General features: G+C 66.0%; 102 protein-coding genes and 1 other RNA gene (2 of these 103 cut by a window edge). 43 read left to right on the top strand and 60 right to left on the bottom strand.

Annotated elements, in window-relative coordinates; all coding sequences use genetic code 11:
• On the top strand, window positions 1-315 hold the final stretch of the coding sequence (locus AC13GA_RS17280) for an alcohol dehydrogenase catalytic domain-containing protein (protein ID WP_482998607.1). Its footprint begins 720 nt before the window's first position; the window shows 315 of its 1035 coding nt (coding positions 721-1035); the start codon falls outside the window, past its left edge; it ends in the stop codon at window positions 313-315.
• A gap of 87 nt (window positions 316-402) precedes the next feature.
• On the opposite strand, the gene der is transcribed toward AC13GA_RS17280, so the two are convergent.
• The 7 genes from der to ndk all read right to left on the bottom strand — a co-directional run bounded on the left by der (window position 403) and on the right by ndk (window position 7030).
• Entirely contained in the window at window positions 403-1800 is a 1398-nt protein-coding gene (der, locus tag AC13GA_RS17275) for a ribosome biogenesis GTPase Der (RefSeq protein ID WP_482998606.1), read from the bottom strand.
• 16 nt (window positions 1801-1816) lie between these two features.
• Complete coding sequence (gene bamB / locus AC13GA_RS17270; protein ID WP_012510800.1) at window positions 1817-3025, bottom strand: outer membrane protein assembly factor BamB; 1209 nt, start codon at window positions 3023-3025, stop codon at window positions 1817-1819.
• Complete coding sequence (locus AC13GA_RS17265; protein WP_046986536.1) at window positions 3025-3663, bottom strand: YfgM family protein; 639 nt, start codon at window positions 3661-3663, stop codon at window positions 3025-3027. The genes bamB and AC13GA_RS17265 overlap by 1 nt, the downstream gene beginning before the upstream one ends.
• 65 nt (window positions 3664-3728) lie before the next feature.
• Window positions 3729-4598, bottom strand: coding sequence for a RodZ domain-containing protein (locus tag AC13GA_RS17260; protein ID WP_482998605.1), 870 nt, complete (start codon window positions 4596-4598; stop codon window positions 3729-3731).
• A gap of 18 nt (window positions 4599-4616) precedes the next feature.
• Complete coding sequence (locus AC13GA_RS17255) at window positions 4617-5402, bottom strand: tetratricopeptide repeat protein (RefSeq protein ID WP_253078310.1); 786 nt, start codon at window positions 5400-5402, stop codon at window positions 4617-4619.
• The gene (gene rlmN / locus AC13GA_RS17250) at window positions 5389-6594 is read right to left on the bottom strand and encodes a dual-specificity RNA methyltransferase RlmN (protein WP_065723019.1); all 1206 of its coding nucleotides are present in this window, start codon (window positions 6592-6594) and stop codon (window positions 5389-5391) included. Before rlmN ends, AC13GA_RS17255 begins: the two co-directional genes overlap by 14 nt.
• A 10-nt stretch (window positions 6595-6604) precedes the next feature.
• A complete protein-coding gene (ndk, locus tag AC13GA_RS17245; protein WP_008265389.1) occupies window positions 6605-7030 on the bottom strand; it encodes a nucleoside-diphosphate kinase in 426 nt (141 codons plus the stop codon).
• 345 nt (window positions 7031-7375) lie between these two features.
• Here ndk and AC13GA_RS17240 point away from each other — a divergent pair, with 345 nt between their 5' ends.
• From AC13GA_RS17240 to AC13GA_RS17230, 3 genes are all read left to right on the top strand, one after another.
• A complete protein-coding gene (locus AC13GA_RS17240; RefSeq protein ID WP_046986532.1) occupies window positions 7376-8044 on the top strand; it encodes a TetR/AcrR family transcriptional regulator in 669 nt (222 codons plus the stop codon).
• A gap of 26 nt (window positions 8045-8070) precedes the next feature.
• The gene (locus AC13GA_RS17235) at window positions 8071-10443 is read left to right on the top strand and encodes a 3-hydroxyacyl-CoA dehydrogenase/enoyl-CoA hydratase family protein (RefSeq protein ID WP_426353770.1); all 2373 of its coding nucleotides are present in this window, start codon (window positions 8071-8073) and stop codon (window positions 10441-10443) included.
• A 98-nt stretch (window positions 10444-10541) separates the two neighbouring features.
• Window positions 10542-11750, top strand: coding sequence for an acetyl-CoA C-acyltransferase (locus AC13GA_RS17230; protein ID WP_482998604.1), 1209 nt, complete (start codon window positions 10542-10544; stop codon window positions 11748-11750).
• A 380-nt stretch (window positions 11751-12130) separates the two neighbouring features.
• Here AC13GA_RS17230 and galU read toward each other — a convergent pair whose 3' ends face one another.
• The 8 genes from galU to cmk all read right to left on the bottom strand — a co-directional run bounded on the left by galU (window position 12131) and on the right by cmk (window position 20422).
• The gene (galU, locus tag AC13GA_RS17225) at window positions 12131-13009 is read right to left on the bottom strand and encodes a UTP--glucose-1-phosphate uridylyltransferase GalU (RefSeq protein WP_046983803.1); all 879 of its coding nucleotides are present in this window, start codon (window positions 13007-13009) and stop codon (window positions 12131-12133) included.
• Entirely contained in the window at window positions 13006-14919 is a 1914-nt protein-coding gene (locus tag AC13GA_RS17220) for a polysaccharide biosynthesis protein (RefSeq protein ID WP_482998603.1), read from the bottom strand. Before AC13GA_RS17220 ends, galU begins: the two co-directional genes overlap by 4 nt.
• A 3-nt stretch (window positions 14920-14922) precedes the next feature.
• Window positions 14923-15912 carry an MraY family glycosyltransferase gene (locus tag AC13GA_RS17215; RefSeq protein ID WP_482998602.1) on the bottom strand — a complete coding sequence of 330 codons (990 nt, stop codon included), beginning with the start codon at window positions 15910-15912 and terminating at the stop codon, window positions 14923-14925.
• A gap of 3 nt (window positions 15913-15915) precedes the next feature.
• Window positions 15916-17094 carry a lipopolysaccharide assembly protein LapB gene (gene lapB / locus AC13GA_RS17210; protein WP_012510791.1) on the bottom strand — a complete coding sequence of 393 codons (1179 nt, stop codon included), beginning with the start codon at window positions 17092-17094 and terminating at the stop codon, window positions 15916-15918.
• Between the two features lie 6 nt (window positions 17095-17100).
• Window positions 17101-17385, bottom strand: a complete 285-nt coding sequence (locus AC13GA_RS17205) for a LapA family protein (RefSeq protein WP_046983806.1) — start codon at window positions 17383-17385, stop codon at window positions 17101-17103.
• Window positions 17386-17467: 82 nt separating this feature from the next.
• On the bottom strand, window positions 17468-17773 hold the full coding sequence (locus AC13GA_RS17200; protein WP_005409286.1) for an integration host factor subunit beta: 306 nt from the start codon (window positions 17771-17773) through the stop codon (window positions 17468-17470).
• A gap of 87 nt (window positions 17774-17860) precedes the next feature.
• Entirely contained in the window at window positions 17861-19546 is a 1686-nt protein-coding gene (gene rpsA / locus AC13GA_RS17195) for a 30S ribosomal protein S1 (RefSeq protein ID WP_012510790.1), read from the bottom strand.
• Window positions 19547-19744: 198 nt separating this feature from the next.
• On the bottom strand, window positions 19745-20422 hold the full coding sequence (gene cmk, locus AC13GA_RS17190) for a (d)CMP kinase (protein WP_482998601.1): 678 nt from the start codon (window positions 20420-20422) through the stop codon (window positions 19745-19747).
• Window positions 20423-20619: 197 nt separating this feature from the next.
• Here cmk and ykgO point away from each other — a divergent pair, with 197 nt between their 5' ends.
• The 7 genes from ykgO (at window position 20620) to AC13GA_RS17155 (ending at window position 26009) form a co-directional block, all read left to right on the top strand.
• A complete protein-coding gene (gene ykgO, locus AC13GA_RS17185) occupies window positions 20620-20745 on the top strand; it encodes a type B 50S ribosomal protein L36 (protein WP_005409283.1) in 126 nt (41 codons plus the stop codon).
• Between the two features lie 146 nt (window positions 20746-20891).
• On the top strand, window positions 20892-21221 hold the full coding sequence (locus AC13GA_RS17180) for a hypothetical protein (RefSeq protein WP_012510789.1): 330 nt from the start codon (window positions 20892-20894) through the stop codon (window positions 21219-21221).
• Window positions 21222-21260: 39 nt separating this feature from the next.
• Window positions 21261-22298: an agmatine deiminase family protein gene (locus tag AC13GA_RS17175; protein ID WP_482998600.1), complete on the top strand. Its 1038-nt coding sequence runs from the start codon at window positions 21261-21263 to the stop codon at window positions 22296-22298.
• A gap of 158 nt (window positions 22299-22456) precedes the next feature.
• On the top strand, window positions 22457-23344 hold the full coding sequence (locus AC13GA_RS17170) for a carbon-nitrogen hydrolase (RefSeq protein ID WP_046983810.1): 888 nt from the start codon (window positions 22457-22459) through the stop codon (window positions 23342-23344).
• A gap of 14 nt (window positions 23345-23358) precedes the next feature.
• Window positions 23359-23889: a GNAT family N-acetyltransferase gene (locus tag AC13GA_RS17165; protein ID WP_046983811.1), complete on the top strand. Its 531-nt coding sequence runs from the start codon at window positions 23359-23361 to the stop codon at window positions 23887-23889.
• A 4-nt stretch (window positions 23890-23893) separates the two neighbouring features.
• Entirely contained in the window at window positions 23894-25114 is a 1221-nt protein-coding gene (locus AC13GA_RS17160; RefSeq protein ID WP_087943700.1) for a TraB/GumN family protein, read from the top strand.
• Between the two features lie 49 nt (window positions 25115-25163).
• The gene (locus tag AC13GA_RS17155) at window positions 25164-26009 is read left to right on the top strand and encodes a phytanoyl-CoA dioxygenase family protein (RefSeq protein ID WP_482998599.1); all 846 of its coding nucleotides are present in this window, start codon (window positions 25164-25166) and stop codon (window positions 26007-26009) included.
• 67 nt (window positions 26010-26076) lie between these two features.
• Here AC13GA_RS17155 and AC13GA_RS17150 read toward each other — a convergent pair whose 3' ends face one another.
• Genes AC13GA_RS17150 through AC13GA_RS17140 form a run of 3 tightly spaced genes read right to left on the bottom strand, consistent with a single transcriptional unit; the run spans window position 26077 to window position 33829 of the window.
• Window positions 26077-29163, bottom strand: coding sequence for an efflux RND transporter permease subunit (locus tag AC13GA_RS17150; protein ID WP_136639467.1), 3087 nt, complete (start codon window positions 29161-29163; stop codon window positions 26077-26079).
• Complete coding sequence (locus tag AC13GA_RS17145) at window positions 29160-32681, bottom strand: efflux RND transporter permease subunit (protein ID WP_482998598.1); 3522 nt, start codon at window positions 32679-32681, stop codon at window positions 29160-29162. Before AC13GA_RS17145 ends, AC13GA_RS17150 begins: the two co-directional genes overlap by 4 nt.
• Window positions 32678-33829, bottom strand: coding sequence for an efflux RND transporter periplasmic adaptor subunit (locus AC13GA_RS17140; RefSeq protein ID WP_046983816.1), 1152 nt, complete (start codon window positions 33827-33829; stop codon window positions 32678-32680). The genes AC13GA_RS17145 and AC13GA_RS17140 overlap by 4 nt, the downstream gene beginning before the upstream one ends.
• A 206-nt stretch (window positions 33830-34035) precedes the next feature.
• Here AC13GA_RS17140 and AC13GA_RS17135 point away from each other — a divergent pair, with 206 nt between their 5' ends.
• Both AC13GA_RS17135 and AC13GA_RS17130 read left to right on the top strand, forming a co-directional pair.
• Window positions 34036-34425, top strand: coding sequence for a c-type cytochrome (locus AC13GA_RS17135; protein WP_482998597.1), 390 nt, complete (start codon window positions 34036-34038; stop codon window positions 34423-34425).
• A gap of 9 nt (window positions 34426-34434) precedes the next feature.
• Window positions 34435-34896 (top strand): c-type cytochrome, encoded by a 462-nt coding sequence (locus tag AC13GA_RS17130; protein WP_006361215.1) that lies wholly within the window; start codon window positions 34435-34437, stop codon window positions 34894-34896.
• A 169-nt stretch (window positions 34897-35065) separates the two neighbouring features.
• Here AC13GA_RS17130 and AC13GA_RS17125 read toward each other — a convergent pair whose 3' ends face one another.
• The gene (locus AC13GA_RS17125) at window positions 35066-36949 is read right to left on the bottom strand and encodes an ATP-binding cassette domain-containing protein (RefSeq protein ID WP_046983818.1); all 1884 of its coding nucleotides are present in this window, start codon (window positions 36947-36949) and stop codon (window positions 35066-35068) included.
• A gap of 233 nt (window positions 36950-37182) precedes the next feature.
• Window positions 37183-38058, bottom strand: a complete 876-nt coding sequence (locus tag AC13GA_RS17120) for a LysR family transcriptional regulator (protein WP_136639472.1) — start codon at window positions 38056-38058, stop codon at window positions 37183-37185.
• A 102-nt stretch (window positions 38059-38160) separates the two neighbouring features.
• Between AC13GA_RS17120 and AC13GA_RS17115 the strand changes: the two genes are divergently transcribed.
• Window positions 38161-39240, top strand: coding sequence for a YeiH family protein (locus AC13GA_RS17115; RefSeq protein ID WP_482998596.1), 1080 nt, complete (start codon window positions 38161-38163; stop codon window positions 39238-39240).
• A gap of 152 nt (window positions 39241-39392) precedes the next feature.
• A complete protein-coding gene (gene dbpA / locus AC13GA_RS17110; RefSeq protein ID WP_482998595.1) occupies window positions 39393-40769 on the top strand; it encodes an ATP-dependent RNA helicase DbpA in 1377 nt (458 codons plus the stop codon).
• Window positions 40770-40942: 173 nt separating this feature from the next.
• Here the strand turns inward: dbpA and AC13GA_RS17105 are convergent, their stop codons facing one another.
• From AC13GA_RS17105 to AC13GA_RS17090, 4 genes are all read right to left on the bottom strand, one after another.
• Entirely contained in the window at window positions 40943-41479 is a 537-nt protein-coding gene (locus AC13GA_RS17105) for an adenine phosphoribosyltransferase (protein WP_428710541.1), read from the bottom strand.
• A 679-nt stretch (window positions 41480-42158) separates the two neighbouring features.
• On the bottom strand, window positions 42159-43724 hold the full coding sequence (locus AC13GA_RS17100) for a protein adenylyltransferase SelO (protein ID WP_482998594.1): 1566 nt from the start codon (window positions 43722-43724) through the stop codon (window positions 42159-42161).
• Between the two features lie 31 nt (window positions 43725-43755).
• A complete protein-coding gene (locus AC13GA_RS17095) occupies window positions 43756-44445 on the bottom strand; it encodes a glutathione S-transferase family protein (RefSeq protein WP_482998593.1) in 690 nt (229 codons plus the stop codon).
• Between the two features lie 154 nt (window positions 44446-44599).
• Complete coding sequence (locus tag AC13GA_RS17090; RefSeq protein ID WP_004153307.1) at window positions 44600-44809, bottom strand: cold-shock protein; 210 nt, start codon at window positions 44807-44809, stop codon at window positions 44600-44602.
• Between the two features lie 301 nt (window positions 44810-45110).
• Between AC13GA_RS17090 and AC13GA_RS17085 the strand changes: the two genes are divergently transcribed.
• On the top strand, window positions 45111-45599 hold the full coding sequence (locus AC13GA_RS17085; protein WP_004153306.1) for a YaiI/YqxD family protein: 489 nt from the start codon (window positions 45111-45113) through the stop codon (window positions 45597-45599).
• A gap of 6 nt (window positions 45600-45605) precedes the next feature.
• On the opposite strand, the gene AC13GA_RS17080 is transcribed toward AC13GA_RS17085, so the two are convergent.
• A complete protein-coding gene (locus AC13GA_RS17080) occupies window positions 45606-46484 on the bottom strand; it encodes a pseudouridine synthase (RefSeq protein WP_253079807.1) in 879 nt (292 codons plus the stop codon).
• A gap of 123 nt (window positions 46485-46607) precedes the next feature.
• Between AC13GA_RS17080 and AC13GA_RS17075 the strand changes: the two genes are divergently transcribed.
• The 3 genes from AC13GA_RS17075 (at window position 46608) to AC13GA_RS17065 (ending at window position 50498) form a co-directional block, all read left to right on the top strand.
• A complete protein-coding gene (locus tag AC13GA_RS17075) occupies window positions 46608-47156 on the top strand; it encodes a YaeQ family protein (protein ID WP_032969767.1) in 549 nt (182 codons plus the stop codon).
• On the top strand, window positions 47153-48337 hold the full coding sequence (locus AC13GA_RS17070) for a BaiN/RdsA family NAD(P)/FAD-dependent oxidoreductase (protein ID WP_337301945.1): 1185 nt from the start codon (window positions 47153-47155) through the stop codon (window positions 48335-48337). The genes AC13GA_RS17075 and AC13GA_RS17070 overlap by 4 nt, the downstream gene beginning before the upstream one ends.
• A gap of 91 nt (window positions 48338-48428) precedes the next feature.
• Window positions 48429-50498: an EAL domain-containing response regulator gene (locus AC13GA_RS17065; protein ID WP_012510772.1), complete on the top strand. Its 2070-nt coding sequence runs from the start codon at window positions 48429-48431 to the stop codon at window positions 50496-50498.
• A 108-nt stretch (window positions 50499-50606) separates the two neighbouring features.
• On the opposite strand, the gene fabV is transcribed toward AC13GA_RS17065, so the two are convergent.
• The 7 genes from fabV to queA form a co-directional block, all read right to left on the bottom strand.
• Complete coding sequence (gene fabV, locus AC13GA_RS17060) at window positions 50607-51866, bottom strand: enoyl-ACP reductase FabV (protein WP_428709951.1); 1260 nt, start codon at window positions 51864-51866, stop codon at window positions 50607-50609.
• A 685-nt stretch (window positions 51867-52551) separates the two neighbouring features.
• Window positions 52552-53532: a protein translocase subunit SecF gene (gene secF / locus AC13GA_RS17055; protein WP_136639954.1), complete on the bottom strand. Its 981-nt coding sequence runs from the start codon at window positions 53530-53532 to the stop codon at window positions 52552-52554.
• A gap of 15 nt (window positions 53533-53547) precedes the next feature.
• Window positions 53548-55404, bottom strand: coding sequence for a protein translocase subunit SecD (secD, locus tag AC13GA_RS17050; protein ID WP_046983659.1), 1857 nt, complete (start codon window positions 55402-55404; stop codon window positions 53548-53550).
• 61 nt (window positions 55405-55465) lie between these two features.
• Window positions 55466-55810, bottom strand: coding sequence for a preprotein translocase subunit YajC (gene yajC, locus AC13GA_RS17045; RefSeq protein ID WP_012510769.1), 345 nt, complete (start codon window positions 55808-55810; stop codon window positions 55466-55468).
• Between the two features lie 134 nt (window positions 55811-55944).
• A complete protein-coding gene (gene tgt, locus AC13GA_RS17040) occupies window positions 55945-57075 on the bottom strand; it encodes a tRNA guanosine(34) transglycosylase Tgt (protein WP_012510768.1) in 1131 nt (376 codons plus the stop codon).
• Window positions 57076-57155: 80 nt separating this feature from the next.
• On the bottom strand, window positions 57156-58253 hold the full coding sequence (locus tag AC13GA_RS17035; protein WP_482998592.1) for an alpha/beta hydrolase: 1098 nt from the start codon (window positions 58251-58253) through the stop codon (window positions 57156-57158).
• 404 nt (window positions 58254-58657) lie between these two features.
• Complete coding sequence (gene queA / locus AC13GA_RS17030; RefSeq protein ID WP_337301943.1) at window positions 58658-59725, bottom strand: tRNA preQ1(34) S-adenosylmethionine ribosyltransferase-isomerase QueA; 1068 nt, start codon at window positions 59723-59725, stop codon at window positions 58658-58660.
• 210 nt (window positions 59726-59935) lie between these two features.
• Here queA and AC13GA_RS17025 point away from each other — a divergent pair, with 210 nt between their 5' ends.
• Together AC13GA_RS17025 and AC13GA_RS17020 are read left to right on the top strand one after the other, a co-directional pair.
• Window positions 59936-61432, top strand: a complete 1497-nt coding sequence (locus AC13GA_RS17025) for an aminotransferase class III-fold pyridoxal phosphate-dependent enzyme (protein ID WP_482998591.1) — start codon at window positions 59936-59938, stop codon at window positions 61430-61432.
• 190 nt (window positions 61433-61622) lie between these two features.
• Window positions 61623-62216: an LOG family protein gene (locus AC13GA_RS17020; RefSeq protein ID WP_012510766.1), complete on the top strand. Its 594-nt coding sequence runs from the start codon at window positions 61623-61625 to the stop codon at window positions 62214-62216.
• A 19-nt stretch (window positions 62217-62235) separates the two neighbouring features.
• Here the strand turns inward: AC13GA_RS17020 and AC13GA_RS17015 are convergent, their stop codons facing one another.
• Complete coding sequence (locus AC13GA_RS17015) at window positions 62236-65076, bottom strand: bifunctional diguanylate cyclase/phosphodiesterase (RefSeq protein WP_482998590.1); 2841 nt, start codon at window positions 65074-65076, stop codon at window positions 62236-62238.
• Window positions 65077-65323: 247 nt separating this feature from the next.
• Between AC13GA_RS17015 and AC13GA_RS17010 the strand changes: the two genes are divergently transcribed.
• The 5 genes from AC13GA_RS17010 to AC13GA_RS16990 all read left to right on the top strand — a co-directional run bounded on the left by AC13GA_RS17010 (window position 65324) and on the right by AC13GA_RS16990 (window position 69486).
• The gene (locus tag AC13GA_RS17010) at window positions 65324-65842 is read left to right on the top strand and encodes an RNA polymerase sigma factor (protein WP_229298213.1); all 519 of its coding nucleotides are present in this window, start codon (window positions 65324-65326) and stop codon (window positions 65840-65842) included.
• Entirely contained in the window at window positions 65839-66819 is a 981-nt protein-coding gene (locus tag AC13GA_RS17005) for a hypothetical protein (protein ID WP_482998589.1), read from the top strand. The genes AC13GA_RS17010 and AC13GA_RS17005 overlap by 4 nt, the downstream gene beginning before the upstream one ends.
• 40 nt (window positions 66820-66859) lie before the next feature.
• Complete coding sequence (locus AC13GA_RS17000) at window positions 66860-67456, top strand: IMPACT family protein (protein WP_046983661.1); 597 nt, start codon at window positions 66860-66862, stop codon at window positions 67454-67456.
• Window positions 67449-69221: an ABC transporter transmembrane domain-containing protein gene (locus tag AC13GA_RS16995; RefSeq protein ID WP_482998588.1), complete on the top strand. Its 1773-nt coding sequence runs from the start codon at window positions 67449-67451 to the stop codon at window positions 69219-69221. Before AC13GA_RS17000 ends, AC13GA_RS16995 begins: the two co-directional genes overlap by 8 nt.
• A 70-nt stretch (window positions 69222-69291) precedes the next feature.
• Window positions 69292-69486, top strand: coding sequence for a hypothetical protein (locus tag AC13GA_RS16990; RefSeq protein WP_046983651.1), 195 nt, complete (start codon window positions 69292-69294; stop codon window positions 69484-69486).
• A 300-nt stretch (window positions 69487-69786) separates the two neighbouring features.
• Here the strand turns inward: AC13GA_RS16990 and AC13GA_RS16985 are convergent, their stop codons facing one another.
• From AC13GA_RS16985 to AC13GA_RS16975, 3 genes are all read right to left on the bottom strand, one after another.
• On the bottom strand, window positions 69787-70911 hold the full coding sequence (locus AC13GA_RS16985; protein ID WP_482998587.1) for a prephenate dehydrogenase: 1125 nt from the start codon (window positions 70909-70911) through the stop codon (window positions 69787-69789).
• Complete coding sequence (gene pdxY, locus AC13GA_RS16980) at window positions 70908-71816, bottom strand: pyridoxal kinase (protein WP_337301938.1); 909 nt, start codon at window positions 71814-71816, stop codon at window positions 70908-70910. The genes AC13GA_RS16985 and pdxY overlap by 4 nt, the downstream gene beginning before the upstream one ends.
• A 569-nt stretch (window positions 71817-72385) precedes the next feature.
• Window positions 72386-73585 carry an MFS transporter gene (locus AC13GA_RS16975; protein ID WP_482998586.1) on the bottom strand — a complete coding sequence of 400 codons (1200 nt, stop codon included), beginning with the start codon at window positions 73583-73585 and terminating at the stop codon, window positions 72386-72388.
• Window positions 73586-73657: 72 nt separating this feature from the next.
• Here AC13GA_RS16975 and AC13GA_RS16970 point away from each other — a divergent pair, with 72 nt between their 5' ends.
• Window positions 73658-74455, top strand: a complete 798-nt coding sequence (locus tag AC13GA_RS16970; protein ID WP_482998585.1) for an AraC family transcriptional regulator — start codon at window positions 73658-73660, stop codon at window positions 74453-74455.
• Window positions 74456-74547: 92 nt separating this feature from the next.
• Here AC13GA_RS16970 and dnaJ read toward each other — a convergent pair whose 3' ends face one another.
• The 4 genes from dnaJ to hrcA form a co-directional block, all read right to left on the bottom strand.
• Window positions 74548-75678, bottom strand: a complete 1131-nt coding sequence (dnaJ, locus tag AC13GA_RS16965; RefSeq protein WP_004153270.1) for a molecular chaperone DnaJ — start codon at window positions 75676-75678, stop codon at window positions 74548-74550.
• A 154-nt stretch (window positions 75679-75832) separates the two neighbouring features.
• Window positions 75833-77758, bottom strand: a complete 1926-nt coding sequence (dnaK, locus tag AC13GA_RS16960) for a molecular chaperone DnaK (protein WP_012510757.1) — start codon at window positions 77756-77758, stop codon at window positions 75833-75835.
• Window positions 77759-77939: 181 nt separating this feature from the next.
• Window positions 77940-78455: a nucleotide exchange factor GrpE gene (gene grpE, locus AC13GA_RS16955; RefSeq protein WP_046983364.1), complete on the bottom strand. Its 516-nt coding sequence runs from the start codon at window positions 78453-78455 to the stop codon at window positions 77940-77942.
• Window positions 78456-78518: 63 nt separating this feature from the next.
• Complete coding sequence (hrcA, locus tag AC13GA_RS16950) at window positions 78519-79583, bottom strand: heat-inducible transcriptional repressor HrcA (RefSeq protein ID WP_478475234.1); 1065 nt, start codon at window positions 79581-79583, stop codon at window positions 78519-78521.
• 114 nt (window positions 79584-79697) lie between these two features.
• On the opposite strand from hrcA, the gene recN reads away from it, so the two are divergent.
• The gene (gene recN / locus AC13GA_RS16945) at window positions 79698-81359 is read left to right on the top strand and encodes a DNA repair protein RecN (protein ID WP_482998584.1); all 1662 of its coding nucleotides are present in this window, start codon (window positions 79698-79700) and stop codon (window positions 81357-81359) included.
• A gap of 124 nt (window positions 81360-81483) precedes the next feature.
• Here the strand turns inward: recN and AC13GA_RS16940 are convergent, their stop codons facing one another.
• Window positions 81484-82401, bottom strand: a complete 918-nt coding sequence (locus AC13GA_RS16940) for a LysR family transcriptional regulator (protein ID WP_046983367.1) — start codon at window positions 82399-82401, stop codon at window positions 81484-81486.
• Between the two features lie 97 nt (window positions 82402-82498).
• On the opposite strand from AC13GA_RS16940, the gene AC13GA_RS16935 reads away from it, so the two are divergent.
• Window positions 82499-83755, top strand: coding sequence for an SGNH/GDSL hydrolase family protein (locus tag AC13GA_RS16935; protein ID WP_482998583.1), 1257 nt, complete (start codon window positions 82499-82501; stop codon window positions 83753-83755).
• 63 nt (window positions 83756-83818) lie between these two features.
• Here the strand turns inward: AC13GA_RS16935 and fur are convergent, their stop codons facing one another.
• Complete coding sequence (gene fur, locus AC13GA_RS16930) at window positions 83819-84226, bottom strand: ferric iron uptake transcriptional regulator (RefSeq protein WP_005409235.1); 408 nt, start codon at window positions 84224-84226, stop codon at window positions 83819-83821.
• 103 nt (window positions 84227-84329) lie between these two features.
• Here fur and AC13GA_RS16925 point away from each other — a divergent pair, with 103 nt between their 5' ends.
• The gene (locus AC13GA_RS16925) at window positions 84330-84722 is read left to right on the top strand and encodes an outer membrane protein assembly factor BamE (RefSeq protein WP_012510752.1); all 393 of its coding nucleotides are present in this window, start codon (window positions 84330-84332) and stop codon (window positions 84720-84722) included.
• A gap of 36 nt (window positions 84723-84758) precedes the next feature.
• Here the strand turns inward: AC13GA_RS16925 and AC13GA_RS16920 are convergent, their stop codons facing one another.
• Window positions 84759-85022, bottom strand: coding sequence for an RnfH family protein (locus AC13GA_RS16920; RefSeq protein ID WP_482998582.1), 264 nt, complete (start codon window positions 85020-85022; stop codon window positions 84759-84761).
• Between the two features lie 3 nt (window positions 85023-85025).
• The gene (locus AC13GA_RS16915) at window positions 85026-85451 is read right to left on the bottom strand and encodes a type II toxin-antitoxin system RatA family toxin (protein WP_012510750.1); all 426 of its coding nucleotides are present in this window, start codon (window positions 85449-85451) and stop codon (window positions 85026-85028) included.
• Between the two features lie 57 nt (window positions 85452-85508).
• On the opposite strand from AC13GA_RS16915, the gene smpB reads away from it, so the two are divergent.
• Both smpB and AC13GA_RS16905 read left to right on the top strand, forming a co-directional pair.
• A complete protein-coding gene (gene smpB, locus AC13GA_RS16910) occupies window positions 85509-86012 on the top strand; it encodes an SsrA-binding protein SmpB (protein ID WP_040007975.1) in 504 nt (167 codons plus the stop codon).
• Window positions 86009-86455 (top strand): GNAT family N-acetyltransferase, encoded by a 447-nt coding sequence (locus AC13GA_RS16905; protein WP_430766784.1) that lies wholly within the window; start codon window positions 86009-86011, stop codon window positions 86453-86455. The genes smpB and AC13GA_RS16905 overlap by 4 nt, the downstream gene beginning before the upstream one ends.
• A 14-nt stretch (window positions 86456-86469) precedes the next feature.
• On the opposite strand, the gene AC13GA_RS16900 is transcribed toward AC13GA_RS16905, so the two are convergent.
• The 3 genes from AC13GA_RS16900 to AC13GA_RS16890 all read right to left on the bottom strand — a co-directional run bounded on the left by AC13GA_RS16900 (window position 86470) and on the right by AC13GA_RS16890 (window position 88934).
• Window positions 86470-87042, bottom strand: a complete 573-nt coding sequence (locus AC13GA_RS16900; protein WP_430766783.1) for a hypothetical protein — start codon at window positions 87040-87042, stop codon at window positions 86470-86472.
• Between the two features lie 140 nt (window positions 87043-87182).
• A complete protein-coding gene (locus AC13GA_RS16895) occupies window positions 87183-87614 on the bottom strand; it encodes a GNAT family N-acetyltransferase (RefSeq protein WP_482998581.1) in 432 nt (143 codons plus the stop codon).
• Between the two features lie 75 nt (window positions 87615-87689).
• Window positions 87690-88934 carry a hypothetical protein gene (locus tag AC13GA_RS16890; RefSeq protein WP_482998580.1) on the bottom strand — a complete coding sequence of 415 codons (1245 nt, stop codon included), beginning with the start codon at window positions 88932-88934 and terminating at the stop codon, window positions 87690-87692.
• A 45-nt stretch (window positions 88935-88979) separates the two neighbouring features.
• On the opposite strand from AC13GA_RS16890, the gene ssrA reads away from it, so the two are divergent.
• The 3 genes from ssrA to AC13GA_RS16875 all read left to right on the top strand — a co-directional run bounded on the left by ssrA (window position 88980) and on the right by AC13GA_RS16875 (window position 91848).
• Window positions 88980-89372: a transfer-messenger RNA gene (gene ssrA / locus AC13GA_RS16885) on the top strand.
• Window positions 89373-89715: 343 nt separating this feature from the next.
• Window positions 89716-91221: a S8 family serine peptidase gene (locus tag AC13GA_RS16880; RefSeq protein WP_248298466.1), complete on the top strand. Its 1506-nt coding sequence runs from the start codon at window positions 89716-89718 to the stop codon at window positions 91219-91221.
• 150 nt (window positions 91222-91371) lie between these two features.
• Window positions 91372-91848, top strand: a complete 477-nt coding sequence (locus AC13GA_RS16875; protein WP_482998579.1) for a hypothetical protein — start codon at window positions 91372-91374, stop codon at window positions 91846-91848.
• Window positions 91849-91858: 10 nt separating this feature from the next.
• Here AC13GA_RS16875 and AC13GA_RS16870 read toward each other — a convergent pair whose 3' ends face one another.
• Window positions 91859-92320 (bottom strand): methyltransferase, encoded by a 462-nt coding sequence (locus AC13GA_RS16870; protein WP_046983374.1) that lies wholly within the window; start codon window positions 92318-92320, stop codon window positions 91859-91861.
• Between the two features lie 153 nt (window positions 92321-92473).
• Here AC13GA_RS16870 and AC13GA_RS16865 point away from each other — a divergent pair, with 153 nt between their 5' ends.
• Window positions 92474-94504 carry an esterase/lipase family protein gene (locus AC13GA_RS16865; protein ID WP_482998578.1) on the top strand — a complete coding sequence of 677 codons (2031 nt, stop codon included), beginning with the start codon at window positions 92474-92476 and terminating at the stop codon, window positions 94502-94504.
• Window positions 94505-94521: 17 nt separating this feature from the next.
• Here the strand turns inward: AC13GA_RS16865 and AC13GA_RS16860 are convergent, their stop codons facing one another.
• Window positions 94522-95745: a cytochrome P450 gene (locus tag AC13GA_RS16860; RefSeq protein WP_482998577.1), complete on the bottom strand. Its 1224-nt coding sequence runs from the start codon at window positions 95743-95745 to the stop codon at window positions 94522-94524.
• A gap of 379 nt (window positions 95746-96124) precedes the next feature.
• On the opposite strand from AC13GA_RS16860, the gene hchA reads away from it, so the two are divergent.
• From hchA to AC13GA_RS16845, 3 genes are all read left to right on the top strand, one after another.
• The gene (hchA, locus tag AC13GA_RS16855; RefSeq protein ID WP_136638804.1) at window positions 96125-96997 is read left to right on the top strand and encodes a glyoxalase III HchA; all 873 of its coding nucleotides are present in this window, start codon (window positions 96125-96127) and stop codon (window positions 96995-96997) included.
• Between the two features lie 5 nt (window positions 96998-97002).
• Complete coding sequence (locus AC13GA_RS16850) at window positions 97003-97707, top strand: PA1136 family autoinducer-binding transcriptional regulator (protein ID WP_337301917.1); 705 nt, start codon at window positions 97003-97005, stop codon at window positions 97705-97707.
• A gap of 87 nt (window positions 97708-97794) precedes the next feature.
• Window positions 97795-98031 carry a hypothetical protein gene (locus AC13GA_RS16845; RefSeq protein WP_253078891.1) on the top strand — a complete coding sequence of 79 codons (237 nt, stop codon included), beginning with the start codon at window positions 97795-97797 and terminating at the stop codon, window positions 98029-98031.
• A gap of 71 nt (window positions 98032-98102) precedes the next feature.
• On the opposite strand, the gene AC13GA_RS16840 is transcribed toward AC13GA_RS16845, so the two are convergent.
• Window positions 98103-99329 carry a cytochrome P450 gene (locus AC13GA_RS16840; protein ID WP_482998576.1) on the bottom strand — a complete coding sequence of 409 codons (1227 nt, stop codon included), beginning with the start codon at window positions 99327-99329 and terminating at the stop codon, window positions 98103-98105.
• 408 nt (window positions 99330-99737) lie between these two features.
• Here AC13GA_RS16840 and AC13GA_RS16835 point away from each other — a divergent pair, with 408 nt between their 5' ends.
• Window positions 99738-100592 carry an endonuclease/exonuclease/phosphatase family protein gene (locus tag AC13GA_RS16835; RefSeq protein ID WP_426353796.1) on the top strand — a complete coding sequence of 285 codons (855 nt, stop codon included), beginning with the start codon at window positions 99738-99740 and terminating at the stop codon, window positions 100590-100592.
• Window positions 100593-100612: 20 nt separating this feature from the next.
• Here the strand turns inward: AC13GA_RS16835 and AC13GA_RS16830 are convergent, their stop codons facing one another.
• The gene (locus tag AC13GA_RS16830; protein WP_046983382.1) at window positions 100613-100876 is read right to left on the bottom strand and encodes a hypothetical protein; all 264 of its coding nucleotides are present in this window, start codon (window positions 100874-100876) and stop codon (window positions 100613-100615) included.
• Between the two features lie 139 nt (window positions 100877-101015).
• Between AC13GA_RS16830 and AC13GA_RS16825 the strand changes: the two genes are divergently transcribed.
• Window positions 101016-101393 (top strand): VOC family protein, encoded by a 378-nt coding sequence (locus AC13GA_RS16825; RefSeq protein ID WP_136638807.1) that lies wholly within the window; start codon window positions 101016-101018, stop codon window positions 101391-101393.
• 42 nt (window positions 101394-101435) lie between these two features.
• Here the strand turns inward: AC13GA_RS16825 and AC13GA_RS16820 are convergent, their stop codons facing one another.
• The 6 genes from AC13GA_RS16820 to AC13GA_RS16795 form a co-directional block, all read right to left on the bottom strand.
• The gene (locus tag AC13GA_RS16820; RefSeq protein ID WP_004153207.1) at window positions 101436-102857 is read right to left on the bottom strand and encodes an efflux transporter outer membrane subunit; all 1422 of its coding nucleotides are present in this window, start codon (window positions 102855-102857) and stop codon (window positions 101436-101438) included.
• Complete coding sequence (locus tag AC13GA_RS16815; RefSeq protein ID WP_012510730.1) at window positions 102851-103588, bottom strand: SDR family oxidoreductase; 738 nt, start codon at window positions 103586-103588, stop codon at window positions 102851-102853. Before AC13GA_RS16815 ends, AC13GA_RS16820 begins: the two co-directional genes overlap by 7 nt.
• A gap of 64 nt (window positions 103589-103652) precedes the next feature.
• The gene (locus AC13GA_RS16810; protein ID WP_012510729.1) at window positions 103653-106823 is read right to left on the bottom strand and encodes an efflux RND transporter permease subunit; all 3171 of its coding nucleotides are present in this window, start codon (window positions 106821-106823) and stop codon (window positions 103653-103655) included.
• Between the two features lie 112 nt (window positions 106824-106935).
• The gene (locus tag AC13GA_RS16805) at window positions 106936-108162 is read right to left on the bottom strand and encodes an efflux RND transporter periplasmic adaptor subunit (RefSeq protein WP_482998575.1); all 1227 of its coding nucleotides are present in this window, start codon (window positions 108160-108162) and stop codon (window positions 106936-106938) included.
• A gap of 91 nt (window positions 108163-108253) precedes the next feature.
• Window positions 108254-109024: an SDR family NAD(P)-dependent oxidoreductase gene (locus AC13GA_RS16800; RefSeq protein ID WP_032969666.1), complete on the bottom strand. Its 771-nt coding sequence runs from the start codon at window positions 109022-109024 to the stop codon at window positions 108254-108256.
• Window positions 109021-109248, bottom strand: coding sequence for a hypothetical protein (locus tag AC13GA_RS16795; protein ID WP_012510726.1), 228 nt, complete (start codon window positions 109246-109248; stop codon window positions 109021-109023). The genes AC13GA_RS16800 and AC13GA_RS16795 overlap by 4 nt, the downstream gene beginning before the upstream one ends.
• 147 nt (window positions 109249-109395) lie before the next feature.
• Between AC13GA_RS16795 and AC13GA_RS16790 the strand changes: the two genes are divergently transcribed.
• Complete coding sequence (locus AC13GA_RS16790) at window positions 109396-110427, top strand: LysR family transcriptional regulator (protein WP_046983384.1); 1032 nt, start codon at window positions 109396-109398, stop codon at window positions 110425-110427.
• 211 nt (window positions 110428-110638) lie between these two features.
• Here AC13GA_RS16790 and AC13GA_RS16785 read toward each other — a convergent pair whose 3' ends face one another.
• Both AC13GA_RS16785 and AC13GA_RS16780 read right to left on the bottom strand, forming a co-directional pair.
• Complete coding sequence (locus tag AC13GA_RS16785) at window positions 110639-111334, bottom strand: YiaD family glycine zipper/OmpA-like lipoprotein (protein ID WP_012510724.1); 696 nt, start codon at window positions 111332-111334, stop codon at window positions 110639-110641.
• Between the two features lie 140 nt (window positions 111335-111474).
• Window positions 111475-112890 (bottom strand): cryptochrome/photolyase family protein, encoded by a 1416-nt coding sequence (locus tag AC13GA_RS16780; protein ID WP_482998574.1) that lies wholly within the window; start codon window positions 112888-112890, stop codon window positions 111475-111477.
• Window positions 112891-112999: 109 nt separating this feature from the next.
• On the opposite strand from AC13GA_RS16780, the gene AC13GA_RS16775 reads away from it, so the two are divergent.
• Entirely contained in the window at window positions 113000-113584 is a 585-nt protein-coding gene (locus tag AC13GA_RS16775; protein WP_482998573.1) for a hypothetical protein, read from the top strand.
• A 19-nt stretch (window positions 113585-113603) separates the two neighbouring features.
• Here the strand turns inward: AC13GA_RS16775 and AC13GA_RS16770 are convergent, their stop codons facing one another.
• On the bottom strand, window positions 113604-113694 hold the 3' portion of the coding sequence (locus AC13GA_RS16770) for an inorganic diphosphatase (RefSeq protein WP_482998572.1). It continues 521 nt past the right edge of the window; the window shows 91 of its 612 coding nt (coding positions 522-612); its start codon lies off the right edge, out of view; it ends in the stop codon at window positions 113604-113606.

Genomic DNA, 113694 nt, shown 5'->3' with positions numbered 1-113694 from the left:
GAATTCAGCTCGGCCGAAGAAGCGATGACTGGCCTGCGTGTCGACGGGCGCGTTGTGCTGTGCGGCCTGGACTTCAGCCAGCCCTTCTCGATCTCGTCCGAAGGCGTGCCGTTCCACATGATGCGCCAGCGCGTGATCGGTGCCACCCATGGTGGCCAGCACTACCTCAGTGAAGTGCTGCAGCTTGCCGCCGCCGGCAAGGTGAAGCCGATGGTCGAGACCTTTGATCTGGACCGGGCGTCCGAGGCGTATGACCGCCTGTCGTCAGGAAGGATGAGGTTCCGTGGCGTGCTGTTGCCGTGGGGCCACGCCTGAGAGCGGGCGCCCGATGCAGCCGGGCATGGCCCGGCGCTACCGGCATCTGCAACGAAAAAGGCGGCCCTGCGGCCGCCTTTCTCTGCATCACTTGCCCTTGACGTGCTTCATCAAGCGCCGCTTGGCCTTGACCTGCCGCTCGCTGAGGACGTTCTTCTTGCCCTCGTACGGGTTGGTACCCTCGCGGAAGATGAAGCTCACCGGCGTGCCGATCAGCTTGAAGCGCTTGCGGAAGAAGTTCTCCAGGTAGCGCTTGTACGACTCCTGCAGTTCCTTCAGGCGGGTGCCGTGCACGATGAAGGTCGGCGGATTGGAACCGGCCGGGTGCACGTAACGCAGCTTGGAGACGTGGCCGCGGATGGTCGGCGGCGGATTGGTCTCGTAGGCCACTTCCAGCGCCTTGTTCACTTCGCTGGTGGTGAAGGTCTTGTTCGCCGATTCGTGCGCGCGGTGCACCGCACGGAACAGCTCACGCAGGCCCGAACCATGCTTGGCCGAGATGCGCACCGACTCAGCCCACGGCACGAAGCCCAGGCGAAGCGACAGCATGGTTTCCGCCTGCTCGCGCTGGTACTCGGTCAGGCCATCCCACTTGTTGATGGCGATCACCAGCGCGCGGCCGGCATCGAGCACGGCACCGAGCACGGTGGCGTCCTGGTCGGTCACGCCTTCGGTGGCATCGAGCATCAGCACGGCCACTTGGCACTGCTCGATCGACTGCATGGTCTTGACCACCGAGAACTTCTCGACGACCTCGTCCACGCGCGAGCGGCGGCGCAGGCCGGCGGTGTCGATCAGGCGGTACTCGCGGCCATCACGCTCCAGGTCCACGGCGATCGAGTCGCGGGTGGTACCCGGCACGTCGGAGGCAATCATGCGCTCCTCACCGAGGATGCGATTGACCAGGGTCGACTTGCCCACGTTCGGGCGGCCGACAAAGGCGATGCGGATGCGGTTCGGATCGTTGTCCAGCTCTTCGCCGCTGCCTTCTTCCGGCAGGCGCTGCACCACTTCTCCGAGCAGGTCATCCAGGCCCTGGCGATGCGCGGCCGAGACGGTCAGCATTTCGCTGAAGCCGTAACGGGCGAATTCCGAACGCACGCTGTCCTCGTCGGTGCCGTCGATCTTGTTGATCAACAGCAGCGTCGGACGCGACAGCTTGCGCAGCCAGGCCAGGATCTCATCGTCCATGGCCGAGCTGCCGTCACGGGCATCGACCACGAACAGGATCAGATCAGCTTCCGCAGCGGCGGCACGGGCCTGGCGCGTGGTAGCGCCGGCCAGGCCTTCTTCCTCTTCCGCGATGCCGCCGGTGTCGACGACGAGGAAATGATTGTCCTCGTCGAGACGGCAGACGCCGTAGTTGCGGTCGCGGGTGACGCCGGGCTGGTCGTGGACCAGGGCGTCACGGGTGCGCGTAAGCGCATTGAAAATAGTCGACTTGCCGACATTCGGCCGTCCAACCAGGGCGACCAAAGGCAGCATCGCGATTACTCCATTTTTAATTTGCCAACCGGAAGGCGGTCAGCTTGCCATCCACGTTCTGCACCAGCAGCACCCCGTCTACGACGATTGGCTGGGCAAGCAGGGCGTCACCGCCGCTCTTTGCCCGTGCAGCCATCGCCCCATCGGCGGTCTTCAACCAGTGCACGTATCCCTTGTAGTCACCGACCACCACGTAGTCGCCGTGCAGCGCCGGGCCGGTCAGCGAACGACGCGCCAGCTCGGTCTGCGACCACATTGCTGCGCCGGTCGCCTTGTCCAGGCCGAACACGCCGCCCTTGTTGTCGGTGACGAAAACATTGCCCGACGAAACCGCCACGCCACCTGCGCCGCCATGGTCGCGCGCCCACAGCGGGCGACCGGTCGGGCCTTCGATGGCCATGGTCTGGTTCTTGAAGCTGCTCACATAGAGGGTGTTGCCCTCCAGCACCGGGGCGCCATCGACGTCGGCCATGCGCTCCAGCTCGGTACGGCCTTCGCCGTTGCCGAGGTTCTGTTCCCACAGGGTGCGGCCATCCTGCATGGCAAGCGCGGCAACCGCGCCTTCATCCTTGCCGATGAACAGCACGCCCGGACCGGTCACCACCGGCGCGTTGCCACGCACGGTCAGCGCCGGCAATTCGCTCGGGTTGAACCACTTCTGGGTGCCGTTGCCGACATCGAAAGCGGTCACACGGCCATCATTGCTGCGCACGAAGACCATGCCCTGGGCAACGGCCGGCGCGGCAATGACTTCACCCGGAACACGGGCGCGCCACTTCTCGCTGCCGTCGTTGATGTCCAGGGCGATGACCTGGCCATCGAGCGTGCCGATCACGACCAGGTTCTCACCGACACCCGGGCCACCGGACAGGCGCAGCTTGGCCTTCTTCTTTTCCTTCTTCGGCTCCCAGGTCCAGACCTTCTTGCCGGTCTGCAGGTCGATGGCGTGGACGCCACCGGTGATCGCCGCGGCGAACACGTGCCCGTTGGCCACTGCCGGGCCCTGGCGCACGCCGATGCGGCGCTCGCCCTTGCCGAGGTTGACCGACCAGGCCTTGTTGACCTTCACGGAGGGCTCGAACTTGACCAGTTCAGCCGGCTCCTGGGCCTTCTTCGCTGCCGCGTCCTTGCCGGCGAACCAGCCCTTCACGGTGCTGCAGCCCGTCAACGCCATGCCCATCAGGAGCACGGTGGCGACGCGGGTGATCATGACCTTCTGACTCATCAAACCGACTCCGCAGGGGCGGCGACCGTGCCGCCAGCATCCATAACCTTGGTTTCCAGCAGGCGCCGCTGCGGCGCTGCCACGTCCAGCGTCTTCAGCGCCTTCTCGTACTGTGCACGGGCGTCATCGCGCTTGCCCTGCGCCATCAGCGCGTCGCCATGGATCTCCAGGCTGCTGCTGTCAGTGGCGCTGCCGAGCAGCTTGATGGCCTCGTCGCTCTTGCCGGTCGCCACCAGCAGGCGGGCCACGCGCTGGTCGACCACGCGCTGCAGGTCGCCTTCGACCTTCACGGCGCGCAGGGTGGCCAGCGCTTCTTCATTCTTGCCGGCGTCGACCTGGGCCTTGGCCAGCTGCAGCGCCGCGAGGTCGCCATAGATGCTGGACGGGCCGGCTTCGAGCGCCTTGACCGCCTTGGAGGCGTCGTCAAGCTTGTTCTGCTGAAGGCCGACCAGGGCCTTCTGGTACTCGACATTGGCCGAGGCCAGCTTGCCGCCCTGATCCTTCTGGTACCACTGCCAGCCGGCAATGGCACCGATGGCGATGACTACGCCACCGAGGATGCTGGCGCCATTCTTCCGCAGCCAGCTGCGGACGCGTTCACTTTGTTCGTGCTCGTCGAGCAGGTCGTCGATCGCCATGCGTACTCTCGCCCCGCCCGTCGGGAGGGACCATTGGGATTAATCGAAGGTGGTGAAACCGCGCCTCAGTGCGAAACCGGGACTACGGAGCCTTCAGAGGATACCTGAAAGCGTGCCACGTTGGCTCGCTGGTAGGGGGTCAGATCGACGATAGCGCCATTCTGCTGAACCTGGACCGCCGAGGCATTGCCCAGGGTGACCCGGGCTACCTGGCCCGGGGTAAAGCTGCGGCTCTCGCCGGACTTGATCAGCGCCTTCTCGACACTGGTACCGTCCGGGCCGCCGATATCGACCCAGCTGTCGCCGTTGAACTGCATGTCCAGCGTATTGGCCGCGGAGGCGGCCGGGGCCGAACGCGGCACCGGAGCCAGCGAGGCCACGTACGGGGTTGCCGCCGGCTTGCTGGCCGGCGCAGCCGCCACTTCGACCGGCGTGGACGGCTCGATGCCTGCTGCGGACGGGGTCACCGGCACGGCGGCCGGCAGCGCATCCAGCGACGCGGTATTCGGCGCCGGGGTGGCACTGCCATCGAAGTGGCCACGGGTGGCGAACCACACCGGCACGGCCAGCACCGCGGTGATACCGACATAGAGCACGCGCCGACCGAGGTTCTCGGCGATACGGCGCGCACGCGGGGTATGGGTATGGCTGACCAGGGTGGGCGGGACCACCGGCCCGACCTGGGCCTGCTCCAGCAGTTGGCCCACGTCCACATCCAGCAGGCGCGCATAGCTGCGCAACTGGCCGCGCACGAACACGGGCGCGCCGAGCTTCTGCCATTGTTCTTCTTCCAGCGACCTGACCACCTGGATCGGCATGCGCAGGCGCGAGCCGACATCTTCGAGGGTCAGTCCGGCCGCCTCACGGGCCTGGCGCAGGCGGGTGCCGCAGCCGGCCGCAGTCTCGAGAGCGCTCACAGTCTGGTCATCAATCACAATGCATCAACCCTGGAGTTAGGAGCCCGCTTCCTGCGGAAATTCCTGTCGAATCCGCTGAATATAGCGATCAGATGCCGCCCGATCACCCAGCCGCGCTTCGATTTGAGACGCAAGTTGTAACACGGAACGCGTTGCGGGTGCAGCTGCAATCCTACGTTCGGCGAAGGCCCGGGCCTCCATGTAGCGGCCCTGGCGGAAGCTCAGCTGGGCCATCGCCTCCAGCGCGACCGGGTTGCCGGGCAGCACCGCCAGCGCCGCGCGCAGGTCGCGCTCGGCACGTTCGAGCTGGCCGGCATCCAATGCGCAGCTTCCGGCATTGGCCTGTGCTTCGGCGGCCGCAGAGTTGCCCGGCGCCTGCCGCGCACGGTCGAACCAGATCAGCGATTCGGCCGCACTGCCCTGCTGGCACAGCCAGGCACCGTAATTGTTGAGCACGTCACCACGCTGCGGCGCCAGCTCAGCAGCCTTGCGGAAGTTCTCGCCAGCCTGCTGGCTGCGACCGCGGCGCTCGTCGATGCCCGCAAGCAGGACCAGACCATCGGGGGCCGTGGGCACCAGCTTCTGCGCCTCACGTGCCTTGCGCTCAGCGGCATCCAGATTGCCGGACTGGATGTCGCGGCCGGCCAGGGTCAGCAGCTCCTGCCAGCGCACCTGCTGGCGCACGCCATCCGGATCACGAACCGAGTAGACCGGTGCCTCACTGGGGCCCAGCTTGGCCTTCGGACGGGACTTGCAGCCGGTGACCGTGACGGCCAGCACGCCTGCGATCAGGACCAGCCAGAGGCGGTCAGGCCGCGGCATCGCTCCCCTTCCCCGCCTGCAGCGTTTTGTTGAACTCGGCCTGGCGACGGGTACGGTCCATCACCTGGCCCTTGAGCTGGCCACAGGCGGCGTCGATGTCGTCGCCACGGGTGCGGCGGACCATCGTCAGCACGTTGCTGTCGAGCAGGATCTTCTGGAAGGCGCGGATATGCGCTTCTTCCGAACGCTCGTAGCGGGTGCCCGGGAACGGGTTGAACGGGATCAGGTTGACCTTGCCCGAATCCTTGGCCTGCACCGCGTTGTCGAACTGGCGCATCAGGCGCGCCAACTCACGGGCATGCTCGGGCTTGTCGTTGATGCCCTTCATCAGGGTGTATTCGAAGGTGACCGATTCGCGGCGCTTGTTGGCACGCAGATAGCGTGCGCAGGAGGCCATCAGCTCGGCGATCGGATACTTCTTGTTGAGCGGCACCAGGGTCTCGCGCAGCGCATCGTTGGGCGCATGCAGCGACACCGCCAGCGACACGTCGCTTTCGGTGGACAGGCGGTCGATCTGCGGCACCAGGCCGGAGGTCGACAGGGTCACGCGCTTGTTGGCCAGGCCGTAGCCCAGGTCGTCGCGCATCACGCTCATGGCGCGCACGACGTTGTCGAAATTCATCAACGGCTCGCCCATGCCCATCATCACCACGTTGGTGAGGCGGCGCATCTGGTGCGGCACGTTGCCCAGGTGGCGCGCGGCAACCCACACCTGGCCGATGATCTCGGCGGTGGTCAGGTTGCGGTTGAAGCCCTGGGTGGCGGTGGAGCAGAACGTGCAGTTCAGGCCGCAACCGACCTGCGAGGACACGCACAGCGTGCCACGGGTCTTGTCGGGGATGTACACGGTCTCGATGGCGTTCTTGCCATCCACGCCCATCGCCAGCAGCCACTTGTGGGTGCCGTCGGCGGAGGGCTTGTCGAACACGATGTTCGGGACGAGGACCTCGGCATGCTCCTGCAGCTTGGCGCGCAGGACCTTGCCGAGGTCGGTCATCTCATCGAACTCGGTGACGTAGCGATGGTGGATCCACTTCATCACCTGATGGGCACGGAACTTCTTCTCGCCAAGAACCTCGACGAAAAACTTCTCCAGGCCCGCGCGATCGAGGTCGAGCAGGTTCTGCTTGCCAGCCGTGGGTGCCGACTTCGGCAGCGGCTGGATGGCGGGTGTCTGTACGACCTCGTTCACGGCATTACTCTCAGCGCGAAACGACTTCGGTGGCGGCGAAGAAGTAGGCGATTTCAATCGCTGCATTCTCGACCGAGTCCGAGCCGTGGGCGGCGTTGGCATCGATGGATTCGGCGAAGTCGGCGCGGATGGTGCCTGCGGCGGCTTCCTTCGGGTTGGTGGCGCCCAGCAGGTCGCGGTGGGCCAGGACGGCGTTCTCGCCTTCCAGGGCCTGGATCATCACCGGGCCGGAGATCATGAACTCGACCAGTGCGTTGAAGAACGGACGCTCGCGGTGCACGGCGTAGAAGCCTTCCGCTTCACGACGCGACAGCTGCTTGTACTTGGCGGCCACGACCTTCAGGCCGGCCTTTTCGAAGCGGGCGTAGATTTCGCCGATGACGTTCTTGGCAACGGCGTCCGGCTTGATGATCGAAAGGGTGCGCTCCAGCGCCATGGGATGTCTCCAATGGAATCGGGCCGCTGATGGCCCGAAGGGTAACAAAAAAAAAGCCGCGTCGAAACGCGGGCTTAGCCTGATAAACGTGCGCGGATTGTAAAAGATAACGCGGCAGGGTGGTAGTGCCGGCCGCAGGGGTCGGATCCCCGCAGGGGCTCTGACCCCATTCCGCGGCCAGCACCGGGGTCGGAGCCCCGGGGGGATCCGACCCCAGCCACCACCCCATTCACCCACCTGAGCGGATTCTGACCATCCGGTCGATTTTTGCTGCACTGCAAAATGCCATACGCTACCGTCTGGTTCTAGTATCAAACAATCGTTTGATTAAGGTCCGCCCGCCCGATGGCCAAGCCCGCCCACTTCTCGACCAAGGACCGGATCCTCGGCGCCGCCGAGGAGCTGTTCGCCCAGCACGGCTTTGCCGGCACCTCGCTGCGCCAGGTCACCAGCCAGGCCGACGTCAACATCGCAGCGGTGAACTACCACTTCGGCTCCAAGGAAAACCTGGTCAACGAGGTCTTCCGCCGCCGCATGGACGAAATGACCGGCGCCCGCCTGTCGCAGCTCGAGCGCGCCCGCGCCGAGCACCCCGGCCAGCTGCGCCCGGTGCTGGCCGCCTTCGTCGAGCCGGCCCTGGCCATGGCCCAGGACCGGCAGAGCGGTGGCGCCTTCGTGCGTGTGATCGCGCGCGCCTATGCCGAGAAGAACGACAACCTGCGCAAGTTCCTGTCCGACCATTACGGCCATGTGCTGCGCGCGTTCGGCAAGGCCATCGCCGAATGCGTGCCCGGCCTGAGCAAGGAAGAGCTGTACTGGCGGCTGGATTTCCTGGCCGGTTCGCTCACCTATGCCATGGCCGACTTCGGGCTGATCAAACGTCCCGCCGGTGTCACCGAAGCGGCGCATCGTGCCCATGCCGCCCATGAACTGATCCATTTCGCCGAGGCCGGGTTCCGCGCCGCCGCACGCAGCGGCAGCGCCCTGCCCGCCTCCATTGATTCCACCCAGTAACTGCTGACCAACAAAGGCCCTACACCATGTCCAATTCCCTGCTAGTCCGCCGCGCCGCCGTGCTGGGTGCCGGCGTCATGGGTGCCCAGATCGCCGCCCACCTCACCAACGCTGGCGTCGACACCGTGCTGTTCGACCTGCCTGCCAAGGAAGGTCCGGCCGACGGCATCGTGCTGAAGGCGATCGCCAACCTGGGCAAGCTGAGCCCGGCGCCGCTGGCCAGCAAGTCGCTGGCTGAAGCCATCACCCCGGCCAACTACGAAGGCGGCCTGGAACAGCTGAAGGACTGCGACCTGATCATCGAGGCCATCGCCGAGCGCATGGACTGGAAGCAGGACCTGTACAAGAAGATCGCCCCGTTCGTGGCTGATCACGCGGTGCTGGCCTCCAACACCTCGGGCCTGGGCATCAACAAGCTGGCCGACGTGCTGCCCGAACAGCTGCGCCACCGCTTCTGCGGCGTGCACTTCTTCAACCCGCCGCGCTACATGCACCTGGCCGAGCTGATCCCGGCCACCACCACCGACGCCGCCGTGCTGGAAGGCCTGGAAGAATTCCTGGTCACCACCCTGGGCAAGGGCGTGGTGTACGCCAAGGACACCCCGAACTTCATCGGCAACCGCATCGGTGTGTTCTCGATCCTGTCGACCATCCACCACACCCAGCAGTTCGGCCTGGGCTTCGATGAAGTGGACGGCCTGACCGGCCCGCTGGTCGGTCGCCCGAAGTCGGCCACCTACCGCACCTCCGACGTGGTCGGCCTGGACACCATGGCCCACGTCATCAAGACCATGGGCGACACCCTGCCCAACGACCCGTGGCATGAATTCTTCAAGTCGCCGAAGTGGCTGGACGCGCTGATTGCCAAGGGCGCACTGGGCCAGAAGACCGGCGCCGGCATCTTCCGCAAGGTCGGCAAGGACATCGTGGTGCTGGACCTGGAAAAGCAGGACTACCGTCCGGCTGACCGCGCCGCCGCACCGGAAGTGGTCGAGATCCTGAAGATCAAGAACCCGGCCGAGAAGTTCGCCAAGCTGCGCGAGAGCCAGCACCCGCAGGCGCAGTTCCTGTGGGCGACCTTCCGCGACCTGTTCCACTACAGCGCCTACCACCTGGCCGACATCGCCGAGACCGCGCGCGACGTGGACCTGGCCATCCGCTGGGGCTACGGCTGGTCGCTGGGCCCGTTCGAAACCTGGCAGGCTGCCGGCTGGAAGCAGGTCGCACAGTGGATTGCCGATGACATCGTGGCCGGCAAGAGCATGAGCAACGCCCCGCTGCCGGATTGGGTGTTCGATGGCCGCGATGGCGTGCACGCCGCCGAGGGCAGCTACAGCCCGTCGCGCAACGCCAAGCTGCCGCGCTCGTCGCTGCCGGTGTACCAGCGCCAGCGCTTCCCGGATCCGCTGCTGGGCGAGAAGTTCGCGCCGGGCGAGACCGTGTTCGAGAACGACGGCCTGCGCATGTGGCACGACGGTGATGGCATTGCCGTGGTCAGCTTCAAGACCAAGATGAACACCGTCTCCGACCACGTGCTCGACGGCCTGCAGGAGTGCGTCACGCGCGCCGAGAAGGACTTCCAGGGCCTGGTGATCTGGCAGCAGAAGGAGCCCTTCTCCGCCGGTGCCGATCTGGCCGGCGCGCTCGGCCTGCTGCAGGCCGGCAAGGTCGACCAGTTCGAAGCGATGGTGCACAACTTCCAGCGCACCAGCCAGCGCATCAAGTACTCGCTGGTGCCTGTGGTGGCTGCGGTGCGTGGCCTGGCCCTGGGTGGCGGCTGCGAGTTCCAGATGCACAGCGCCAAGACCGTGGCCTTCCTGGAAAGCTACATCGGTCTGGTCGAGGCCGGTGTCGGCCTGCTGCCGGCAGGCGGCGGCCTGAAGGAACTGGCCGTGCGTGCCTCGCAGGCCGCTGGCCCGGGCGGTGACGTGTTCGCCGAACTGAAGAAGACCTTCGAGACCGTGGCGATGGCCAAGGTGTCCAACTCGGCGGTCAACGCCCAGGAACTGGGCCTGCTGCGCAGCACCGACAAGGTGGTGTTCAACAGCTACGAGGCGCTGTACATCGCCAAGGCTGAAGCACGTGCGCTGGCCGAAGCGGGCTACCGTCCGCCGCTGCCGGCACGCCGCATCCAGGTCGCCGGCGACGTCGGCATCGCCACCTTCAAGATGATGCTGGTCAACATGCTGGAAGGCCGCTTCATCAGCCCGTACGACTACGAGATCGCCGAGCGCATCGCCACCGTCCTGTGCGGCGGCAAGGTCGACCGCGGCACCCTGGTCGACGAAGAGTGGCTGCTGACCCTGGAGCGCAAGCACTTCGTTGAACTGGCCCAGCAGGAAAAGACCCAGGCCCGCATCGCGCACATGCTGAAGACCGGCAAGCCGCTGCGTAATTGATTGATGGCGGGTGCCGGCCACGGGTCGGCATCCCTCTGCCTCTGGTAGGTGCCCACCTTGGTGGGCACACCGGCAAAAAACTTCGAGAGATCACTGCAATGACCAAGCAAATCCAGGACGCCTACATCGTCGCCGCCACCCGCACCCCGGTTGGCAAGGCGCCCAAGGGCATGTTCCGCAACACCCGCCCCGACGACATGCTCGCCCACGTGCTGCGCAGCGTCGTCGCGCAGGCGCCGGGCGTGGACGTCAACCGCATCGATGACGCGATCATCGGCTGCGCGATGCCCGAAGCCGAGCAGGGCATGAACGTGGCCCGCATCGGCGTGCTGCTGGCCGGCCTGCCGAACACCATCGCCGCGCAGACCGTGAACCGCTTCTGCTCCTCCGGCCTGCAGGCCGTGGCGCAGGCGGCCGACGCGATCCGCCTTGGCAACGCCGACCTGATGCTGGCCGGCGGCACCGAATCGATGTCGATGGTGCCGATGATGGGCAACAAGATCGCGATGGCCCCGAGCGTGTTCGACAACGACCACGTCGCCATCGCCTACGGCATGGGCATCACCGCCGAGAAGGTCGCTGAAGAGTGGAAGGTGTCGCGCGAAGACCAGGACGCGTTCGCCCTGGCCTCGCACCAGAAGGCCATGGCCGCCATCCAGAACGGCGACTTCAAGGACGAGATCAGCCCGTACGAGATCGTCTCGCACCAGCCCGACCTGGCCGACGGCAAGCGCATCATCACCCGCAACAAGGTGGCCGACACCGACGAAGGCCCGCGCCCGGATTCCTCCGCTGAAGGCTTGGCCAAGCTGCGCCCGGTGTTCCGCAACGGCCAGTTCGGCGGCACCGTCACTGCCGGCAACTCCTCGCAGATGAGCGATGGCGCCGGCGCCGTGCTGCTGGCCTCGGAGCAGGCGATCAAGGATTACGGCCTGACCCCGCTGGCCCGCTTCGTCAGCTTCTCGGTGGCCGGCGTGCGTCCGGAAGTGATGGGCATCGGCCCGATCGCCGCGATCCCGAAGGCACTGAAGCAGGCCGGTCTGACCCAGGACCAGGTGGACTGGATCGAACTGAACGAAGCGTTTGCCGCGCAGTCGCTGGCGGTGATCCGCGATTGCGGCCTGGACCCGAGCAAGGTCAACCCGTTGGGCGGCGCGATCGCCCTGGGCCATCCGCTGGGCGCAACCGGCGCGATCCGTACCGCGACCCTGCTGCACGGCCTGCGTCGTCGCCAGCAGAAGTACGGCATGGTGACGATGTGCATCGGCACCGGCATGGGCGCAGCGGGTATTTTCGAGGCGCTGTAAGGTTCAAGGCGTTGCCTCGTTGGGCTTCAAGGCGTGGGCCGGGTTGGCAGGGCTACCCGGCCCTTCCAGCCTCCCCGCGGCGGAGGGATGAGAAGAGGCAAGAGCAGTAGATCCACGCCATGCGTGGATGCTCCGGAAACGAAAAAAGGCAGCCATCGGCTGCCTTTTTTGTTTCTGCCCTGCTCTTGATTCCGCCCTTCCCGTCCGCGCCCGCAGGAAACCTGACAGGCGGGGCGGGTGGGCCTTTGCAGGACCGTTCGCCGCATGGATGCGGCGACCGAGCCCCCATGGACGGGTTTACGGCGTGTCCTGCAAAGGCCCACCCGTCCCGCCCATCACGTATCAATCAAGGCGCCGCGAACGGAGCGCTTGAAAACACCTTATTCCGCCAACATCGCCGCCAGCTTCTCGCGTGCCGGGCCGGCCAGCTTCGGGTTGTCCAGCGCGAAGCGAATCGTCGCCTCCACCAGCCCCAGGTGCGTGCCGCAATCGAAACGGGTGCCCTCGAAACGATAGGCATCCACCTCTTCGGTCTTCAGCAGCTGCGCGATCGCATCGGTCAGCTGGATCTCGCCACCGGCACCGCTGCCGGTCTGCTCCAGCAGTTCGAAGATCTTCGGGCTCAGCACGTAGCGGCCGACCACGGCCAGATCGCTCGGTGCGTCCTCCGGCTTCGGCTTCTCTACGATCTGCGAGATACGGCCCTTGCGGCCATCGAACGCGTCGGTGGCGACAATGCCATAGCTGGCAGTCTTGTCATGCGGCACGTCTTCCACCGCGATCACGCTGGCGCCGCTGGCTTCGTTGAGGTCGGCCATCTGCTTCAGCGCGCCATCGCCACGGTTCCAGATCAGGTCGTCCGGCAGCAGCACCGCGAACGGCTCGTCGCCGATCACCGCCTTGGCACACAGCACCGCATGGCCCAGGCCCAGCGCTTCAGCCTGGGTCACGAAGATCGCACGCACGCCGTTGGGCAGCACATGGCGGATCATCTCCAGCTGTTCCAGCTTGCCGGCACGCTCGAGCTTCTGCTCCAGCTCGTAGGCCTTGTCGAAATAATCGGCCACCGCATGCTTGTAGCGGTTGGTGATGAACACCAGCGTGTCGCAGCCCGCTTCGATCGCTTCATCCACCGCGTACTGGATGAGCGGCCGGTCGATGATCGGCAGCATTTCCTTCGGAACCGTCTTGGTTGCTGGCAGAAAACGCGTCCCGAGCCCTGCTACTGGAAAAACTGCCTTGCGAATTCGCTTGCTCATTGGTGCCTGTTGGCCTCACGTGCCGGAAAGGGCACGACTTTAGCGGATGAAATGTAAGCATCCTGTTCGATGGGAGAGAACTCCGGCATCGTCGCGAACAGGATTTCCTGGATGCTGGTGGTGTCGTAGCTGCACACCGCTTCGCGCAGGCGCGGGACATTGCCCAGCACCACTTCGCGCGCGAAGGTGCGCACACCGGCCTCGAGGATCTTCGGGTGTGCGGTCGAACGATAGTCCTCGTCCGAATAGAACAGCGTCTCGTGCAGCTTCTCGCCCGGGCGCAGGCCGGTGTAGATGATAGGAATGTCCTTGTACGGCTGCTTGCCGGCCAGGCGGATCATCTGTTCGGCCAGGACGCGGATCGGCACCGGCTCACCCATGTCGAGCGTATAGATCGCACCATGCGAGGCTGACGCGGCGGCCTGCAGAATCAACTGGCAGGCCTCCGGGATGGTCATGAAGTAGCGGCTGACTTCCGGGTCGGTGACAGTAACCGGTCCGCCGCGCAGGATCTGCTCGCGGAACAGCGGCACCACGCTGCCGGCCGAGGCCAGCACGTTGCCGAAGCGCACGGTGACGAACCGGGTATGCGTGGACCTCTGGTCCAGGCTCTGGCAGATCATCTCGGCGTAGCGCTTGCTGGCACCCAGCGCATTGACCGGATCAACCGCCTTGTCGGTAGAGATGAACACGAAATGCTCGACGTGCGCCTCAAGGCAGGCACGAGCCACGTTCTCGGTAGCCAGGATATTGTTTCGCACCGCTTCGCGCAGCTGACGCTCCAGCACCGGCACATGCTTGTAGGCAGCGGCATGGAACGCGGTATCGACCGGATGCAGCGACAACGCGTGGCGGATCACCGCCGGGTCGCCACAGTCGCCCAGTACCGCTTCGACCTCGACATCGGGGAAGCTGCGGCGCAGCTCCCCTTCAATGGTCAGCAACAGCAACTCGCTGATCTCCAGCAGGATGATGCGGCCGGCGCCGTGGCGCGCGCACTGGCGGCACAGCTCCGAGCCGATCGAGCCACCGGCACCGGTGACCATCACCGTACGCCCGCCCAACCAGCCGCGGATCAGGTTCCAGTCCGGCATGATCGGCTTGCGGCCGAGCAGGTCCTCGATCGCCACTTCCTTCAACTGCCCTGGCAGCGACTGGCCCTGCAGGATGTCGCTGAGCTTGGGTACGGTACGGAACGGCACGCCGGTGCTTTCGCAGATGGCGACGATCCGCTGCATGCCCGCGGCATCCAGCGACGGAATAGCAATGACCAGCAGCTTGGCCGCGGTTTCGCGAACCACTGTCGGCGCGTCGTCCAGGCCGCCCAGGATGGGCAGCCCCTGCAGCTTGGCCCCACGCAGGTGGGGCGCATCGTCCAGCAGGCCCACCGGTTCGAAGTTGCCCGACCGGCGCAGGTCGCGGACCAGGGTCTCGGCCGCCTGGCCGGCACCGAGGATCAACACGCGCCGCGCGGACGAATCCGACTGCAGCGACTGGTAATCCTTCCAGGCCCGGTACAGCAGCCGGGGCGCACCCAGCAGCGCCGACAGTGCGAACGGATAGATCACCAGCACCGACATCGGCACGCCATCGAAGCGCTTCCACATCAGCACCAGCACGATGGCGACCATGCCGATGAAGCTGGCCTTGAAGATGTTCAGCAGGTCGCTGACGCTGGCGAAACGCCACAGCCCGCGATACAGGCCAACGCGCCAGAACACCAGGCCCTGCAGCAGCAGTACCAGGGTGGTGTCGACATTCCACAGGGGAAGCGCGGGCGCGTTGGGAAGGATCGAGTAGCGCCCCGCATGGAGCAGCTGCCAGCATGCCCAGACCATGAAGAGGTCGTGGCAGACGATGGCCGAACGCGGCATCAGGCCGAGGATTCTGTCCCGCCAGGGTGAAGCCATGAGTCAGATAGTTCCTTGTCGGTGACGCAATCCATTGCGCAGGAGGAGCCAAAGGACGCTCAGCGCAATGAACCACGCGATCGCCACGACAGCCTCCCACCTCGGCTGCAAATTCGAGCAGACATTAAGCACTGTAATACTGAACAGGCCCAAAGCAAAGTACATCCCTGTCACCTGAGCGTGGCTGGCTCCTGCCTGGACCGCCCTCTGGTAGACGTGCTGGGTATGGGGTTCCGTCCAGCGTTGCCCGGAAATGATGCGCGCCAGCAGTGTGAAGCCTGCGTCCACAAGGAACGCCGAGGCCGGAACCAGCAGCAGGATCCAATTGATGTCGGTACGCACGCTGGCGATCGCCAGAACCACCGCCACGGCATACCCCAGCGCGCCACTTCCGACATCACCCATGAAGATCCGTGCCCGCGGAAAGTTGAACGGCAGGAATCCCAGGCAGGCCAGGCCCAGCGCCACGGCCGCGAGCGAATAGGGCCAGGGCAGCACCGGCGCCAGGCCCAATGCGACCACGATGGCCTGGCTGGCGGCAATGCCGTTGATCCCATCCATGAAGTTCCAGATGTTGATCAGCGAGGCAGTGAACAGCAGCACCAGCATGGCCAGCAGCCAGCTGCCACCATTCACCTTGACCAACGCAGCCAGCAGCGCGGCGGCGATGAAGTGCACCAGCAGCCGGCGCATGGCCGGAAGCGGCTTGTGATCGTCCCACCAGCCGATGCCCGCGACCAGGACCAGGCCGAGACTGGCAACCAGCAGGCTGGGCGTTGCTTCGGGCCAGGCCCACATCGCCACGCCCGCCGTAACGAGCAGGCTGATGACGATGGCGATGCCGCCACCGCGCGGGGTTGCCACGCTATGGCTGCGGCGTTCGCCGGGCTGGTCCATCAGCTGCCGGCGCAGCGCGTAACCGCGTGCCGCCCAGGTCAGCGCCGCACTCAGCAGGGCCAATCCCAGCAGCGCCCCCATCACAAACCACGGCATGGATCAGAGCACCGCGTAGTTCAGCAGTGGCTTGACCGTGCCCCACTCCTTGCAGCTCGGGCACTGCCAGTGGTGGGTACGCGCGCCGAAGCCGCAGCGCGTGCAGCGGTAAGCGGGGTTGCGGACCAGCAGCTGGTCGGTGATGTGCTTGAGGTCGTGCAGGGTCGCCGTGGAATCGGCGCCTTCGGCCAGGGTCAGGTCGATCAGCGCGGACTCACCACGTACCGAAGGACGATCCTTGAGCTGGCGGCCGAGGTAGGCACGGGCCGGGGCCACGCCCTCCTGCTCTTCCATCAGGCGGGTCAGCGCCAGCACCGGAGCGATGCCGCGATAGTGCTCGGTCATTTCCGACAGGAACGCACGCGCACCGCCGAGGTCACCGACCTTGCGGTAGTTGGCCATCAGCGCAGGCAGCAGCTCGGGCAGGTACTCGGGATCGTTGCGGGCCGCGCGCTCGAACGCGCGCACGGCGGCTTCGGCGTTGCCGGCATCCGTTTCCAGGCGGCCCTCGATGATGCCGGCACGCACCGACATCGCGTCGGCCTGGTAGGCGCGGGCAATCGCTGCCCTCGCCTCTTCCAGCTTGCCGGCGCCGCGGAAGCGCTCGGCCAGCTCGCACTCGAACTGGCCGATCAGCTTGCCCATCGGCTCGCCGGTCACGTCCTCGAAGCGGGTGGCATTGTCGATCGCCTTTTCCCAGTCACGCTCAGCCTGGTAAATGCCGATCAGGTGCTTGAGCGCCTGCGGAGCACGCTGGTCCAGCTGCGCCAGTTCGGTGAACACGGTCTCTGCGCGGTCCAGCAGGCCGGACTTCATGTAGTCCTCGCCCAGTGCCAGCAACGCCTGCACGCGCTGCGCGTCGCTCAGGTCGTGGCGGTTGACCAGGCCCTGGTGCAGGCGGATGGCGCGATCGACTTCACCGCGGCGGCGGAACAGATGGCCCAGCGCGACCTGGGTCTCGAAGGTTTCCTTGTCCAGCTCGGCGATGTGCAGGAACAGCTCGATGGCCTTGTCCGGCTGTTCGTTGAGCAGGTAGTTCAGGCCGCGGAAATAGGTGCTGGACAGGCGGCTGACCTGGTTGTCACCGTGGCGTTGCCCGCCACGCCGGCCGATCACCCATCCGGCCAATGCGGCCAGCGGAACGAACAGGAAAAACCACAGCCACTCGGTGACGAAATCCATCTTCGGTCAGCGTCCATCAAAAGATTGCGGGGGAACCACCGGCGCCGACGTGGCGGCAACGGACTTGTTGGCGCGGCGCAGCTGGCTGTAGAGCGGAATGACCACGCTCACCAGCACCAGGCCGGCGCCGACGATCACGCCGATCAGCAGCGCGGCAATCAGCGCCACGCCGACGGACGTATTCAATTGGGTGAACAACAGGTTGATCGACATCGCGGTCATGTTGACCGCACCAATGATCAGCCCAAGGATCAGCACCGCCAGCAGGACCAGCAGACGAAAAACCTTCATGCGACAGCTCCAGTGGCAGGAGACCGTAGCTTATCCGACTCGCGGCTCGATTCGCACGCGGTGGCGCGACGGCGGGGCGGGCTCAGGCCGGATCGGCGTCCAGCGGCAGCACACTGCTGACCCGCTCGCGCAGTTCCTTGCCCGGCTTGAAATGGGGGACGTGCTTGCCCGGAAGGGCCACCGATTCACCGGTCTTCGGGTTGCGGCCCAGGCGCGGCGGACGGTAGTGCAGCGAGAAGCTGCCAAAGCCACGGATTTCGATGCGATCCCCGGCAGAGAGGGAACCGCCCATCATTTCCAGCAATGACTTGACCGCCAGATCGACATCATCGGCCTTCAGGTGCGCCTGCCGGCGCGCAAGGATTTCGATCAGTTCGGATTTGGTCATTACCGGCTCACATCAGGGGCATCTCAGCCTGAAACGGCCCGGGCAGTGCCCGGGCCGTCCAGGAAACAACGAACAGCGTAAGGCCGATTACTCGGACTTGTTGCCGCTCAGCTGTGCACGCAGCAGCGCGCCCAGCTGGGTGGTGCCGCTGGCAGCCGAAGAGGACTGGTATTCCTCCAGCACTTCGCGCATTTCCGCGTCGTCCTTGGCCTTGATCGACAGCTGCAGGGTGCGGCCCTTGCGGTCCATGCCCACGAACTTGGCTTCGACCTTGTCGCCGACCTTCAGGTGCTGGGTGGCGTCGTCAACGCGCTCGTTGGCGATGTCGCGGGCCGAGACGTAACCTTCGATGCCGTCAGCCAGCTCGATGATCGCGCCCTTGGCGTCGACTTCCTTCACCACGCCTTCAACCTTGGAGCCCTTCGGATTGGCAGCCATGTACTGGCCGAACGGATCCTGCTCCAGCTGCTTGACGCCCAGCGAGATGCGCTCACGCTCCGGATCGACAGCCAGGACAACCGCGTCCAGGGTGTCGCCCTTCTTGAAGTTGCGAACGATGTCTTCGCCAGTGGTCGCCCAGCTGATGTCGGACAGGTGAACCAGGCCGTCGATGCCGCCGTCCAGGCCGATGAAGATGCCGAAGTCGGTGATCGACTTGATCTGGCCCGACACCTTGTCACCCTTCTTGTGGGTGGCAGCGAAGGTTTCCCACGGATTGGCGGCAACCTGCTTCATGCCCAGCGAGATGCGGCGACGCTCCTCGTCCACGTCCAGGACCATGACTTCAACTTCGTCACCGACCTGCACGACCTTGGACGGGTTGACGTTCTTGTTGGTCCAATCCATTTCGGAAACGTGCACCAGGCCTTCGACGCCCGGCTCGATCTCGACGAACGCGCCGTAATCGGTGACGTTGGAGACCTTGCCGAACACGCGGCTGTTGGCCGGGTAACGACGGGCGATGTTATCCCACGGATCTTCGCCCAGCTGCTTCAGGCCCAGCGAAACGCGGTTGCGCTCGCGGTCGAACTTCAGCACGCGCACGTCCAGCTCGTCGCCGACGTTCACGACTTCGGACGGATGGCGCACGCGCTTCCATGCCATGTCGGTGATGTGCAGCAGGCCGTCGATACCGCCCAGGTCCACGAACGCGCCGTAGTCGGTCAGGTTCTTGACGACACCCTTCAGGATCGCGCCTTCCTGCAGCTTGTCCATCAGCTGCTCGCGCTCTTCCGAGTGCTCGCTTTCGACGACAGCGCGGCGCGAAACCACGACGTTGTTACGCTTGCGGTCCAGCTTGATGAGCTTGAACTCGAGCTCCTTGCCTTCCAGGTAGGCCGGATCGCGCACCGGGCGCACATCGACCAGGGAACCCGGCAGGAAGGCGCGGACATCCTTGATGTCCACGGTGAAACCACCCTTGACCTTGCCGCTGATGCGGCCGGTGATGGTTTCGTTCTTTTCCAACGCTTCTTCCAGCTCGTCCCACACCATCGCGCGCTTGGCCTTCTCGCGCGACAGGACGGTTTCGCCGAAGCCGTTCTCGATCGAGTCGAGGGCGACCTTGACGATGTCGCCTTCGGCGACGTCGATTTCGCCAGCGTCGTTACGGAACTGTTCGATCGGCACGATGCCTTCGGACTTCAGGCCAGCGTTGATCACCACGACGTCGCCGCGGACTTCAACAACGGTACCGCTGACGATGGCGCCCGGCTTCAGCTTGGCCAGGTTGGCCTGGCTGGCTTCAAACAGTTCGGCAAATGATTCGGTCATTAGATTTACTCTGTTGGACACATGGGTCGGTGGCGTCCCCTTCAGGGGAATGGCGACCGCCCGCCTGTTGGTCGACCCCGGAAACGCAGGTCGTGTGTAGTAGGAAAACCGCCACGCATCATTGCGCGACGGAGCTGGTACAGCACTGCTTTGCGCGACCACCACCGGTGTTGCTGGCAGTACTCCCGCGCGAACGGATCAGGCAGCCGGAACCGGAAGCAGATCCATCACTCGGGCAACGACATCATCGATGCCGATGCCTGTGGTGTCGATGAGGACAGCATCGTCTGCCGGCTTCAGGGGCGCCACGGTACGCTGAGCATCACGGGCGTCGCGGGCCATGATCTCGCGCAGGAGGTCATCAAAGCTAACAGAAACCCCCTTGTCTTTCAACTGCTTATGCCGGCGCTCGGCGCGCTCCTCGGCACTGGCAGTCAGGAAGACCTTGTAGGAGGCGTCCGGGAAGATCACCGTGCCCATGTCACGGCCGTCGGCGACCAGGCCCGGCAGTTCCCTGAATGCGCGCTGGCGCTCCTTCAGGGCGGCACGGACCTCCGGGATGGCGGCAATGGCCGAGGCCAGCGCCCCCGTGGTCTCCAGGCGCAGCTCGTCGGTGGCATCGGTGCCATTGACCATGACCCGCATGGCCTCGCCCTGCTCGACAAACTGGACGTGGGTATCGAAGGTGCAGCGGACCAGCGCCGAGGCGTCGGAAGTATCGATGTCGGCCCAGCTGGCAGCCACGCCCACCGCCCGGTACAGCGCGCCCGAATCCAGGTAATGCCAGCCCATCCGGCGCGCCACGATGCGGCTGATGGTACCCTTGCCGGCCCCGGATGGGCCGTCGATGGTCAGGACGGGAGCGAGTGGATTCATGGGGGTCCCAGAGCGTGTGAAGAGGCCATTCTAGCCCCTGCCAGACGCCCCCAGCAGGATCTTTTGTGCAACCACTTGAAACCACGAGGAAAAGCCCGGTAGAATGGCGGGCTTGAACGAGCGTCAACTGCCGATTGTCTTTCGCATATCGCGGCCACGCTCCACCCGAACAACTACTGTTTACGCCGAGGTATGCCATGAAAGTCCTGTCCTCCCTGAAGTCGGCGAAGGCCCGTCACCGTGACTGCAAGGTCGTGCGTCGCCGTGGCAAGATCTTCGTCATCTGCAAGTCGAACCCGCGTTTCAAGGCGCGTCAGCGCTAAGCCTCACAGCCCTCGCGGCTGCGGCTGGCCCTACGCGGGGCCGACCCGATGCAAAAAGCCGCCTTCGGGCGGTTTTTTGTTTATGCGGCTTTTTCCTGCCGTTTTTGCTGTAATCGCCGTTCTTGACCACTGGGGAGTAGTTCGAGATGAAGCGTTACCTGTCCGCCCTGGCCATGCTGGCCACCCTGGCCGTCGCCACACCGGCGCTGGCCGATACCCTGCTTGTCGACCGCGCCCGCGAGAAACCGGCCGGTGCCCTGCCCGTGCGCGGCCAGAGCATGCAGCAGGTGCAGTCGCAGTTCGGTGCGCCGAGCGAGCAGCTGCAGCCGCGTGGCGGGCAGAAGCGCCAATGGCCCACCATCAACCGCTGGGTGTACCCGCAGTTCACCGTCTACTTCGAGAAGCAGAAGGTGATCAACGTGGTGGCCAACCAGGCGGACCCGAACGAAATCGGCCCGAAACCGCCGATCCGATGATCCCTCTACCCGCCGTGCGCGGGCCTGTGTAGCGAGACCATGAACCAGACCCTTCGTTTTCCTGCCGAATGGGAAGCCCAGAGCGGCATCCTGATTGCCTGGCCCACCGCCGACACCGACTGGGCCGACCGCCTGGGCCAGGTGGAAGAGACCTACATCGCGCTGGTCGCGGCGATCACCCGCTTCCAGCCGGTGCTGATCTGCGTGGCCGACGACGATGTGGAGACCTATGCCGAGATGCGGCTGCGCTCCAACCGCATCGACATGGACAAGGTTCACTTCACCACGGCGGCCTACGACGATACCTGGCTGCGCGACTCCGGCCCGATCACCCTGCGCCGCGCCGATGGCGGCTTCCAGCTGCTGGACTTCCGCTTCACCGGCTGGGGCGGCAAGTTCGACGCCACCCTGGATGACCAGCTGGTGGGCGTGCTCGAGAAGGCCGGCGTGTTCAACGACGCACCGGTGCGCAGCATCCCGTTCGCACTGGAAGGCGGCGGCATCGAGACCGACGGCGAAGGCACCCTGCTGACCACCTGGAAGTGCCTGCACGAGCGCCACCCGGACCGCGACCGCGCCAGCCTGAGTGCCGACCTGGCCGACTGGCTGCAGCAGGACCGCGTGCTGTGGTTGGACCATGGCTACCTGGAAGGCGACGACACCGACGCCCACATCGATACCCTCGCCCGCTTCGCCTCGGTTGACAGCATCGTCTACCAGGCCTGCGACGACGAGAGCGATTCGCACTACGCCGAACTGCAGGCGATGGGCAATGAGCTGGCGGCGCTGCGCACCAAGGACGGCCAGCCGTACCGCCTGTTCCCGCTGCCGTGGGCACAGCCGGTGATCGACGAAGGCCGCCGCCTGGCTGCGTCGTACGCCAATTACCTGATCGTCAACGGTGCCGTGCTGATGCCGGCCTACGGCGATCCGGCCGATGACCTGGCCCGCGACGTGCTGGCGCAGGCGTACCCGGGCCGCGAGGTCGTGCAGGTGCCGTGCCGCTCGCTGATCTGGCAGAACGGCAGCCTGCACTGCATCACCATGCAGCTGCCGGAAGGCCTGTTGAAGGCATGACGGTAGTGCCGGCCGCTGGCCGGCAACCATGCAATGCCTGATGGATCCACGGGATTGCCGGCCAGCGGCCGGCACTACCAGCACCCATTCAGCGCGCGACACGCCGTCGCCGTCCATCCGCGCTAACATGCAGGTTTTCCCCCGCAGGAACGCCCCGCATGAACTCGCGCAGCCCCCTTACCGTCGCCCTGATCCAGGAGCGCAACCACGGTGATGCCGCCGCCAACCTGGCGGTGATCGAAGCACGCGTGGCCGAGGCGGCTGCGCAGGGTGCCAAGCTGGTGCTGCTGCAGGAACTGCATAACGGTCCGTACTTCTGCCAGCACGAGTCGGTGGACGAGTTCGACCTGGCCGAGCCGATTCCGGGCCCGAGCACCGAGCGCCTGGGCGCGCTGGCGAAGAAGCATGGCGTGGTACTGGTCGGCTCGCTGTTCGAGCGCCGAGCTGCCGGCCTGTACCACAACACCGCCGTGGTCTTCGAAAAAGACGGCACGCTGCTGGGCAAGTACCGCAAGATGCATATCCCGGACGACCCGGGCTTCTACGAGAAGTTCTACTTCACCCCGGGCGACATCGGCTTCAAGCCGATCGATACCTCGGTGGGTCGCCTCGGCGTGCTGGTGTGCTGGGACCAGTGGTACCCGGAAGCGGCGCGCCTGATGGCGCTGGCCGGTGCCGAGCTGCTGCTGTACCCGACCGCGATCGGCTGGGACCCGGACGATGTGCAGGACGAGAAGACCCGCCAGCGCGACGCCTGGGTGCTGAGCCACCGCGGCCACGCCGTGGCCAACGGCCTGCCGGTGCTGAGCTGCAACCGCGTCGGCCACGAGGCTTCGCCGCTGGGCGCGTCGGGCATCCAGTTCTGGGGCAACAGCCACGTGCTCGGCCCGCAGGGCGAGTTCCTGGCCGAGGCCGGCACCGATGCCACCGTGCTGGTGTGCGACGTCGACCTGCAGCGCAGCGAGCACGTGCGCCGCATCTGGCCGTTCCTGCGTGATCGCCGCATCGATGCGTACGGCGACCTGCTCAAGCGCTACATCGACTGAGCCGGAGCCCGCGCATGGCCGTCCTCATCCGTGATGCCGGCCCGGCCGACATCGACGCGATCACCGCGATCTATGCGGTGGAAGTGACCGACTTCGTCAACACCTACGAGTACGACATCCCCGACGCGCCGGAGATGCTGCGCCGCATGCGCGACATCATCGACCGTGGCTTCCCCTACCTGGTCGCCGAGATCGACGGCCAGGTGGCCGGCTATGCCTACGCCAACACCTACCGCACCCGCATCGCCTACCAGTGGACCGTGGAAAACTCGGTCTACGTCGATGCCCGCTTCCAGGGCCAGGGCGTGGGCGCCGGCCTGCTCCAGGCCCTCATCGACGCCTGCGTGGCGCGCGGCTACCGGCAGATGGTGGCGGTGATCGGTGAACCGACCAATGCCGCCTCCATCAAGCTGCACGAACGCTTCGGCTTCGAGCTGGTGGGCGTGTTCCGTGGCCTTGGCCGCAAGCATGGCCGCTGGCTGGATACCGTGCAGATGCAGCGCGCGCTCGGCGATGGCGCCGACACCGCACCTTCCAATGAATGAATCCATGACTGAAACCCTTCCTGACACCGGCGATGACCTGTTCGCCGGCCAGCCGGTACGCATCGTTGAACGCGACGGCGTGCGCTACACCCTGCTCGGCACCGCGCACGTCTCTCGCGCCAGCGTCGAAGCAGTGGAAAAAGCGATCGACAGTGGTCGCTTCGACGCGGTGGCCGTCGAGCTCGATCCGCAGCGCCTGCAGGCCCTGAGCGACCCGGACACCCTGGCCAAGCTCGACCTGGTCGAGGTGATCCGCAAGGGCCGCGTCGCCCTGTTCGCCGCCAACCTGGCGTTGTCCGCCTACCAGCGGCGCCTGGCCGAGCAGCTCGACATCGAGCCAGGCGCCGAACTCAAGCGCGCGGTGGAACTGGCCCGCGAGCGCGATCTGCCGGTGCACCTGATCGACCGTGAAGTCGGCCTGACCTTCCGCCGTGCATCGCAGCGGCTGGGTTTCTTCGGCAAGCTGAAGCTGGTCGCCGGGCTTGGCGCCGGCCTGTTCTCGTCGGAGGAAGTGGGCGAGAACGAGATCGAAAAACTTAAGCAGGGCGACATGCTGGAGTCGAGCTTCGGCGAGTTCGCCAGCGAGAGCCCGGCGCTGTACGAGACCATCATCGGCGAGCGCGACCGCTACATGGCCACGCGCCTGCGCGAAGCGCACGACCCGCAGCAGCGCGAAGTGCTGGCGGTGGTCGGTGCCGGCCACCTGGCCGGGCTGGCACGCTATCTGGAAACCGACACCGAGGCACCGGCACCGCTGCGCGCCGAGCTGGAATCGGTGCCGAAGAAGCGCAACATCCCGTGGTTCACGCTGGGCATCCTGGCCATCGTAGCGACCGGCATCGGCGTGGGCTTCTACCGCGGCGGGCTGGGCGTGGGCACCGAGCTGCTGGCGACCTGGGCGATGTACACCGGCGGTCTGGCCGGCCTGGGCTGCCTGCTGGCCGGTGGCCATCCGCTGAGCATCCTGACCGCGATCGCGGTGGCACCGTTCAAGCCGTTCCGCTTGAGCATTCCAACCGGCGCGTTCTCGGCGCTGGTGGAAGCACGCCTGCGCAAGCCGGCGTACGAGGACTTCCTGAAGCTGCGCGACGATGCGCAGAGCCTGAAGGGCTGGTACCGCAACCGCGTCACCCGCGTGGTGCTGACCTTCATGCTGACCAACCTGGGCAGCATGCTGGGCCTGTGGCTGACCACGTTCAAGGTCTGGGGCAAGGTGGCGGGCTGATGGTCCCGCCCCACGTGGCTATACTCGGCGTTCAAGGAGGAACACAGCGATGGATGCATATGACGCGCTGATGCGCGATGGTTACGTAGTCGTTCGCCAGGCCATCGCGCCGGCGCTGGTCCAGGACATCAATGAGCGCGTCGCGCGCTTCAAGCAGCGCAACCCAAAAGCGGTAACGCGCAACCTGGACGATCACAATCGCATGTACCGGGTCGTCAACCTGCACCTGGCAGTGGATGCGATGACCCGCCTGCTCACCGACAACCCGGCCATCGACGTCTGCGACCGCTTCCTCGGTGAACCCACTACGCTCTACACCAGCCTCTACTACGAGCGCGGATCCGAACAGTCATTGCACCGCGATACGCCGCTGTTCTGCACCTCCCCGGGCGAGCGCTACATGGGGGTGTGGACGGCACTGGAGGCAGTTGATGACAGTAACGGCCCACTACGGGTGGTCCCGGGCAGCCACCTGCTGCCGCCCATTGATGTGCAGGCGCTGCGACGCACGGTCTTCGGCGACAGCCCGGTCGGCGCGATGTCGCCGGAGGGCTGGACTGCCTACCAGGATGCGGTAGCCCGCCAATGCGAAGATGCTGGCCTGCAACCGCAAGCGGTGCACGTGCAGGCGGGTGACGTCATCGTCTGGCACCCACAGTTGTTCCATGGCGGCGCCCCGCATCCTTCGTCCGGCACGCGCCGCAGCGTGGTGATGCATGTGACCCCGAAGTCGATGCCGGTCGGTCACATGGATGTCTTCTACGGACAGACCCAGCCGCCGGAGAAGGCGCCATGGCGCTACTACCGACGCGGCCGGCGTGAGATCGCGCGGTTCGGCCATGTCGATTTCGGGCATGAATACACCCGGCGCACGCTGTTCCTGCGCAAGGCCTGAAAAAAAATGGGGGGAGACCGCCCCACTACGACCGGTCTCCCCCCACACCACAACACGTTGTCGTGCATTACAGCCGGGCAGCGCCCGGCTCTACCATCTCCAGACCGCGGGCGCGCCGGATCAGTCGCGTGACCGCACTGCGCAGGTCATCCAGCACCGCATAGATGGTCGGCAGGAACAGCAGGCTGACCACCGTCGAGAACGCCAGGCCACCGGCGATCGCGCGTGCCATTGGCGCGTACTCCGGGCCGTTACCGAACATCTGCGTATTGGTCAGCGAGATCGGCACCATCGCCAGGATCGCCGTGCCCATGGTCATCATGATCGGGCGCAACCGCTCGCGCGAGCCTTCAACCAGTGCCTGCGTTCGGCCCATGCCACCGCGCCGCAGGTTGTTGATGTGCTCGATCATCACGATGCCGTTGTTCACCACCACGCCCATCAGCACCAGGATGCCGATGAAGGACATGATTCCGAACGAGGTACCGGTGATCCAGAACAGCCAGAACACGCCGAAGATCGAGAACAGCACCCCACTCATGATCGCCGCCGGGAACAACAGCGACTCGAATACCGCAGCCATCACCACGTAGATCATCACCAGTGCGATCAGCAGGTTGAACACCATCTGCTGCATCGCTTCGTCGTCGTTGCCGTAGTCACCGCCATCGAAGGTGAAGCCATAGCCGGCCGGGAAGTTCATCGGCTTGAGCACCGATTCCATGGCCTTGCGGCCGTCCGGCGCGGTGACCTTCTCGGCCAGGTTGGCCTTGATGGTCAACGTGGTCTGGCGGTTGGTACGGCCGATCTGGGTGGCCGACGAACCGACGTCGACACTGACCAGGCTCAGCAGCGGCACGCTGCGGCCATCGCCGGTACGTACGCTGAAGCCGGCCAGATCCTCGGGGCTGCTCTGTTCGGCACCGGCGAAGCGGACCCATACCGGTACTTCGTTGTCACCACGACGGAACTCGCGCATCGGCGCACCGCGCAGTGCAAGGCCGACGAAGCTGGCCACCTGCTCGGCATTGAAGCCGAACGCCGCAGCGCGCTCGCGGTCAACGCGCACCTTCAGTTCACCGCCCTTCTCGCCGTTGTCGATGCGCACGTCGCGCAGCTCGGCACGCTGGGCCAGCAGCGGCACCACTTCCTGACCAATTTCCTGCAGCATCGAACTGGAGTCGCCGACCAGCTGCACCTGTACGCCCTGATTGCCACCACCGCCGCCGTCGCCCCCTTGGTTGCCGACGAAATAATCGGTGCGGGCCGACTTCGGCAGCCCCTTGCGCAGCTCTTCCTGCAGCGCTTTGATGTCCTTGGCGTACTTCTCGTCGAGGGTGACCACGGTCGAGCTGCCTTCCTGCTCGCTGTACCAGGAGTACACCTGCTTCACGTGCAGGCGTTCGCGGTTCTGGTCGATCCAGCTCTCCACCCGTGCCACTTCCTCGGACATCTGCCGGTAGGTATAGGCGCCCTTCCACATGTAGCCGATGAAGATGTCCTTGCCGCCTTCGCCGCCGAACATATCGATCTTGGTCAGCTTCATCGGCACCAGGCTGACCAGCACCACCAGCAGGATGCCGAGCAGGCTCCAGCCGCGGTGGCGCAGTGACCAGTCCAGCAGCTGTGCGTAACGGCGCTGCAGGCGCGCGATCAGGCCGGTCTTCGAATGCACCAGCTTTGGCGTGGTCATGCGCGCGGACAGCATCGGGATCAGGCTGACTGCCACCAGCCACGAGGCCAGCAGCGAGACCGAGATGGTGATCGCGATCTGCGCCATGAAGATGCTGATGTTGTTGGTCTCGCCGAACAGGTTCGGTACGAATACGATGCAATGGCACAGGGTACCGGCGCTGAGCGCGATGGCCACGTTGCGGGTGCCGATGATCGAGGCCATCCGTGGCTGCCCGGGCATGCGCTCGCGTTCCTGGTAGATGCTCTCCACCACCACCACGGCGTTGTCGACCAGCATGCCGACCGCCAGCAGCAGGCCCATCATGGTCAGGATGTTCAACGTCACCCCGACGAAGTACATGAACCCCAGGGTGATGGTGAAGCAGATCGGAATGGCCAGGGTCACCATCAGCGTGGATGGCCAGTGGCGCAGGAAGAAGAACAGCACGGTCACCGACAGGATCAGGCCGACGCCGCCGGCCTCGGCCAGTTCCAGCAACGAGGAGGTCACCGCCTTGCCCTGGTTGTCGATCACCTTGATCTGCACGTCGCGCATCGACGCCTCCCCGCGGATTGCCTCGACCTCGGCCAGCGCCGCGCGCGAAACCTCCACCAGATTGGCGCTGCGCTCCTTGAAGATGTCCAGGCCGACCGCCGGGTTGCCGTCCAGGCGGCGTCCATAGCTCATGCGCGCCGGCTTCAGCCGTATCTCGGCGATATCACCCAGGCGCAGGCCCTTGGCGTTGATCACCAGGTCGCGCATTTCCTGCAGGTCGGTGATTTCGCCCACCGGCTGCACGCGCACGCGCTGGCCGTTGTCGTCGATCTGCCCGGCCGAGATCGAGAAATTCAGCGTGCGCAGGCGCTCGCTCAGCTCGTTGATGCTCAGCCCGTGCGCGTTGAGCCGGTTCGGATCGATGGCGATCTCCACCTCGTTCGGCGGCGCGCCGGTGATGTCGACGCGGGCCACGCCGGGAATGCGCTCGATGCGCCGCTTGAACTCGCGGTCGAGCATGTCATAGGCAGTGGTCAGATCGGTGGTACTGGCCAGGCGCACCTTCAGCACCGGCTGGTCACTGCTGGACCACTTGAACACGTTGTAGCGTTGCAGGTCGTCGGGCAGGTCGCTGCGGATCGCATCGATGCGCTCGCGCGCATCGGAAGCGGCAATCGCAATGTCGCGGTCCCAGTCGCTGAACTCGATGTAGATCAGCGCCGCCTCGGAGGTGGCCGACGAGCGCATGCGCTTGATGCCGGTCATCGTCGCCAGCGATTCCTCCACCGGGCGGATGATGGTCCGCTCCACTTCCTCCGGTGTCGAGCCGGTGTACGGGATCTGCACGAACAGGAACGGTGCCGAGATGTCCGGCAATGCTTCCAGCGGCAGCCGGAACGAGGCGATCAGGCCGATCACCACCAGCGACACGAAACACATGATGGTGGTGACCGGACGGCGGATGGAGAACTCGGCAACACTCATGCCGGTTCCTCCGCACCCGCCGCGCTGCCCGCTGCACCCGGCTCGATCCCGCCGGCATGCTTGCGGCCACGTTCGCGGTAATACGCATCGCCGCGACGGTCCATCAGGTCATACACCACCGGAATGACCAGCAGGGTCAGCAGGGTCGACACCAGCAGGCCGCCGATCACGGTGATCGCCATCGGTGCACGCACTTCCGCACCCTCGCCCATCGCCACCGCCAGCGGCAGGAAGCCGAACAGCGTGCACAGCGTGGTCATGATGATCGGCCGCAGGCGCGAGCGGGCACCTTCCACCAGCGCCTCGTGCTTGGCCACGCCGGCCTCGCGCAGCTGGTTGACCTTGTCGATCAGGATGATCGCGTTCTTGGTGACCAGGCCGACCAGCAGGATCAGGCCGATGAACACCACCACCGAAATGGGCTTCCCGGTCAGCATCAGCGCCAGGATGGCGCCGACCAGCGCCAGCGGGATGGTGAACAGGATCACGAACGGGTGCAGCAGCGATTCGAACTGCGAGGCCATCACCAGGTAGACCAGGAAGATCGCCAGGCCGAAGGCGAAGATCAGCGACTTCGCCGCCTGCGCCAGCTCCTCACCCTGGCCACCGATGTGCAGGCCGACGCCTGCGCCCAGCGGCTGTTCTGACACCATCTGCTGCACTTCGCGCATGGCCGCGCCAAGATCGATGTCGCGCAGGTTGGCCGACACCACCGCCACCCGCGTCTGGTCGGCGCGATGGATCTCGCTGGGGCCAGTGGTGGCGACCACATCGGCCACCGCGTCCAGTGTCACCGGGCGGGTACTGCCGGGATTGACGATCAGCCGACGGATGCTGTCCACGCTGGCGCGGTCGCCTTCCTGTGCGCGCACCAGCACGTCGATCTTGCGGTCACGGAAGCTGTAGCGGGTGGCGACGTCGCCGCGCACCTTCTTCACCACCACATCGGCGATCTGGCGCGTGGTCAGGCCCAGCGCACCGGCGCGTTCCTGGTCGAAGCGGATCTGGATTTCCGGGAAGCCCTCTTCCACCGTCGACTTCACATCGGCGTAGTGCGCGTTGCCGCGCAGCATCGCCGCCAGGCGCTGGCCGGCCACTTCCAGGGTTGCCATGTCCTGCCCGCGCAACTCGATTTCCAGCGGCGTGGAGAAGCTGAACAACGCCGGCCGTGCGAAGTCGACCTGTGCACCCGGATGCTGGCCCATGGTGTCACGCAGGCGCTCGGTGATCTCCGCTTCGGTACGCGCGTTGCCGCCGCCTTCCATCACCACGGTCAGCTTGCCGATGTTCTCGCCGCTCTCGGTGGGGCTGGCATCCAGGCGGGTGCCGCTGCCGCTGACACCGTACAGCGAAGCCACGCCCTCGCCCTTGCCGTGTGCCAGCTGCAGCTCGCGTACCAGTGCATCAGTCTGCTTCAGCGGCGTGCCGGCCGGCAGCTTCACCGTCATTTCAAAACGGTCCTGCGCCAGCTGCGGGATCAGGTCGGCACCGAGCATCGGCACCAGCGCCATGGTCGCCACGAAGATGATCGAGGCTACGCCCAGTACCTTGCCCGGATGCGCCAGCGCGCTCGGCAGCAGGCGCAGGTAGCCACGCTCGGCACCGGCATAGGGCTTCATCGCCAGATCGCTGGCCTTGCGCATCACCGGACCCACCACGGCCACCACGCCACGCCATACCCGCACCACCAGCCAGGCCAGTGCGTAGAAGCTCCAGCGCGCGGTCGCGACCACGCCACGGCGGCCCAGCGCGACCGGCTTCTGCCAGCGGTTCTGCGGCTGCCACGGTGCGTTCGGCGCCTCTTCCGGGAACGCCAGCGGCGGCCGTCCCTTCAGCGAGCTCAGCATCGGGATCAAGGTCATCGACACCAGCAGCGAGATCGCGATAGCGATCGCCACGGTCAATGCCTGGTCGCGGAACAGCTGGCCGGCGATGCCCTCGACGAACACCAGCGGCAGGAACACCGCGATGGTGGTCAGGGTGGAGGCGACCACCGCCATGCTCACTTCGCGGGTACCGACGATGGCCGCCTGCAGGATGCCCAGGCCACGCTCGCGGGCCTTGGCGATGCTCTCCAGCACCACGATGGAGTCATCCACCACCAGGCCGGTGGCCAGTGCCAGGCCGCCCAGCGACATCACGTTCAAGCTGAGGCCGAGCTGGCCCATGAAGAAGAACGTGGCGATGATCGAGACCGGCAACGACAGGCTGATCACGAACGTGCTCCAGCCGTCGCGCAGGAACAGGAAGATGATCAGGATCGCCAGCAGGCCACCGATCACCGCGTCCTTCTTGACGTCGGCGATGGCGTGCTCGATGAAGCGCGACTGGTCTTCGATGGTGGTCAGTTCAACATCGGACGGGAACGTGCCCTTGATCTGCTCCAGGCGCTTGCGCAGCGCTTCGGCGGTGGACACGGTATTGGCGTCGCCTTCCTTGTAGATCGCCAGTTCCACCGATTCCTTGCCGCCGAGGCGAATCACCGCTTCGCGCTCCTTGTAGCCCTGGCGCACGGTAGCCACGTCCTTCAGGCGAACCGGCACACCGTTGGCGACCACGCTGGAACCACCACCGGACGAGGCACTCTGTGCCGCCGAGGCCGCCGCGATGGCCGCCGCCGAACCGGTCGACGCCGCGATGTTGAACATCTGCTGCAACGCCGAGTCAGCCGCGCTGCCGTTCGACGCCTGGGTGGTGACCAGCAGGTTGCGGATCTCTTCCAGATCAGCGAACTGGTTGACGGTACGCACCAGGAAGCGCTGCGAACCCTCCTCCAGGCGGCCGCCGGAGATGTTGATGTTCTCGTCCTTCAGGCGCTTGATGACGGTGTCGATGGGCAGGTTCAGCTGGGCAAGCTTCTGCTGGTCGATGTCGACCTGGATCTCGTCTTCCAGGCCGCCGCCGACCTTGACCGCCGCCACGCCGGTGACCGGCTCCAGCTTCTTCTTCAGGTCTTCGTCGGCATAGCGGCGCAGGCCGGTCAGCTCGCGGATCGCATCGGCATCGCTGGCCGGCGCGTCCTTGCTCGACAGCACCAGGCGCATGATCGGCTCGGTGGACGGATTGAACCGCAGCAGCACCGGCGCCTTGGCCTCCAGTGGCAGATTCAGCGCTTCCATCTTGTCGCGCACTTCCAGGCTGGCCTGGTCCATGTTGGTGCCCCAGGCGAACTCCAGCACCACATCGCTCTGGCCGGTGCGCGAGACCGATTTCAGCTTGCGCAGGTTCTTGACCACGCCGACCGCTTCCTCAACCGGCTGGGTGATCAGGGTTTCGATTTCGGTCGGTGCCGCGCCGGTGTATTCGGTGCGCACGGTCAGCGTCGGATAGCTCAGGTCCGGCAGCAGGTTGACCTTGAGGTTGCCCAGCGCGATCACGCCGAACAGCAGCAGGGTGACCGTGCACATGGCGATGGTCACGCGGCGGCGGGTGGCGAATTCCACCAGGCCGCCGCGCATGCCGGCGGCGGCGCCGTCGCTCGCCGGCGAGGCACCGTGGTCGTGGCCCGGGGCGGTCATTGCTTGCTCCCGGCCTTGTCCGCCGGCTTGGCAGCCGTTGCGACCGTCTTCGCCTTTGCCCTCGGATCGGCGATCACCTGTACCGCGGTGCCGTCGCGCAGGGCGACCTTGCCGGCGGTGACCACCTGATCACCGGCCGCCAGGCCATCACGGATCTCCACCCACGGGCCCTCGGCGTAACCCAGCTTGACCGGAACGCGTGCGACCTTGCCTTCGCGCACCCGGAACACCGCCGGTTCACCGTCGTCGAGCAGCGCCAGGCGCGGCACCACGAGCGCATCGGCACGCTGGTCGTAATCGATGCGGATGCGCCCGAACATGCCGGGCTGCAGCGCGTGCGCGGCGCCGTCGAAGGCGCTGACCACGCGAAACGTGCCACTGCCCGAATCCACCACCGGCGCGATGCGATCGACCGTACCGGTGAAGCTCTGCCCCGGCAGCGCGTCGGCGGCCAGCGTCACCGGCTGGCCGGCGCGCAAGGTGGCCAGCTCGCGCTCGGGCACGTTGAGGGTGGCTTCCAGCCGCGAGTTGTCGACGATGCGGAAGATCGGCGTGTTGATCTGCACGAAGTTGCCGGTCTTGATCGAGCGCGACGCGATCACGCCGGAGATCGGCGCCACCACCGTGGTGTAGGACAGTTCCAGCGTGGCCAGGCGGTACTGCGCGCGGACGTTTTCCAGGTCGTAGCGCAACTGGTCGACATCGGCGGCGCTGACCATCTGCTGGCCGACCAGTTTCTGCGCGCGCTGGTAGTTGTTTTCCAGCTTGCGCATCTGCGCTTCGCTCTGCGCCACGGCCAGGCGCGCACGGTCCGGGTCCAGCCGCACCAGCGGCTGGCCAGCGCTCACCCGCTGTCCCTCTTCGACCAGCACCGCCAGCGCCACGCCGGAGGTCTTGGCGACCACCTGCGATTCGGCGCGCGGCTCCAGCGCAGCAGTGCCGGTGTAGCTGGCGGCGACCGCGCGATGGCTGGCCACGGCCACCTCGACCGGAACCGCGTCGACCTTCTTCTCCTCCTTGGTCTCGGCGGCCTTGGCTTCGGAATTGGGCCCTGCGGCGCAACCGCCCAGCAGCAGGGAGGAGGAGATCAGCAGTGCGGCAGCGCAGATTCCGCTGCGACGGCCGGACAGGAGGGTTGGGTGCGACATCGTCAGATCCCTGGAGGATGCGTGGACAGGTGTGGTAGCAAAGTAATGCACCACTTCACGGCAACACCATATCCCAAAGGTCATGGTGCCTTCGTGCCGCTGGTCGGCCCGCCCCCCATTTCAGCTAGATGAAACCTGAGGCTATACTCGGGTCGTTCCGTACCCCACGCCGGAACGACCAGACCCGAATCCCCGGAAACGACACCATGCGCCCGCAGCCGCTCGCCGCTTGTCTCGCTCTGGCCGTCCTCCTGCCCCTCGGGGCCGCCGCACAGCCCGCTCCTGCTCCTGCCACACCCGCCCCGGCTCAGGCGCCCGCCGCCACGCCGCAGGCCACCGCTCCCACCGGCAATTTCGACAATGGCCGGGTACTGGCCTATACCTGCCAGGGGTGCCACGGCATCACCGGCTACAAGAACGCCTACCCCAGCTACCGGGTGCCGAAGATCGGCGGCCAGACCCAGCAATACCTGTCCCAGGCCCTGACCGAGTACCGGCAGGGCAAGCGCAGGCATCCGACGATGCAGGCGCAGTCGATGAGTTTCAGCGAACAGGAGATCGCCGATCTCTCTGTTTACCTGTCCACCGTCAAGTAAGGCCCGCCCATGTCGAAAGCCGCGCATCCGATGCGTCACGCCATCGCCCTGTCCGTTGCCCTGCTGCTGGCCGCCTGTTCACAGTCGCAGGTGGAAAACAGCGAGAAATCCGCCGCCGACCCGGGCCATGCCAGCGGCGAACACGGTTCTTCATCCTCCGCCGGCCTGCCTCCGGGCCGCGAGGCCGCGGGCGAGGCCCGCGCCAAGGTGAAGAGCAAGGCCACCAACCAGAGCTGCATCGACTGCCACGGCGCCGACGGCAACGCGCCGATCGATGCGACCTATCCGAAGCTGGGTGGGCAGTACGGTGACTACCTGGCGCATGCGCTGCAGGCCTACCGCGCCGGTGACCGCCAGCATGCGCTGATGACGCCACAAGCGAAGGACCTGAGCGATCAGGACATTGCCGATCTGGCGGCGTACTTCGGCAGCCGGCCGAGCCAGCTGCGGGATCTGCACGGGGTCAAATGACCGCCGACGCCCCGGTGGGTGCGGACCTTGGTCCGCACGGACCGTTGATTGGTGGGTGCGGACCGTTGGTCCGCACGGATCCGGATATCCACGCATGGCGTGGATCTAATGAGCCGAGCGTGGGCTCGGCTCTACATCAATCGGCGCAACCGCTGGCGCCGACCGATACTCAGCCTTCCAGCTCTTCCCAGCGCGCGTAAGCCGCATCCAGCTCGGCCTGGACCTTGGCCAGCTGCTGGGTGTGCGCGGTCACTTCAGCGCTACTGCGGGTGTAGAACGACGGGTCGTTCATCGCCGAGGTCAGCCCTTCGACGTCGCCCTCCAGCTTCTCGATGGTCTTCGGCAGCTGCTCCAGCTCGCGCGCTTCCTTGTAGGCCAGCTTGCGCTTGGGCGCTGCCGGCGTAGCGGCCGCTGCAGCAGGTGCGGCGGCGGCCGGCTTGGCGGCAGCCACCGCCGTCGGCGCGGCGGCAATGCTGCTGGCGTACCGCTGCCAGTCGCTGTAGCCACCCACGTACTCACCGATCACGCCGTCGCCTTCCATCACCAGCGTGGAGGTCACCACGTTGTCGATGAAGTCACGATCATGGCTGACCAGCAACAGCGTGCCGGTGTACTCGCCCAGCAGCTCTTCCAGCAGCTCCAGGGTTTCCACGTCGAGGTCGTTGGTCGGTTCGTCCATCACCAGCAGGTTGGACGGCTGCGCGAACAGCTTGGCCAGCAGCAGGCGATTGCGCTCGCCACCGGACAGGCGGGTGATCGGCGCACGCGCGCGCTCCGGCGTGAACATGAAGTCCTGCAGGTAGGCATGCACATGCTTGCGCTTGCCGTTGAACTCGAGGAAATCACGGCCCTCGGCCACGTTCTCGATGGCGCTCCAGTCTTCGCGCAGCACCGCACGGTACTGGTCGAAATAGGCGATTTGCAGGTTGGTGCCGGGATTGACTTCACCCTTCTGCGGCTGCAGTTCGCCCAGCAGCAGCTTCAGCAGTGTGGTCTTGCCGCTGCCGTTGGGGCCGATCAGGCCGATGCGGTCACCACGCAGGATGGTGGTGCTGAAGTCACGGACCATGGTGCGCTCGCCGAAGGCGAACGAAATGTCCTTGACGTCGATGACCTTCTTGCCCGAGCTGACGCCCTGGGCCGCTTCCATCTTGACGTTGCCACTGAGGTCGCGGCGCGCGGAGCGCTCGTTGCGCATCGCCTTCAGGCGACGCACGCGGCCTTCGTCGCGGGTGCGGCGGGCCTTGATGCCCTGGCGGATCCAGACTTCTTCCTGTGCCAGCAGCTTGTCGAAGCGGGCGTTTTCCTGCGCCTGCGCGTTGAGGCGTTCCTCGCGGCGGCGCTCGTAGTTGGCCCAGTCACCGGGCCAGCTGGTGACCTGGCCGCGGTCGATCTCGACGATGCGGGTGGCCAGCGCACGCAGGAAGCGGCGGTCATGGGTGACGAACACCACGCTGCCGCTCCAGCCCTTGAGGAACGCTTCGAGCCAATCGATGGCTTCGATGTCGAGGTGGTTGGTCGGTTCGTCCAGCAGCAACACATCCGGGCTGGACACCAGCGCACGAGCCAGCAGCACGCGGCGCTTCATGCCACCGGACAGGCGGCCGAACTCGGCCTCGCCATCCAGATCGAGCTTGGTCAGGGTTTCGCTGACGCGCTGGTCCAGGCCCCAGCCGTTGGCGGCGTCGATCTTGGCCTGCACGTTGCCGAGCGCTTCGCCATCGAACACCTCGGCATGGCTGAGGTGGTGGAATTCGGCCAGCCACTGGCCCAGTTCGCCGAGACCGTCGGCGACGACGTCGAATACCGAGCCGGCGGCGCCGTGCGGCACTTCCTGCTCCAGGCGGGTGACGCGCACGCCCTGCTGCACACGGACTTCGCCGTCATCGGGCTTGTGGTCGCCGGACAGCAGCTTGAGCAGGGTGGATTTGCCGGCGCCGTTGCGGCCGATCAGGGCGATGCGTTCGCCCGGCTCGATCGACAGTTCGGCCTTTTCCAGCAACAACGGGCCGCCGACGCTGAAGTCGACGTTCTGTAGGGTAATCAGAGGCATCCGGCCATTGTACCGGTTGGGGGCGTCGGTCGGGTTGCACCCGGCACCCGCGGTAGTGCCGGCCGCTGGCCGGCAACCTCAACGGCAACGGCAGAAGCTGGTTTCCTGTGGGAGGCGGGACGGTATTCTGCTCTGGTGGGTGTCGACCTTGGTCGACACGGTAGATCTACGCCATGCGTGGATGAGCACTACAAGAAGTGTCGATGGATGGAATCGACTGGGAATCTGATGGCTTACCCCACCTCCCCCAGCAACGCCTGCAACCCCGGCAGCCATTGCTTGCCGGGGTGACGTACCAGCCACAGGGTGCGCTGCAGGGCAGGCAGCGGAGTCTCGAGCACGCGCAGGCGGCCGAGGGCCAGCGGCTCTTCCAGCGCATGACGCGAAAGACAGGCCAGACCCAGCCCGGCGATGGCGGCTTGCTTGATCGCTTCGGTATTGCCCAGCTGCAGGGTCTGGGCGAAGCCGCGCAGGTGCGGCAACAAGGCCTGCTCCACCGCTTCGCGGGTGCCGGAGCCCGGTTCGCGCAGCAACCAGCGGGCGCGGCGCAGTTCATCCAGCGACCAGCGCGCGGCAACGTCGGCGGCGGCCACGATCACCAGCGGGTCCTGCTGCCAAGCGGTGACCTGCAGGCCGCGCTCATGGCACGGGCCTTCGATCAGGCCGGCGTCCACATCCAGGCGCTGCACGGCAGCGACCACGCCGGCACTGTTGTCGATACGCAGGTCGACTTCGGCCTGCGGCGCCTGGCGCAGCAGTTCGGCGATGCGCGGCGGCAGCAGGTAGTTGCCGATGGTGGTACTGGCGGCCAGCACCAGCCGCAGCGGTGCCCCCTGCGACGGGTCGCCGCCGGCAGCCAGCTGCCGCTCCAGATCGGCGGCGTTGACCAGTAGCGTGCGCGCCGGCTCCAGCAGTGCGCGGCCGTGGCCGTTCAGGGCCAGGCGGCGGCCGATGCGGTCGAACAACGGCGTGCCGAAGTGGGCCTCCAGCTCCTGCAGGGCGGCGCTGCTGGCCGATTGCGAAAGCGCAATGGCCTGGCCGGCAGCAGTGGTGCTGCCGTGGTCGGCGATGGCGACGAAGACCTGCAACTGGCGCAAGGTCAGGCGCATGGCGCTTACCTCCTTGATGGGTAGGTTTCACCCATATTATTCGTTTTACAGGTCATCGTCTGGGGCGCACGCTTGCCCCATCACTCCAGCCCTACCCTTGCCATGAACGCCCCCGCTCTCTCCCCCTGGTCCCTGCCCGCCCTGCGCCAACGCTGGCAACCGCGTCTGCCCGGCCTGCTGCTGGTGGGCCTGATCGCGGCGGCGTCACTGTATCTGGCCGAGCTGCCCTGGCTGCAGGCGCAAGGGCTGAGTGCGCTGACCGTGGCCATCGTCGCCGGAATCGTGGTCGGCAACACCTTGTACCCGCGGTTGGCACCGAGCAGTGCGGCCGGTGTCGGCTTCTCCAAGCACTGGCTGCTGCGCGCCGGCATCGTGCTGTACGGCCTGCGCCTGACCTTCCAGGACATCGGCCATGTTGGCGTCACTGGCGTGCTGATGGACGTGCTGGTGGTCGCCAGCACCTTCGGACTGGCCTGCTGGCTGGGCATGCGCGTGTTCAAGATGGAACGCGAGGCGGCGATGCTGATCGGTGCCGGCAGCGCGATCTGCGGCGCGGCGGCGGTGATGGCCGCCGAACCGGTGGTGCGCGGCCGTGCTGCGCAGGTCACGGTGGCGGTGTCGACAGTGGTGGTGTTCGGCACGCTGGCGATGTTCCTGTATCCCGCCCTGTATGCGCTGGTGCAGTCGCACGGCTGGCTGGCGATGGACGCGCAGCAGTACGGCCTGTTCACCGGTGCGACGGTGCATGAAGTGGCACAGGTAGTGGCGGCTGGCCGCGCGGTCAACGAAGCGGCGGCCGATACCGCAGTGATCACCAAGATGGTGCGGGTGATGCTGCTGGCACCGTTCCTGGTGGCGCTGTCGCTGTGGCTGGCGCGTGGCGGCAAGGCCAGCGCCGACGGCAGCAAGGCGCGCATCGTGGTGCCGTGGTTCGCCTTCGGTTTCGTGGCGGTGGCTGGTTTCAATTCGCTGCATCTGCTGCCGGCTGGCCTGCAGGCCGGGCTGGTGCAGCTGGATACCGTGCTGCTGGCGATGGCGATGGCAGCGCTGGGCCTGACCACCCACGTCTCGGCGCTGCGACAGGCCGGTTTGAAGCCGCTGCTGCTGGCGCTGATCCTGTTCGCCTGGCTGCTGTTCGGTGGGCTGGCGATCCACCAGGGCGTACTGGCAATGCTGGGCTGAGCAGACCCGTGCCGACCGAGGTCGGCACCCACCAGTAGATCCACGCCATGCGTGGATGGCGGCTCCAATTGGGGGTCAGAGCTCTTTCCTGCGGAAAGGGATCCGACCACCCCATTAGGCGGGAGCGGCCGCGCAGACGGGTACAATGCGCCATGACTGACTTCTCGACCCTGCCGCTGAGCCCGGCCCTGCAGCCCGGCCTGGATGCCCTCGGCTACACCACCCTCACCCCCGTGCAGGCGCAGAGCCTGCCGGCCATCCTCGATGGCCGCGATGTGATCGCACAGGCGCCGACCGGCAGCGGCAAGACCGCCGCCTTCGGCCTGGGCCTGCTGCAGGCTGTCGACCCCAGCCTGATCCGCGTGCAGGCGCTGGTGCTGTGCCCGACCCGCGAACTGGCCGACCAGGTCGGCAAGCAGATCCGCAAGCTGGCCACCGGCATCCCCAACCTGAAGCTGTTGCTGCTGGTCGGCGGTGTGCCGCTGGGTCCGCAGCTGGCTTCGCTGGAAGGCCACGACCCGCACGTGGTGGTCGGCACGCCCGGCCGCGTACAGGAGCTGGCACGCAAGCGCGCGCTGAACCTCGGCGCGGTGCGCACGCTGGTGCTGGATGAAGCCGACCGCATGCTCGACATGGGCTTCGAGGAGCCGATCCGCGAGATTGCCGGCCGTACCCACAAGGACCGCCAGAGCCTGCTGTTCTCGGCCACCTTCCCCGACAGCATCCGCGCCATGGCGCGCGACCTGCTGCGCGACGCGGTGGAAGTGACCGTGGAAGGTGCCGACCAGGCACCGGCCATCCGCCACCTGTTCTGCGAGGTGGAACCGGCGCATCGCCAGAAGGCGCTGGCCGGCCTGCTGCTGAAATACACGCCGGAATCAGCAGTGGTGTTCTGCAACACCCGCAAGGACGTGGACGAAGTAGCCAACTCGCTGCAGCAGTTCGGCTTTTCCGCACTGGCCCTTCATGGCGACATGGAGCAGCGCGACCGCGAAGAAGTGCTGCTGTTGCTGGCCAACCGCAGCTGCAACGTGCTGGTGGCCAGCGACGTGGCCGCACGCGGCCTGGACGTGGAAGAGCTGGCGGCGGTGATCAACTACGAACTGCCGACCGACGTGGAGAGCTACCAGCACCGCGTCGGCCGTACCGGCCGTGCCGGTGCCAGTGGCCTGGCGATCAGCCTGGTTGCGGGCCGCGAGAAGACCCGCGCCGAAGCCATCGAAGCGCAGATGGGTCAGCCGCTGGACTGGCAGAAGACGCCGCTGGCGACTTCGCGCCCGGCCGAGTTGCCGCAGGCCGCGATGCGCACGCTGCGTATCGACGGCGGAAAGACCGACAAGCTGCGCCCGGGCGACATCCTCGGTGCACTGACCGGCGACGCCGGCCTGTCGAGCAAGTTCATCGGCAAGATCGCGATCTTCCCGACCCGCTCCTATGTGGCGATCGCGCGTGAGCAGGCCAACAAGGCCGTGGCGAAGCTGGAAGCCGGCAAGATCAAGGGCCGTCGTTTCCGCGTTCGGATGATGTGATTGAAGCAGCGTTGCCAACCACGTTGGCAACGATCTGACCTGGTAGCGGCCAACCTTGGTTGGCCCGTCCATGGCGCCAGTCGCGAAAAGCGCTGCCAACCAAGGTTGGCAACTACCGGCTCCCGGCCATTCGCTCTGGTAGATGCCAACCTTGGTTGGCACCTACCCTCTAATCAGAACACCAGTTCGGTGTACAGCGGCAGGTCCGTTTCCCAGCGCGCGCGGCCGCCGAGGCCGTCGAGCTCGACCAGTACGCCGGCACCGACCACGTCAACGTCCAGGCGGCGCACCAGCGACAGCGCCGCGACCAGCGTGCCACCGGTGGCCAGCACGTCGTCGATGATCGCCACGCGGGCACCGGCCGGCAGCGCATCGGCGTGCACTTCGATGCAGTCGCTGCGATATTCCAGCGTGTATTCCTCGCGCAGCACCTGGCCCGGCAGCTTGCCCGGCTTGCGCACCGGCACGAAGCCGACGCCCAGTTCCAGCGCCATCGCGGCGCCGAGGATGAAACCACGCGATTCGATGCCGACCACCGCGTCCAGCTTCTGGTCGCGCCAGCGGTCAGCCATGGCAGTGACAGCACCGCGGAAGTCCTCGCTATGGGCGAGCAGCGGCATGATGTCCTTGAACAGGATGCCGGGCTTGGGGAAGTCGGCGATGTCGCGCAGGCGGGAGGCCCACTGCGGAGCGACGATGGCGTCGGTCATGTCACGTTGGCTATCTGATGGCGGCATAGGGTACCCGTTCCGGGCGCCGCCTGCCTGTTGAGGGGTATCGGCCGGGCTGCGCCCGGCACCTGCAGAGGCTACAAGCCAATGCAACGGCAAGAGCAACGGCAACAGCGGGATTGCTGTGGGATGGCGGGGTGGGTCCGGTGGCGGGAGACGCCGTAAACCCCGCTCCGCGGTCCGGCCCAGCCGCTGGCGGCTGTGCGTTCGGGCGCTTGCGAAGCAGTGCTTCGCAAGCAAAGCACCCTCACCCTTGGGGGCTTGGCCGCGGCATCCATGCCGCGGACACTCCCGCCACCGGACCCACCCCGCCTTCGACAGATTTCTGCGATCTGTCGCGGATCCACGCCATGCGTGGATGAATCTCAATCGAAATCGAATGTTTCGAAAATTGAACGAAGAGCATTCACGCATGGCGTGGATCTACCGTGTCGACCAAGGTCGACACCTACCCGCAGCAGCGCGAAATCTGTCGGAGGTGGGGCGGTGTCGGATTGCGGGGTGTCAGCCGCATGGATGCGGCTGCCAAGCCTACACGGACGTACTTGCGGCGTCCCCGCAATCCGACACCGCCCCGCCAAACCACGGAATCCGCTTTTGCTCTGGCTGTTGACCTGGCCTCTGCGGGTGCAGGGCGCAGCCCTGCCGAAACCCACCCTCAGGAACTGCAGGACAGCATCGAGCAGCCGGCGCGATTGTCGGCCCACGCCGGGCGCTTGCCGGCGAAGTGTTCCAGGCCGGCACGCTCGGTGTATGGATCGCGCAGTACGTCCTGCAACGCATGAACGCCGCCGAGGTCGCCCTGCTCTGCGCGGTCGATGGCCTCCTGGGCCAGCCAGTTGCGCAGCACGTACAGCGGATTGGCCGCGGTCATCTTCGCCGTGCGCTCGCTGGCCGACAGCGGATCGGCCTGCAACCGCGCCGTGTAGTCCTGCAGCCACTGCTGCAACGGTGCCTGCACCGCCTGCTGGCGCGCCTCGTCGTAGTACACCGCGTCCAGCAGCGCCGCATCCGGTGCCGCCGGATCGATACGCATCAGCGCACGCCAAGCCAGTGTCATGTCCATGGCACCGTCCTGCATCAGCTGCTGCCAGCGCAGGAAAAGCTGCAGGTCGTCATCGTCGGCCGCGGCCAGTCCGAGCTTGGCGGCAGCATCGCGACGCGTGCAGGCCACGAAGGTGGACTGATAGGCCGCCAAGCCCGCTTGTAGCGGTGCGACATCACCGAACAGCGGAGACAGCGCCTGCGCCAATCGGCTCAGGTTCCAGTACGCCACCTGCGGCTGGGTGCCGAAACGATAGCGGCGGCCCTGCGCGTCGGTGGTGTTCGGCGTCCAGTCCGGGTCGAAGTCCTCGACCCATCCGTAGGGGCCGTAATCGAGTGTGAGGCCGAGCACGGACAGGTTGTCAGTGTTCATCACGCCATGCACGAAGCCGACGCGCATCCAGTGCGCGATCATCTCGGCGGTGCGCACCGCGATCTGCGCGAACCAGTCGCCGTACAGTGCCTCACCCTGCCCTTGGAGTTCAGGGAAATCGCGGGCGATGCAGGCATCGACCAGCTGCTGCAGCAACGCGGTTTCCCCGCGCGACGCCGGAAGCTCGAAGGAACCAAAGCGCAGGAACGACGGCGACACCCGGCATACGATGGCACCCGGCTCGGCACGTGGATGGCCGTCATAGAACATGTCGCGCACCACGTCGTCGCCGGTACCGACCAGCGACAGCGCGCGCGTGGTCGGCACACCCAGATGATGCATCGCCTCGCTGCACAGGAATTCGCGGATGGATGAGCGCAGCACTGCGCGCCCATCGGCACCGCGTGAGTACGGCGTCGGGCCGGCCCCCTTCAGCTGCAGCTCCCAGTGGCGGCCATCCGGCGCGACCAGTTCACCCAGCGAGATCGCACGCCCATCGCCGAGCTGACCGGCCCAGTGACCAAACTGATGGCCACCGTAGTTGGCTGCCCATGGCTGCATGCCGGCGTACAGTGCATTGCCGCCAAACACCTGCGCGAAGCCTTCGCTCTCGACCTCAGCGGTATCGAAGCCAAGCATCGCGGCGACGTCCGGTGCCCAGGCCAGCAGCGTGGGCGCCGTCACCGGGGTCGGCATCACTGGCGACCAGGCGGCGCCCAGCACTTCGCGGCGGCGTGGGCCGGATTCGGGGTCGCCTGGCAGGGTATGCAGCAGGCGATTGTCGAAACGGGAGCTGTCGGTATCCATGGTGCTGAAGATGGGGGCGACGGCCCCCTCCTCAATTGCCGCTGAGTGCCTGCAGGTGACCGCCGTGGGCCTCGGCACGCTGATAGGCCGGGCGTTCACCGATGCGCTTGAGGAAGCCACGCAGTGCCGGCTTGTCGTCGAGGCCACCACCGCGCGCAGCCGCAGCCTGGATCGGGAAGCTCATCTGGATGTCGGCGGCACTGAAGCGCTCGCCGGCGAACCACGGGCTTTCGGTCAGGCGGCGCTCCATCCAGTCCAGGTGCAGACGCCGCTGCGGGCCGATGAAGCCACGCTCGGCCTTGTCGGCGATGCTGCGTGCGATCGGGCGCGCGAAGAACGGCATCGGTGCGCTGCGGATGCGACCGATCACCAGGGTCAGCAGCAGCGGCGGCATCGCCGAGCCTTCGGCGTAGTGCAGCCAGTAGCGGTAGGCGATGCGTTCGGCACCATCGACAGGCGTCGGCGACGGCGACAGCTGGCGCTGGGTGTCGTAGCGGTCGGCAAGGTAATCAAGGATGGCACCGGATTCGGCCAGCACCAGTTCACCATCCTGCAGTACGGGTGACTTGCCCAGCGGATGCACCTGACGCAGTTCCGGCGGTGCCAGCAGCGTCTTCGGATCGCGCGGATAGCGGCGCAGCTCGTAGTCCAGCCCCAGCTCCTCCAGCATCCACAGCACGCGTAGTGAACGGGAGTTTTCCAGATGGTGGACGATGCGCATGGGAACGATCCTTGGGAAGACCTGCATCGTACCGCGCACGGTGCATGCCCTTTGTAGAGTCGGGCATGGCCGACTCTACAAAAAGCAGCGGGCAATAAAAAACGCCGGAAGCTTTCGCTTCCGGCGTTCTGGCTACCAAACGGTAGCAGACGGATTAGACCGCCTGCACCTGGTCAGCCTGCATACCCTTCTGACCCTGGACGGCGATGAAGGTAACCTTCTGGCCTTCCTGCAGGGTCTTGAAGCCGGTGCCCTGGATGGCACGGAAGTGCACAAACAGGTCCGGGCCGCTTTCCGGGGTGATGAAGCCGAAGCCCTTGGCGTCGTTGAACCACTTGACGGTGCCGGTCTGACGATCAGACATTTGACTAACTCCTGAAACACATGTTGAAAAAATCGCAGCCACCGGGTATCGGGGCCGAGACTGAGTTGCAGGCGTTGGTAAAGCGGATCGATGAGCGGATCGTGAGATCAACTGCACCAGGCCACGATTCACGGTGACCCTAGCAAACACAGTGGGACGAACGATACGCGTGTTTTCTGCAAAAAGCGATAGCCCGGACGTTCATCGGCAAACGCCGCCCGCTAGGCGTGGCAAGGGTTGGCGCCTTTCTGCGGCTAACCCCGAGTCCCCATTCAGGTTTTTCCTACCCTACACTGGGTAAATGACTGAAGCTGAAACCCAAGCTGAACACGCCCGCCCCCGTATCTGGGTGGATGCAGATGCCTGCCCCACCGTCATTCGCGACATCCTGTTCCGGGCGGCTGAACGGGTCGGGATCGAACTGACCCTGGTCGCCAACCAGTGGATCCGTACCCCGCCCTCACGCTGGCTGCGCTCGATCCAGGTGCCGCAGGGCCTGGACGTGGCCGACAGCGCCATCGTCGAGCGGGTGGCGGCCGGCGACCTGGTGGTCACCCAGGACATCCCGCTGGCCGCACTGGTGCTGGAAAAGAAGGCGGTGGCCCTGAACCCGCGCGGCCAGCTGTACACCCCGAACAACATGGCCGAACGGCTGTCGATGCGCAATTTCATGGAGGAACTTCGCGGCGCCGGGGTACAGACCGGGGGGCCTCCGCCATTGGGACCACGCGACCGGCAGCTGTTTGCGGCCGAGCTGGACCGCTGGCTGGCGCGCCATCCGGCCCGCTGAGCGCTTCTAGCCTTCCTGATCAGGCAGGCGCAGGCAACGCTGGCTGCTGAACACCCGACGCTCGCCGCTCAACGGGTCGTCGAAGGCCAGCCCCTGCGCCAGCAGCTGCAGCGGCACCTCGGCCGTGCCTGCCGGCCGCTGCCGCAACTGCGGATACAGGTCATCGCCCTCGATCGGCGCGCCCAGCATCGCCATGTGCACGCGCAGCTGGTGCTTGCGGCCGGTTTCCGGCAGCAGCCGATAGCGCCAGATCGGTCCCTCACCCTCGATCAGCTCGATCCGGCTGCGCGCATTGGGCTCCCCGGGCACTTCGGCCATGCGGAAGAACGGTTCGGCCGGAGCCAAACGGCTGTGCCGATGCAGCGGGAACGTCACCGCGGGCAGTGCCGGCGCCAGCGCCTCGTAGGTCTTGTCGATGCGGCGTTCGCGGAACAGCCGCTGGTAGGCGTCGCGCGATGCAGCCTGCGTGGAGAACAGCACCAGGCCTGCAGTCAGCCGGTCCAGCCGATGCAGCGGCACCAGATCGGTATTGCCGGTGCTCGCGATCAGGCGTGCCAGCAACGTCTCGCGCACATAACCTCCCGCTGGCGTGACCGGCAGGAAGTGCGGCTTGTCGGCCACCAGCAGGTGCGGGTCGTGATGGACGATGGTCTCGGCGAAGGGGATCGCCGGCTCGTCCACAACCTCGCGGAAGTACTGGATCTCCAGCCCCACCTGCCAGGGCATGTCCGCTGCCAGCGCCCTGCCCTGCGCGTCCTGCACCCGTCCGCGCGTGAAGCGATCCTGCCATTGCTCACGATCGATGCGCGGAAAACGCGCGCAAAGACCGTCGAGCAGGGTGGCCCAGTGGCCGGGCGGAAGCTGCAGGCGGCTGGGCAGGATCATCAGGTCCACTCATGCAACGGAAAAGAGCTCAAGCGTGCCACGTTGACGCTGCACAGACAGCCCGGCCACGGACACCCCCGGAGCAAACCTCTATCATGGTCCTCTTTAGTCCACGGTACCCCCATGGCTCTCACCGCCACCATCCGCAAGGCCGAACTGCAGATCAGCGACATGGATCGCGGCTATTACGCGACCCACAACCTGACCCTGGCCCAGCACCCGTCCGAGACCGACGACCGCCTGATGGTGCGCCTGCTCGCCTTCGCGCTGAACGCTGGCGACCGCCTGGAGTTCGGCCGCGGCCTGAGCACCGATGACGAACCGGACCTGTGGGAACACGACTACACCGGCGACATCCTGCAGTGGATCGACCTGGGCCATCCCGACGAATCGCGCATCCGCAAGGCCAGCAACCGCAGCCGCCAGGTGCAGGTGATCAACTATGGCGGCAACGCTTCGGAGATCTGGTGGGGCAAGCAGGGCAAGGGCCTGGCGCGCTTCGACAACCTGTCCGTGGTTGATCTGGACGGCGACTTCGTCGAGCGCTGGGGCCAGCAGATCAAGCGTGCGATGCGCTGGAGCGTGCTGATCCAGGACGGCGAGGTGCAGCTGCTGGACGACCAGATCCAGCTCGACGTGATCCCGAACTGGCGCAAGCGCGCCAAGGCATGAGCGCGATCCGTTGCGATGTGGTGGTGATCGGTGCCGGTGCAGCCGGGCTGATGACCGCGATCACGGCCGGCCAGCGCGGCCGCCAGGTGCAGGTGATCGACCATGCCAACAAGATCGGCAAGAAGATCCTGATGTCCGGTGGTGGCCGCTGCAATTTCACCAACACCGGCACCACCCCGGCCAACTTCCTGTCGGCCAACCCGCACTTCTGCAAGTCGGCGCTGGCGCGCTACACGCCCTGGCATTTCATCGAGCTGGTCAACAAGCACGGCATCGCGTATCACGAAAAAGAGCTGGGCCAGCTGTTCTGCGACATTTCGTCCAAGCAGATCGTGAAGATGCTGGTGGACGAATGCCAGGCGGCGGGCGTGCAGATCCGTACCCAGTGCAGCGTCGAGCGCATCGAGCATGGCACCGATGGTTTCCGCGTACACACCACGCAGGGCCTGTTCCATTGCGCCTCGCTGGTGGTGGCCACCGGTGGCCTGTCGATTCCCAGCCTTGGCGCCACCGGTTTCGGCTATGAGATCGCCCGCCAGTTCGGCCACCAGGTGCTGCCGACCCGCGCCGGACTGGTGCCGCTCACTCTCAGCGGCAAGCACCAGGAACGGTTGGCCGATCTCAGCGGCGTGGCGCTGCCGATCGAGGCGCGCTGCAATGGAAAGAGCTTCCAGAACTTCATGCTGCTGACCCACCGCGGCGTGAGTGGCCCGGCGATCCTGCAGATCTCTTCGTTCTGGCAACCCGGTGACGCGCTGGAGCTGGACCTGTTGCCTGGCCAGGATGCCGGTGACTGGCTGCGCCAGATGAAGCAGGAGCGGCCCGCCGCCGAACTGCGCACGGTGCTGGGCGAGGTGCTGCCGAAGCGGCTGGCACAGCGCCTGTGCGAGCACTGGCTGCCCGACCGCCCGGTACGCCAGCTGGACGAGCCGGTGCTGCGCCAGGCTGCACAGTTGCTGGGCGCGTTCCCGCTGGTGGCCAGTGGCACCGAGGGCTACCGCACCGCCGAAGTCACCCTGGGCGGCGTGGATACGGCCGAAGTCTCGTCTTCGACGCTGGAATCCAAGCGCGTGCCCGGCCTGCATTTCGTCGGTGAGGTGCTGGATGTGACCGGCTGGCTGGGCGGCTACAACTTCCAGTGGGCCTGGGCCAGCGGCCACGCGGCCGGCGGCGTGGTGTGAACCACATCGCCGTTCGATGCGCGCAAGGGGTGCGCGCATGGACGGTTCGCCGCGCATCGTGTATCTAGGTTCGCAGATTGGGGAGCAGTGCATGCAGAACGCGAACGACATCACCATCCGCCTGCTGATCGTCGACGACAGCGGCGAGAATGCCGAAGCCATCGTCAGCACCCTGCGCAACAGCGGCATCGCGGTGCGCCCATGGCGCCCGCAGGACGCGGCCGAACTGGCGCAGGTGCTGGCCAGCCAGGCCATCGACCTGGTGCTGGCGTCACCCTCGCAGGGCATTCCACTGCCGTTGGCCGCACAACATATCGCTGCCAGCGGCAAGGACATTCCGCTGGTGCTGCTGGCCGAGCGCATCGACGAGGACGAGCTGGTGCAGGCCAGCAGCCATGGTATACGCGCCCTCGCCCTGCGCCAGCGCCCCGAGCATCTGCTTGCGGTGATCCGTGACCAGTGGGTGGACCTGCAGGCGCGTCGCGGCCTGCGCCGCATCGAGGCACAGATGCGCGAGACCGAGCGCCGCTGCGATGCGTTGATTGCCTCCTCGCGCGATCCCATCGCCTACGTGCACGAAGGCATGCATATCCGCGCCAACGATGCCTACCTGGAAATGTTCGGCTACGAGCATTTCGACGACATCGAAGGCATCTCCCTGCTGGACATGGTCGCCGCCCAGCACGTGGAGGGCTTCAAGCAGCTGCTGAAGGGCCTGAGCCGTGGCGAGGCGCCGCCGCCGCAGTACCAGCTCGATGCCCGTCACGAGGACGGCAGCGCGTTTCCGGCGACGATGGAATTCACTGCCGCCACCTATGAAGGCGAGTCCTGCCTGCAGGTGGTGCTCCGCCGCCGCATGGAGTTCGACCCGGAACTGGCGCGCGAGGTCGAGGACCTGCGCCAGCGCGACCAGGTCACCGGCCTGCTCAACCGCCCGACCTTCATGCTGCAGCTGGAAAGCGCGGTAGCCCAGGCCGGGCGCAGCGAAGGCCAGTTCGGCCTGCTGCTGATCGAGCCGGACCACTATGCGCGCCTGCTGCCGGACATCGGCCTGGCGTCGGCCGACACCCTGATCGGCGCCCTCGCCGGCCTGCTGGCCGAAGTGGTGGGCGAGGATGCGCAACTGGCCCGTTTCGGCGAGCACAATTTCGCCGTGCTGCAGGCCGGCCCGTATGCGCAGACCGTGGCGCTGGCCGAGCGCATCCGCGAGGCCTACGCCGCGCATGTGTTCAGCATCGGCGCCCGCTCGGCCACGGTGACGGTGAGCATCGGCGGCGTGCAGGTGGGCGAGAAGATCGCCAGCATCGGCCAGGTACTGGCGCGCGCCAGCGAATGCACGCATGCCGCCGCCGAGCTGGGCAACACCTGCCGCATCTTCGACCCGGCCGCCGCTGACCGCGTGGAGGAAGAACGCGTGCTGCGCTGGGTCGCGCGCATCCGTGAAGCACTGGCTGGCGACGGCTTCCAGCTGCACTACCAGCCGGTACTGAACCTGCAGGGCGAGTCACTGGAGCTGTACGAGGCGTATCTGCGCCTGGAGCACAACGGCGAACTGCTGAGCCCGACTGCGTTCCTGGGCATCGCCGAGGAGCACGGCCTGCTGGCCGACATCAACCGCTGGGTGGTCTCGCAGGCGATCGCCGTGCTTGGCCAGCGCGCCCGCGAAGGGCATGCCACCCAGATGCTGGTGAAGGTGACCCCGGAATCGTTCGACGACCCGCAGATGATCGCCACTCTTCGCCGTGAGCTGCAGGCACAGGGTGTGCCTGGCGAGCGGCTGTGGCTGCATGCGCCGGAAGCGAAGGTGTTCACCCACCTGCGCAGCGCCCAGCAGTTCCTTGCCGAAGTGGCACCGCTGGGTTGCCGGATCGGCCTGGAGCAGTTCGGCTCGGGGCTGGATTCGTTCCAGCTGCTGGCCCACTTCCAGCCCCAGTTCCTCAAGCTGGACCGTGGTTTCACCAGCGACCTGGCGGCCACCCGTGAGAACATCGACCGCATCAGCCAGATCACCGCGCGTGCGCAGGAAGCCGGCATCCGCACCATCGCCGAGTTCGTCAGCGATGCCAATTCGATGACCCTGCTGTTCAGCGCCGGCGTGGACTATGTGCAGGGCGACTTTGTCGGCCCCGCGCTGGCGGAGATGGGCTTCGAGTTCGGTTGACCGATGGTAGTGCCGGCCGCTGGCCGGCAGCCTCAGGTACCCGGGGTTGCCGGCCAGCGGCCGGCACTACCAAAAGAGAAGGCCGGCTTTCGCCGGCCTTTTGCTTGATCAGGTCAGATCGACCAGGTTGTCGATCTTCACGTCGGGGTTGACGTCGGCCTCGTAGTCGACACCCTCCACGCCAAAGCCGAACAGGCGCAGGAAGTCGGCCTTGTAGCCGGCCAGGTCGCTGATCTCGTACAGGTTCTCGTTGGTCACCTGCGGCCACAGCGCGACAACCTTGCCCTGCACGTCCGCCGCCATTTCCTTGTAGTCCGCTCGCAGGCGGCCTTCTTCGTCGATGAGCGCGACCTTGTTGCCGTCACCATCAACCAGGTCGTGGCGCAGGCGATCGACCGCCACGCCATCGACGCTGGCACCGTAGAGGATGTCGTAGAGCACATCGAGCTGTTCGATGCAGCCTTCGTGGGTGCCCTTTTCCTTCATCACCTTGAACAGCAGCGACAGGTACAGCGGCATGGTCGGAATGGCCGAGCTGGCCTGGGTGACTACCGCCTTGAGCACTGACACGCGCGCGTCGCCACCGATCTTGGCCAACTTCTCGCGCAGGCTCAGCACCTTGGTGTCCAGGTCTTTCTTGGCCGCGCCGATCGAACCGTTCCAGTAAATGGCCTGGGTGATCTCTTCACCCACGTAGGTGAAGGCAGTGGTGGTGCAGCCGTTGGCCAGCACGCCGGCATCGGCCAGCGCGTCGATCCACATCTGCCAGTCCTCACCGCCCATCACCGCGACCGTGCCGGCGATTTCCTCGGCCGTGGCCGGCTGCAGGTGGGTCTCGGTCAGCACTTCCTTGTCGGTGTCCAGCCCGCGCAGGGTGATCGGCTCTCCGATCGGCTTCAGCGTCGAGCTGATGATTTCACCGGTCTTCGGGTGCTTGCGACGCGGCGCGGCCAGGCTGTAGACCACCTGATCCACCTGACCGAGATCGGCCTTGATCATCTCGATGGTCCTGGCCTTCACTTCATCGGAGAAGGCATCGCCGTTGATGCTCTTGGCGTACAGGCCTGCTTCGTCGGCGTACTTGTGGAACGCGGCGGAGTTGTACCAGCCTGCGGTGCCCGGCTTGCTCTCGGTGCCAGGGCGCTCGAAGAAGATGCCCAGGGTCGCCGCACCACTGCCGAAGGCCGCGGTGATGCGCGCCGCCAGGCCGTAGCCAGTGGAGGCGCCGATCACCAGCACGCGCTTGGGGCCGTTCTGGATCGGCGGGCGCGCGCGGATGTAATCGATCTGCTGCTTGACCGCGGCCTCGCAGCCGGTCGGGTGGGTGGTGACGCAGATGAAGCCGCGGACGCGCGGTTTGATGACCATGGATACCTCGGGTTGGCAGATGCGGCGCGCGGGGCGCTCAGCAGGAATACGGGCGCGCGCCTGCGCGCGCGAACCGCAGGATCGTAGTGCGCGGGGGAAGATTGCACAACCGACGCTGGCGTAGGGTGGTGGTGTTTTGCAGGGTTGCACCCTGCACCTGCAGAGACCGGAGCAACGTCAAAAGCTGGGTTCCTGTGAGATGGCGGGGTGGGTCCGGTGGAGGGGGACGCCGTGAACCCGTCCATGGGGGCTTGGTCGCGGCATCCATGCCGCTCACACCCCCTCCACCGGACCCACCCCGCCTTCGACAGTCTTCCGCGATCTGTCGGAACAGCTCTTGGGGGCAGATCCGTTTTCCGAAGGAAAACGGATCTGCCCCCATTTGTTTGTATCGATATCTGACAGATGTGCCGACCAACGGTCGGCACCCACCAACAGCCGCGTGAACCTGTCGAAGGCGGGGCACTGTGGGTTTGCGGGGTGTGAGCCGCATGGATGCGGCGACCAAGCCCCCATGGATGGGTTTACGGCGTCCCCGCAAACTCACAGTGCCCCGCCATCCCACGGAATGCCGCTTCGCTTTGGATTTGGCTGTTGCTGTTGCTTCGGCAGGTGCAGGGCGCCGCCCTGCCAACAAAAAACCCCGCTTGCGCGGGGTTCTCTGTGTGCTGCATGCAGTAGGTGCCTACGGGCGACGGGCCAGGGCCTCGACGTCCTTCGCCTTCGGCAGCAGGTCCTGCTTGCTGACGCGCAGGAAACCAATCGTCAGCATCGGCACCGCCACCAGGATCGAGGACAGCACCACGATCACCGCACCGATCATGTGCGTCTCGGCCAGGCCTTCCATCGAGCTGCCGCCGTACATGTACAGGGCAAGCGCCGACAGGAAGAACATCACCGCAGTGATCACCGTACGCGACAGCGTCTGGTTGATCGAACGGTTGAGCACTTCCATCGAGTCCACGCGCAGGCTGCGGAAGTTCTCGCGGACGCGGTCGAAGACCACGATGATGTCGTTGATCGCAAAGCCCATCACCGACAGCAGGCCGGCCAGCACGGTCAGGTCGAACTCACGGCCCAGCAGGGACACATAAGCCACCGTCACGATCAGGTCGAACATCGCCACGATGCTGGCGGTGACCGCGAACTTCCATTCGAAGCGCACCGCGATGTAGATCAGGAAGCCGGCCAGCATGAAGATGGTGGCGTACAGGCCATTCATCGCCAGGTCCTTGCCGATCTGCGGACCCACGAACTCATTGCGCAGCACCGTAGCCTGGTTGTCGGCGGTGGACAGCGCCTTCACCACGGCCGCGGCGGTGGCCTTGTCCTCGTGCGCGGCATCGCCGGTGCCCGGGGCGTGCTCACCGTGCGGGGCCAGGCGGATCAGCAGGTCGGTGTTGCCACCAACACTCTGTACCTGGGCGCCGTCGAAGCCGCTCTCTTCGAGCTTGGTACGGACCTGCTCGACGTCCACCGCCTTGTCGAAGCGGGCTTCGATCAGGGTGCCGCCGGTGAAGTCCAGGGCGTAGTTGAAGCCCTTGAAGCCGATGATGGCGATGGAGGCCAGGAACACGATGATCGTGACGACCATCGCGACATGGCGCCAGCGCATGAAGTCGATCTTGGTGTCGTTCGGGAGGATGTGCAGCGGAAACAGTTTCATGTGCGTGTCGTCCCGTCAGATGGCCACGTTCTGGAGCTTCTTGCGGCGGCCGTAGATCAGCGTCGCCAGTGCACGCGACACGGTGATCGCGGTGAACATGGAGGCGAAAATACCGATGATCATGGTCAGCGCGAAGCCCTTCAGCGGACCGGTACCGAATGCGAACAGCGCCACACCGACGATCAGGCCGGTCAGGTTGGCGTCGAGGATGGTGCCCGAAGCACGTTCGTAACCGGTCACGATCGCGGTCTTGCCCGGCACGCCGGCACGCAGTTCTTCACGGATACGTTCGTTGATCAGCACGTTGGCGTCGACCGACAGGCCGACCGACAACGCCAGGCCGGCGAAGCCCGGCAGGGTCATGGTCGCACCGAAGAGCGACATCACCGCGACCACGATCAGCAGGTTGAACAGCATCGCGATCGAGGTGATCACGCCGAACATGCGGTAGTAGACGCTGAAGAACACCAGGGTGAACAGGAATGCGAACACGACCGCGCGCATACCGTTCTTGACGTTCTCGGCGCCCAGGCTCGGGCCGACCACGCGCTCTTCGACGAAGTCCATCGGCGCCGCCAGGGAGCCGGACTTCAGCAGCTTGGCCAGGTCCTCGGCTTCCTTCTTCTGCAGGCCGGTGGTCTGGAAGTTCTTGCCGAACACGCCGTTGATGTTGGCCACCGAGATCACTTCCTCGTTGACCTTGAAGCCACGCACTTCCTGGCCGTCAACAACGGTCACGGTCGGCACGCGCTCGGTGTAGACCACCGCCATCGGCTTGTTCACGTTGGCACTGGTGAAGTCGAACATGCGCTGGCCGCCGACGTTGTTCAGCGTCACGCTGACTGCCGGGGAGCCACTGTTCGAATCAGTCACCGCCTGCGCGCCGACCATCTGGTCACCGGTGACGATCACGCGCTTGTTCAGCAGGATCGGGCCGCGGCCATCACGCTGCTGGTAGACCTTCGCCTCCGGCGGGATGCGGCCGGCGGTGATGGCGTCCTGCGCGTTGCCCTCGACCACCGCACGGTATTCCAGGGTGGCGGTGGCGCCGATCATGCGCTTGGCTTCGGCGGTGTCCTGCACGCCCGGCAGCTGAACAACCACGCGGTCGGCACCCTGGCGCTGGATGATCGGCTCGGCCACGCCGAGCTGGTTCACACGGTTGCGCAGGGTGTTGATGTTCTGCTCGATGGCGCCGTTGGCGATCTGGGTGATCTCGGTTTCCGGCACGGTCACCGTAATGCGGTTGCCACTGATGTCGTAGCCGAGGGTCGGCTGCGCCTTGACCAGGGCGGCACGGGCGCGCTGCGCGGCATCGTCACCGGCGGACGGGCTCAGGTTGGCCACGATGCTGTTGTCAGCGCGGCGTTCCACCGACTGGTACGGGATGCGCGCATCACGCAGGGTGCTGCGCACGTCTTCGGTGTAGGCATCCAGGCGCTTGTCCAGGGCGGCCTTCTGGTCGACCTGCAGCACGAAGTGCACACCACCCTGCAGGTCCAGGCCCAGCACCATCGGGCGACCGCCGAGGTTGGCCAGCCAGTCCGGCACGGTCGAGGCCAGGTTCAGGGCCACGGTGTAGTTCTCACCGACGGTGTCACGCAGGGCGTCGCTGGCAGCGGACTGCGCCTTCAGGTCCGGCAGGCGGACGATCAGGCTCTCCCCTTCCTTCTCGGCACCAACGGCGTCCACGCCGGCCTTCTTCAGGTCGGCCAGCACACGGTCACGCAGCGCATCGTCGATCTGCCCGCCACGGTTGGCGGTGATCTGGATGGCCGGGTCCTTCTGGTAGATGTTGGGCAGCGCGTACAGCGCGCTGAGCGCCAGTACGATCAGGATGACGACGTACTTCCAGCGTGGAAATTCGAGCATTGCTTGGGTCCCGCGCGGCGCCATCCCCGGCGCCGCGGTTGTGCTTCGGAAAGGGAGTGGCTTACTTGGCCGAATCCAGGGTGCCGGTCGGCAGCACGCTGCCAACAGCGCCCTTCTGCACGCGGATGCGCACGTTCTCGGCCACTTCGATGGTGACGAAGTTGTCGCCGATGTCGGTGACCTTGCCGGCGATGCCGCCGTTGGTCAGCACTTCGTCGCCACGCTTGATCTTCTCCAGCATGGACTTGTGCTCCTTCTGCCGCTTCATCTGCGGGCGGATCATCAGGAAGTACATGATGGCGATCAGGATGACCGGGAACAGCAGCGTGGTCAGGCCCATGCCCTGCGGTTGGCCGCCGGCGGCCTGGGCGTGGGCGGCGGGAATCAGGAAGGCAAGCAGGTTCATCGTTGGTCCTTTGGTTGGGCGGCGCTTCGGCCCTTTCACGGGCACGAGGTGTCGACCGCGGATCTGGGTCAGCCTTGAAGTATGCCACGGCCCCGGGCATTCGTCCTTGGGCCGTTTGGCAGGGGGTGTTCGGGTTACAGGGGCGGCGCGACCGCCCCGCGTGCCGCGTAGAAAGACTCACGGAAGGCCAGGAAGGTTCCCGCCTCGATCGCCGCGCGGATGTCGGCCATGAGCTTTTCGTAATAGAACAGGTTATGCAGGGTGCCCAGCATCGGCGCCAGCATCTCGTTGCAGCGGTCCAGGTGGCGCAGGTAGGACCGGGTGTAGCCGCCGGTGCAGGCCACGCAGCCGCAGCCCGGCTCGATCGGGTCCATGTCGCGCGCGTACTGGGAATTACGGATGCGAACGGTGCCGAACGAGGTGAAATAGTGGCCGTTGCGCGCATTGCGGGTCGGCATTACGCAGTCGAACATGTCCACGCCACGTGCGACACCCTCGACCAGGTCCTCCGGCCGGCCCACGCCCATCAGGTAGCGCGGGCGGTCAGCAGGCAGTTCCGGGTCCAGGTGGTCGAGCATGGCGTTGCGCTCGTCTTCGGGCTCGCCCACGGCCAGGCCGCCGATGGCATAGCCGTCGAAACCGATCGCCTGCAGGGCATCGGCCGAGCGGCTGCGCAGGTCGGTGTGCACGCCGCCCTGGACGATGCCGAACAGGGCCGCGTCGTTGCCGAGTTCGTCATGCGCGTTGCGGCTGCGCTGGGCCCAGCGCAGGCTCAGTTCCATGGAACGGCGGGCAACGTCTTCGGTGGCCGGGTACGGGGTGCACTCGTCGAAGATCATCACCACGTCCGAATCGAGCACCTTCTGGATCTTCATGCTCTCTTCCGGGCCCAGGAACACCCGGGCACCGTCGGTTGGCGAAGCGAAGGTCACGCCCTGCTCGGTGATCTTGCGGCGATGGGCCAGCGAGAACACCTGGAAGCCGCCGGAGTCGGTCAGGATCGGGCCATCCCAGCGGCAGAAGCCGTGCAGGCCGCCGTGGTCGGCGATGATGTCCAGGCCCGGCCGCAGGTACAGGTGGAAGGTATTGCCGAGGATGATCTCGGCACCCAACGCACGCACCTGGTCCGGCAGGATGCCCTTGACCGAGCCATAGGTACCCACCGGCATGAAGGCCGGCGTTTCCACCGTGCCACGCGGGAAGGTCAGGCGGCCACGGCGGGCACGGCCGTCGCGGGTCTGGAGCTGGAACTGCAATCGGGACATGGAGCGGTCATTCGGGCAAATAGTTGCCCATTGTCCCCCAAAACCCGGCGCCGACGAACCCCACGACCTGTCTACGCCGTTCAGCGCCCTGCCCACAGGCGCCAGCGCTGCGCCACCAGGTCGGCCAGCGCATCCGCCTGGATGGAGTTCAGGATGTCGTTGTGGTCGGCCGAGACACTGTCTGCGCCTGCGATCACCCAGATCGGACGTTGCTGCATCGACGCACAGCCCTGGCCCGGCATGGTCCGGGCGCGCAGAACGAAACGGCCATCGGCAAGTGTTGCGGTACAGGCGTCCAGCTGGGGTGGGGGACAGGCGTCGGCCGTGGCGCAGACCCAGGCTCGATGGGTCTGGCGCTGACGGTCAAATCCAATGGGCGTGCCCCTGAACGCAATCCGGTAGCCCACACCGACGGCCTTGTCGCCCTGCCCCTGCAGCACCGTCACCTTTCGATGCTGGCGCAAAGCATCCGCAGCCGTGATCGATACCGTTCCGGCAAACGCCGGTGACGCGGCCCACGCGGAGACCAGCGCCTGCTCGACCTCGTCGAACTCACGCTCAGCCACTGCCGGATTGAGCATGAAGTACTCGAAGCCGTCCAACTGCTCCTGCACCAGGCCATCCTTGATGGCATGGAACAAGGCCGAGCCGCCGAAACTGTGGCCGATCATGTAGACCGCCCTCTCGGAATGCTGCTCACGCAACAGGGCCACCACCTGCGCCAGCCCCTTCTCCCCTACCGTCACCGAGGCGTTCTTGCGATCCCATACCGTCACAAAGTCGCTCGGCTCCCAGGCCAGCGGAGTATCGAAGGAGTCACCACGCCACCCCACATAGAGCCCCCTCACCGGGGTCCCCGCCTTGGCCTCGACCTTGCCAAGGAACTCGTCAAAATCAGTGAAGTTGCTGTCATTGGGCGATGCGTTGTGGTGCCAGCCGTTGATGAAGACCACGACCGGCAGCGTGGTCGGCTCCGTCGCCAACCAGCGCTGCAGGCGGCCGAACTGACCCGGCCAATGGAAATTCCCGGCATCATTGATCTCGATCACCATTCGCTCGCTGCGTGCAGGCAACGCGAGGGGACGGGCCTCATGCTCGGGCCAGTAGGCGACATCGGGCACGCTGGAACAGGACGAAAGGCCACACACGATCAGGCACAGCCCGGCAATCCGGCGCATGAGCGTTCTCCTTGGTGGGGCACCGGCCCCTCCCCGGGGTCTGCGCGCTGCGATCCTAGCCTGCTGGCGCAGGCCTTGGACGACCGCCTGTCGGCGGGCTGCCCGCTCAACCCTGGAAGTAGCAACAAACCTTGAGGGGCGAGGCTTCAACTTCGCCGCCACTGGTCTTGGCGGGTGGTCACCCATCCCTCGCAGTGCACCTTCTGCTGGAGAGATCGTCGGGATGCCATCCACGCATGGCGTGGATCTACTGGTTCAAGTGTTGGAGCAGATCGACCCCATGCGGGGACTCGGTTTTCCGGGTACAAGCCTTGCGCACCAACGGTGCGCACCCATCAGGCTGGGACACCCATCAGGTTGGCTCACCCATCAAGGCAGTGCATCCACCAGGCAGAGGCAGCGCCTCAACCCGCCTGCGGGAACAACAGCATGGCGTCGCCGTAGCTGAAGAAGCGGTAGCGCTGCGCGATCGCGTGCTGGTAGGCCTCGAACACGCGCTCCTTGCCGGCGAACGCGGAAATCATCATCAGCAGCGTGCTTTCCGGCAGATGGAAATTGGTCACCATCGCGTCGACGCTGCGGATGCGGTAGCCCGGGGTGATGAAGATCTGCGTTTCACCAGCAAACGGCAGCAGTTCGCCGTCGCGCATCGCGCTTTCCAGCGCGCGCACCACGGTGGTACCGACGCCGATCACCCGGCCGCCGGCGGCGCGCGTGCGCCGTACCTGCTGCACCAGCTCGGCACCCACGTTCAGCCACTCGCGGTGCATCACGTGGTCCTTCAGGTCATCGGCACGCACCGGCTGGAACGTACCCGCACCCACGTGCAGGGTGACGTGGCCGAAGTCCACGCCCTTGTCCTTCAGCGCGGCCAGCAGCGGTTCGTCGAAATGCAGGCCGGCGGTCGGCGCGGCCACCGCGCCCACTTCACGCGCGAACACGGTCTGGTAGCGCTCACGGTCGTCCATGCCCGGCTCGCGCTGGATATACGGCGGCAGCGGCAGGCGACCGGCATGCAGCAGCCACTGTTCCAGCGATTCCGGCACATGGAACTGCAGCACATAGAACTCGCCATCGCGGCCCAGCACCTCGGCTTCGCCACCGGCATCCAGTGCAATGCGGCTGCCGGCCTTGGGCGACTTGCTGGCTCCCACCTGCGCGCGGGCCTGCTGGCCGCCGAGCAGGCGCTCGATCAGGATCTCCACACGGCCACCGCTGGCCTTCTGCCCGAACAGGCGCGCTGGGATCACCCGGGTGTCGTTGAACACCAGCAGATCGCCCGGCTGCAGCAGCGACGGCAGGTCACGCACCTGCAGATCGGTGAAGGCGGCGGGGGCTTGCGGCACCAGCAGCAGGCGGCTTGCGGAACGTTCGGCCAAAGGCGCCTGCGCGATCAGTTCAGCCGGCAGGTCGTAGTTGAAATCGGACTTCTTCAAGGCAGTGGGCGGCAACAGGTCGACAATGGCGCGCATTGTACGTCCAGCGTCTGCGAGCCGGCGCGCTTCGCGGCGAACGTCGCGCAAAATGCTGCTATGCAGCAGGTTTCTGCGGGGTTATCGCGCAAAAAAACAAGTGCTAGCATCGAGTTGGAAGTCCGCTGCACGAGCCTGCCCCAAGCGCGCGTGATGACGCGCGTTTTGCTTTTGAAGACCCGTGCGACCCATTGTTTCAGGAGATCTGCAATGAGCTTCATCGAACGTCTCGCCCCCCTGCGCAACCAGCCCGGCACCCGCCTCACCTCCGGCCTGGACGATGCCACCCTGAAGGCCCTGTCCGCCAACCACCCGCAGCTGATCGCCGCGGTGGACGCCGCCGCCGAGGAATTCGCGCGCGTGCAGGCCGACCTGGGGCCGCTGCTGGCGCAGGACGAACAGGCGCAGATCGACGCGATGCAGGACGGCTTCGTCAATTTCTATGCCGATGATGCGGTGACTCCGTACGTGGCACTGGCCGCACGCGGCCCCTGGGTGGTCACCCTGAAGGGCGCGGTGCTGTACGACGCCGGCGGCTACGGCATGCTCGGCTTCGGCCACACCCCGGATGCCGTGCTGGAGGCGATGGCGCGCCCGCAGGTGATGGCCAACATCATGACCCCCAGCCTGTCCCAGCAGCGCTTCATCACCGCGCTGCGCGCCGAGATCGGCCACCGTCGTGGCGGCTGCCCGTTTGCCCGTTTCATGTGCCTGAATTCCGGTTCCGAGGCCGTCGGCCTGGCCGCGCGCATCGCCGACGTCAACGCGAAGCTGCAGACCGACCCGGGTGCGCGCCACGCCGGTGCAGCTATCAAGCGCGTGGTGGTCAAGGGCAGCTTCCATGGCCGTACCGACCGCCCTGCCCTCTATTCAGATTCCAGCCGCAAGAGCTACATGCAACACCTGGCCAGCTACCGTGGCGAAGACTCGGTGATTACCGTGGCGCCGTACGATGAGACCGGCCTGCGCAAGGTGTTCGAGGATGCCGCACGCAACCAGTGGTTCATCGAGGCGGTGTTCCTGGAACCGGTGATGGGCGAAGGCGACCCGGGCCGTTCGGTGCCGCCGTCGTTCTATGCGGTGGCCCGCGAACTGACCCGTGCCCATGGCAGCCTGTTGCTGCTGGACTCGATCCAGGCCGGCCTGCGCGCGCATGGCGTGCTGTCGGTGGTCGACTACCCGGGCTTTGAAGGCCTCGATCCGCCGGACATGGAAACCTATTCCAAGGCGCTCAACGCCGCGCAGTACCCGCTGTCGGTGCTGGCCGTGACCGAGCATGCCGCGCAGCTGTACCGCAAGGGCATTTACGGCAACACCATGACCAGCAACCCACGTGCGCTGGACGTGGCCTGCGCCACCCTGGCCCAGCTGACCCCGCAGGTACGCGCCAACATCGCCGAGCGCGGTGCCGAGGCGGTGCGCAAGCTGGAGCAGCTCAAGGGCGAACTGGGCGGCCTGATCACCAAGGTGCAGGGCACCGGCCTGCTGTTCTCCTGCGAGCTGGCCCCGCAGTTCAAGTGCTACGGCGCCAATTCCACCGAGGAATGGCTGCGCCAGCACGGCATCAACGTGATCCACGGTGGCGAGAACTCGCTGCGCTTCACTCCGCACTTCGGCATGGACAGCGAGGAGCTGGACCTGCTGGTGGGCCTGGTCGGCCGCGCCCTGCGTGAAGGCCCGCGCCGCGAGCAGGCCGCCGCGGCGTAAGCCCCGTTCTTTGTAGAGTCGAGCTTGCTCGACTCTACCGTTGCCGCGATCTGAACGAAGAACCGCCGAGCGCGGCTCGGCTCTACAGACGGCAACCGCGAAGGTCCATAATCCATAGACACCCCGTCCCTGACCGCTCTGCGGTCGGCGATGGGGCGTTTTCGTTTCCGGCCAAGAGACAGGAAGATCCATGAAATCGATCTGTGTGTACTGTGGTTCCAACGCTGGCAGCAAGCCGGCCTATACCGAACGCGCCCTTGCCCTGGGCGACCGCATCGCCCGCGATGGCATGCGCCTGGTGTACGGCGGCGGCAACGTCGGCCTGATGGGAACCGTGGCCAATGCCGTGCTCGCTGCCGGCGGCGAAGTGACCGGCGTGATTCCGCGCCAGCTGGCCGACTGGGAAGTGGCACATCGCGGCCTCACCGAACTGGAAATCGTAGGCTCGATGCATGAGCGCAAGTCGCGCATGTTCGACCTGGCCGATGGCTTCGTCACCCTGCCCGGCGGCTTCGGCACCATGGAAGAGATCTTCGAGATGCTGACCTGGCGCCAGCTGGGCATCGGCAACAAGCCGTGCGCGTTCCTCGACGTGGAAGGCTTCTACGCACCGCTGATCGGCATGATCGACCGCATGGTGGAAGAGCGCTTCCTGCATCCCGACCAGCGCCAGGACCTGTGGTACGGCTCGGACATCGAAGAAATGCTGGCGTGGATGAAGAACTACCAGCCGGCGCAGGCCTCGAAGTGGATCGACGAGAAGCGTCGCGCCGCCCTGCGCTGAGGCTTCCCTGCGCGGTGGTTCAGGCCGCCGCGCAGCCCCACGGCGCCGGCCGCCCGAGCAGGTAGCCCTGGCCGTAGTCGCAGCCGAGTTCGCGCAGCGTCTGCTGCTGCGCCTCGGTTTCGATGCCCTCGCCGATGGTCTCGATGCCCAACGTGCGCGCCAGCGACAGCACGCCCTCGACCAGCGCGCGCGTGCTCTGCACTTCCGGTCCATGCAGACCGGCGATGAAGCTCTGGTCGATCTTCAGCGTGCTGATCGGGAAGCGGTGCAGGTAGGACAGCGCCGAGAAGCCGGTACCGAAATCGTCCAGCTGCACCTGGATGCCGCGCTCGCGCAGGCCCTGCAGGATGCGCAGCGTGTGCGGGCCGTCATCCAGCAGTGCGACCTCGGTGATCTCCAGCCGCAGCCGCTGCGGATCGGCATCGTACGCATCCAGCAGGCCGAACAGCCGGCCGCTGAACTCAGCAGAGCGGAAATGACGCGGTGACACGTTCACCGACACATAGGTGTGCCCGCCTTCGGCCAGGCCGGCGATGACCTGTTCGTAGATCAGCCAGTCGACCTGTTCGATCAGCCCACTCTCCTCGCCCAGCTCCAGGAACGCCCCCGGCAGCAGCAGGCCACGGCGCTCGTGCTGCCAGCGCAGCAGCGCCTCGTGCCCGACCACCTCGCCATCGGAGAGGCGCACGATCGGCTGGTAGAACGGCACGAAATCGTGGTTGTTGATCGCGCGGCGCAGATCGGCTTCCAGGTCGAGGCTGCGCATGGCCTGCTCGCGCATGTCCTCGTCGAAGATCGCGCAGCGGTCATGGCCCTGCGCCTTGGCCCGGTACATCGCGGCGTCGGCATCGCGCAGCAGCTCTTCGCCGGTACGGTAGCGCGGGTTCCACAGGGCGATGCCCAGGCTGCCAGACGGGAACAGTTCGCGGCCGGCGATCCACATCGATTCCTGCAGCGCCAGCAGCAGTCGCTGGCCAAAATCCAGTGCCTGCGCCAGGCCCTGCGGACACTGCAGCAGCACTGCGAATTCGTCACCGCCCAGCCGCGCCACCACATCGTCGGTGCTGGCCATCGACACGATGCGCTTGGCCACTTCCACCAGCATGCGATCGCCCGCGGCATGGCCGATGCTGTCGTTGACCAGCTTGAAGCGGTCCAGGTCAAGGAACAACACGGCGAACACCGGTCCACCCTCGCGACGGGCCAGCGACAACGCATCCTGCAGGCGGTCGAGCAGATGCAGGCGGTTGGGCAGGCCGGTCAGCGCATCGTGCATGGCCTGGTGGGTCAGCCGTTGTTCTGCGCGCAGCCGCTCGCCGATCTGGCCGAGCAGTTTCTCGTTGACCTCGGCCAACTCGCGGGTGCGCTCTTCCACCCGTTTTTCCAACTCGGCATGCGCCGAACGCAGCCGTTGCTGGTCGCGCTGGCGGGCCAGGCCGGTGCCGATGTTCTGCGCGACGAAGGTCAGCAGGCGCTGGTCGTGCACGCTGAAGGTGCTGTTCTGGCTGTAACTCTGCACCACGATCGCGCCGACCACTTCGTCGTCGCGCAGCAGCGGCACGCCCAGCCAGCAATGCGAGCGCGCACCGGATTCGCGCACCTCGCCGTTGGCCAGCAGCGCATCGATCTGCGCGCGCGAAGCCAGCAGCGGCCGCCGGTTGCGTACCACGTATTCGGTCAGGCCACGGCTGAACGGTCGCGGCGCACGGCTGGCATTGTGCTCGTCCACCGAATAGACGAAATCCAGGCCATTGCCCGCCGCGTTGACCAGCGCGATGTAGAAATTGCGCGCGTCGAGCAGGCGCCCCACCACGCCGTGTACCCGCCCGTAGAACTGGGCCAGGCTGTCGGCCGACATCGCCATCTCGGCGATGTTGTACAACGCGGTCTGCAGCTGCTCGGCACGGCGTCGTTCGGCCACCTCGTCCTGCAGGCTGTGGTTGGCGCGCTGCAGCTGCTGGGTGCGCCGCTCGACCTGCTGTTCCAGCCGCACCTGGGCCTGGCGTCGGTCCATCGCGGTCTGCACATGCTGGGCGACAAAACCCAGCAGGGCACGCTCGGACTCACCATAGCGGGCCGCGTGTTCGTAGCTCTGCACCACGATGGCACCGCACACGCGGCCATCGCGCAGCATCGGTACGCCCAGCCAGTCCAGGCTTTCCGGGCCACGCTGCGGATCGTGCTCCTGCTCGACCACCCGCGCAAGCAGCTCGCGTGACGGGCCACTGAGCGGCCTGCCATGGCGCAGCAGCGCCACCGTCAGACTACGCGGCATCTCGCTGGCGTCATGGCTCTGCGCCGGGTCGGCAACGAAGTCATCAACCTGGTCGGCGAAGTACAGGAACCGGATCTGGTCGCGCACATCGTCGTACTCGACGATGTAGCAGTTCTCGGCGTACATCAGCGTGCCCAGCACACCGTGCACGTGGCGCAGCATCTCGCCCATCTCCAGGTCGGCACCGGCCAGGTCGGCGATCTGGAACAGCGCCTGCTGCAGCCGCTCGGCCTCCTCCAGCGCCTTGATCTGTCCCGCCTGGCGGCCGCGCTGCAGGGCCAGCTCCATCGCCTGCCGGGCCAGCCCCCACCACGCCGGCGAGGGGATCGCGCCCTCCACCGACAGCAGCAGGCGCGCACCGTCGTAGTCCCAGCCATGCTGGCCATCGCCGATGCCAGCAGGTACTGCAGGCCGGTTACCGCTGACGGGCGGCCAGCCGCCCTCGCCACGCCCCAGCTGCGGGTCTTCCCAGCCGACCCGGAGCACTGCCGTTTCCGGCAGCAGCGCATGCAGCGCGCGCACCAGCGCCGTGCTCAGCACGGCCTCGTGTAGTGGTTCTTCCGCCGGTTCAGCATGCGTGGACAAATGACAATCTCTTGGCGCCGTCTGTGCGTCGCCTCCCCTGAGCCGCCGAGCATAGCGCGCCACCCGGGGGGCAATGGAAGCCCGCAAACCCCGAATCGTGCGCCCGTACGTTTTTCCTGCCGACCGTAGCCCCTTCCGAGCCATGACCCTCGCCCTTCCCACCGCCGCCACCGGCTATGCGCCACCGTCTGCAGGCCTTACCCTGTACGCCGTGGAAGCCAGCGCACTGCCAACCGATGAAGCCTTGATGCTGGCCTGGGCCGGTGGCGACCTGCGCGCGTTCGAAAGCCTGTATGCGCGCCACCGCAAGCGCCTGTTCGGCTTCCTGCTGCGGCAACTGCGGGACAACGCGCTGGCCGAGGAGATCTTCCAGGATGTGTGGCAGCGGGTGATCAGCGCCCGCGCCGGCTGGCAGCCCGAAGCGGCGTTCAGCACCTGGCTGTTCCGCATCGCCCACAACCGCTTGAACGACCACTGGCGCGCTGCCCGCCACCGCCCCGCCGCGCCGGCCGATGCCGACCTGCGCCTGGCGGCGATCGAGGACGGGCAGACCCCGGAAGCCGAGCTTTCCGAATTCGAACAGCGTCGCCGCATCCAGCTGGCGATGGAGCAACTGCCGCCCGAGCAGCGCGAAGTGCTGCAGTTGCGGCTGGATCAGGAACTGAGCCTGGAGGAGATTGGCCAGATCACCGGCGTGGGCCGGGAAACCGTGAAATCGCGGCTGCGCTATGCGATGGACAAGCTGCGTGCGGGATTGAACGCATGAACCGAAACGACCCCCTGACGCCGGAAGAACGCGAGCTGGCCCAGCTGCTCGGCCGTCGCGCCGAGCAGGCACCGCCGGCCGCGCTGGACGCCGCCATCCTGGCCGCGGCACGTGCCGCCGTGGATGCGCCGTCCGCCGATGCCACCACCTCACCGGACGCGCCCCGCGTGCGGCGCACCCGCCCGCGCTGGCCGGCGGTGTTCGGCATCGCGGCCTCGATGGTGTTCGCGATCGGTATCGCCTGGCAGCTGCGCCCGGAACCGCCGCCGGTTCGGGCCGGCGAAGCCCAGATGGCGGCTGCGCCTGCAGCTGCCGATGTCGCCGCCACTGAGCAGACGATTGAAAGCAGCGCCGCAGACAGCACGGCTGCCGCTGCAGAACCGGCTGTTGCCCCGGCAACGCCGGAAGCTGTTGCCGCCCCGGCAGCGGCCATTGCACGCGAGCGCAAGCCAGCACCAGTAGAAGCCACCGATGCACCGGCACCGGCCGCGCGATCGATGGCGGCAGAACCCGCTGCCGACAGCGCCTTCGCTGCACTGCCGCCGCCCCCGGCTGCGGCGCCACCGGCGCCCCCTGCTCCCACTGCCTACTCGGCACCCGCGCCGCTGATGGCGCCGGCTGTCGCCAGTGGTTCGCTGAAGGCACGCTCGGCAGGCACGCCAGAGCCCAACAGCGTCCAGGCCGAACAGGCCCCGGCATTGGACCGGGTAGAGATCACCTCGATGAAGCGCGAAGCCCCCAGCCGTTCCGCACCGGGGGTCATGCGCCGCGGCAGCGATGCTGGCCTGAGTGCGGACACGGTGCAGGCCGAAGTGGCCGCTGACGCCCGGCTGCCACGGCGGCAGTGGCTGCAGAAAATTCGAGAACGTCGCGACGATGGCCAGCGCGACCTCGCCCGCGCCAGCCTGGAGCGCTACATCCAGCAGTATCCGGAATCGCGCCTGCCGCGCGACCTGCGTCCGCTGCTGGACGACTGAGCCGGACCGGGTACTGCAGCAACCCCGTAGAATGGTGGGGATGCCCGATACCCTCGCCCAGCCGGTCAACCACACGCTGGAAGTCAAGCACAGCCGTTTCATCGCCCACGCCGCGCCAATCGACGGTGCGGTGGCGGCGATGGCCTTCCTGCAGCAGGTTGCGGTGACTGACGCCACGCACAACTGCTGGGCCTACCGGCACGGCCAGGACTATCGATCCAGCGATGATGGCGAGCCGGCCGGCACCGCCGGCCGGCCGATCCTGGCCGCCATTGATGGCCAGGGCTTCGACCGGGTGATGGTGGTGGTGACGCGCTGGTTCGGCGGCATCAAGCTGGGCGCCGGAGGTCTGGTGCGTGCCTATGGCGGGGCCGCGGCCGAATGCCTGCGTACCGCGCCGAGGCTGCCGCTGGTGGCCATGTCCCGGCTGCGGCTGCTGGCCGGGTTCGAGGATCTGGGCACCTTGCACGCCACCCTGCCCGTCTTCGCCGCAGAGAAGCGCGATGAACAGTTCGATGCCGACGGCGTGTGCCTGCGGGTCGAATTGCCTGCCGATCAGGTCGACGCATTGAAAATCCGCCTGCGCGACGCCACCCGTGACCGTATCCGCATACAAGACGACGACCAGGATGACTGACAAGGACGACGCCCCCGCTTCGACCCCGCCGCTGCGCCGCCTCGGCAGCCTGCGCACGCTGTGGCCGTTCGTGCGCCGCCACAGTGGCCTGTTCACGGCCTGGCTGCTGGCCTTGGCGGTGTCATCGGCGGCAACGCTGAGCCTGCCACCGGCAGTGAAGCAGATGATTGACCATGGCTTCACCAGTGGCGGCCAGATCAACCGCGCGTTCGCCCTGCTGATGCTGGTGGCGGTAGTCATGGCACTGGGCACGGCGGCGCGCTTCTACTTCGTATCGCTGCTTGGCGAAAAGGTGGTAGCCGACCTGCGCAGCCAGCTGTACGCCCACCTGATCCACCTGGGCGCGGGCTTCCACGACCGCAGCCGCAGCGGTGAACTGGTATCGCGCCTGACGGCAGACACCGAACTGCTGCGCAGCGTGGTCGGCTCGACCATGTCGGTGGCCCTGCGCAGCACGGTCACCGTGATCGGCAGCCTGGCGATGCTGTTCGTCACCAGCCCGCGGCTGGCCGCGTGGTCGCTGCTGGGTATCCCGTTGGCGGTGCTGCCGATCATCATCGGGGCGCGCAAGCTGCGCACGGTCGCACGCAACAGCCAGGACCGCATCGCCGATGCCAACAGCCTGGCCAGCGAAACTCTGGGAGCGGTGCGCACGGTGCAGGCACATGCACGCGAACCGTACGAACGCGGACGCTTCGACAAGGCACTCGTTGATGCCATCGGTGCCGCGCGCCGCCGCATCGGCGCACAGTCGCTGGTCACCGCCAGCGCCATCCTGCTGGTGTTCGGCGCCATCGTCGGCGTGTTGTGGCTGGGCGCGCACGACGTCATCGACGGCCGCCTCAGCGCCGGTACGCTGGGCCAGTTCGTGCTGTATGCACTGATCGGTGGTGGCTCGGTGGGCGCGCTGGCCGAAGTATGGAACGAGCTGCAGCGCGCGGCCGGCGGCATGGGCCGCATCGGCGAACTGCTGCAGGAAGACATCGAGATCCGCGCACCGGCACAGCCGCACGCATTGCCACAGCCATTGCGCGGCGAGATCCAGTTCAACGACGTGGTGTTCCACTACCCTCAGCGCCCTGACCAGGCCGCGCTGGATCACTTCAACCTGCATGTGCGCCCGGGCGAGACCGTGGCGCTGGTGGGGCCATCCGGCGCCGGCAAGAGTACGGTGCTGTCGATGCTGCTGCGCTTCCACGATCCGGCTGCTGGCCACATCTGCGTGGACGGCATCGATGTACGCGAGGTCGATCCGGCCGAACTGCGCGACCAGCTTGCGCTGGTGCCGCAGCAGCCCACCCTGTTCGCGGCCAGCGCACGCGACAACATCCGCTACGGCCGCCTGCAGGCCGGCGACGCCGAGGTCGAAGATGCTGCGCGCGCAGCCGAGGCCGATGGCTTCCTGCGTGCGTTGCCGCAGGGCTATGACAGCGAACTGGGTGAGCGTGGCGCGCGCCTGTCCGGCGGCCAGCAGCAGCGTGTGGCGATCGCCCGTGCGCTGCTGAAGGACGCACCGATCCTGCTGCTGGATGAAGCGACCAGCGCGCTGGATGCGCAGAGCGAGCATGGCGTGCAGCAGGCGCTGGAGCGATTGATGGCCGGCCGTACCACGCTGGTCATCGCCCACCGCCTGGCCACCGTGCTCAAGGCAGACCGCATCGTGGTGATGGACCAGGGCCGCATCGTGGCCGAGGGTACGCACGCGCAGTTGCTGGCCGAAGGCGGTCTGTATGCTGAACTGGCAAGGCTGCAGTTCATCGATTGATGACAGCCGGCTAACACCCGGCGCGCCAAGCTGGCCACGCGTCAGCAACACCTGCTGAAGGAGGTGCACGATGTCGTTCCGACAGTTCCCCGCCGTCGACAGCAATGGCGACAGCCACATCATCATCGAGTTCAAGCCCGAGGCCAATGGCAGCGGGCACAACTCCGAGTCCACGCCGCGCTACGAGCTGGATGATGGACGCCAGCTGGTCCGCAATGGCCGCGAGTTCACCACCAGTGGCGGTGAAGTGCGGCTGACGATCTGAGGTTCGCCGGGCATGGCCCGGCGCTAGCGGATCTCGTATCGCCCCGCCCTGGTACGTGTCGACCTTGGTCGTATCGCCACGCCCTGGTACGTGTCGACCTTGGTCGTATCGCCACGCCCTGGTAGGTGTCGACCTTGGTCGACACGCTTCTTGCCAAGGGTAGTTGGGCATGGCCCGACGCCATAGAAAGCGTGGTGAATTTTTGACCAACCATCTTGACAGCCTTTCCTGGCAAGGGCTGCAGGCGGTTATCCACACCTTTGCTCAGAAACCATCCACACCGCCTGTGGATGAATATGCTCAGCCCAGCAGCCGTCCGATGCCGCTGGCGTCCACCTCGGCCGCCGCCAGTGCGATGGCGGCCGGATCACTTCCCGCCACGAAACCGATACGGAAGTGCACTTCGCCGCTTGGAGTGCGCGAGGAATGGATCGAGGCCAGGCTGATGCGATGCTGCTCGAACACGTTCAGCAGCTCACGCAACGAACCTGGACGATCTTCCGGCAGGTGTACCGACAACGCGTTGCGCTCGGTCAGGTCGGCCAGCAGGTACCCCACCCGTTCAAAGGTGTAGTTGCCAGCGGCCAGCGCCTGCTCACCGAAGGCATTGTGGTTGGCCGACAGCGACTGCTCGCGGAACGCAGCACGCGCAGTGTCGTCGCCCTGCCCGACCTGTACCTGCAGGGCCTGCAACTGGCCCACCAGGCGCTCCAGCATCGGCGCCACGTAGGGATTGCCGAACTGGATGTCCTCGTAGATCGCCGGGTTCAGCGAGAGGATGCGCGAGATGATCGCCGTATCCAGCTCGAACGACGCGGAGCGGTACGGCATCATCGCAGCAAGATCACCCAACTGCGGCTGGTACTGGCGCAGCACGCCGGCCTGGGCCAGATGGGTGGCATGCACCATCGCCTGCACCAGCGCCATCATCTGGTCGTGATGCTGCGGCGTGGCGCGCACGCACTCGGCCTGCAGCGCCGCGCACAACGCGTCGACCCACGGCTGCCAGTGCTGCAGCCGTGCTTCGCAGACCACCATCACCCGGCCCTTCAGCGTCGGCGCCTTGGGCGGAGCAGTCATCGGGTGCAGCCCGACCACTTCGGCCTGCGAGGCCAGCATCGCCTGTACCGGTGCCTCCTTTACCGAAGTCACATCCAGCCACAGGCGGTCCCGCTCGCGACCGGCCGATTGCCGCACGTATTCGGCGATCAGCGCCGGCGTGTGCCGGATCGGTGCCGAGAACACCAGCACATCGGCCTGCGCCAACAGCTGCTCCGGCGTATGCGAGGTTGCATCGGCCGGGTCGTGGCCGATCACCTGCAACTGCATGTGCTGCTGGAAGAAGCGGGTCAACCAGCGCCCATAGGCGCCGGCGCTACCGATGATGCCGACCGTACGCGGCGTGCGTTCCTGCAGGCCGCTCATGCCACGCGTTCGGCGCGGAAGCGCATGCCTTCGGCCAGCGCGGCAGGCGCCGCGGCGATCACGTCGAATTCCTCGAAGCCGTTGTCCAGGGTCGCTTCCAATGCCGCATGAGTACCGGCGATGGCGCGCGAGATCGCCTGCTGCATTGACTCACCGCGCAGCAGGAACGACACCACCAGCGACATCAGCACGTCGCCGGTACCGGCCACGTCCACCGGCAGCAGCGGCGAGGTCCAGCGCCAGGTTTCCTCGCGGCCGACCGCCAAAGTCACCAACTCACCCGGGTTGCCACCCACGCTGTGCGCGATCACCCAGTGCGGACCGCGGTCCAGCAACGTGCGCGCGGCAGCGATGGCGTCAACCTCGGCCAGCGCAGGCATGCCGGTCAGGCGATTCAGTTCGAAGGCATTGGGCGTCACCAGCCAGGCATGCGGCAGCAAGCGTTCGGCGAAGATCGCCTCCAGGCCCGGTTCCACGTAGGGCCCGGTATGGGTATCGCCGATCACCGGGTCCAGGCAGTAGCGCAGTTGCGGGCAGGCCGGCAGGATTTCATCCAGCCAATCGGCGAACGCGGCGCCATTGGCCGTGCTGCCGAAGTAGCCGGATACCAGCATCTTCGCCCGCTGCGGCAGGCCGCGTTCGCGGGTGCCGAGCAGCAGATCGGCGAACCAGTCGGCGGGCAGCACGCGGCCGCGGGTGGTGTCGTAGAACGGCGCATTGCTGAGCAGCACGGTCGGGATCTCCGCCACGCGCACGCCCAGTGCACGCATCGGCGGCAGCGCGGCGCTGTTGCCGGCGTGGCCGTAGACAAGTTGCGACTGGACCGAGATGACATCGATCGGCGAGGGCCCGTCCGGCCGCTGGCGGCGGCCGTGGACCAGGTGGTTATCAAGGGATTCGCTCATGCCCGCATTCTACGCCCAAGGGGGTTTTCGGCAGGGCTTGCAGCCCTGCACCTGCTTACAGGCCAGATCAACGTCAAAGGCAACAACCGGCTCTGGTCTGTCTGCGTATTTGGCGGGGCGGTGTGGGATGGCAGGACACGCCGTAAACCCATCCATGGGGGCTCGATGGCGCCATCCATGGCGCCAACGGTCCTGCCATCCCACACCGCCCCACCCCGACAGATTCCCGCGGCGGCTGGCAACTAAGACGGTTGGTACGCTCGGCTGTTGGTAGGTGTCGACCTTGGTCGACACATCTGTCAGATATCGAACGAATTCATCTGTGTCGACCAAGGTCGACACCTACAGGCGCCGGACGAAGTTCCGACAGATCGCGGAAAACTGTCGAAGGCGGGGTGGGTCCGGTTGAGGGGGCGTGAGCCGCATGGATGCGGCGACCGAGCTTACATGGACGTACTTGCAGCGTCCCCCTCAACCGGACCCACCACGCCAACCCACGGATAGCCCGCTTCTGCTGTTGACGTTGCCTCTGCGGGTGCAGGGCTGCAAGCCCTGCAAACTAAAACCCCTCAGTGAACAACAGGCCGCGAAGGTGGCAGCCACGCCGCGACAATGCCGAGCAGCGGCAGGAACGCAGTCAGCTGGTAGACATACTCAATGCTGGTCTTGTCCGCCAGCAGGCCCAGCACGGCCGCCCCCAGCCCGCCCATGCCGAACGCGAAGCCGAAGAACAGCCCCGACACCATGCCGATACGGTGCGGCATCATCTCCTGCGCATACACCACGATGGCCGAGAACGCCGAGGACAGCACAAAGCCGATCAGCACCGCCAGCACCGTGGTCCACAGCAGGTCGGCATGCGGCAGCATCAACGCGAACGGCGCCACGCCGAGGATCGAGGTCCAGATGATCGGCTTGCGGCCGATGCGGTCACCCAGTGGGCCACCGAGGAATCCGCCGGCGGCGGAGGCCACCAGGAAGGCGAACAGGTGCAGCTGCGCCTGCGCCACCGGAATGCCGAAGTGGTGGATCAGGTAGAAGGTGAAGTAACTGCCGATGCTGGCCATGTAGAAGTACTTGCTGAAGATCAGCACGAGCAGGATCACCAGCACCCTGGCCACGGTGCGCGGCGGATGGCGCGGGGCCATCGACGCGGTGCTGGCCGGACGCGGTGTACCCAGGTGCAGCGCGTACCAGCGACCGACATAGGTCAGCAATGCAATGCCGATCAGGGCGGCGCCGGCAAACCACGATGCGGCATGCTGGCCATACGGCACGATCACCGCGGCGGCAATCAACGGGCCCAGCGCGGTACCGAAGTTGCCGCCGACCTGGAACACCGACTGCGCGAAACCATGGCGACCGCCCGAGGCCAGCCGCGCGATGCGCGAGGCTTCCGGGTGGAAGATGGCCGAACCAATGCCGACCATCGCCGCCGCCAGCAGCACCATCGTGTAGTTCGGCGCGAAGCCGAGCAGCAGCATGCCGCACAGGGTCGAGGCCATGCCGATCGGCAGCGAATACGGCGCCGGACGGCGATCGGTGGCGATGCCGATCAGCGGCTGGAAGATCGATGCGGTGAGCTGGTAGGTCAGCGTGATCAGGCCGATCTGGGTGAAGCTGAGATTGAAGCCACCCTTGATCACCGGATAGATGGCCAGGATCAGCGACTGCATCATGTCGTTGACGACATGCGAGGTAGAAATGGCGGCCAACACGCCGGGAGCCACCGGGCGTGAGGTCGTTTTGGGGGAAGCCAGGGTCGACATGGACACAGTCAGGTTGGGGGCGAGCCACGCATGCTACGGTTGCACCGCCCTCCCTTCTGCCGCGTTCTGGTCATGGCCTATCGCAAAAAGGACATCCCCTGCCCGGTCCGCGAAACCGCTCCCTGGCGGGAGGTGCCGATACAACGACCGGTGACCTGCCGTGCCCGCCATTACCAGGCCGGCACGCATATCTCGCCGCACAAGCACCGTCGCCACCAGTTGGTCTATGCGCAGTCCGGGTTGATGGTGGTGCGCTCGGAAGTCGGCCGCTGGGTAGTGCCTTCCACCCGTGCGATCTGGGTGCCTGCCGGCATTGCCCATGCGGTCGACTGCATTGCCGAGGTACACATGCGCAGCCTGTATGTGGAGCCGGAGTTCGCGCCACACCTGCCTGCCGAAGCTTTCGCGATACAGGTGGCCCCCCTGCTGCGCGAACTGCTGTTGGCTGCCAGCCTGATCGAGGGCACGCACGAGGACGACAGCCGCGATGGCCGTGTGGTGCGCCTGCTGCTGGACGAACTGCGGCGGATGGATGCGCTGCCGCTGCACCTGCCGGAACCGTCCGATCCCCGCCTGCTGAAGATCTGCCTGCACATCCAGAAGCATCCTGCGGATGACGCAACGTTGCAGGACTGGGCGCAGGCACTGGCGGTGGACGTGAAAACCATCCAGCGTCATTTCGCCAGCGAATTGGGCATGACCTTTGGCCAGTGGCGGCAGCAGGCACGGCTGCTGGCAGCAATGGAACGGCTGGCGCTCGGCGAAAAGGTCATCGATGTCGCACTGGCGATGGGCTATGACAGCCCGAGTGCATTCACCAGCATGTTCAAGCGCCAGCTCGGGCAGACGCCGGCGGCGTTTTTCCGGTAGCGCCGGGCCATGCCCGGCGGCGGCAGTGCGGCACCACAAACGAAAACGCCGGGCACGGCCCGGCGCTACCGTTCAACGTTTCCGTTGAAGACTCAGGACGTCATCCGGTCCCAGAAGCCCTTCACGCCATCGATGAAGGTCGCCGACTTCGGCGAGTGCTTGCGCGCATCCTCACCGTTGAAGGTCGCTTCAAACTGCTCCAGCAGCTTGCGCTGATCGTTGGTGAGGTTGACCGGGGTCTCCACCACCACACGGCAGTACAGGTCGCCTTCGCTGCGGCTGCGCACCGAACGCACGCCCTTGCCGCGCAGGCGGAACAGCTTGCCGGTCTGGGTCTCGGCCGGGATGCGGATTTCCGCTTCACCGCCAAGGGTTGCCACACGCACGGTGTCGCCCAGCGCAGCCTGCGAGATGCGGATCGGCACTTCGCAGTGCAGGTCGTCGCCATCGCGCTGGAAGATCGCGTGCTCGCGTACCCGCACTTCCACGTACAGATCGCCTGGCGGCGTACCGGCCGGGCCGGCCTCGCCTTCGCCCGACAAACGGATGCGGTCGCCGGTATCCACGCCCGCCGGCACCTTCACCGACAGCACCTTGTCTTCCTCGACACGGCCGTTGCCGTGGCAGGTCTTGCAGGGCTTGGCGATGATCTGGCCGCGGCCGCCGCAGTTGTGGCAGGCCTGCTGCATGGCGAAGATGCCGCGCTGGATGCGCACCTGGCCGCGACCATGGCAGACGTTGCAGGTCTCGACCTTGCCGTCTTCGGAGCCGCTGCCATCGCAGTCGCCACATTCGGCCAGGGTTGGAATTTCGATGCGGCGCTCGACGCCACGCACCGCTTCTTCCAGGTCCAGCTCCATCACGTAACCGATATCGGCACCACGGCGGGCCTGGCGCGGGCCACCGCCGCCTGCACCACCAAAGATGTTGCCGAAGATGTCGCCGAAAATATCGTTCATGTCCGGGCCGCCCGGACCGCCGCCACCGCCCATGCCGTGCTCGAACGCGGCGTGGCCGTGGCTGTCGTACATGCGGCGCTTGTTGCCGTCGGACAGCACTTCGTAGGCTTCCTTGCACTCCTTGAAGGATGCTTCGGCCGCCGCATCACCCGGGTTGCGGTCCGGGTGGAACTTCATCGCACAACGGCGGTAGGCCTTCTTCAGCTCTTCGTCGTTGGCAGTGCGGGCAACGCCCAGCACTTCGTAGTAATCGCGCTTGCTCATATCGTGGATCGCATTCCGGAAAGTCGGGATTCGTCAAAGCGGAAGAGCGGAACCAGGTCCGCTCTTGCGTCGGGCGCCCCGACACGCCAGAGGGCGGTCAGGACCCTGGTACGACAACGGGACGCTGGCAGGCAGCGTCCCGCGTCGGTCCGGATCAGGACTTCTTGTCGTCCTTGACTTCGGTGAACTCGGCATCCACCACGTCATCCTGCGCCTTGCCCGCATTGCCGGCGTCGGCGCCCGGGGCGGCACCGCCCTGCTCGGCCGAAGCAGCGGCGAACAGCGACTGGCCAGCTTCCTCCAGCACCTTCGACTTGGCTTCGATCTGCGCCTTGTCGTCACCCTTCATCGCGGTTTCCAGGTCAGCCAGGGCCGCTTCCACCTTGCCGATGACATCGCCGCCAACCTTGCTGCCGTGCTCGGTGATGGCGCTGCGGGTGCCGTGGATCAGGGCGTCGGCCTGGTTGCGGGCCTGCACCAGTTCCTGGAACTTCTTGTCTTCTTCGCGGTTGGCTTCCGCATCGGCGACCATGCGCGCGATCTCTTCCTCGGACAGGCCCGAACCGGCCTTGATCTCGACCTTCTGTTCCTTGTTGGTCTTCTTGTCCTTGGCCGACACGTGCAGGATGCCGTTGGCGTCGATGTCGAAGGACACTTCCACCTGCGGCAGGCCACGCGGGGCCGGCTCGATGCCGGACAGGTCGAACTTGGCCAGCGACTTGTTGAAGCGGGCCTGTTCGCGCTCACCCTGCAGCACGTGCACGGTCACCGCCGACTGGTTGTCCTCGGCGGTGGAGAACACCTGCGAGGCCTTGGTCGGGATGGTGGTGTTCTTTTCGATGATCTTGGTGAACACACCGCCCATGGTTTCGATACCCAGCGACAGCGGGGTCACGTCCAGCAGCAGCACGTCCTTGACGTCGCCGCCCAGCACGCCGCCCTGGATCGCAGCACCCAGTGCCACGGCTTCGTCCGGGTTGACGTCCTTGCGCGGTTCCTTGCCGAAGAACTCGGTCACCGCCTGCTGCACCTTCGGCATGCGGGTCTGGCCGCCGACCAGGATCACTTCGCTGATGTCGCTCGAACGCAGGCCGGCATCGTTCAGGGCGACGCGGCACGGCTCGATCGACTTCCTGATCAGCTCTTCCACCAGCGACTCCAGCTTGGCGCGGGTCAACTTGATGTTCAGGTGCTTCGGACCCGACGCGTCAGCGGTGACGTACGGCAGGTTCACTTCGGTCTGCTGGGCGCTGGACAGCTCGATCTTGGCGCGCTCGGCAGCATCCTTCAGGCGCTGCAGGGCCAGCGGATCCTTGCGCAGGTCGATGCCCTGGTCCTTGTTGAACTCTTCAACCAGGTACTCGATGACGCGGTTGTCGAAATCTTCGCCGCCCAGGAAGGTGTCACCGTTGGTGGCCAACACTTCGAACTGCTTTTCACCATCGACGTTGGCGATCTCGATCACCGAAACGTCGAAGGTGCCGCCGCCCAGGTCGTACACCACGATCTTGCGATCCTTGTTGTCGCCCTTGTCCAGGCCATAGGCCAGCGCGGCCGCGGTCGGCTCGTTGATGATGCGCTTGACGTCCAGGCCGGCGATGCGGCCAGCGTCCTTGGTTGCCTGGCGCTGGCTGTCGTTGAAGTAGGCCGGCACGGTGATGACCGCTTCGGTGACCTTCTCACCGAGGAAGTCCTCGGCGGTCTTCTTCATCTTCTCCAGCACCTTGGCCGAGATTTCCTGCGGTGCCATCTTCTTGGCATCGCTGGTGGCCACCCAGGCATCGCCATTGTCATGGGCCAGGATGCTGTACGGGACGTGCGCGATGTCCTTCTGCACTTCGGCGTCGGTGAACTTGCGGCCGATCAGGCGCTTTACCGCGTAGAAGGTGTTCTTGGGGTTGGTGACGGCCTGGCGCTTGGCCGAGGCACCCACCAGGACTTCGCCGTCCTTGGTGTAGGCGACGATCGACGGAGTGGTGCGATCGCCTTCCGAATTCTCGATGACGCGGGCCTTGCCGCCGTCCATGATCGCCACGCACGAGTTGGTGGTGCCGAGGTCGATACCAATGATCTTGCCCATGGGGGAGACTCCTGAAGAATGCTGTTTAGGTCAGTCCGGCCGTTCGGCCGGTGGATGAATACGAAGTGGGGGAGGCCCGTGGAACATTCAAGCCATCCTCCGAACGCTGTGTTTCCGGTTGTCCGGCGCGTTCAGCGTCGGGTCGGGCGCGGGCCGTGCCCGCCTCCCGGCCCCGCGGGGGTCAGTCGGCCGCCACCACCACCAGCGCCGGCCGCAGCAGGCGCTCGTTGAGCAGGTAGCCCTTCTGGAACACGGTCACCACGCTGCCCGGGGCGGCACCCGGAGTCGGCACCTGGCTGATGGCCTGGTGATGCTCCGGATTGAACGGCTGGCCGGTCGGGTCCAGCAGGACCAGGCCGTTGTCGCCGGCGACCTTCAGCAGCTGCCGGTAGGTCAGCTCCAGGCCTTCACGCAGCGGATGGGCATCATCGCCGGCGGCCTTCAGGCCGGCATCCAGGCTGTCGAACACCGGCAGCAGCTCGCCCAGCAGCTTCTCGTTGGCGAACTTGCGGGCCTGCTCGATGTCGCGGGCAACGCGCTTGCGCTGGTTCTCGAGGTCGGCGCGTTCGCGCAGTACATCGGCCTTGACCTGCTCAAGCTCGGCGCGCAGGCGCTCCACTTCGTCGTTCACGCCGGCGGCGGCGGCCGCATCGGCGGCACTCTGCTGGGATTCGATATCTGGATGTTCGTGGTTCATGTCTGGGTCCCTGGCGGTCAATCTCCGCCTCCACCCACCCTAGTGTGGGCGGGATGCTGCGTTTCAAGCGTCGGATGTTCCGGGAGTACGCCCGGCCGGTGAAAAGGCCGCGCCGAGCACATCGGCGGTGGCCTGGACCAGCGGGATCATGCGGTCGTAGGCCATCCGCTTGGGCCCGATCACGCCCAGCACGCCCAGCACCTGGCCATTGGCGGTGTACGGGGCGGTGACCAGCGAGACGCCCTGCAGCGGCATCATCCCTGTCTCCTCACCGATGAAGATGCGCACGCCCGGGGCCTGGATGGTGCGCTCCAGCAGCTGCAGGATCTCGCGTTTGCTGGAAAACAGCTCGAACAGCTCACGCAGTCGCTCCAGGTCGGACAGGTCCTGTACTCCCATCAGCCGGGTCTGGCCGGCCACCAGCATGTCGTCGGCCGGCGGCTGCAGCGCCTGCTCGGCCAGCTCGATGCTGCGCGCCAGCAGCTGCTCCAGCTCCGAGCGGGCGTCGCGCAGCTCCAGCAGCAGGCGGGTACGGATCTCGGCCATCGGCAGGCCGGCGAAATGGGCATTGAGGTAGTTGGCGACCTGCTCCAGCTGGCCTGGCGCGAAGTCCTGACGGGTCTCGATGACGCGGTTCTGCACCTCGTTGTCGGCGAACACCAGGATCGCCAGCACCCGGCGTCCATCCAGCGCCACGAAATCGATCTGGCGGAAGGCGAACTGCTCGCGCCGTGGCGCGCTGACCACGCCGACGAAATGGCTCATCGCCGACAGCAGTTCCGAGGCGCTGCCGAGCAGGGCCTGGGTGCTGCCGCCGCCCGCCAGCTCCTGACGCAGGCGGGCCAGCTCGCCCTCACCCGGCGGCTGCATCTGCAGCAGGCTGTCGACGAACACCCGGTAGCCATGCGCGGTCGGGACGCGCCCGGCCGAGGTATGCGGCGACGCCAGCAGCCCCAGGTCTTCGAGGTCGCCAAGGATGTTGCGGATGGTGGCCGGGCTGACCTCCAAGCCGGCCACGCGCGCCAGCGTCTGCGAGCCGACCGGCTCGCCGTCCTGGATGTAACGCGCGATCAGCGTGCGCAGCAGATGGCGCGCACGCGGGGCAAGCTGGTCGGGAGAACCGTGCATGGAATCAACCTGTGAGACACGGACACTAGATAATGGCGGCGCATCACCTTGGCAAGTCATTGGACCTCCCTCGCCCACGTGCTAGCGTTGCGCGGCTGCTGATACCCCTTACCCATGCTCAGACATCTTTCGATCAAGGATTTTGCCGTTGTCCGCGCCACCGAACTGGAGTTCGGGCCCGGCATGACGGTCGTTTCAGGCGAGACCGGCGCCGGCAAGTCGCTGATGGTCGACGCCCTGGGCTTCCTGTCCGGCCTCCGCGCCGACAGTGGCGTGGTCCGCCACGGTGCCGCGCGCGCCGAGCTTTCCGCCGAATTCGCGCTGGACCAGCTGCAGGCCGCACGCCAGTGGCTGGCCGACAACGAGCTGGACGATGAGGAACAGTGCCAGCTGCGGCGGGTGATCCGCGCCGATGGCGGTTCACGTTCGTGGATCAACGGCCGCCCGGTGACGCTGGCACAGCTGGCGGACCTGGCCGGATTGCTGGTCGAAATCCATGGCCAGCATGAGCAGCAGGCCCTGCTGACGCGTCCGTCGCAGCTGGCCCTGCTCGACGCCTATGCCCGCAACGAGGACGAGCGCCGCCAGGTGCGCCGTGCCGCCGCCGCCTGGCAGACGCTGGTCGACGAATCGCTTGCCCTGTCGCAACAGGGCGACGTCAGTGACCGGATCGGCTTCCTCGAACACCAGCTGCGCGAGCTCGACCGCGAGGACCTGGAGCCGGAGTCGATCACCGCACTCGGCGCCAGCCACCGCCGCCAGGCCCATGCCAGCGCCCTGTTGAGCGCCTGCCAGGCGGCCAGCAACCAGCTCAACGGCGACGACGGCAGTTCCGCGCTGGACCTGCTGCAACAGGTCCGCCACGAGCTGTCGAGGCTGATCGAGCACGACCCGCGCCTGGGCGAGGTGGACGGCCTGATCGAGAACGCCTCGATCCAGCTCCACGAAGCCCTGTCGCTGCTGGACCGGGTGCACGATGACCTCGACGCCGACCCCGAGCAGTTCGAGGAGAACGAGCGTCGCCTCGGCCGCCTGCACGACCTGGCCCGAAAGCACCGCGTGCCGATGGACGAGCTCGGCGCGCAGCGCGAGCGCATGCATGCCGAAGTGGAACAGCTGCGTGGCGCCGACGAGCGCCTGCAGCGCCTGGCCGGCGAGATCGACAAGGCCGCCGCCGCCTGGCGCGTACAGGCCGACGTACTGTCCGCCAGCCGCCGCAGCGCTGCTGCCGAACTGTCGGCCACCACCACCGGCATTATTGCCGAGCTGGGCATGGGCGGCGGCCAGTTCCTGATCGAGCTGGAGCCGCAGGACGCCGGCAAGCCCGATCCGCAGGGTGCCGAACGCGTGGAATTCCTGGTCGCGGCCAACGCCGGCCAACCGCCGCGCGCGCTGCGCAAGGTGGCCTCCGGCGGTGAACTGTCGCGCATCTCGCTGGCCATCGAAGTGGCCGCGCTGGACCTGGATGCGGTGCCGACCATGGTGTTCGACGAAGTCGACTCCGGCATCGGCGGCGCGGTGGCTGACATCGTCGGGCAGAAGCTGCGTGCGCTTGGCGAGAAGCGCCAGGTTCTGTGCGTGACCCACCTGCCGCAGGTCGCCTCGAAGGGCCATGCGCACTACCGGGTCAGCAAGGCGCCGGTGGAAGGCATGACCCAGAGCGCAGTGGAAAAGCTGGACAGCAAGGCGCGCGAAGAAGAACTGGCACGCATGCTCGGCGGCGTGGAAGTGAGCAAGGAAGCGCGCGCCGCCGCACGCAAGCTGCTGCAGGTCTGAGGCCCGCTTTTGTAGCGTCGGGCCATGCTCGACTTCCGCACGGTAGTGCCGGCCGCTGGCCGGCACCCCGACGCGGTTGGGCGAAGATCGTAAGGTTGCCGGCCAACGGCCGGCACTACCAGGCTCACCCCAACGGCCGCGCCAGATCCACCGTTTCCACCAGGAAATCGAGGAACGCGCGTACGCGTAGCGGCAGGTAACCGCCCTGCCCCAGGAACACTGCGTGCACCTCTTCGAGGTCACCGGGATTGGCCGCTTCCAGCACCGGCAACAGGCGTCCGGCAGCGATGTCCTCCTGCACCTGATAGGTCGCCAGTCGCGCCATGCCCAAGCCCCCCAGCACCAGCTGACGCAGTGCATTGCCGTTGCTGGCGCGGGCATTGCCGCTGGGCAGCAGCATCCGCTCGCGCCCTTCCTGCAGCAATGGCCAGCCCTGCATCGCACGCGCATGGCCGATGTCCAGACGGTTGTGCGACAGCAGCTCTTCAGCGTTGCGCGGCAGGCCGTGCCGCTGCGCATAGGCCGGTGCGGCCACGATCATCATCCGCGTTGCGCCCAGCCGTCGCGCGACCAGGCTGGAACTCTTCAGTGGGCCGGCGCGCACGGCCACGTCGGTGCGCTGCTCGAGCAGGTCGATCACCTCGTCATTCAAGGTCAGGTCCACCCCGACCTGCGGGTTGCGCTCGAGGAACGCCGGCAGCAGCGGCAACAGGAAATGCTGGCCGAACGGCACGTTGGAATTGACCCGCAGCCGTCCGCGCGGCTCGGCATGCGCGCTGGCGCAACGCTCGGCCTCCTCCAGGTCGGCGAGCACGCGCAGGCCACGCTCATAGAACGCGCAGCCCTCCGGGGTCAGCTGCAGCTGGCGGGTGGAACGCTGCAGCAGGCGCGTGCCCAGCCGCTGCTCCAGCCGTGCCACCAGCTTGCTGACTGCCGACGGCGTCATGTCCAGCGTACGGGCGGCGGCGGAAAAGCCACCGGTCTCGATCACCCGCACGAACACTTCCAGTTCGCCGGATCGGTTGATGTCGGGTCGTGCCATGGCTATGAATACAGTTCACAGATGATTATCCATGCGCAGTCTAGTTCACAGATCACTGCGGAATCACCATGGCGCTCCCTCCTCCCGGGATTGCCCGATGAACCGCTTCAGCCAGCTCACCGCCGCCGCGTTGATCACCCTGTCCGGCGCTGCCAGCGCCGCCCCTGCCCCGCACTGGGTCGCCAGCTGGCAGGCCAGCCCGCAGTGGGTGTGGGGCGCGGATTTCCTGTTTCCCACCCTTATTCCGGCCGAGCTGCATGACCAGACCTTCCGCCAGACCGCGCGTATCAGCCTGGGCGGCCCTCGGCTGCGGGTGCGACTGAGCAATGCCTACGGCACCCAGCCGCTGCGGATCGGAGCGGCGAGTGTGGCGGCACAGGCAGGCGCAACGCCGCAGCCACTCCGTTTCGACGGCCAGCCCGGCGTGCTGATCGCCCCCGGCCAGGAACGGCTGAGCGATCCTCTGCCACTGGCCACCAAACACCGCCAGGCCCTGCAGGTCAGCGTCTACGTGCCCGGACCAATCCCGTTGCAGACCTTCCATTGGGACGGCCGCCAGACCAGCTGGATCGCCGAAGGCGACCAGAGCCGAACCCTCGACCTGCAGCGGGCCAGCCCCAGCACTGCCCGGTTGTTCCTGACCGGCATCGAGGTCGAGGCGGCGGCCAGCGCGCGCAGCGTGGTGGTGATCGGCGATTCAATCACCGACGGCGCTACCGCCACCCTCGACCAGGACCAGCGCTGGACCGACCATCTGGCGGCGCGCCTGGCACCGCAAGGCGTGGCCGTGGTCAACGCCGGCATCTCCGGTGGCCGGTTGCTGCGCGACGGGATGGGGGACGCCGCCCTCAGTCGCTTCCAGCGTGACGCGCTGGACCAAGCGGGCGTGGCCAGCGTGATCGTGCTGATCGGCATCAACGACATCAGCTGGCCCGGCACCGCCTTCGCCCGGAACCAGGTGCGGCCAACGCTGGCCGAACTGCAGGCTGGCTATCGCGCCTTGGCCGACCAGGCCCGTGGCCGGGGCCTGCGCATTCTGGTTGCCACCCTGACGCCGTTCGCCGGCGCCCTGCCCGGCACGCCGCTGGACGACTACTACCAGCCGGAAAAAGAAGCGCTGCGCCAGCAGCTCAATGCCTGGCTGCGTACCGGGAGCCCGTTCGATGCGGTGATCGATCTGGATGCCGCCCTGCGCGACCCGGCGGATCCGTCACGGATGGCTGCCGCCTATGACTCCGGCGACCACCTGCACCCGGGCGATGCGGGCAACCAGGCGATGGCCGAGGCGGTGGATCTGGACGCCGTGCTGGGCAGGCCGGGGTCGGATCCCCTTCCCGCAGGGAAAGGGCGCTGACCCCATCAACGAAAAACCCCGGGCAGGCCCGGGGTCTTGTCGCATCCAGCTGGCCGGAACGGCTTACTTGCGCTTCTTGCGCACGTACAGCACCAGCGAGTGCTCTTCCAGCTCGTAGCCGTGGTCGGCTGCGATCTTGCGCTGCAGCTCCTCGATCTCGTGGCTTTCGAACTCGATGATCTTGCCGCTGTCCACGTCGACCATATGGTCATGGTGGCCACCACGGTCCAGCTCGTAGACGGCCTGGCCGCCTTCGAAATTGTGCTTGAGCACGAGGCCGGCGGCCTCGAACTGGGTCAGCACCCGGTACACCGTGGCAAGGCCGATCTCGTCGCCGTGCTCGAGGAGCTGGCGGTAGATATCTTCGGCGGTCATGTGGTGCTGGGCGTTGCGCTGCTCGAGCAGCGCCAGGATCCGCATCCGCGGATGGGTCACCTTCAGGCCGACTTTACGCAGGTCGTGGGTTTCCATAGGTCTCCGTTCATTGGCGATTTAGCGCCAGCTGCCTCGGATTGGGTCGCGGTGGCACGCCGGGAGTGTATCATCGGTTTGATTTCCCCAACCGCCAGTCCCGATGCGCAATCTCCTGTTGGTCGCCGCCGTCGCCCTGTCCACCACCGGGTGCGGCATCATCTACAAGCAACCCATCTATCAGGGCAACCTGATCCGGGAAGATGCCGTGGCCAAGCTGCAGGTCGGGCAAAGCAAGCAGCAGGTCACCGCGCTGCTGGGCACCCCGTCCATTCCCGACCCGTTCCATGCGCAGCGCTGGGACTACACCGCCAGCCAGCGCGTGAACCGCCTCGGCCGTACCGAGGTGAAGAACTTCACCGTGTTCTTCGAGAACGACAACGTGACCCGCTGGGAAGGCGAGTACTTCCCGGGCAACGACAAGGCCCTGGCCCAGCAGACCGTCCGCCAGTTCGGCCGCAACCTGCCGAAGGACAAGAAAAAGAAGGGCCGCTGAGGCCCCCTGCCCGTCCACTCGGACGGGTTGCGGGAATCAACCGCCGAGCGCGCGACGCCGGCGGTTGTCCTTGGGGTCGGCCAGCAGCGGGCGTAGCAGCTCGATGCGGTCGCCATCCAGCAGTACCTGCTGCGGGCGCGCCAGTACGCCGTGCACGGCCACGGCCACGGCCGGGCATCCAGCACTGCCTTCCAACGCGGCAGCGACAATGGCTTCAGCCACGGTGGCGCCCTCTTCCAGCTGCAGCCGGCGCGAGAGCACCTGTTGCGGCCAGGCCAGCACCACCTCGACCTCGATCATCGTTCAGGCCTCGTCGGCGACGCGGACGAAGTCGTTGACCATGCGGTCGGCCAGCCCCTGGAAGCCGATCGCCAATGCCGGGCCAAGCAGCCGCGAGCTGGGCTCGAACTCCAGGGTCAGGGTCACCTTGCAGGCATCCTCGGCCAGCACATGGAATTCCCAGCGGCCGTGCAGTTGCTTGAACGGACCGTCACGCAGCTGCATGTCGATGCTGTGCGGGCGCTGCAGGGTGTTTTCGGTCTGGAACCAGGTACTGAACGAGCCCAGGCCCAGGTCCAGGCGCGCGACAAGGCGGTCCTCGCCCTGCTCCAGGATCTGGGCAGCCGAGCACCAGCGGAAGCGGCGCGGATAAGCCTGGACATCGTTGACCAGGTCGAACATGCGTGCGGCCGAATGTTCGACCAGGGCGCTGCGGCGGATAGTTGGCATGAATACAGGACGTTTCGGCAATCGACCGGGCGGGCCCGAATCGGAGACAATACGGAAATGAGCAAGAACAGCGGCAAGGATAAAGCAAAGAGCGCGACGGCCAACAAAACCATCGCGTTGAACAAGCGTGCCCGTCACGAGTACCACATCGAAGATCGCTTCGAGGCCGGCCTGGCCCTGCAGGGCTGGGAAGTGAAGTCGATCCGTGCTGGCCGCGGCAACATCGTCGACGCCTACGCCTACGTCAAGGATGGTGAGATCTTCCTGATCGGCGCGCAGATCACCCCGTTGATCCAGGCCTCGACCCATGTGGTGGCCAATGACCGGCGCGAGCGCAAGCTGCTGCTGCACCGGAGCGAGATCGACAAGCTGGTGGGCAAGGTCGAGCGTGATGGCTACACGATCGTGCCAACGGCGATGTACTGGAGCAAGAACAAGATCAAGCTGGAAGTGGCGCTGGCCAAGGGCAAGCAGACCCACGACAAGCGCGATGCTGCCAAGGATCGTGACTGGGCGATCGAGAAGCAGCGCGTGATGCGTCGCGGTAACCGCGACGCATGATCACTCCCATCGGCGCCATGGTGACTGCCAGCGCCGATGAAATGCGCACGTTGTGCGCGCGCCTGCTGGCCTTCAACCAGGCCCACGGCGGCGATTCATTCGATGAGACTCCAGTCCGCTTGGCCTGGCATGACGAGCACGGCGCGCTGCGCGGTGGTGTGCTGGCCGACGTCTGTGCCGGCTGGCTGCAGGTACATGTGCTGTGGGTAGACCCGGAACTGCGCGGGCAAGGCATCGGCCAGCGGCTGCTGGCGGAAGCAGAAGCCGTTGCGCACCGCCATGGCGCCCGCAGCGTGATGCTGGATACCTTCGACTGGCAGGCCGAAGCCTTCTACCTGCGGCAGGGCTACACCGTGTATGGGCGACTGCCCGACTGCCCACCCGGTCATGAGCGGATCTACCTGCGCAAACCATTGTCTGGTTCCTGGCCGCAGCGGCTGTAGAAGCCGCCGGTCGGTCAACCCGCCAGCATGCCCTGCCTGCGCATCCGCGGCGCCAGCGCTGCGTGCATCACCGCCAGGTGCATCACAACGGCCAGTTCCGGCGCGTAGCGGTCATCGCCCGCCCGCCACTTCCGGGCCAATTCAGCCGCATCAGCCGGCAACAGCGCCAGTAGTTGGGCGTCATCCAGCGAATCAGCCGCGCCCTGCAGCTGCCGGGCCATCTGGCGCGACTGCCAGACATGCACACCGATGCTGAGGCTGGCCAGCGACATCAGGACTACGGCCAGCCCGTGCTCAAACCACTGCGACAGCACCTCCGGCCCCCACAGCAGGGCAGCCAGCACCGCCAGCGCCGGCAGGCGCCAGCCCAGCCAATGGAACCGGCCCCGCTGCGACCAATGCACCACCACCGCGCTGGCCACCAACGCGGCAGCGGCCGTAGCCGGCAACTCAGTCAGCCAGGTGGCCGCCAGCAGCACCGCCAGCACCGCCCACACCCAGCCCGGCGGCAACGCGCGCCGCTGGTAGTCGGCACCGACCGGCCCGACCAGTTGTCGCAGGCTGCGTTGTTGGCTTGCATCGGTCACCCACCGTCTCCGTGTCCGTCCTGGCTTGGATGATCGTTGCCAGTGTGTCGCAAATTCGTGCCCACGAAGTTAGCAATCCGCTATGACATGCGCTCTACAACAAGTTGCGGATTGACAAGGCGCGCGGGTGGCGGCCGCGCTCACCCCGCTGACAGATCCTTGCTGAGGAACACCCTGCACGTACCGGGCGGATCGCACGGCACTTCACCGAATACGGTCCAGCCATGCTTCACATAGAAGTTCGGCGCCTGGAAGCTGATGGTGTACAGCACACCTGAGCGGCAACCCCGCCGCCGCGCCTCGTCTTCCGCAGCCTTCAACACACGCGAGCCCAGCCCGCTGCCTCGGTATTCCGGTGGCAGATGGAACAGATCGACAAACCACAGGCCCAGCGACGTTCGCCCCGTAAGGCCCCCTACCACCTTGCCGCTGGCTGGATCGGTAACCAGTACCGCCAGCGCGCGTCGATCGGCATACCCCGCCGCCTCCAGATTGAACTGGTCCAGGCCACTGCCAATCAGGTCCAGCGCCTCGTCGCTGGGTTCATCCGTTACAGCGATTTCAAGCGACATCGGCTCCGTCCATAGGCTGCATATCCAGGATCCTGATCCTATCAACCCTGCGTGCACCCGGCGCAGCGCCCAACGCTATTTCACCTTGTCGTCAGCACAGGCAGATGCCGCTGCATCCAACAGCGAGCCGGCCTCCAGGCGTGGCGCAGGACCTGTTGCCGGGAACGCTGCCGCGAGCGCCTTCGCTGCACGGTCTGCATGGGGCTGGATGTACCAGGACGACTCCGGCGGCAGCGTGCCACCGCGCACCCCCTGCTCGAACCGGTATTGGCCCCAGTAGATCGCCAGCGGTTCCTCCAGCGCATTCAATGGGTTGCGCAGCGTCAGCGCGGCCGGGCACAACGTCACGAAGGCTTCGGCCAACGCCCTTCGTTGTGCTGGCTGCTGCCCAGCGGAAAGAAAGTGGCTGTACTCGTGCATCACGATCGGTGCCCAGTCTTCCTCGGCATCGAACGTCGAGAACAGAAAGATGTAACCGCCCCGCAGCTTGGCCTGGGTCTGCATCGCATCCGGCCACCAGAGGAAACGCACCTGGAAGGTGGCTGGAGCATCCACTCTGAAGAACGCCTGCATCTGCGCCGCAAGCCCGCCGACCGGGCGGGCTGCCAGCTGCCTTGCGAGTTCGCGCTTCTTCGCGTTGAATGGCGCCTGCCCTGCCAGCAGCAGGCGGGCATGCGGGGCGAAGTGCGCGTAGTACCGCCACAGCAGCCTCTGGTCACGGCGGTCCTGGCCGATAATCGCGGCCCTGACGGCTGCATCGAACGATTCTGCCGCCAGGAAATGGCTGGCGAACGGATCGCCGTCGCGGGTATCTGCACCTGCGAACACCCGCTCGGCCGCCGCGGCCATTACCTCGTGATCACGCGCCAGTGGTGACGTGCGCTGGCGGAACGCGGCATAGGCAGCCAACAACGCGCGGTCCCGCTCGTCCAGGCCGAAGCGCCGCTGCCATTCCTTCTTGTAGACCGAAGCGGTGTATCCCGGCAGCCAATCGGGCAGGTTGTCGAGCAGGTTGAACAGGTCCAGCGATGGACTGTAAGCCACCTCCACCGTCGCCTGCGGGGATTCGGCCGCTACGACGGGCCGTGCCTGCATTGCCAGAACGGCCGCGGCAAGCGCACCCGCCCATCCCAGTCGCATCTTGCCGGAGCTGACGGATACGACCATGGGAGGCTCGTGGAAGGACGTCGGGAAATTCGAGCACGCCTCCCCGGGGATGGCAACGTGCCAAGCGGCAGGGGCACGAGGCAATCCCCACGCGTGACTGTTCAGGAAGATTGCCGTACCATCTGTCCTGTTAGGCAGGTTCCTGGGCGACATCTGATCAACTTGGAACCTGAAAGCCTTGCAAGACTTGAAGAAACCGGGGGTGCATTGGTTTCGACGGGGGTTGTGAAGTCGCCTGGCGCATGCCGAGGGGGTAGCTTTCCTCGTAAATCCAGCTGCAAAACTCTAGTTGCCAACGACGACAACTACGCTCCGGTCGCTCTCGCAGCCTAAAAACTGCGGTGCGTGACCTTCTGCCGACTTAGGCGGAGCCTCGAAACTGCTTGTGTCCATGCTCGCAGCGTAGAGTCATTATCATGGAATCGCGCTGGGCGGCTGCCTGTCAGTCCGGCACTAGAACACAACAGGCTGGTTCCCGGGTGCGCTTTGCACACCGTGCTGCTCGGGGATGAGATTCAACGGTGAGCTAAGCATGTAGTGCTGGGGATGGAGTGCCTTCGGACGGCGGTTCAATTCCGCCCACCTCCACCAACGAACGGTTCGTCACGAACCGGAGAAGCCCGGAAATTCCACCAACGTGGGTTTCCGGGCTTTTTTATTGCCCGCCTCGCCTCGCTGCGAAATTCACCACCCAGGCGCAGTCGCGACCCGATGCCGTCAAGCAATGTCGGCATTGCACATCTTCTCTCGCTTTCGACATCACTAAACCACTTCAGAAATTTCCCACCCTCTCCTTGGGGGGGATGTGCCCGCGAAGCCGTTCGTCCTTGGTCGCCATCAAGAGGAGACCACGGGTCACCTGCACCCTGCACACCGAAGCCGAGCCCGAGGGGCACGGCCTGTTCGACACATCTTCCACAAAGGAACTGTATCCATGCGTACGTCGCTTCGGGTTTCCCTTGCCAGTGCCATCACCCTGGTCCTGGCCAGCGCCCCCGCCTTCGCCCAACCCACCGAACGGGTATGGACGCGAGGCATGGCCAGCAACGAGCAGTACAGCAGTTTCATCGTCAAGTACCGGGACGGCAGCAGCAAGCGCGTCTCCGCCGACACCGCCCAGGACGCGCTGAAGAAGCGCCTCGGCGTCCAGCAGCGCAGCAAGCGTTCGATCGGCAGCGCACCGACTTCGGCTGCCTCCGTGACCCATCAACGCCGCATGGGCGGTGGAGCCGACGTGGTCACCACGGACAAGCCACTGGACCGTCCGGAGGCCGAGATCCTGATGCAGCGCATCGCCGACGATCCGGACGTCGAGTATGTGCAGCCGAACTACATGATGAGTGCATTCGCCACGCCGAACGACCCGCGCTATGGGGAGCAATGGCACTACAGCAACCCGACCAGTGGCGCTCGCCTGCCCGGCGCGTGGGATCGCTCCACCGGCCAGGGTGTGGTGGTTGCGGTGGTTGATTCGGGCTATCTCAACAACAACGACCTGCAGGCGAACCTGCTGCCGGGTTACGACATGATCTCGTCGACCCGTCCGTTCAGTGATTGGCAGTGCATCATCGGGGGAATGAATCCCGGCTGTGGTGGCTCCGACGATGGTGACGGACGCGACGCCGATGCATTCGATGCCTCAGGCATTGCACACGGCACCCACGTCGCCGGAACGGTCGCTGCGGTGACCAACAACCAGATCGGCGTGGCCGGCGTGGCCTACAACGCGAAAGTCGTACCGGTGCGCGTACTGGGAAACCAGGGCAATGGTGGTTCCGCTGACATCATCGACGGCATGCTCTGGAGTGCCGGTATCAACGTGCCCAATGTCCCTGCCAATGCCAACCCGGCCGAAGTCATCAATCTCAGCCTGGGCGGCCGCCGCGCCTGCTCGCCGGCCGAGCAGGATGCAATCGACGACATCACGGCCCAGGGTACGATCGTGGTGGTCGCCGCCGGCAACAGCAATCTTGATGTGTCCGAGTTCGCCCCGGCGAACTGCAAGGGTGTGATCGCGGTTGCTGCCAACGATCAGGGCGGTCGTCGTGCGTTCTACTCCAACTATGGCGCAGGCATCCACATCACCGCACCGGGTGGTGAGACCTGGTCGTGCCGTGCGTCGGTGGGCGAGTTCCTGCCACTGGCCACGCCGCCGAGCCAGGCCAACTGCGCACCCACCCGCCAGCATCCGGCGCAGGGCATCCTGTCCACCGTGGGTAACAACGCCTTCGACTTCATGTCCGGCACCTCGATGGCGGCGCCCCACGTCGCTGGCATCGTCGCGCTGATGCAGGCGGTGGCGCCGGTGCCCAAGACCACCGACCAGGTCAAGGACATCCTGCGTCGAACCGCGCACCCGATCGCGGCGGCGAACTGCCCCGGCGGTTGCGGACCGGGCATTGTCGACGCCGCAGAAGCGGTGAAGGCCGCCAGCAACTGATGGCATGGCGCAGCGGCCTTCCGAGGCCGCTGCGCTGCTTGCCGGTGATCCGATCCGGTACGTTCGTCACGCCGGAATGGCGGCGCATGATCGAGACTCTGTGACCCTATCGGAACGTACCCTGCTCCGAGACGAACAGAAGGATCTGCAATGAAAACCGCACCCATCGTATTCGCCCTTGCCCTGGCTGCCCTTGTCGCAGGTCCGGCCGCCCATGCGGCCATCGCGCCACCCGGTACCGCCACGCTGGAAGCCCTGCTCGCCTGCAAGGCCGGTTCGAACTTCAGCGCGGCCGAGGCGATCGACGCGCTGCAGGCAGCCGGCCTGGCAAAGAAGCCGGGCGGTACGTTCGAGCCTGAGAGCTCGCCGGTTGCCCTGTTCGGCGGCACCATCAGCAGTGCCGATGTGAACGTGGCGGCGGGTGAGAAAAGCATCTTCGTGTACTTGAACGGTGTCGATTCGCAGCGCCTGGCCAAGTCATGGTCGGTAACCACGGTCAACGAGCACGCCAACACCGAAGCCCCCTCCTACGTGAAAGCCATCGACAAACGCCACACCCTGCACGTGATCGCCGGCGACGACTACGAAGGTTATTCGGCGGCGGTGAAGTGCCAGATCACTCCGTAACGGCACAGGTCTACAGCCAGCGCCGCACGCGTTGGCGGAAGCCTGCATAGGCCTCGGGAAAGCGGGCCGACAGTGCCCGCTCTTCCGGCACGATCTGCAAGCGGGTGATGTACAGCACGAACAGCGGCACGGCCAGCAGCGCGGTAAGGTTCTGCAGGTACAGCATCGCACCGGCCAGGACGGTCGCCTGGCCCAGATACATCGGATTGCGCGTGTAGCGATACACCCCGTGCGTGACCAGCGCGCTCGACGCCGAGGGACGCAGCGGGTTCACCGTGGTACGCGCACGCTGGAAAGCCAGCTTCGGCAGCAGGTTCAGCACCAGGCCGATGGCCATCACCCCGCCCGCCAGCAGTGCCGGCATCGGCAATGACAACACTGTGCCCGGCCACAGGCGGCTGGCCAGGTAACCGGCAGCGGCACACAGCAGCATCACCAGCGGTGGTGGAACACGGGTTTCAAGCCACCGCATCGCAGTCCCTGCATCACCCCATTCACCCCAGTGTCACACGGAAATGCCTGAATCGCCCGGGTGGCGGTGCTTTGGCTTGGCAAACCGACTGCCCGGTATCTTCCGCTTTGACAGGTCTGTCGTTAGAGTGTCGCCACCGCGCAGGAGGATCGTATGGCAACCACGGGCTTGGGCTTCATCGGCCGCACGACCCTCATCATCACCGTGCTGCTCACCCTTGGTGGCTGCGCGACGCTGCGCCAGTTCGGGCCGTCGGTGCAGGTGGCCTCGGTCACGCCCGGCCAGTACATCGCACTCAAGCGCGGCGACATCCTCACCACCGGCAAGCTCAGCTCGGCAACGACGGAAACCCTGCGCGTGGCCGGCCTCGACGAAGGCGTCTGCGCCAAGCCTGGCCTGCCCTGCATCGAAGCGATGGAAGCCACCATCGTGGTGCGCGAGGAGGACAAGCGCTCGAGCCTTGCCGAGTTGTGGCTGCAGTACGCCATGACCCTGCCCGCACCGAAACGCGAGTACTCCGCCTCGGGCCGGGCCAAGACCACCATCACCGAACTGGACGCCGACTTCCAGCCGCGCCTGGATGCCTGGATGCAGGTCGCGCGGCAGGCTTACGGGTATCTGTTCTTCACCGAGCGCACCGCCAACCAGCGTGGCTTCGAAGATCGCCAGACCCAGGTGCGTGACTATTACAACCTGGCCGTGCAGGAAGCTTCGGTGCAGCTGTACAACGCCTATGCCACCGGCCGCGTGCACAGCGAAGCCAGCCATTTCCAGCTCGGCCGCTGGACTTTCGTACTCGCCCCATCGGGCGAAGCTTCACCACTGGACACGCGTACCCCCACCGAGCTGGTGCCCGCTGCCTCGCTCTCGTTCACCGGCACGCTGCGCAGCGTGCACCGCCGCGATGGCTTCGGCGCGGAGCTGGTGGCTGTGATGAATGATCCAGCCAATGCCAGCGCCACGCCAACTACGGCCTCAACGGCCTCTACGGCGTCTACGACCGCGAAGGCAGCGACGCAGCGCAGTTGGAGCGAGATGCCCTCGCCATCGATGACAGTGTTGCTGCGCTTCTCCGGAAAGAACCTGTGGGAAGTGCTGCACGACGACGAGCCGGAACTGGAGATTCACGATCCTTACCAGGTCACCGAAGTCACCCTGCACGGACAGGAAGTGCCGCTGGCCGCGAACTTCACCGCTGGCTACGCACTGTGGCTGGCGCGCTCGAACTTCAGCCACCAGTCGCTGCGCTCGCTGTTCGGTGGCAAGGGCGGCATCGATACGCCGCACCTGTACATGATGCAGCCGTACGATCCGAACCGTCGCGTGCTGCTGATGATCCACGGTTTGGCCAGCAGCCCGGAAGCCTGGGTCAACGTCGCCAACGAGCTGATGCGCGACGAGGAGATCCGCCAGGATTTCCAGATCTGGCAGTTCTACTACCCGACCAACATGCCGATCGCGATGAGCCACGATGCGATGCGTCATACGCTGGCCGAGGTCTTCCAGCACTTCGACCCCAGCGGCAAGGCGCAGGCCTCGCATGACATGGTGCTGGTCGGGCACAGCATGGGCGGCGTGATTGCGCGGCTGATGATCTCCTCTTCAGGCGACCACCTGGTCGATACCCTGCTGGCCACCGCACAGATGACACCGGCGCAGCAGGAACTGCTGCGCACCAAGGGCGCGCCGGTGCTGACCTTCCTGCCGGAACCGGAAGTATCGCGCGTGGTGTTCATCGCCACGCCGCACCGCGGCACCGATGTGGCGAGCACCCGCCTGGGCCGCTGGATCGGCCGCCTGGTGCGCTTGCCGCTGACCGTTCTGGAAGACGTGGCCACTATCGCCAACGACGGCAAGATCGATCGCAACGACGGCAAGCACGGCTACCAGATGAACAGCATCCAGAACCTGGACAAGGACGATCCCTTCGTGCGCGCCGTGGCCGACCTGCCAATGGCGCCGAAGGTGCATTACCACTCGATCATCGCCCGCGCCAAGGCCGACGGCCCGCTGGAGAAGACCGACGATGGGCTGGTGCCGTACTGGAGCTCGCACCTGCCGCATGCGGTTTCGGAAAAGGTGATCGTGTCCGGGCACAGCGTGCAGGAGGCAACCCCGGCAATCGTCGAACTGCGGCGGATCCTGCACGAGGACATGAAGGAGCATGACCGCGCGGGCAACTGATCCGCCCGTCCCTCTCCTCAGGAAGCCGAGGCGCGGCGCGAGAACGTACCCTGCAGCGCTGCTGGGATCGCGAAGCCCTCCATGCGCACCTCCGGGCGGTAATCCGCGCCGGGGGTGAATCGATATTCGCGTGCGAGCAGCGCGCACAGGAGTACCAGCTGCGCATTTCCCACCGCCGATCCCACACAGGAACGCGATGGGAAGCCATAAGGCACATAGATGCCGGCCGTCCGCTTGCGACGCTCGGGCAACCAGCGGTCTGGATCGAACAACAGCGGATCGTCCCAGTACTTCGACGACCGGTGCTGGATGAACGAGCTCAGCTCGAACACCGTGCCTTCCTTGATGGCCTGCCCATCCACCTGCAGATCGCAGGCCGCCACGCGTCGATTGTTGAAGGGCGTGGAGTACAGACGCATCACTTCCTTCAGGAACCGCATCGTGCAGGGAATGCGGGCGATGGGCAATGCATGGATCTCCGCGTCTGACAGCGGCGCGAACTCCTCTTCAATGCGTTGCCGCCAATGCGGATGCATCTGCAGGGCCAGCAGCAGGCAGGCGGCCATCATGCCCGGCACTCCGGAGATGGCAATCAACTGCACCGTAACCAGATAGGTGACCTTGTCCAGCCCGATGCGCTCACGCAGCGTCAGCAGTGACTGCGCGTAGTCCAGCGAAGAACACCCGCTACGGACGCGGCGCTTCAACTCTGCTTGGATCGTCCGCGACTCACCACGGCCGATGAGGAAATTGCGCAGCAGGTGGCGCCGGTGGATGACCTGCTCGACCTGGGTGGTGTAGCGCAGATGCAGGGCACGTTCGATGGCAGCGGTACCGCGTGCATCAAGCCCGTCGATCACCAGAGGAACGAGCGGATGCGCCATCACTTTCCACACCGCCGGCGTCGCATCCAATTCATGCCCACACAGCGCATCCAGTGCCTGCCGCATGCGCGACTGCAGCGTCTTGAGGGTATCCACGCCAGTGAGCTCGGCACTGCAGGCGGCGATCAGGCTGCGTACTTCGGTCCAGCGCACGCGCTCGTGCCGGCGGAACAGATCGGCCAGCGATTCAACCACGAACAGGTGCTCGGAATTCTCCTTGTCAACCTTCCCGGCCAGCTCCGGGCAGAACACCCCGATGCCGCCGGTTTCCAGATGCAGTACCGGTCCTTCGCGCTCCACGCGCGCGGCCAACCGCTCGGCAGCAACGGTGCTGCCTTCATTCGACATCCCTTGCATGCAGTGCGCCTCCGGCAGGAAGGGACTCGAAAGACGAGTCCCTTCGTCTTGCTACCGCTCAAACGCGGGGTTGCCCCGCAGGATCAGAACTCGACCCAGAGCGGCCAGGTATTCCACACACTGCTCTTCTCGTTCGGATGGATATTCAGAGTGACGCGCAATGCTCGGGCGAATCTTTTCATTTTCATTCCTTTGCTTGCTGTGTGGTTATGCCGGGATTATCCCGGCACCGGCTAGATAGCACGACATAATGCTGCTGTCCAACCAGGCCATGTGCCGCGGTGCAACATCAGGACCGTGGCAGATTGGGGGAATTCCCTCATCGCACGTGCGCAGCGGCCCTTCTATGCTGGCCCCACTTTCCCCGCAGGAGGTCCGCATGAACACGCAAGAGCCCAGCCGCCAGCCCAGTCCCGATCCGGCCGAGCGTGACGCCTTCTTCCCTTCCCCGTACTCGCTGTCGCAGTTCACTTCGGCGAAGAGTGACCTGTCCGGCGCCGACTACCCGGATGCGCGCCGCGATGGCCGCTGGAAGGTGCTGATGATCGCCGCCGACGAGCGCTATCTGCCGACCGCCAACGGCCATCTTTTTTCCACCGGCAACCACCCTGTGGAAACCCTGCTGCCGATGTACCACCTGGACAAGGCCGGCTTCGAGATCGACGTGGCGACGCTGTCCGGCAATGCCACCAAGTTCGAATGGTGGGCATTCCCGCGCGAGGACAAGGAGATCGGCGGACTGTATGAGCGCTATGAAGAGCACTTCCGCCAGCCGCTGCAGCTGCACGACGTGGTGGCCGGCCTCGATGCCGATTCGGACTACGCAGCAGTGTTCATCCCCGGTGGCCATGGCGCGTTGATCGGCCTGCCGGAAAGCCGCGCGGTGAAGGCCACCCTGCAGTGGGCAATGGCCCAGCAACGCCACATCATCACCCTCTGCCACGGCCCTGCTGCATTGCTGGCTGCCGGCGTCGACGAAGCCGATGGCGGCTCACTGTTCCGTGGCTATCGCATCTGCGCGTTCCCCGATGCAATGGACCGGCAGACACCCGACATCGGCTACATGCCGGGGCAGCTGCAGTGGTTCTTCGGTGAACGGCTTGCGCAGCAGGGCGTGCAGATCGTCAACGAAGGCATCGACGGCAGCGTGCTGCAGGACCGCCTGCTGCTGACCGGCGACAGCCCACTTGCCGGCAACGCGCTGGGCAAGCTGGCCGCACGCACCCTGCTCGACACACTGGCCGGGCGCTGACCCCGATGGCCGAGCTGGTGCAGGCACTGCTTGGCCTTGAAAACGCCCACTCGCTGGCTGCGGTGGGCGCGTTACTGCGCGGCGTCGCCGCGCCACTTGGCTACGATCGTGTGCTGGTATTCGCCACCGGCACCGGGCTGGAGCGCGACGCGCAGCGCGTGTACTGGATAGAGGGCGACTGGCTCGGCGATGGCAACGATACCGACCTTGCCCGCTACCTGCACACCTGTCCGGTCAATCGCCACGTACTGGACAGCGATGCACCGTTCTTCTGGAGCAAGCGCCAGGGCGTGCGCGGCGAACGCTACCAGGTGGTAAAGCAGCCACGTGGCGAGGGCCTGCACGGTCTGCAGGTGCCGGTGTTCGGCACCACCGGTCTGGAGGGTGCGATCAGCTTCGCCGGGACCGCGATCGATGCCTCCGCACGCGCGCGCCTGCTGCTGGAGGCTGTTGCGACCGCAGCATTCCGCACGGCGCGACGATTGGCCGAAGCCCCCGCCGAACTGCCGGCCGGCGCACTGAGCACGCGCGAACGCGAAGTGCTGCGTTGGGTCGCCGCGGGCCGTCGCCAGGCCGAGATCGCCGCCACGCTGGGGTTGTCCGCACGCACCGTGGAAAACCACCTGCGGCGCGCACGCCAGCGCCTGGGCGTGGCGACCACCGCGCAGGCGGTACGCGCTGCCAGCCGTCGCGGCGAGATCGAGGACTGATCCCGGCAAGGCACTTCCGGCAGTCGGATTCACGTGTTACACACGCCATGCGCATGTGCGCGATTGCAGAAAGCAAGGATGATGCTTATGAAACTGCAACTGGCCGCGATGGCCGCTCTGGTAGTGGCAACTGCGACCCTGGCCCCGATGGCGGACGCCCGTCCGGGTGGGGGCGGCCCGGAGAACACGAACTGCGTTCCAGTGAAGATGGGGCCCTACTACCATCAGCGCTGTGAAGTAACGTACTTCGACGAGAACGGCCAACCGTACGTCCGCGTGTACTGGATTGACCAGAATGGCCAGTGGTACCTCCCGGCCGACTGAGCGACTGTATCTTCAATTCACCGGGTGGGCGTCCATCGCCCGCCCGGTCTCCACGGCTGCAGCTACGGTCTTCAAGCGCGACGTGGCGTCAGCGTGCCGATGAAATCGACGGGGATCGCGAACCCTTCCAGCTGCATCCACGGGGCCGGCTGATCCTGTACCTCCAGTTCGAAATCACGCGTCACCAGCGCACAGAACAACAGCAGCTGTGCATGGCCGACCGCGCTGCCGATGCACGCACGCGAAGAAAAACCGAACGGGACGTAGGCCCCCTTGTTCGGCTGCCGGCGCTCGGGCAACCAGCGGTCCGGATCGAAGCTATCAGGCGACTGCCAGTAGTCCGGCGAATGATGCTGGAAGTACGACGACAACTCATAGGCACCGCCCTTGCGGATGCAGACCCCGTCAATATCGATGTCATGCGACGCCGGGCGATGCAGGGCGAACAACCCAGGCCACAACCGCAGGGTTTCCTTGACGAAGCGCGATGTGCACGGCAACGACTTGATCGGCAGCGCATACAGTTCGTCCGTGCTGAGCGTGGAAGTCTCCTCGCGGATCCGAGCATGCCACTGCGGGAAGCGGTGCATGGCATACAGCAGGCTGGCGGCAGTGATGCCCGGTAACCCCGACATGCCAGCCAGCACCATCGACACCAGGTAAGCCACGCGGTCCACACCCACTCGCTGTAGCAATGGCAGCAGCGATTGCAGGAAGTCTTCGCGTGGTTGCGTCTCGCAAGACCGGCGGCGGAGATGGCGTGACACCGTGCGCGCCGCGCGGCGGGAAAGGTGGAAATCGATGACGCGCCGCCAGAACGAGAAGTTCTGCAGCACGATGGCGTTGTAGCGGGTCTTCTGCTCGCCGATGAGCGCATCGACATCGGATCGGCTGAGGCCGTCGATCAGCAATGGCAGCAACGACTGCGAGATCGTCCACCAACTCAGCGCGCTCAGGTCATGTGGGCGGCCTGCACGTTCGGCGAGGAAACCCTGCATGCGTGCATACAGCGAGCGCATGTGCGCCGGGCTGGCCAGCCGTCCGGCCTGTTCGCTCAACAACGCCCGCACTTCGCGCCACGCAACCGGATCCTTGGCGCTGCGCAGGCCAAGAAAATCGATCAACGAATCCGGCACGGTATGCCGGTCGGTATTGGCCTTGTCGATCTTTACCGCCAGTGCCGGGTCGAAGATGCCAACCACATCATTCTGGAACCGCAGTACCGGTCCTTCGCGCCGCACCCGCTCAAGCAGGTCGTCGATGGACACGACTTCCGCATCCGCTGCACGCTCATCCATGCCCCTCTCCTGAGGCCAGGGATGGCCATCGGCCATCCCTGGCGATGTGTCATCGAATACACGGAGTCCTTGCGCTCAGAAGATGTTCCAGTAGCGGTACTTGGAACGGATGCACTGCGTGGAATTGTCCGAACGCAGGTTCAGCGATACCTGAAGAGCGCGAATCAATCGTGTCATGGCACAGCTCCTTGTCGATCCATTGTGGGTTGCTGTTGCGGGTGCCGGAATCAACGGCCCGGCAGCGCCGTTCTAGCACGCGAACCCGCGCAGGCAGGTCAATACGCCGTCAACGTTGACCTGAATACGCTGGGGACAGCCAGCGGATACCGCCAGCGCGGGCACACCCAGGAACCGGCAATCCATGCGATGCTCCGTGAAACCGTTTTCATGGAATGGAGGGATTCCACGATGTTGTCGCGTTTCCACCGCTCTGCACTGTGTGCGCTGTTGGCGCTTGCGCTGCCTGCCGTCGCCTGGGCTGCCACACCTGCACCACTGAAAGTGATGTCATTCAATGTCCGCACCCCAGCTGATACCGAGCCCGGTAAACGTTGGCCGGACCGTCGCGATGCCATGGTCAAGGTCATCCTCGATGCACACCCGGCCGTGATCGGCACCCAGGAACTGGTGAAGGAGCAGGCCGACTACCTGTCCGAGCACCTGCCCGGTTACCGCTGGTTCGGCGAAGGCCGCCGCGGTGGAAGCGGTGACGAACACATGGGCGTGTTCTACGACAGCACGGTGCTGGCCATCGAGGAGTCCGGCAACTTCTGGCTGTCCGATACGCCCGACGTGCCCGGCAGCATCAGCTGGGGCAACCTGTATCCGCGCATGGTCACCTGGGCCCTGTTCCGGCGCCTGGATGATGGCCGTCGTTTCTACTTCATGGATACCCACCTGCCCTACCGCGACGAAGACGAACCACGCCGGGTGAAGGGTGCCGAACTGATCGGCAAGCGCCTGGCGTTGCTGCCGGCCGACCTGCCGGTGGTGCTGACCGGAGACTTCAACAGCGAACCGGGCGGCGACACCTACAAGGCGTTTACCCGCGTGCTGCAGGACACCCGTCCCCAGGTGAAGGCGCCGCAGGGCCCGCGCCTGACCTTCCACGACTTCACCGGCAAGGCCACCTCCCAGCTGGATTGGGTGCTGGTGCGTGGTTTCCATGCGCGCAGCTTCCTCACCGATGACCGGCGCGTCGATGGCGTGCTGCCGTCCGATCATTTCCCGCTGGTGGTCGAGCTGGACTGGCCGGCACACTGAAACCCATGCGGCAGCCGCGACTACGGTGGCGGCTGCCGTGACAACAGGCGATACAACGCCTGATGCTGGTTGCGCGCCTGGCAGATGCGCGCGCCGATCGCCAGGAACACGGAGATGCCGATCAGGCCCAGCCCCAGCATCTGATCCGGCAGGCGCACGAAGCCGATCGCAGCCGCCATCGTAGCCAACACCATCAGCACTACGACCGCTACCGACAGCCCTGCGCCAGGCGGTCCCGGATCACCAAACAGCATGCGCTGGGTATCGCGTTTGTCATCGCTCATCGCCTTCCCTCCTTGAATCTGCCCCACTAGTTACACCGCGGGCCCCGGTTCTGGCAGAGTCAGAAACGTCATGACTGTGACAACGTCCACAGCACGCGACGCGCTACCCTTCCTCCATTCCCGAACTGTGGAGAAGGGCATGGCACACCAGAGCCGCCTGGCCGGATTCATCATCGACTGCGAGGGCATTCCCCCCGACGAAGGCGCACGCTTCTGGGCCGCCGCGCTTGGCCTGAAGGCGCAACCCGCCTATGCCGAAGGCGGCGCCGAGTACGCCGACCTGCAGGGCGCACCCGCGGGCCTTAACGTGGAAGTGCAACGTGTCGATCACCCTTCACGGGTGCACCTGGACATCGAGAGCGACGACATCGACGCCGAGGCCGACCGCCTGGAGAAGCTTGGCGCGCGCCGGATTGGCTTCGTCAAACGCTGGTGGGTCATGGAAGCGCCCACCGGGCATCGCTTCTGCATCGTACACATGCGCGAGCGTGAGGTATCGGCCAATCACTGGCCCTGAAAGCAGAAGGGGACGGAAGCCACTGCGTCCGTCCCCTCCGGTTTACTGCACCTGCGCCACGCTGGGTTGCTGCGGCGATTGCCCCCAGCCGCCCAGCGCCTTGTACACACCCACTACGCTGACATTGACCTCGGCTTCGGCCGCGGCCAATGCATCATCAGCGGACAGCTGGGTGCGCTGTGCATCGAGCAGGGTCAGGAAGTCTTCCGAACCTTCGCGGTAGCGGATCTGCGCCAGCGACTCGGCGCGCCGTGCCGCCTGCGCCTGCTCGACCACGATGGCCAGGCGCGCCTGCTGCTTGGAATAGCGGGTCAGCGCGTTCTCGGTGTCTTCCAGTGCCAGCAGCACGGCCTGTTCGTACTGCGCGGCCACACCTTCGGCCTCGGCCTTGCTGGCACGCAGGCGTGCACGCACAGTGCCGAAGTCGAACGCCGCCCAGCTCAACGACGGGGTCAGCGACCAGGCCTTGTTGTTGCCGTTGACCAGACCGCTGGCGTCACCCCCAAGGAAACCGACGAAGCCGGACAGCGACAGCCGCGGGAACAGATCGGCAGTGGCCACGCCCACACGTGCGGTCGCCGCCGCCAGGCGACGCTCGGCCACGCGCACGTCGGCACGCTGGCGCAGCAGCTCGCGGGTATCACCCAGCGGCAACGCCTTGGCATAGGCCGGCACTTCGTGCGGTGCCAGCATCGCGGTCAGCGTCTCCGGACGCTGGCCCAGCAGCACCGCCAGTCGGTTGCGCGACTGCGTCTCGGCCACTTCCAGCAGCGGAATATCGGCCTCGATCGCCTTCAGCCGTGCACGGCTGCTCTGCACGTCCAGCTCGCTGCCGGCGCCCAGTTCCCAGCGCGCCTCGGTCAGCTTCTGCGTTTCGCGCAGATTGACGAGAGTGTGCTGGGCCACGGCGATGCGCTTCTGCGTGCCGCGCAGCTCGAAGTAGTTGCGTGCCACTTCGGCGGCGACCAGCACCTGCGCGTCGGCCAGGTTGGCCTGCTCGGCATCGAGGTCGGCACGCGCGGCTTCTGCAGCACGGCGCTTGCGGCCGAACAGATCCAGCTCCCAGCCCGCATCGAAGCCGAGCTGGTAGCTTTCACTGAACACCCGCTGCCCACCCAGCTGCGGATCGGGTTGCTTGCGGCGATCATAGCTGCCGCCTGCGGTGACATGCGGCGCCTGGTCGAAGCGACTCTCGACGAACACCGCACGGGCCTGGCTGACGCGGGCCACGGCCACACGCAGGTCCAGGTTGTCCGACAGTGCGCCATGCACCAGCTCTTCCAGCACCGGATCATCGAACTGCGCCCACCAGCTGGCGACTGGCGAGGTGGTGCTGAATACCGGCTGCTGCGCACCCTGCAGGACCACCGGTTCCTGCACCGGCGCCTTGTAGTTCGGGCCGACGCTGACACAGCCTGCCAGCACCAGGCTGGAGACGGCCATCGCCAACGTGCGGATCACCATGGCAGCACCTCACCCAGGTAAGTGAAGCTGCCGTTCGGACCTTCATGGCCGATCAGTGCCATCTGCACGCTGGAGCGCGCGCCTTCGCTGATCTCGATCTCGCCGTGGCCGCCGTTCATATCGGTTTTCACGTAACCCGGATGCACGGTGTTGACCTTGATCTGGGTGCTGCGCAGTTCATGGGCCAGCGCCAGTGTCCAGCTGTTCACCGCCGCCTTGGAGGCGTTGTACGCCGGAATCTTGAAATCGTAGATGCCCGAAGTCGGATCAGCGTGCAGGGTCTGCGAACCGAGCATGCTGGATACGTTGACGATGCGCCCGGACTTGGCCTGCCTGACCAGCGGCAGGAAGGCCTGGGTCACCGCCACCAGCGCGTACACGTTGGTGTCGAAGGTGCGCTTCCAGGTATCCAGCGACTGTTCGGACGGCGCCTGCGCCGGGTTCTCGATCATGATGCCGGCGTTGTTGACCAGGATATCCAGGCGCCCGTGGCGTTGGCGTACCTGCTCGACCGCTTCGGCGATGCTGGCCGCGTCGGTCACGTCCAGCTGGATGGCCTCCACCGGCAGGCCCTCGGCCTGCAGCTTCAGTGCCTGCTCGACGGCGGTCTCGCGCTTGCGGCCGGCCAGCAGCGTGTGCACGCCGGCCTGGGCCAGCTGGCGCACGGTCTCGGCGCCGATGCCGCGGGTAGCGCCGGTGACCAGCGCGATCTTGTTCTGATGGGAGTTCATGGATTCATGCCTTGTGAGGGGAAAGTCGCCGCCGGCCAGTGACCGGCGGCGACGGGGTTCCATGTCAGTGATGGATGGTCGGCTCGCCGTGCTGCACCAGCTTGCCACCACCATTGCGGGTGACGAACTTGCGCAGGGCAACGTAGAAGACCGGCGTCAGGAACAAGCCGAACAGGGTCACGCCCAGCATGCCGGCGAACACGGTGATACCGGTCACCGAGCGCACTTCGGCACCCGCACCATGCGACAGCACCAGCGGCACCGTGCCGGCGATGAACGCGATGGAGGTCATCACGATCGGGCGCAGACGCAGGCGGCAGGCTTCCAGTGCCGATTCAACGATGCCCTTGCCGCCCATCTCCAGCTCTCTGGCGAATTCGACGATCAGGATCGCGTTCTTGCACGCCAGGCCCATCAACACCACCAGGCCGACCTGCACGAACACGTTGTTGTCACCGCCGGTCAGCCACACGCCGAACAGCGCGGACAGCAGGGTCATCGGCACGATCAGGATCACCGCCAGCGGCAGCGACCAGCTCTCGTACAGCGCGGCCAGCACCAGGAAGGCCAGCATGATCGCCACAGGGAACACGATGAAGGCAGCCTTGCCCTGGGTTGCCTGCTGGTAGCTCAGGTCGGTCCATTCGGTGGTCATGCCCACCGGCAGCACCTTGCCGGCGATCTCGGTCAGCTTGTTCATCGCCTCGGCCGAAGACAGCAGGCGCGGGTCGGCTTCACCAGCCAGGTCCGCCGCCGGGTAGCCGTTGAAGCGCAGCACCGGGTCCGGGCCGAAGGTCTGCTTGATGGTGACCATCGAACCGATCGGCACCATCTCGCCACGGTCGTTGCGGGTACGCAGCTTGCCGATGTCTTCGACGCTCTCGCGGAACGGGCCGTCGGCCTGGGCGATCACCTGCCAGGTACGACCGAACTGGTTGAAGTCATTGACGTAGGCCGAACCGAGATAGGTCTGCAGCGTGTCGAACAGCTCGGTGAGCTGCACGCCCTGCGCCTTGGCCTTGACGCGATCCACTTCAGCATCCAGCTGCGGCACATTGGCCTGGTAGCTGCTGATCGGGAAGGCCATGCCCGGGGTCTGCGCGACGGTACCCTGCATCGCCTGCACGGCGTTCTGCAGCGCACCGTAGCCCAGGTTGCCACGGTCCTCGATGAACATCTGGTAGCCGTTGCCGTTGCCCAGGCCAAGGATCGGCGGCGGCATCATCGCGAACGCGAAGCCCTCCTGCAGGCCGGCGATCTTCTGGTTGATCTCGGCGTTGATCTGCGCGGCGGTACGGCCATGACGCTCGGCGAACGGCTTGAGCGGAATGAATGCCACACCGGTGTTCGGGGTGTTGGTGAACTGCAGTGCGTTCAGGCCCGGGAACGAAATGGTGTGGGCCACGCCATCGGTTTCCTGGGCGATCTTGGCAACCTTGCGCAGCATTTCATCGGTACGCGCGATCGACGAGCCTTCCGGCAGCTTCACGCCCGCGATCAGGTACAGCTTGTCCTGGGTCGGGATGAAGCCCGGCGGCACCAGCTTGAAGATCACGCCGGTACCGACCAGCAGGATCGCGTAGACCACGAACACCGCACCGCGACGGCCGAGGATCTTCGACACGCCACGCTCGTACTTCTCCGAGCTGGACTTGAAGAAGCGGTTGAACGGACGGAACACCCAGCCGAACAGGCGGTCGATGATCCGGGTCGGAGCGTCCTTGGCCGCGTCATGCGGCTTCAACAGGCGCGCGGCCAGAGCCGGCGACAGGGTCAGCGAATTGATCGCCGAGATCACCGTGGAAATGGCGATGGTGACCGCGAACTGCTTGTAGAACTGGCCGGTGACACCGGACAGGAACGCCATCGGCACGAACACGGCACACAACACCAGCGCGATCGCCACGATCGGGCCTGACACCTCACGCATGGCCTGGTGTGCCGCCGCAGTGGGCGACAGGCCTTCCTCGATGTTGCGCTCGACGTTCTCCACCACCACGATCGCGTCGTCGACCACGATGCCGATCGCCAGCACCAGGCCGAACAGGCTCAGCGTATTGATCGAGAAGCCCAGCAGGTACAGCGCTGCGAAGGTACCCACCACCGACACCGGCACCGCGATCAACGGGATGATCGAAGCACGCCAGGTCTGCAGGAACAGGATCACCACCAGCACCACCAGGGCGATGGCTTCCAGCAGCGTGGAGACCACGGCCTTGATCGAATCGCGCACGAAGATGGTGGTGTCGTACACCGCTTCGTACTTCACGTCGGCCGGCATGGTCTTCTGCATCTCGTCCATCGTCGAGATGACCTGGTCACGGATCTCCAGTGCATTGGCACCCGGCGACTGGAAGATACCGATACCCACCGCGTTCTTGCCGTCCAGCTGCGAGCGCAGGGTGTAGTCACCGGCGCCCAGTTCCAGGCGGGCCACGTCGGCCAGGCGCACGATCTCGCCATCCACACCGCTCTTGAGCACGATGTCGCCAAATTCCTTCTCGGACTTGAGGCGGCCCTGGGCATTGATCAGGGTCAGGAACTGGCTGTTCGGCAGCGGTTCGGCGCCGAGCTGGCCGGCCGAGACCTGCACGTTCTGCTCGCGCATGGCGCGCACCACGTCACTGGCGGTCAGGCCGCGCGAGGCGACCTTGTCCGGGTCCAGCCAGGCACGCATGGCGTAGTCGCCACCACCGAAGATCTGCGCGTCACCCACGCCCGGAATACGCGCCAGCGCATCCTTGACGTGCAGGCGGGCGTAGTTGCGCAGGTACAGGGTGTCGTACTTGCCTTGCGGCGAGGTCAGGTGCACCACCATCAGGAAGGTCGGCGACTGCTTCTGCGTGGTCACGCCCTGCCGGCGCACGTCCTCGGGCAGGCGCGCCTGCGCCTGCGCCACGCGATTCTGCACCTTCACCGCGGCCGCGTCCGGGTCGGTGCCCGGGCGGAAGGTGACGGTCATCTGCAGCACGCCGTCGGAACCGGCAACCGACTTCAGGTACATCATGCCTTCGACGCCGTTGATTGCTTCTTCAAGCGGCGTGGCAACGGTCTCGGCAATGACCTTGGGGTTGGCGCCCGGATACACCGTGCGCACCACCACCGACGGCGGGACCACTTCCGGGTACTCGCTGATCGGCAGGATGGGAATTGTGATCAGGCCTGCGGCGAAGATCACGATCGACAGCACCGCCGCGAAGATCGGCCTGTCGATGAAGAAACGGGAAAAGTCCATGGAGGAATTCCTGGAAAAGGCGTTCGGCGGGCAACAGCCACCCTGCCCCTCGCCGATATGACGAAGGCAGGGAAGGCTGCCGCTGGCGCCGGCAGCTAAGCGGGGACGCGGTTCAGTGGTTCAGTGCAGCGGTGGCATCGCGACCCGGTGCCGGCGGCGCAGCCTGCGGCTGCATCGCCACGGCCTTGGCCTGCACCGGCATGCCCGGCATGAAGACCTTCTGCACGCCGTCGATGATCACCTTGTCGCCGGCGGCCAGGCCGTGTTCGACAATGCGCAGGCCGTCGGCGGTGCGGCCGAGCTGGATGTCACGGCGCTGGGCCTTGCCATCCTTGTCGACCACGTAGACGTACTTGCGATCCTGGTCGGTCAGTACCGCCTTGTCGTCGATCAGCAGGGCCTGGAACTGGCCGCTGCCGAGCAGCTGCACACGGGCGAACAGGCCCGGGGTGAACTGGCGGTCGGCATTGTCCAGCAGTGCACGGACACGGATGGTGCCGGTGCTGCGGGCCACCTGGTTGTCGAGGAAGTCGACCTTGCCCGAATGCGGGTAGCCCTCTTCGCCGGACAGGCCGACCTTCACCGGCAGATCGCTGTCACGCTCGCTCGGGCGTTCGCCCTTGCGTGCCATCTGTGCGTAGCGCAGGAAGGTGCTTTCGTCGGCATCGAAGTAGACGAACACGGTATCCAGCGACACCAGGGTGGTCAGCACGCTGGCGCTGTCGCCCGCAGTGACCAGGTTGCCAGCGGTGACCATCGCGCGGCCGGCACGGCCGTCGATCGGGGCCCGCACCTTGGTGAACTCCAGGTTGAGGCGAGCGGCATCCAGCGCCGCCTGCGCCGCCTGCACGGCCGCACCGGACTGATCGGCCGCAGCACGACGCTGCTCGGCCGTCTCGGTGGAAATGGCCTGCTGCTCGGACAGCCGCTTGGCACGCTCCGATTCGCTGCGGGCCAACGTCGCCTGGGTGCGGGCGCGGGCGAGTTCGGCAGCTGCGCGATCGTACTCGGCCTGGTAGCTGCGCGCGTCGATGGTGAAGAGCACTTCGCCCTTCTTCACTTCCTGGCCTTCGACGTAGTTGACCTTGTCGATGTAGCCGGACACGCGCGGACGCAGTTCAACGCTCTGCACCGCCTCGACGCGGCCGCTGAACTCGTCCCACTGGCTGACCTGCTTGACCAGGACCGGCGCGGCACTGACCTGCGGCGGCGGCGGTGCGCCCGCTTCTTCGGCGTGGCTGCCGCTGCAGGCCGCAAGCACGGCTGCGGCGAGGATCGACACGCCGACCATCGCGATGCGATGGCCGAAACGATGTGGGGTGGTATTGGGGGAAGTCATGGCATGCATCCGTACGGAGGGGTGGTACAGCTAGATGAGAACGTGTTGCAAAAACGGGCGGCGTATCCTGCGACCTCAACCATGGTCGAGGTCAAGCAACGCCGGCGGTATCGCGCCACAAAGGTGGAATTTCCAGGTGCAGCAGGCCACGCGGCAGTTCGGCATCACTGCTGTCACAACGGACGACGGCGCGGTTGTCGCGGCATCCATCCAGCAGCGAGACCACACGACGGCCGACCAGCAGCGAGCTCGGCCACTCGATGCAGGCATTGGCCGCGTTGGCCGGGGTACACACCGGGCTGCAGACTTCCAGCATCTGCGCGCGCACGCCGATCGCCTGCGCTTCCTGATGCACCACCTGCGCGTACATGCGCATCGCGGCAGCCGTGATCGAGCTTTCGCCGTAACCGGCCCACGGCTTGACGGCGGCCGGGCTACCGATCATCACGTAGCGACGTGCGTGCACGTTGTCCTGCAGCAACGGCAGCAGGTGGCGCACCGCGTGCACGTGCGGCATCAGGTCAGCCTGCAGCGCGCCGAGCAGTTCATTGCCATTGCGATCGACCACGCGACCGCGCCGGTAGGGACCGCCCATGGCCGCGATCACGGCGGCCAGCGGCCGTGGCCGCTGCGCGACCCGCTCGGCCAGCGCACGCGCCGAACCATCGTCGCTGAGCGAGCCGAGCAGCGTTTCCAGGCCTGGCTCATCGGCGAACTGCTCATGCAGCGCCGCCAGCCGGCCCGGATCGCGGCCGACCACCAGCACCGGGCTGCCGGCTTCCAGCAATGCGCCAACCACGCCCTGCCCCACGGCACCGGTGCCGCCGAGAACCAGAACTTCGGGCGTCAGCATCCCATTCACGGGACATTTCCTCCCAAATCCGGGATAGTCCCAATTCGGCGCAGTCGGTCGCCCTTGTGGGGAACCAGGCGGATGGCACCGCCACGCTGCTGACGCATGGGCGCGGTAAACTCACGGAAGTCCTTGTGTACCAAGGAACTCGGGCGGACTTCAACGGTCATTGCCAGGTCCAGGGTGCTCTGGCCGGCGTTCCGGAGACGGGCAAGAATGTTGCGCAGGCTCATGGCGGACGGGCTCCAAATAACGAATGGCGCCACGATAGACCTCAAACCTTTACTTGATTAGTCCTGATTAAGGGGAATAATCATCCCGCTCCCGGTCCAATCGTTCTGTCACGATTGTCCCATCCCCGACGTCCAGGATCCCAGACCATGTCCCACGATCTCAACGAGACGCTGATCTTCGTCAAAGTGGTCGAGCAAGGCAGTTTCATTGCCGCTGCCAAATCGCTCGGCCTGCCCAAGACCACGGTCAGCCGCAAGGTGCAGGAACTGGAGACGCGCCTGGGTGCGCGCCTGCTGCACCGGACCACGCGCCGCCTTGGCCTTACCGAAGCCGGCTCGATCTACCACGAGCACTGCCAGCGCATCGCGCGCGAACTGGAAGAAGCCGAAAGCGCGGTCAGCCAGCTGCAATCCGGCCCACGCGGCTGGCTTCGCTTCACCGTGCCCTATTCGATAGGCATCACCTGGATTGCACCGCTGCTGGGCCAGTTCCATGCGCAGTACCCGGAGATCCGGCTGGACATGCACATGGGCAACGAAAAGCTGGACCTGATCGCCGGCGAGGCGGACCTGGCCCTGCGCGTGGGTGCCCTGCCCGATTCCAACCTGGTGGCACGCAAGCTCGGCAGCCTGCGCACGCAGGTGTTCGCCAGCCCGGCCTACATCGAACGCTATGGTGAGCCGCTGCATCCGGAAGAGCTGCAATTCCATCGCATCCTGGCGATGCGCAAGCCGTACCACACCGGCAACTCGCCGCGCTTCACCTGGCAGCTGGGCGAGAATGGAGGCGAGTTGCGTGACTTCCCGGTCACCCCACTGATGACCGCCAACGACATGTCCGCGCTCAATGGTGCGCTGGTGTGTGGCGAAGGCCTGCTGTTGACCGGCGATGTGATGGCCAAGCCGTTCGTCGAATCAGGCATGGTGCGCCGCGTTCTGGCTGGCTGGACCGGGCCGGAGGTGGACTTCAATGCCGTGTTTGCCGGCGGCCGCCTGGTCTCGCCGAAGGTACGTGCATTCGTCGACTTCCTGGTCGAGAAGCTCAACTTCGACGCCAATTACATGCTGGCGCAGTGCCCGGGCGCGAAGCTGGCGCAGCAGCAGAAGGAAAAGGAAGACGCTGCGCTGGAAATCAGCGGCAAGCGGATCCTGGAAAAGGTCGCGGCTTCGGCGGCATGACCGGCTTTTGTAGAGTTGAGCCATGCTCGATTGCTGTTGGAACCGCGCCGACCAAGGTCGGCACCTACCAGGATAGCAGTCGAGCATGGCTCGACTCTACATGTGCTATCGGCTTGCCGAGCAAGCTCGGCACCCACAAAAATGCCGCCTGCAAGGGCGGCATTTTCGTTCCGGCCGATGGCCGGACCGGCTCAAGCAATAACGCGTAGCGTTATTGCTTGAGCGGAATCACGCGGATTTCGACGCGGCGGTTCTTGGCGCGGCCGGCATCGGTGCTGTTGTCGGCAATCGGGTACGACTTGCCAGCGCCCAGGGTTTCGATGCGCACGCTCTGCACACCCTGGCCAACCAGGTACTGCGCGACCGAGTCGGCACGTTCCTTGGACAGACGGTTGTTCACTGCGTCGCTGCCGATGCTGTCGGTGTGGCCAACCACTTCGATCATGGTCTGGTTGTAGTCACGCAGGGTACCTGCAACACCGTTGAGCGAGCCGTAGAACTGCGGCTTCAGGGTCGCCTTGCCGAAGTCGAAGGTGATGCCGTCCGGCAGGTTCAGCATGATGTTGTCGCCCTGGCGCTGCACATCGATGCCGGTGTTGGCGGTGCGCTCGCGCAGTGCACGTTCCTGACGGTCCTGGTACTGGCCAACAGCCGCGCCGCTGAGCGCGCCGATACCGGCGCCGATCAGCGCGTGCTGACGACGCTCCGTGGCGCTGTCACCGGTCAGCAGGCCGGCGGCCACGCCGATGGCGGTACCGATCAGCGCGTTGCGGCCGGTGCGGTTCTGCTGCTCGGTCGGGTTGCCGTACTGGTCACTCTGCACATAGGAGCCGCCGGTGGCGCAGGCCGACAGGACGGCCGCACTCATCAGGGCCAGTGCGACGTTGCGGGTGGTGTTGCGGATCATGGGGTTCTCCTTGGTTTCCGGTCGGGCCGGCGGCTTGCGGGCGCAAAGAGAATAAACAGCCCAATGCGATGCCGGAATGATGATCCGGCGCGCTGACAGGTCCACGTTCAGCTAACTGACTGGATCGCGTCAGGGGCGATTTACCCTGCCCCCGACTGACGGTAGGCGGCCAACGCTGCATCCCGGCCTGCGGCCAGATCCACCAGCGGCGTGCGCGGATAGTCCGGGGCATGTGCGGCCAGCAGCAACGGATGCTGCCAGGGCGCGAAGCGCGCTTTCACCGGCAATGCTGCCAGCTCGGGCACCCAGCGGCTGATGTAGCGGGCCTGCGGATCGAACTTCTCGGCCTGGGTGACTGGATTGAATACCCGGAAGTACGGCGCTGCGTCGGCACCGGTGCCGGCCACCCATTGCCAGCCCATCGTGTTGTTGGCCAGGTCCGCGTCGACCAGGGTGTCCCAGAACCAGCGCGCACCGTGCAGCCAGTGCGCACGCAGATGCTTGCACAGGTAACTGGCAACGATCATGCGCACCCGGTTGTGCATGTAGCCGGTATGCCACAGCTCGCGCAGGCCCGCATCGACGATCGGCACGCCAGTGTTGCCGCGCTGCCAGTCGTGCAGTTGCGCGGCACTGGGCGTGGACCACGGGAAACGGTCAAAGCGCGGGTTGAGGTTGTCGGTGGGCGTCTTCGGGAAGTGGTGCAGCAGGTGGTAGGCAAAATCACGCCAGCCCAGCTGGCGCAGGTAACCATCGATATCGGCGTCGGTGCCCGCACTGCGCAGCCCTTCCAGCGCGTGGGCGATGCGCCACGGTGCGATCTCGCCGAAATGCAGGTGCGGCGACATTCGAGATGTGCCCACGCGATCCGGCAGGTCACGCTGCTCGCGGTAACCGCGCAACGCGCCGTCCTCGAACACGGACAACGCCTCCAGCGCACCGGCTTCGCCCGGCTGCCAGTGCTCCCAGAAGCCGGTGTCCCAGTCCAGCGTGGGCGCGAGCCGCAACTCCTCCAGCCCGAGGCTGTCGACCGAATGTGCCGTCAGCGCCTTCGGTGCGGCCTGCAGCGCGGGCAGGCACCAGTGGCTGAGCACGTTGCGCCAGTACGGCGTGAATACTTTGTACGGCTGGCCCTGCTGGGTGGCGATATCCCACGGCTCGAACAGCAGGCTGCCATTGCAGCTCTGTGCGTCGATGCCCTGCTCGCGCAGCGTGCGCTTGATGGTGGCGTCGCGTGGCTGGGTGGCGGGTTCATACTTGCGGTTCCAGTACACCGCTTCGGCGCCAGTCTGCTGGATCAACGCCTGCAAGGTAGGCAGGCTGTCACCGGCACGCAGCACCAGCGAGGAGCCGCGCGTACGCAGGTCGGCATCCAGCGCATCCAGTGAACGATGGCGCCACGCATCGGAGGCCGCGCCGGGCAGCCACTCGCCTTCCTCGTGCGGCGCGTGGATGTAGATAGGCACCACATCGTGGCCAGCATCCAGCGCGGCCTGCAGGGCAGGATTGTCCTGCAGCCGCAGATCACGGCGGAACCATAGCAACGCTACCGACACATGCACCGCCTTCGTTGTGGAAGGCGGTCATGATAGCCAGTCGCGGTGAAGGCATTGCACGCAGAGGCCGTCTGCTAGGCTGCTGGGCCGCTCCTCTTTGGACCCCGCCATGGATGATCTACACGCCTCATTCGCCCGCTTCGGGCTGCTGCGGGCCCAGCACGAAGGTGACTGGCAGGGACCGCTCCCGTTACCACCGGTGCTGGCGCGCTTCTACGCGCAAGTGGGACCGCTGGGTCATGAGATCAATTCGAAGGTGGGCAACTCCGGCATCACCATTCCGGGCCTCGATGTCTGGATACCCCCGCTGCAGCGTCTGTGGCGCCACCAGGCCGGTTACCGCTGGAACGGCGTCAGTGGCGAGCCCATCGACGATTGGCCATCCAACTGGCTGGTGATTGCCGATCGCGGCGCTGACCCGTTCATCCTCGACCTGGACGACGGCCGCGTGCTGTTCAGTCACCACGGTGCCGGTCTGCTGGATGCCGGCGAGATTGTTGCCGACGTACCCACCCTGATGGCGGTTCTGGCCGCGGCCGGCACCGTGTATCTGGAGGCCGGCGACGACCTCTACGACGATGATGACGATGGGGGCATCCGTGCCGTGCACGAGGAAGCCGCGGTGCAGGCTGTTGCGCAGGTGCTTGGCAACCGCCTGAATGCCGAGTGCCTGCTGGAGACACTGCGAGGCTGAATCCACGCATGGCGTGGATCTATCTCTCGAAACGCTGCATCGCCTCGCTGATCAGCACACGCGCTTCGGCGGCATCGCCCCAGCCGTTGAGCTGCACCGGATTGCGGCCT

This window comes from Stenotrophomonas sp. 22DLJC03 (assembly GCF_056861405.1).
This window is presented reverse-complemented; position numbering and strand designations above follow the sequence as displayed.

Coding starts and splice junctions, on each gene's coding strand:
- der (WP_482998606.1), bottom strand. CDS start 1,800: ATGCTGCCTTTGGTCGCCCTGGTTGGACGGCCGAATGTCGGCAAGTCG.
- bamB (WP_012510800.1), bottom strand. CDS start 3,025: ATGAGTCAGAAGGTCATGATCACCCGCGTCGCCACCGTGCTCCTGATG.
- AC13GA_RS17265 (WP_046986536.1), bottom strand. CDS start 3,663: ATGGCGATCGACGACCTGCTCGACGAGCACGAACAAAGTGAACGCGTC.
- AC13GA_RS17255 (WP_253078310.1), bottom strand. CDS start 5,402: ATGCCGCGGCCTGACCGCCTCTGGCTGGTCCTGATCGCAGGCGTGCTG.
- ndk (WP_008265389.1), bottom strand. CDS start 7,030: ATGGCGCTGGAGCGCACCCTTTCGATCATCAAGCCGGACGCCGTTGCC.
- AC13GA_RS17240 (WP_046986532.1), top strand. CDS start 7,376: ATGGCCAAGCCCGCCCACTTCTCGACCAAGGACCGGATCCTCGGCGCC.
- AC13GA_RS17235 (WP_426353770.1), top strand. CDS start 8,071: ATGTCCAATTCCCTGCTAGTCCGCCGCGCCGCCGTGCTGGGTGCCGGC.
- AC13GA_RS17230 (WP_482998604.1), top strand. CDS start 10,542: ATGACCAAGCAAATCCAGGACGCCTACATCGTCGCCGCCACCCGCACC.
- galU (WP_046983803.1), bottom strand. CDS start 13,009: ATGAGCAAGCGAATTCGCAAGGCAGTTTTTCCAGTAGCAGGGCTCGGG.
- AC13GA_RS17220 (WP_482998603.1), bottom strand. CDS start 14,919: ATGGCTTCACCCTGGCGGGACAGAATCCTCGGCCTGATGCCGCGTTCG.
- AC13GA_RS17215 (WP_482998602.1), bottom strand. CDS start 15,912: ATGCCGTGGTTTGTGATGGGGGCGCTGCTGGGATTGGCCCTGCTGAGT.
- lapB (WP_012510791.1), bottom strand. CDS start 17,094: ATGGATTTCGTCACCGAGTGGCTGTGGTTTTTCCTGTTCGTTCCGCTG.
- AC13GA_RS17205 (WP_046983806.1), bottom strand. CDS start 17,385: ATGAAGGTTTTTCGTCTGCTGGTCCTGCTGGCGGTGCTGATCCTTGGG.
- AC13GA_RS17200 (WP_005409286.1), bottom strand. CDS start 17,773: ATGACCAAATCCGAACTGATCGAAATCCTTGCGCGCCGGCAGGCGCAC.
- rpsA (WP_012510790.1), bottom strand. CDS start 19,546: ATGACCGAATCATTTGCCGAACTGTTTGAAGCCAGCCAGGCCAACCTG.
- cmk (WP_482998601.1), bottom strand. CDS start 20,422: ATGAATCCACTCGCTCCCGTCCTGACCATCGACGGCCCATCCGGGGCC.
- ykgO (WP_005409283.1), top strand. CDS start 20,620: ATGAAAGTCCTGTCCTCCCTGAAGTCGGCGAAGGCCCGTCACCGTGAC.
- AC13GA_RS17180 (WP_012510789.1), top strand. CDS start 20,892: ATGAAGCGTTACCTGTCCGCCCTGGCCATGCTGGCCACCCTGGCCGTC.
- AC13GA_RS17175 (WP_482998600.1), top strand. CDS start 21,261: ATGAACCAGACCCTTCGTTTTCCTGCCGAATGGGAAGCCCAGAGCGGC.
- AC13GA_RS17170 (WP_046983810.1), top strand. CDS start 22,457: ATGAACTCGCGCAGCCCCCTTACCGTCGCCCTGATCCAGGAGCGCAAC.
- AC13GA_RS17165 (WP_046983811.1), top strand. CDS start 23,359: ATGGCCGTCCTCATCCGTGATGCCGGCCCGGCCGACATCGACGCGATC.
- AC13GA_RS17160 (WP_087943700.1), top strand. CDS start 23,894: ATGACTGAAACCCTTCCTGACACCGGCGATGACCTGTTCGCCGGCCAG.
- AC13GA_RS17155 (WP_482998599.1), top strand. CDS start 25,164: ATGGATGCATATGACGCGCTGATGCGCGATGGTTACGTAGTCGTTCGC.
- AC13GA_RS17150 (WP_136639467.1), bottom strand. CDS start 29,163: ATGAGTGTTGCCGAGTTCTCCATCCGCCGTCCGGTCACCACCATCATG.
- AC13GA_RS17145 (WP_482998598.1), bottom strand. CDS start 32,681: ATGACCGCCCCGGGCCACGACCACGGTGCCTCGCCGGCGAGCGACGGC.
- AC13GA_RS17140 (WP_046983816.1), bottom strand. CDS start 33,829: ATGTCGCACCCAACCCTCCTGTCCGGCCGTCGCAGCGGAATCTGCGCT.
- AC13GA_RS17135 (WP_482998597.1), top strand. CDS start 34,036: ATGCGCCCGCAGCCGCTCGCCGCTTGTCTCGCTCTGGCCGTCCTCCTG.
- AC13GA_RS17130 (WP_006361215.1), top strand. CDS start 34,435: ATGTCGAAAGCCGCGCATCCGATGCGTCACGCCATCGCCCTGTCCGTT.
- AC13GA_RS17125 (WP_046983818.1), bottom strand. CDS start 36,949: ATGCCTCTGATTACCCTACAGAACGTCGACTTCAGCGTCGGCGGCCCG.
- AC13GA_RS17120 (WP_136639472.1), bottom strand. CDS start 38,058: ATGCGCCTGACCTTGCGCCAGTTGCAGGTCTTCGTCGCCATCGCCGAC.
- AC13GA_RS17115 (WP_482998596.1), top strand. CDS start 38,161: ATGAACGCCCCCGCTCTCTCCCCCTGGTCCCTGCCCGCCCTGCGCCAA.
- dbpA (WP_482998595.1), top strand. CDS start 39,393: ATGACTGACTTCTCGACCCTGCCGCTGAGCCCGGCCCTGCAGCCCGGC.
- AC13GA_RS17105 (WP_428710541.1), bottom strand. CDS start 41,479: ATGACCGACGCCATCGTCGCTCCGCAGTGGGCCTCCCGCCTGCGCGAC.
- AC13GA_RS17100 (WP_482998594.1), bottom strand. CDS start 43,724: ATGGATACCGACAGCTCCCGTTTCGACAATCGCCTGCTGCATACCCTG.
- AC13GA_RS17095 (WP_482998593.1), bottom strand. CDS start 44,445: ATGCGCATCGTCCACCATCTGGAAAACTCCCGTTCACTACGCGTGCTG.
- AC13GA_RS17090 (WP_004153307.1), bottom strand. CDS start 44,809: ATGTCTGATCGTCAGACCGGCACCGTCAAGTGGTTCAACGACGCCAAG.
- AC13GA_RS17085 (WP_004153306.1), top strand. CDS start 45,111: ATGACTGAAGCTGAAACCCAAGCTGAACACGCCCGCCCCCGTATCTGG.
- AC13GA_RS17080 (WP_253079807.1), bottom strand. CDS start 46,484: ATGATCCTGCCCAGCCGCCTGCAGCTTCCGCCCGGCCACTGGGCCACC.
- AC13GA_RS17075 (WP_032969767.1), top strand. CDS start 46,608: ATGGCTCTCACCGCCACCATCCGCAAGGCCGAACTGCAGATCAGCGAC.
- AC13GA_RS17070 (WP_337301945.1), top strand. CDS start 47,153: ATGAGCGCGATCCGTTGCGATGTGGTGGTGATCGGTGCCGGTGCAGCC.
- AC13GA_RS17065 (WP_012510772.1), top strand. CDS start 48,429: ATGCAGAACGCGAACGACATCACCATCCGCCTGCTGATCGTCGACGAC.
- fabV (WP_428709951.1), bottom strand. CDS start 51,866: ATGGTCATCAAACCGCGCGTCCGCGGCTTCATCTGCGTCACCACCCAC.
- secF (WP_136639954.1), bottom strand. CDS start 53,532: ATGAAACTGTTTCCGCTGCACATCCTCCCGAACGACACCAAGATCGAC.
- secD (WP_046983659.1), bottom strand. CDS start 55,404: ATGCTCGAATTTCCACGCTGGAAGTACGTCGTCATCCTGATCGTACTG.
- yajC (WP_012510769.1), bottom strand. CDS start 55,810: ATGAACCTGCTTGCCTTCCTGATTCCCGCCGCCCACGCCCAGGCCGCC.
- tgt (WP_012510768.1), bottom strand. CDS start 57,075: ATGTCCCGATTGCAGTTCCAGCTCCAGACCCGCGACGGCCGTGCCCGC.
- AC13GA_RS17035 (WP_482998592.1), bottom strand. CDS start 58,253: ATGCGCCGGATTGCCGGGCTGTGCCTGATCGTGTGTGGCCTTTCGTCC.
- queA (WP_337301943.1), bottom strand. CDS start 59,725: ATGCGCGCCATTGTCGACCTGTTGCCGCCCACTGCCTTGAAGAAGTCC.
- AC13GA_RS17025 (WP_482998591.1), top strand. CDS start 59,936: ATGAGCTTCATCGAACGTCTCGCCCCCCTGCGCAACCAGCCCGGCACC.
- AC13GA_RS17020 (WP_012510766.1), top strand. CDS start 61,623: ATGAAATCGATCTGTGTGTACTGTGGTTCCAACGCTGGCAGCAAGCCG.
- AC13GA_RS17010 (WP_229298213.1), top strand. CDS start 65,324: ATGCTGGCCTGGGCCGGTGGCGACCTGCGCGCGTTCGAAAGCCTGTAT.
- AC13GA_RS17005 (WP_482998589.1), top strand. CDS start 65,839: ATGAACCGAAACGACCCCCTGACGCCGGAAGAACGCGAGCTGGCCCAG.
- AC13GA_RS17000 (WP_046983661.1), top strand. CDS start 66,860: ATGCCCGATACCCTCGCCCAGCCGGTCAACCACACGCTGGAAGTCAAG.
- AC13GA_RS16995 (WP_482998588.1), top strand. CDS start 67,449: ATGACTGACAAGGACGACGCCCCCGCTTCGACCCCGCCGCTGCGCCGC.
- AC13GA_RS16990 (WP_046983651.1), top strand. CDS start 69,292: ATGTCGTTCCGACAGTTCCCCGCCGTCGACAGCAATGGCGACAGCCAC.
- AC13GA_RS16985 (WP_482998587.1), bottom strand. CDS start 70,911: ATGAGCGGCCTGCAGGAACGCACGCCGCGTACGGTCGGCATCATCGGT.
- pdxY (WP_337301938.1), bottom strand. CDS start 71,816: ATGAGCGAATCCCTTGATAACCACCTGGTCCACGGCCGCCGCCAGCGG.
- AC13GA_RS16975 (WP_482998586.1), bottom strand. CDS start 73,585: ATGTCGACCCTGGCTTCCCCCAAAACGACCTCACGCCCGGTGGCTCCC.
- AC13GA_RS16970 (WP_482998585.1), top strand. CDS start 73,658: ATGGCCTATCGCAAAAAGGACATCCCCTGCCCGGTCCGCGAAACCGCT.
- dnaJ (WP_004153270.1), bottom strand. CDS start 75,678: ATGAGCAAGCGCGATTACTACGAAGTGCTGGGCGTTGCCCGCACTGCC.
- dnaK (WP_012510757.1), bottom strand. CDS start 77,758: ATGGGCAAGATCATTGGTATCGACCTCGGCACCACCAACTCGTGCGTG.
- grpE (WP_046983364.1), bottom strand. CDS start 78,455: ATGAACCACGAACATCCAGATATCGAATCCCAGCAGAGTGCCGCCGAT.
- hrcA (WP_478475234.1), bottom strand. CDS start 79,583: ATGCACGGTTCTCCCGACCAGCTTGCCCCGCGTGCGCGCCATCTGCTG.
- recN (WP_482998584.1), top strand. CDS start 79,698: ATGCTCAGACATCTTTCGATCAAGGATTTTGCCGTTGTCCGCGCCACC.
- AC13GA_RS16940 (WP_046983367.1), bottom strand. CDS start 82,401: ATGGCACGACCCGACATCAACCGATCCGGCGAACTGGAAGTGTTCGTG.
- AC13GA_RS16935 (WP_482998583.1), top strand. CDS start 82,499: ATGAACCGCTTCAGCCAGCTCACCGCCGCCGCGTTGATCACCCTGTCC.
- fur (WP_005409235.1), bottom strand. CDS start 84,226: ATGGAAACCCACGACCTGCGTAAAGTCGGCCTGAAGGTGACCCATCCG.
- AC13GA_RS16925 (WP_012510752.1), top strand. CDS start 84,330: ATGCGCAATCTCCTGTTGGTCGCCGCCGTCGCCCTGTCCACCACCGGG.
- AC13GA_RS16920 (WP_482998582.1), bottom strand. CDS start 85,022: ATGATCGAGGTCGAGGTGGTGCTGGCCTGGCCGCAACAGGTGCTCTCG.
- AC13GA_RS16915 (WP_012510750.1), bottom strand. CDS start 85,451: ATGCCAACTATCCGCCGCAGCGCCCTGGTCGAACATTCGGCCGCACGC.
- smpB (WP_040007975.1), top strand. CDS start 85,509: ATGAGCAAGAACAGCGGCAAGGATAAAGCAAAGAGCGCGACGGCCAAC.
- AC13GA_RS16905 (WP_430766784.1), top strand. CDS start 86,009: ATGATCACTCCCATCGGCGCCATGGTGACTGCCAGCGCCGATGAAATG.
- AC13GA_RS16895 (WP_482998581.1), bottom strand. CDS start 87,614: ATGTCGCTTGAAATCGCTGTAACGGATGAACCCAGCGACGAGGCGCTG.
- AC13GA_RS16890 (WP_482998580.1), bottom strand. CDS start 88,934: ATGTCGCCCAGGAACCTGCCTAACAGGACAGATGGTACGGCAATCTTC.
- AC13GA_RS16880 (WP_248298466.1), top strand. CDS start 89,716: ATGCGTACGTCGCTTCGGGTTTCCCTTGCCAGTGCCATCACCCTGGTC.
- AC13GA_RS16875 (WP_482998579.1), top strand. CDS start 91,372: ATGAAAACCGCACCCATCGTATTCGCCCTTGCCCTGGCTGCCCTTGTC.
- AC13GA_RS16870 (WP_046983374.1), bottom strand. CDS start 92,320: ATGCGGTGGCTTGAAACCCGTGTTCCACCACCGCTGGTGATGCTGCTG.
- AC13GA_RS16865 (WP_482998578.1), top strand. CDS start 92,474: ATGGCAACCACGGGCTTGGGCTTCATCGGCCGCACGACCCTCATCATC.
- AC13GA_RS16860 (WP_482998577.1), bottom strand. CDS start 95,745: ATGCAAGGGATGTCGAATGAAGGCAGCACCGTTGCTGCCGAGCGGTTG.
- hchA (WP_136638804.1), top strand. CDS start 96,125: ATGAACACGCAAGAGCCCAGCCGCCAGCCCAGTCCCGATCCGGCCGAG.
- AC13GA_RS16850 (WP_337301917.1), top strand. CDS start 97,003: ATGGCCGAGCTGGTGCAGGCACTGCTTGGCCTTGAAAACGCCCACTCG.
- AC13GA_RS16845 (WP_253078891.1), top strand. CDS start 97,795: ATGAAACTGCAACTGGCCGCGATGGCCGCTCTGGTAGTGGCAACTGCG.
- AC13GA_RS16840 (WP_482998576.1), bottom strand. CDS start 99,329: ATGGATGAGCGTGCAGCGGATGCGGAAGTCGTGTCCATCGACGACCTG.
- AC13GA_RS16835 (WP_426353796.1), top strand. CDS start 99,738: ATGTTGTCGCGTTTCCACCGCTCTGCACTGTGTGCGCTGTTGGCGCTT.
- AC13GA_RS16830 (WP_046983382.1), bottom strand. CDS start 100,876: ATGAGCGATGACAAACGCGATACCCAGCGCATGCTGTTTGGTGATCCG.
- AC13GA_RS16825 (WP_136638807.1), top strand. CDS start 101,016: ATGGCACACCAGAGCCGCCTGGCCGGATTCATCATCGACTGCGAGGGC.
- AC13GA_RS16820 (WP_004153207.1), bottom strand. CDS start 102,857: ATGGTGATCCGCACGTTGGCGATGGCCGTCTCCAGCCTGGTGCTGGCA.
- AC13GA_RS16815 (WP_012510730.1), bottom strand. CDS start 103,588: ATGAACTCCCATCAGAACAAGATCGCGCTGGTCACCGGCGCTACCCGC.
- AC13GA_RS16810 (WP_012510729.1), bottom strand. CDS start 106,823: ATGGACTTTTCCCGTTTCTTCATCGACAGGCCGATCTTCGCGGCGGTG.
- AC13GA_RS16805 (WP_482998575.1), bottom strand. CDS start 108,162: ATGACTTCCCCCAATACCACCCCACATCGTTTCGGCCATCGCATCGCG.
- AC13GA_RS16795 (WP_012510726.1), bottom strand. CDS start 109,248: ATGAGCCTGCGCAACATTCTTGCCCGTCTCCGGAACGCCGGCCAGAGC.
- AC13GA_RS16790 (WP_046983384.1), top strand. CDS start 109,396: ATGTCCCACGATCTCAACGAGACGCTGATCTTCGTCAAAGTGGTCGAG.
- AC13GA_RS16785 (WP_012510724.1), bottom strand. CDS start 111,334: ATGATCCGCAACACCACCCGCAACGTCGCACTGGCCCTGATGAGTGCG.
- AC13GA_RS16775 (WP_482998573.1), top strand. CDS start 113,000: ATGGATGATCTACACGCCTCATTCGCCCGCTTCGGGCTGCTGCGGGCC.